This window comes from Photorhabdus africana, from assembly GCF_035181445.1.
Taxonomy (GTDB): Bacteria; Pseudomonadota; Gammaproteobacteria; order Enterobacterales; family Enterobacteriaceae; genus Photorhabdus; species Photorhabdus laumondii.
Genome location: NZ_JAXBVE010000013.1, coordinates 1 through 115,343, shown reverse-complemented (window position 1 = coordinate 115,343; position 115,343 = coordinate 1). Strand labels below are relative to the sequence as shown.

At 42.3% G+C, this 115,343-nt stretch carries 92 protein-coding genes, 2 tRNA genes and 3 pseudogenes; 65 read left to right on the top strand and 32 right to left on the bottom strand.

The features are described from left to right. Positions 1 to 1,608: 1,608 nt before the first annotated feature. The 13 genes from SLS51_RS09910 (at position 1,609) to SLS51_RS09850 (ending at position 17,514) form a co-directional block, all read left to right on the top strand. Complete coding sequence (locus SLS51_RS09910; protein ID WP_323837835.1) at positions 1,609 to 2,817, top strand: aspartate aminotransferase family protein; 1,209 nt, start codon at positions 1,609 to 1,611, stop codon at positions 2,815 to 2,817. Positions 2,818 to 2,838: 21 nt separating this feature from the next. Continuing rightward, positions 2,839 to 3,870, top strand: a complete 1,032-nt coding sequence (gene astA, locus SLS51_RS09905) for an arginine N-succinyltransferase (protein ID WP_439126864.1) — start codon at positions 2,839 to 2,841, stop codon at positions 3,868 to 3,870. A gap of 2 nt (positions 3,871 to 3,872) precedes the next feature. After that, positions 3,873 to 5,348, top strand: a complete 1,476-nt coding sequence (gene astD, locus SLS51_RS09900) for a succinylglutamate-semialdehyde dehydrogenase (RefSeq protein ID WP_323837833.1) — start codon at positions 3,873 to 3,875, stop codon at positions 5,346 to 5,348. 50 nt (positions 5,349 to 5,398) lie between these two features. Then, positions 5,399 to 6,742 (top strand): N-succinylarginine dihydrolase, encoded by a 1,344-nt coding sequence (astB, locus tag SLS51_RS09895; protein WP_323837831.1) that lies wholly within the window; start codon positions 5,399 to 5,401, stop codon positions 6,740 to 6,742. Positions 6,743 to 6,754: 12 nt separating this feature from the next. Continuing rightward, positions 6,755 to 7,732, top strand: a complete 978-nt coding sequence (astE, locus tag SLS51_RS09890) for a succinylglutamate desuccinylase (protein WP_323837829.1) — start codon at positions 6,755 to 6,757, stop codon at positions 7,730 to 7,732. 94 nt (positions 7,733 to 7,826) lie between these two features. Continuing rightward, positions 7,827 to 9,281 (top strand): amino acid permease, encoded by a 1,455-nt coding sequence (locus SLS51_RS09885; protein ID WP_323837826.1) that lies wholly within the window; start codon positions 7,827 to 7,829, stop codon positions 9,279 to 9,281. A gap of 896 nt (positions 9,282 to 10,177) precedes the next feature. Beyond that, the gene (locus SLS51_RS09880; protein ID WP_323837824.1) at positions 10,178 to 11,062 is read left to right on the top strand and encodes an LPD16 domain-containing protein; all 885 of its coding nucleotides are present in this window, start codon (positions 10,178 to 10,180) and stop codon (positions 11,060 to 11,062) included. Between the two features lie 11 nt (positions 11,063 to 11,073). Beyond that, a complete protein-coding gene (locus SLS51_RS09875) occupies positions 11,074 to 12,228 on the top strand; it encodes a cysteine desulfurase family protein (protein WP_323837822.1) in 1,155 nt (384 codons plus the stop codon). Between the two features lie 11 nt (positions 12,229 to 12,239). Beyond that, complete coding sequence (locus tag SLS51_RS09870) at positions 12,240 to 13,064, top strand: class I SAM-dependent methyltransferase (protein ID WP_323837820.1); 825 nt, start codon at positions 12,240 to 12,242, stop codon at positions 13,062 to 13,064. Positions 13,065 to 13,823: 759 nt separating this feature from the next. After that, on the top strand, positions 13,824 to 14,456 hold the full coding sequence (locus tag SLS51_RS09865; RefSeq protein ID WP_323837818.1) for a hypothetical protein: 633 nt from the start codon (positions 13,824 to 13,826) through the stop codon (positions 14,454 to 14,456). Between the two features lie 388 nt (positions 14,457 to 14,844). Next, the gene (locus SLS51_RS09860) at positions 14,845 to 15,474 is read left to right on the top strand and encodes a hypothetical protein (RefSeq protein ID WP_323837816.1); all 630 of its coding nucleotides are present in this window, start codon (positions 14,845 to 14,847) and stop codon (positions 15,472 to 15,474) included. An 850-nt stretch (positions 15,475 to 16,324) separates the two neighbouring features. Next, on the top strand, positions 16,325 to 16,699 hold the full coding sequence (locus SLS51_RS09855; RefSeq protein WP_323837814.1) for a hypothetical protein: 375 nt from the start codon (positions 16,325 to 16,327) through the stop codon (positions 16,697 to 16,699). 188 nt (positions 16,700 to 16,887) lie between these two features. Then, positions 16,888 to 17,514 (top strand): helix-turn-helix domain-containing protein, encoded by a 627-nt coding sequence (locus SLS51_RS09850; RefSeq protein ID WP_323837813.1) that lies wholly within the window; start codon positions 16,888 to 16,890, stop codon positions 17,512 to 17,514. Positions 17,515 to 17,549: 35 nt separating this feature from the next. Here the strand turns inward: SLS51_RS09850 and SLS51_RS09845 are convergent, their stop codons facing one another. From SLS51_RS09845 to SLS51_RS09835, 3 genes and pseudogenes are all read right to left on the bottom strand, one after another. After that, positions 17,550 to 18,218 carry an RES family NAD+ phosphorylase gene (locus SLS51_RS09845; RefSeq protein WP_132347255.1) on the bottom strand — a complete coding sequence of 223 codons (669 nt, stop codon included), beginning with the start codon at positions 18,216 to 18,218 and terminating at the stop codon, positions 17,550 to 17,552. A 506-nt stretch (positions 18,219 to 18,724) separates the two neighbouring features. After that, positions 18,725 to 19,063 (bottom strand): annotated as a pseudogene (locus SLS51_RS09840) (phosphate acyltransferase); the annotation flags it as partial. A gap of 81 nt (positions 19,064 to 19,144) precedes the next feature. Continuing rightward, entirely contained in the window at positions 19,145 to 19,480 is a 336-nt protein-coding gene (locus SLS51_RS09835; protein ID WP_323837809.1) for an immunity protein YezG family protein, read from the bottom strand. Between the two features lie 56 nt (positions 19,481 to 19,536). Here SLS51_RS09835 and SLS51_RS24635 point away from each other — a divergent pair, with 56 nt between their 5' ends. Next, a complete protein-coding gene (locus SLS51_RS24635; protein WP_439126865.1) occupies positions 19,537 to 19,671 on the top strand; it encodes an IS3 family transposase in 135 nt (44 codons plus the stop codon). Positions 19,672 to 19,740: 69 nt separating this feature from the next. Here SLS51_RS24635 and SLS51_RS09825 read toward each other — a convergent pair whose 3' ends face one another. From SLS51_RS09825 to SLS51_RS09810, 4 genes and pseudogenes are all read right to left on the bottom strand, one after another. Next, entirely contained in the window at positions 19,741 to 20,076 is a 336-nt protein-coding gene (locus SLS51_RS09825; protein ID WP_265514769.1) for a hypothetical protein, read from the bottom strand. After that, positions 20,076 to 21,968 carry a DUF637 domain-containing protein gene (locus SLS51_RS09820; RefSeq protein ID WP_323837804.1) on the bottom strand — a complete coding sequence of 631 codons (1,893 nt, stop codon included), beginning with the start codon at positions 21,966 to 21,968 and terminating at the stop codon, positions 20,076 to 20,078. Before SLS51_RS09820 ends, SLS51_RS09825 begins: the two co-directional genes overlap by 1 nt. A gap of 465 nt (positions 21,969 to 22,433) precedes the next feature. Then, positions 22,434 to 23,675 (bottom strand): annotated as a pseudogene (locus SLS51_RS09815) (filamentous hemagglutinin N-terminal domain-containing protein); the annotation flags it as partial. A 48-nt stretch (positions 23,676 to 23,723) separates the two neighbouring features. After that, the gene (locus SLS51_RS09810; RefSeq protein ID WP_323837800.1) at positions 23,724 to 25,421 is read right to left on the bottom strand and encodes a ShlB/FhaC/HecB family hemolysin secretion/activation protein; all 1,698 of its coding nucleotides are present in this window, start codon (positions 25,419 to 25,421) and stop codon (positions 23,724 to 23,726) included. Positions 25,422 to 26,170: 749 nt separating this feature from the next. Between SLS51_RS09810 and SLS51_RS09805 the strand changes: the two genes are divergently transcribed. Beyond that, positions 26,171 to 26,641: a hypothetical protein gene (locus SLS51_RS09805; protein ID WP_323837798.1), complete on the top strand. Its 471-nt coding sequence runs from the start codon at positions 26,171 to 26,173 to the stop codon at positions 26,639 to 26,641. 226 nt (positions 26,642 to 26,867) lie between these two features. On the opposite strand, the pseudogene SLS51_RS09800 reads toward SLS51_RS09805, so the two are convergent. Together SLS51_RS09800 and SLS51_RS09795 are read right to left on the bottom strand one after the other, a co-directional pair. Continuing rightward, positions 26,868 to 27,020 (bottom strand): annotated as a pseudogene (locus SLS51_RS09800) (type II toxin-antitoxin system HicB family antitoxin); the annotation flags it as partial. Between the two features lie 65 nt (positions 27,021 to 27,085). After that, complete coding sequence (locus SLS51_RS09795; protein WP_323837796.1) at positions 27,086 to 27,406, bottom strand: type II toxin-antitoxin system HicB family antitoxin; 321 nt, start codon at positions 27,404 to 27,406, stop codon at positions 27,086 to 27,088. A 191-nt stretch (positions 27,407 to 27,597) separates the two neighbouring features. Between SLS51_RS09795 and SLS51_RS09790 the strand changes: the two genes are divergently transcribed. After that, a protein-coding gene (locus SLS51_RS09790) for an IS1182 family transposase (protein ID WP_323837794.1) occupies positions 27,598 to 29,048 on the top strand; the annotation gives its coding sequence in 2 pieces (ribosomal slippage) (positions 27,598 to 28,165 and positions 28,165 to 29,048; 1,452 coding nt in all). 123 nt (positions 29,049 to 29,171) lie between these two features. Here the strand turns inward: SLS51_RS09790 and pta are convergent. Further along, on the bottom strand, positions 29,172 to 31,298 hold the full coding sequence (gene pta / locus SLS51_RS09785) for a phosphate acetyltransferase (RefSeq protein ID WP_323837861.1): 2,127 nt from the start codon (positions 31,296 to 31,298) through the stop codon (positions 29,172 to 29,174). 86 nt (positions 31,299 to 31,384) lie between these two features. After that, a complete protein-coding gene (gene ackA / locus SLS51_RS09780; RefSeq protein WP_323837792.1) occupies positions 31,385 to 32,587 on the bottom strand; it encodes an acetate kinase in 1,203 nt (400 codons plus the stop codon). A gap of 391 nt (positions 32,588 to 32,978) precedes the next feature. Here ackA and yfbV point away from each other — a divergent pair, with 391 nt between their 5' ends. Together yfbV and SLS51_RS09770 are read left to right on the top strand one after the other, a co-directional pair. Then, a complete protein-coding gene (gene yfbV / locus SLS51_RS09775; protein WP_323837859.1) occupies positions 32,979 to 33,434 on the top strand; it encodes a terminus macrodomain insulation protein YfbV in 456 nt (151 codons plus the stop codon). A 177-nt stretch (positions 33,435 to 33,611) separates the two neighbouring features. Then, complete coding sequence (locus SLS51_RS09770; protein ID WP_323837790.1) at positions 33,612 to 35,444, top strand: SLC13 family permease; 1,833 nt, start codon at positions 33,612 to 33,614, stop codon at positions 35,442 to 35,444. Here the strand turns inward: SLS51_RS09770 and yfbR are convergent. Then, positions 35,441 to 36,034, bottom strand: a complete 594-nt coding sequence (gene yfbR, locus SLS51_RS09765; protein ID WP_323837788.1) for a 5'-deoxynucleotidase — start codon at positions 36,032 to 36,034, stop codon at positions 35,441 to 35,443. The two genes, SLS51_RS09770 and yfbR, sit on opposite strands and share 4 nt — an antisense overlap. 790 nt (positions 36,035 to 36,824) lie before the next feature. Next, positions 36,825 to 38,039 carry a pyridoxal phosphate-dependent aminotransferase gene (locus SLS51_RS09760; RefSeq protein WP_323837857.1) on the bottom strand — a complete coding sequence of 405 codons (1,215 nt, stop codon included), beginning with the start codon at positions 38,037 to 38,039 and terminating at the stop codon, positions 36,825 to 36,827. 809 nt (positions 38,040 to 38,848) lie between these two features. Between SLS51_RS09760 and hexA the strand changes: the two genes are divergently transcribed. The 14 genes from hexA (at position 38,849) to nuoN (ending at position 55,492) form a co-directional block, all read left to right on the top strand. Beyond that, positions 38,849 to 39,778, top strand: coding sequence for a transcriptional regulator HexA (hexA, locus tag SLS51_RS09755; protein ID WP_323837786.1), 930 nt, complete (start codon positions 38,849 to 38,851; stop codon positions 39,776 to 39,778). 703 nt (positions 39,779 to 40,481) lie between these two features. After that, entirely contained in the window at positions 40,482 to 40,931 is a 450-nt protein-coding gene (locus SLS51_RS09750) for an NADH-quinone oxidoreductase subunit A (protein WP_011147306.1), read from the top strand. Between the two features lie 17 nt (positions 40,932 to 40,948). Next, positions 40,949 to 41,623 (top strand): NuoB/complex I 20 kDa subunit family protein, encoded by a 675-nt coding sequence (locus SLS51_RS09745; RefSeq protein ID WP_323837783.1) that lies wholly within the window; start codon positions 40,949 to 40,951, stop codon positions 41,621 to 41,623. Positions 41,624 to 41,741: 118 nt separating this feature from the next. Beyond that, a complete protein-coding gene (gene nuoC, locus SLS51_RS09740; protein ID WP_323837781.1) occupies positions 41,742 to 43,541 on the top strand; it encodes an NADH-quinone oxidoreductase subunit C/D in 1,800 nt (599 codons plus the stop codon). A gap of 2 nt (positions 43,542 to 43,543) precedes the next feature. Next, positions 43,544 to 44,092, top strand: a complete 549-nt coding sequence (gene nuoE / locus SLS51_RS09735) for an NADH-quinone oxidoreductase subunit NuoE (RefSeq protein WP_011147303.1) — start codon at positions 43,544 to 43,546, stop codon at positions 44,090 to 44,092. Further along, positions 44,089 to 45,453 (top strand): NADH-quinone oxidoreductase subunit NuoF, encoded by a 1,365-nt coding sequence (nuoF, locus tag SLS51_RS09730; RefSeq protein ID WP_323837778.1) that lies wholly within the window; start codon positions 44,089 to 44,091, stop codon positions 45,451 to 45,453. Before nuoE ends, nuoF begins: the two co-directional genes overlap by 4 nt. Positions 45,454 to 45,528: 75 nt before the next feature. Then, complete coding sequence (gene nuoG, locus SLS51_RS09725; protein ID WP_323837776.1) at positions 45,529 to 48,255, top strand: NADH-quinone oxidoreductase subunit NuoG; 2,727 nt, start codon at positions 45,529 to 45,531, stop codon at positions 48,253 to 48,255. Next, a complete protein-coding gene (gene nuoH, locus SLS51_RS09720) occupies positions 48,252 to 49,229 on the top strand; it encodes an NADH-quinone oxidoreductase subunit NuoH (protein WP_011147300.1) in 978 nt (325 codons plus the stop codon). The genes nuoG and nuoH overlap by 4 nt, the downstream gene beginning before the upstream one ends. 14 nt (positions 49,230 to 49,243) lie before the next feature. Then, positions 49,244 to 49,786 (top strand): NADH-quinone oxidoreductase subunit NuoI, encoded by a 543-nt coding sequence (gene nuoI, locus SLS51_RS09715; protein WP_323837774.1) that lies wholly within the window; start codon positions 49,244 to 49,246, stop codon positions 49,784 to 49,786. A gap of 12 nt (positions 49,787 to 49,798) precedes the next feature. Next, complete coding sequence (gene nuoJ, locus SLS51_RS09710) at positions 49,799 to 50,344, top strand: NADH-quinone oxidoreductase subunit J (protein WP_323837772.1); 546 nt, start codon at positions 49,799 to 49,801, stop codon at positions 50,342 to 50,344. After that, positions 50,341 to 50,643, top strand: a complete 303-nt coding sequence (nuoK, locus tag SLS51_RS09705; RefSeq protein WP_015833671.1) for an NADH-quinone oxidoreductase subunit NuoK — start codon at positions 50,341 to 50,343, stop codon at positions 50,641 to 50,643. The genes nuoJ and nuoK overlap by 4 nt, the downstream gene beginning before the upstream one ends. Continuing rightward, a complete protein-coding gene (gene nuoL / locus SLS51_RS09700) occupies positions 50,640 to 52,487 on the top strand; it encodes an NADH-quinone oxidoreductase subunit L (RefSeq protein WP_323837769.1) in 1,848 nt (615 codons plus the stop codon). Before nuoK ends, nuoL begins: the two co-directional genes overlap by 4 nt. 20 nt (positions 52,488 to 52,507) lie before the next feature. Beyond that, a complete protein-coding gene (nuoM, locus tag SLS51_RS09695) occupies positions 52,508 to 54,028 on the top strand; it encodes an NADH-quinone oxidoreductase subunit M (RefSeq protein ID WP_323837767.1) in 1,521 nt (506 codons plus the stop codon). A gap of 6 nt (positions 54,029 to 54,034) precedes the next feature. Continuing rightward, positions 54,035 to 55,492 carry an NADH-quinone oxidoreductase subunit NuoN gene (nuoN, locus tag SLS51_RS09690; protein ID WP_323837765.1) on the top strand — a complete coding sequence of 486 codons (1,458 nt, stop codon included), beginning with the start codon at positions 54,035 to 54,037 and terminating at the stop codon, positions 55,490 to 55,492. A 182-nt stretch (positions 55,493 to 55,674) separates the two neighbouring features. On the opposite strand, the gene SLS51_RS09685 is transcribed toward nuoN, so the two are convergent. Together SLS51_RS09685 and SLS51_RS09680 are read right to left on the bottom strand one after the other, a co-directional pair. Further along, complete coding sequence (locus SLS51_RS09685; RefSeq protein ID WP_323837763.1) at positions 55,675 to 56,736, bottom strand: alpha-xenorhabdolysin family binary toxin subunit B; 1,062 nt, start codon at positions 56,734 to 56,736, stop codon at positions 55,675 to 55,677. A gap of 45 nt (positions 56,737 to 56,781) precedes the next feature. Then, positions 56,782 to 58,008: an alpha-xenorhabdolysin family binary toxin subunit A gene (locus SLS51_RS09680; RefSeq protein ID WP_439126863.1), complete on the bottom strand. Its 1,227-nt coding sequence runs from the start codon at positions 58,006 to 58,008 to the stop codon at positions 56,782 to 56,784. Positions 58,009 to 59,024: 1,016 nt separating this feature from the next. Between SLS51_RS09680 and menF the strand changes: the two genes are divergently transcribed. The 6 genes from menF to menE all read left to right on the top strand — a co-directional run bounded on the left by menF (position 59,025) and on the right by menE (position 66,138). Next, entirely contained in the window at positions 59,025 to 60,344 is a 1,320-nt protein-coding gene (gene menF, locus SLS51_RS09675) for an isochorismate synthase MenF (protein WP_323837758.1), read from the top strand. Between the two features lie 105 nt (positions 60,345 to 60,449). Next, on the top strand, positions 60,450 to 62,144 hold the full coding sequence (gene menD, locus SLS51_RS09670; protein ID WP_323837757.1) for a 2-succinyl-5-enolpyruvyl-6-hydroxy-3-cyclohexene-1-carboxylic-acid synthase: 1,695 nt from the start codon (positions 60,450 to 60,452) through the stop codon (positions 62,142 to 62,144). Next, positions 62,141 to 62,911, top strand: a complete 771-nt coding sequence (gene menH / locus SLS51_RS09665) for a 2-succinyl-6-hydroxy-2,4-cyclohexadiene-1-carboxylate synthase (RefSeq protein WP_323837855.1) — start codon at positions 62,141 to 62,143, stop codon at positions 62,909 to 62,911. Before menD ends, menH begins: the two co-directional genes overlap by 4 nt. Positions 62,912 to 62,921: 10 nt before the next feature. Continuing rightward, entirely contained in the window at positions 62,922 to 63,779 is an 858-nt protein-coding gene (menB, locus tag SLS51_RS09660) for a 1,4-dihydroxy-2-naphthoyl-CoA synthase (RefSeq protein WP_323837756.1), read from the top strand. Next, on the top strand, positions 63,779 to 64,750 hold the full coding sequence (gene menC, locus SLS51_RS09655) for an o-succinylbenzoate synthase (protein WP_323837755.1): 972 nt from the start codon (positions 63,779 to 63,781) through the stop codon (positions 64,748 to 64,750). The genes menB and menC overlap by 1 nt, the downstream gene beginning before the upstream one ends. Beyond that, positions 64,738 to 66,138 carry an o-succinylbenzoate--CoA ligase gene (gene menE / locus SLS51_RS09650; protein WP_323837753.1) on the top strand — a complete coding sequence of 467 codons (1,401 nt, stop codon included), beginning with the start codon at positions 64,738 to 64,740 and terminating at the stop codon, positions 66,136 to 66,138. The genes menC and menE overlap by 13 nt, the downstream gene beginning before the upstream one ends. A gap of 84 nt (positions 66,139 to 66,222) precedes the next feature. On the opposite strand, the gene SLS51_RS09645 is transcribed toward menE, so the two are convergent. Continuing rightward, positions 66,223 to 67,665, bottom strand: coding sequence for a catalase (locus SLS51_RS09645; protein ID WP_323837752.1), 1,443 nt, complete (start codon positions 67,663 to 67,665; stop codon positions 66,223 to 66,225). Between the two features lie 285 nt (positions 67,666 to 67,950). Between SLS51_RS09645 and SLS51_RS09640 the strand changes: the two genes are divergently transcribed. After that, positions 67,951 to 68,493, top strand: coding sequence for a YfaZ family outer membrane protein (locus SLS51_RS09640; protein WP_323837750.1), 543 nt, complete (start codon positions 67,951 to 67,953; stop codon positions 68,491 to 68,493). A gap of 56 nt (positions 68,494 to 68,549) precedes the next feature. On the opposite strand, the gene tyrP is transcribed toward SLS51_RS09640, so the two are convergent. Next, entirely contained in the window at positions 68,550 to 69,755 is a 1,206-nt protein-coding gene (gene tyrP / locus SLS51_RS09635) for a tyrosine transporter TyrP (RefSeq protein ID WP_439126862.1), read from the bottom strand. 303 nt (positions 69,756 to 70,058) lie between these two features. Here tyrP and SLS51_RS09630 point away from each other — a divergent pair, with 303 nt between their 5' ends. The 5 genes from SLS51_RS09630 to SLS51_RS09610 all read left to right on the top strand — a co-directional run bounded on the left by SLS51_RS09630 (position 70,059) and on the right by SLS51_RS09610 (position 78,587). Then, on the top strand, positions 70,059 to 71,735 hold the full coding sequence (locus SLS51_RS09630; RefSeq protein WP_323837748.1) for a ShlB/FhaC/HecB family hemolysin secretion/activation protein: 1,677 nt from the start codon (positions 70,059 to 70,061) through the stop codon (positions 71,733 to 71,735). A gap of 60 nt (positions 71,736 to 71,795) precedes the next feature. Further along, positions 71,796 to 76,901, top strand: a complete 5,106-nt coding sequence (locus SLS51_RS09625; protein ID WP_323837746.1) for a DUF637 domain-containing protein — start codon at positions 71,796 to 71,798, stop codon at positions 76,899 to 76,901. Next, positions 76,898 to 77,254 (top strand): hypothetical protein, encoded by a 357-nt coding sequence (locus SLS51_RS09620; protein ID WP_065389817.1) that lies wholly within the window; start codon positions 76,898 to 76,900, stop codon positions 77,252 to 77,254. Before SLS51_RS09625 ends, SLS51_RS09620 begins: the two co-directional genes overlap by 4 nt. Before the next feature lie 157 nt (positions 77,255 to 77,411). Continuing rightward, positions 77,412 to 77,918 (top strand): contact-dependent growth inhibition system immunity protein, encoded by a 507-nt coding sequence (locus SLS51_RS09615; protein ID WP_165577976.1) that lies wholly within the window; start codon positions 77,412 to 77,414, stop codon positions 77,916 to 77,918. Positions 77,919 to 78,080: 162 nt separating this feature from the next. Continuing rightward, positions 78,081 to 78,587, top strand: coding sequence for a contact-dependent growth inhibition system immunity protein (locus SLS51_RS09610; RefSeq protein WP_323837742.1), 507 nt, complete (start codon positions 78,081 to 78,083; stop codon positions 78,585 to 78,587). A gap of 219 nt (positions 78,588 to 78,806) precedes the next feature. Here the strand turns inward: SLS51_RS09610 and SLS51_RS09605 are convergent, their stop codons facing one another. After that, the gene (locus SLS51_RS09605; RefSeq protein ID WP_323837740.1) at positions 78,807 to 79,841 is read right to left on the bottom strand and encodes a Gfo/Idh/MocA family protein; all 1,035 of its coding nucleotides are present in this window, start codon (positions 79,839 to 79,841) and stop codon (positions 78,807 to 78,809) included. Between the two features lie 329 nt (positions 79,842 to 80,170). Between SLS51_RS09605 and SLS51_RS09600 the strand changes: the two genes are divergently transcribed. Together SLS51_RS09600 and SLS51_RS09595 are read left to right on the top strand one after the other, a co-directional pair. Beyond that, positions 80,171 to 80,410, top strand: coding sequence for a FitA-like ribbon-helix-helix domain-containing protein (locus tag SLS51_RS09600; protein ID WP_011147275.1), 240 nt, complete (start codon positions 80,171 to 80,173; stop codon positions 80,408 to 80,410). Beyond that, on the top strand, positions 80,407 to 80,826 hold the full coding sequence (locus tag SLS51_RS09595; protein WP_112894064.1) for a type II toxin-antitoxin system VapC family toxin: 420 nt from the start codon (positions 80,407 to 80,409) through the stop codon (positions 80,824 to 80,826). Before SLS51_RS09600 ends, SLS51_RS09595 begins: the two co-directional genes overlap by 4 nt. Before the next feature lie 350 nt (positions 80,827 to 81,176). Here the strand turns inward: SLS51_RS09595 and yfaE are convergent, their stop codons facing one another. The 4 genes from yfaE to ubiG all read right to left on the bottom strand — a co-directional run bounded on the left by yfaE (position 81,177) and on the right by ubiG (position 85,968). Beyond that, on the bottom strand, positions 81,177 to 81,443 hold the full coding sequence (yfaE, locus tag SLS51_RS09590; protein ID WP_011147271.1) for a class I ribonucleotide reductase maintenance protein YfaE: 267 nt from the start codon (positions 81,441 to 81,443) through the stop codon (positions 81,177 to 81,179). Beyond that, a complete protein-coding gene (nrdB, locus tag SLS51_RS09585; protein ID WP_323837736.1) occupies positions 81,443 to 82,573 on the bottom strand; it encodes a class Ia ribonucleoside-diphosphate reductase subunit beta in 1,131 nt (376 codons plus the stop codon). The genes yfaE and nrdB overlap by 1 nt, the downstream gene beginning before the upstream one ends. A 12-nt stretch (positions 82,574 to 82,585) precedes the next feature. Continuing rightward, on the bottom strand, positions 82,586 to 84,877 hold the full coding sequence (nrdA, locus tag SLS51_RS09580) for a class 1a ribonucleoside-diphosphate reductase subunit alpha (RefSeq protein WP_323837734.1): 2,292 nt from the start codon (positions 84,875 to 84,877) through the stop codon (positions 82,586 to 82,588). Between the two features lie 368 nt (positions 84,878 to 85,245). After that, entirely contained in the window at positions 85,246 to 85,968 is a 723-nt protein-coding gene (gene ubiG / locus SLS51_RS09575) for a bifunctional 2-polyprenyl-6-hydroxyphenol methylase/3-demethylubiquinol 3-O-methyltransferase UbiG (RefSeq protein ID WP_323837732.1), read from the bottom strand. 191 nt (positions 85,969 to 86,159) lie between these two features. On the opposite strand from ubiG, the gene gyrA reads away from it, so the two are divergent. Next, a complete protein-coding gene (gene gyrA, locus SLS51_RS09570) occupies positions 86,160 to 88,787 on the top strand; it encodes a DNA topoisomerase (ATP-hydrolyzing) subunit A (RefSeq protein ID WP_323837730.1) in 2,628 nt (875 codons plus the stop codon). 170 nt (positions 88,788 to 88,957) lie between these two features. Continuing rightward, positions 88,958 to 91,774 (top strand): two-component system sensor histidine kinase RcsC, encoded by a 2,817-nt coding sequence (gene rcsC, locus SLS51_RS09565; protein ID WP_323837728.1) that lies wholly within the window; start codon positions 88,958 to 88,960, stop codon positions 91,772 to 91,774. 211 nt (positions 91,775 to 91,985) lie between these two features. Here the strand turns inward: rcsC and rcsB are convergent, their stop codons facing one another. Both rcsB and rcsD read right to left on the bottom strand, forming a co-directional pair. Then, complete coding sequence (rcsB, locus tag SLS51_RS09560) at positions 91,986 to 92,639, bottom strand: response regulator transcription factor RcsB (RefSeq protein WP_323837726.1); 654 nt, start codon at positions 92,637 to 92,639, stop codon at positions 91,986 to 91,988. Positions 92,640 to 92,643: 4 nt separating this feature from the next. Next, positions 92,644 to 95,334, bottom strand: a complete 2,691-nt coding sequence (rcsD, locus tag SLS51_RS09555; RefSeq protein WP_323837724.1) for a phosphotransferase RcsD — start codon at positions 95,332 to 95,334, stop codon at positions 92,644 to 92,646. A 213-nt stretch (positions 95,335 to 95,547) separates the two neighbouring features. On the opposite strand from rcsD, the gene SLS51_RS09550 reads away from it, so the two are divergent. Then, positions 95,548 to 95,635: transfer RNA gene (locus SLS51_RS09550), tRNA-Ser, on the top strand. Between the two features lie 309 nt (positions 95,636 to 95,944). On the opposite strand, the gene SLS51_RS09545 is transcribed toward SLS51_RS09550, so the two are convergent. The 8 genes from SLS51_RS09545 to SLS51_RS09510 all read right to left on the bottom strand — a co-directional run bounded on the left by SLS51_RS09545 (position 95,945) and on the right by SLS51_RS09510 (position 102,039). Next, a complete protein-coding gene (locus tag SLS51_RS09545; protein ID WP_323837722.1) occupies positions 95,945 to 96,571 on the bottom strand; it encodes a LysE family translocator in 627 nt (208 codons plus the stop codon). 149 nt (positions 96,572 to 96,720) lie between these two features. Then, the gene (locus SLS51_RS09540) at positions 96,721 to 97,668 is read right to left on the bottom strand and encodes an ornithine cyclodeaminase family protein (protein ID WP_323837720.1); all 948 of its coding nucleotides are present in this window, start codon (positions 97,666 to 97,668) and stop codon (positions 96,721 to 96,723) included. A gap of 21 nt (positions 97,669 to 97,689) precedes the next feature. Continuing rightward, positions 97,690 to 98,232 carry a carboxymuconolactone decarboxylase family protein gene (locus SLS51_RS09535; RefSeq protein WP_323837718.1) on the bottom strand — a complete coding sequence of 181 codons (543 nt, stop codon included), beginning with the start codon at positions 98,230 to 98,232 and terminating at the stop codon, positions 97,690 to 97,692. Between the two features lie 68 nt (positions 98,233 to 98,300). Then, positions 98,301 to 98,879: a prephenate decarboxylase gene (locus tag SLS51_RS09530; protein ID WP_323837716.1), complete on the bottom strand. Its 579-nt coding sequence runs from the start codon at positions 98,877 to 98,879 to the stop codon at positions 98,301 to 98,303. 21 nt (positions 98,880 to 98,900) lie between these two features. After that, a complete protein-coding gene (locus tag SLS51_RS09525) occupies positions 98,901 to 99,848 on the bottom strand; it encodes a branched-chain amino acid transaminase (protein ID WP_323837714.1) in 948 nt (315 codons plus the stop codon). Continuing rightward, positions 99,845 to 101,248, bottom strand: coding sequence for a phenylacetate--CoA ligase family protein (locus SLS51_RS09520; protein ID WP_323837713.1), 1,404 nt, complete (start codon positions 101,246 to 101,248; stop codon positions 99,845 to 99,847). Before SLS51_RS09520 ends, SLS51_RS09525 begins: the two co-directional genes overlap by 4 nt. A gap of 13 nt (positions 101,249 to 101,261) precedes the next feature. After that, complete coding sequence (locus tag SLS51_RS09515; protein WP_323837711.1) at positions 101,262 to 101,684, bottom strand: DUF2000 domain-containing protein; 423 nt, start codon at positions 101,682 to 101,684, stop codon at positions 101,262 to 101,264. After that, the gene (locus tag SLS51_RS09510; protein ID WP_323837709.1) at positions 101,674 to 102,039 is read right to left on the bottom strand and encodes a Dabb family protein; all 366 of its coding nucleotides are present in this window, start codon (positions 102,037 to 102,039) and stop codon (positions 101,674 to 101,676) included. Before SLS51_RS09510 ends, SLS51_RS09515 begins: the two co-directional genes overlap by 11 nt. 729 nt (positions 102,040 to 102,768) lie before the next feature. On the opposite strand from SLS51_RS09510, the gene SLS51_RS09505 reads away from it, so the two are divergent. From SLS51_RS09505 to SLS51_RS09435, 16 genes are all read left to right on the top strand, one after another. Beyond that, positions 102,769 to 102,844, top strand: a tRNA-Thr gene (locus SLS51_RS09505). A gap of 1,160 nt (positions 102,845 to 104,004) precedes the next feature. Then, entirely contained in the window at positions 104,005 to 104,424 is a 420-nt protein-coding gene (locus SLS51_RS09500) for an antiterminator Q family protein (RefSeq protein WP_323837707.1), read from the top strand. A gap of 398 nt (positions 104,425 to 104,822) precedes the next feature. After that, on the top strand, positions 104,823 to 105,371 hold the full coding sequence (locus tag SLS51_RS09495; protein WP_439126861.1) for a phage neck terminator protein: 549 nt from the start codon (positions 104,823 to 104,825) through the stop codon (positions 105,369 to 105,371). A 3-nt stretch (positions 105,372 to 105,374) separates the two neighbouring features. Beyond that, on the top strand, positions 105,375 to 106,844 hold the full coding sequence (locus tag SLS51_RS09490; protein WP_323837703.1) for a DUF3383 domain-containing protein: 1,470 nt from the start codon (positions 105,375 to 105,377) through the stop codon (positions 106,842 to 106,844). A 9-nt stretch (positions 106,845 to 106,853) separates the two neighbouring features. After that, on the top strand, positions 106,854 to 107,294 hold the full coding sequence (locus tag SLS51_RS09485; RefSeq protein ID WP_323837701.1) for a DUF3277 family protein: 441 nt from the start codon (positions 106,854 to 106,856) through the stop codon (positions 107,292 to 107,294). A gap of 113 nt (positions 107,295 to 107,407) precedes the next feature. Next, the gene (locus SLS51_RS09480) at positions 107,408 to 107,818 is read left to right on the top strand and encodes a phage tail assembly chaperone (RefSeq protein ID WP_323837699.1); all 411 of its coding nucleotides are present in this window, start codon (positions 107,408 to 107,410) and stop codon (positions 107,816 to 107,818) included. A 77-nt stretch (positions 107,819 to 107,895) separates the two neighbouring features. Continuing rightward, positions 107,896 to 108,021: a DUF6889 family protein gene (locus SLS51_RS24630; RefSeq protein ID WP_255417038.1), complete on the top strand. Its 126-nt coding sequence runs from the start codon at positions 107,896 to 107,898 to the stop codon at positions 108,019 to 108,021. Further along, positions 108,011 to 109,780, top strand: a complete 1,770-nt coding sequence (locus SLS51_RS09475) for a hypothetical protein (RefSeq protein ID WP_323837697.1) — start codon at positions 108,011 to 108,013, stop codon at positions 109,778 to 109,780. Before SLS51_RS24630 ends, SLS51_RS09475 begins: the two co-directional genes overlap by 11 nt. Positions 109,781 to 109,782: 2 nt before the next feature. Then, positions 109,783 to 110,388, top strand: a complete 606-nt coding sequence (locus SLS51_RS09470; protein WP_323837695.1) for a phage baseplate protein — start codon at positions 109,783 to 109,785, stop codon at positions 110,386 to 110,388. Further along, positions 110,373 to 110,678 carry a phage baseplate plug family protein gene (locus tag SLS51_RS09465; RefSeq protein ID WP_011147248.1) on the top strand — a complete coding sequence of 102 codons (306 nt, stop codon included), beginning with the start codon at positions 110,373 to 110,375 and terminating at the stop codon, positions 110,676 to 110,678. Before SLS51_RS09470 ends, SLS51_RS09465 begins: the two co-directional genes overlap by 16 nt. Before the next feature lie 89 nt (positions 110,679 to 110,767). Further along, entirely contained in the window at positions 110,768 to 111,724 is a 957-nt protein-coding gene (locus SLS51_RS09460) for a phage protein (RefSeq protein WP_323837691.1), read from the top strand. Next, the gene (locus SLS51_RS09455; protein WP_323837689.1) at positions 111,721 to 112,476 is read left to right on the top strand and encodes a phage baseplate assembly protein V; all 756 of its coding nucleotides are present in this window, start codon (positions 111,721 to 111,723) and stop codon (positions 112,474 to 112,476) included. Before SLS51_RS09460 ends, SLS51_RS09455 begins: the two co-directional genes overlap by 4 nt. Then, a complete protein-coding gene (locus tag SLS51_RS09450; RefSeq protein ID WP_323837687.1) occupies positions 112,473 to 112,820 on the top strand; it encodes a contractile injection system sheath initiator in 348 nt (115 codons plus the stop codon). The genes SLS51_RS09455 and SLS51_RS09450 overlap by 4 nt, the downstream gene beginning before the upstream one ends. Next, positions 112,813 to 114,006 carry a baseplate J/gp47 family protein gene (locus tag SLS51_RS09445; protein WP_058589692.1) on the top strand — a complete coding sequence of 398 codons (1,194 nt, stop codon included), beginning with the start codon at positions 112,813 to 112,815 and terminating at the stop codon, positions 114,004 to 114,006. The genes SLS51_RS09450 and SLS51_RS09445 overlap by 8 nt, the downstream gene beginning before the upstream one ends. After that, positions 114,003 to 114,575, top strand: coding sequence for a DUF2612 domain-containing protein (locus SLS51_RS09440; RefSeq protein WP_323837683.1), 573 nt, complete (start codon positions 114,003 to 114,005; stop codon positions 114,573 to 114,575). The genes SLS51_RS09445 and SLS51_RS09440 overlap by 4 nt, the downstream gene beginning before the upstream one ends. A gap of 2 nt (positions 114,576 to 114,577) precedes the next feature. Further along, positions 114,578 to 115,343 (top strand): tail fiber protein (locus SLS51_RS09435; RefSeq protein WP_323837681.1); only part of this gene is annotated, 766 nt, incomplete at its 3' end.

Sequence of the window (115,343 nt, the reverse complement as noted above, 5' to 3'; positions counted from 1 at the left end):
ACATGTTCTCCGCGCTTGTGAATATCTTTTCACACCAGTCTGTGGCATATCCTAATCTATTAGATAATCCAATTTTTTAATAGGTTTAATAGGCGATCAAATTAGTTTTAGTTTGCACTGATTTTTTTATTTGTTTTTTCTATTTACATTAACGGTATTGTTTTATTGCCGTAAAATAACGCTAATAAATTATTTTTCAATTTGATCTTATATTTTTTTATAAGTTGCCATATTGAATGGCTTGGTTAATGTTGAATAAGTTGCATTTTTAATTAATATCATGTCTATTGTTTAGAATATATAGCTTGTGTTTCACTGATTGTCAAAATAAAATTTTTATAATTACAGCTCATTTATTTGTTTTATGTTTCAAAGTGTTTTGTGTTTTCTAATGATTTTATTTGTTAATAATAGAAATAGAGTATAATGTTATCTAGCATTTATATATAATAAGTGCAGATAATGGTTACGCTTTTAATAATAAAGTTTAGTAAACTAAATGAGATTATAAAAATAGGATAAAATGAAATTTCTTATTTGGAATGATAAATTGACGGTAAAGATAATATCTATTATTTCTGTCGTAAAGTAGTTGGTCTAAGCTTTTGAATAGGGCGTTGGTAATCGGTTATGATAGTAATGTTTTTCAATGCTAATATATTAATAAATAATTAATTGTTTAGCTATGGTGTGATCATTCGGTATGAATTGGTTATCGGGTTTTTCCTATCTAAAAGCAAGATTGAGGAAAGTGATAATCGCTATTGAATCGTTTTCACTTGAAAAGGCTTTACCTGTTTATCTAATCTAAGTAAATCATTGAGATAGGGGACAATATGGTCAATTTGTTACAAATAATCTTATACCCGTCATCTTTCAAGTTGCCTCTTTGTTGGCTGCACTCACTCACCCCGGTCACATAGTTCGCTATGCTCCCGGGGATTCGCTCCCTTGCCGTCGCGATGCATCTTGAAATCTATAAGGTATAATAGGTAGGGATATCGTTGTCTGAAATTTGAAAGCATTTAGATGATAGTTAATTTTATATTAAGTTATCATCAGATTGTTCACTCTTTTTGTTGTTTTGGTTATCGGTTTACTCGGGTTTTTGAAAGTTAAATTTGGTCAAATTTTATTTTACATTTGAATAGATAAATTTCAGGCGTTATTAATGAATAATTATTTATCTATTCGTTTCATCTATATGTAGTAGATTTAATTTATGCACAGTTTACGCCCTATTTATTCACTAAAAGCGCATAAACTGTGCATAAAAATACTTTTTGGAATTTTGAACGGGATCAAAAAGTATTTTTTTTGTGTACAACTTGTGTTGACTTTGTTAAGCCTGGGCAACAGTATCTGTCTAATGGCTGAGCAACTTGAAAGATGACGGGTATATGTTTTAGGAAATAGTCATGGGATTAATAAGAATAATATTAAATAGATCCTGTAATATTATTATTTTTAAGGTTTTTTAGGTTTCAGTTTGGTAAACCTTTTACTCGGCATACATTAAATAAGTTGTGTCAGTGTGAGACGAAAGATGATGCGGAGCATATTACTTTCTCTCATCCGTGTACTCTCTATTTTAAGGGGAAATGATCTATGTTAGAAAATATTCAGAGAAGTTGGTTTGAACACTATATGGTGCCCTGTTTCTCTCCTGCTAAGTTCATACCTGTTCGGGCCAAAGGTTCGAAAGTATGGGATCAAGATGGCAAGGAATATATCGATTTTGCCGGTGGAATTGCCGTTAATTCATTAGGGCATGCACATCCTGAATTAAAGGATGAGTTAATTTCTCAGATTGATAAAATATGGCATATAGGTAATGGTTACACTAATGAACCTGTCCTGAAATTAGCAAAAAGACTGGTGGAAAATACGTTTGCTGATAAAGCGTTTTTCTGTAATTCAGGGGCGGAGGCTAACGAGGCAGCATTAAAATTAGCCAGAAAATATGCCGCTGATAAATATGGGAAAAATAAGAATGAGATTATTTCATTTAAAGATTCTTTTCATGGTAGAACATTATTTACTGTTACAGTAGGAGGGCAGCCAAAATATTCACAAGATTATGCCCCTCTTCCGCAAGAAATTACGCATCTTCCTTATAATAATTTATCTGCAATCAGAGAACACATTTCTGAAAATACCTGTGCGGTTATTGTCGAACCTATTATCGGTGAGGGCGGTGTTATTCCCGCAGATCCTGCATTCTTGCAGGAATTACGTACCTTATGTGATCGTTTTCAAGCGCTGCTTATTTTTGATGAAATTCAAACTGGGGTGGGCCGTACAGGATACCTTTATGCTTATCAGGAATATGGTGTTGAGCCTGATATTCTTACCAGTGCTAAAGGTCTCGGTGGCGGTTTTCCTATCGGCGCTATGTTAACAAAACAGCATATTGCAGCGGTTTTTCAACCTGGAACGCATGGTACCACGTTTGGCGGTAATCCTCTGGCGACGGCAGTTGCCAATAAGGTGCTTTCTATTGTTAATCAGGCGGAACTGCTCACCGGCGTTTTGCAACGTCATGATTACTTCATGGATAAATTATCGAAACTGAATCAGCGTTACCAAATATTCAGTTGCTTGCGAGGTAAAGGGCTACTTTTAGGTGCTGAATTGGATAAAGCTTGGCAGGGTAAGGCGAAGCAATTAACTAACTTGGCAGCAGAGGAGGGGTTAATTGCCTTGATCGCGGGTCCAGATGTGTTGCGCTTTGCGCCAGCATTAAATATTGAATTTGCTGATATTGATGAAGGTTTGGTTCGTCTTGAAAGCACCATCATGCGGTTTGTCGGTTAATAGTAAATTGAAGGTGACGTTATGATGCTTTTCCGAGCTGTCCGGCATAGTGACTTAAATGGGGTTCAGTCTTTATCTCAACGCGCTGGTATAGGTTTGACATCTTTTCCCAATAATCTGGATCAATTACGTTCACGCATTGCACGTAGTGTTGATACTTTTGATGGAAAACTGGCCAGGGCTCAGCAGGGATTCCTTTTTGTGCTGGAAGATACCAGTGTGAATCGTGTGGCGGGCGTCAGTGCCATCGAAGTGGCGGTTGGGCTGGAGGAGCCGTTTTATAATTTTCGGGTACAAAAAACTATTCGTTCATCACGTGAATTGGGGATTTATAAATCTATTGAAGCGTTGACTTTGGAACAAGATCAGACCGGTAACAGTGAATTGTGTACCTTGTTCCTTGATCCGGAATATCAGAAGGGAAGAAATGGGACATTTCTCTCCAAAGCACGTTTTCTTTTTATCGCCGCATTTAGGGATATTTTTTCTAAAACTATATTCGCTGAAATGCGAGGGGTTGCAGATGAGCAAGGAAATTCCCCTTTCTGGAATTCACTGGGACAACATTTTTTTGGCATTCCTTTTTCCCAGGCAGATTACTTAACCGGTATTGGGTCGAAAACCTTTATTGCCGAACTTATGCCCCTTCATCCTATTTATATCTCCTTATTACCTGCTGAGGCGCAGAAGGTGATTGGGCAGGTCCATGGGAAAACAGTACCCGCGCGGACAATTCTTGAAAAAGAAGGGCTTATCTATCAAGGCCATATCGATATTTTTGATGGCGGCGCTTTATTACAGGCTGAGATTGACCGGATACGTGCAGTAAAAGAGAGTCGTCTCGTTTCTGTCAGTAAAGCCGAATCAGTGACCGGAGACGATGGTGTTCCTTGCATCGTTGCCAATCAGCAGTTTAGTGAATTTCGGGCGCTTTTATTGAATGTGGCGTGTGACAGTAATGAACTTTTTTTAACAGCCGCAGAGATGGGTGCACTTCAAGTCAGCGATGGGGATCAGGTGCGACTGGTTAGTCTCTTTCCAAAGGAAAATTAAGCATGAATTATAAAGTACATTACATTGGGGGAAGATGGATTGAGGGGCAGGGTGAGTCGATAACTAAATTTTCTCCAATAGATCAACAGATTCTGTGGCAAGCTAACAGCGCCGATGCTTTGCAAGTCAGAGCCGCTTGTCATGCTGCGCGCGAGGCGTTTTATGCTTGGTCACATTTGCCCGCCAGTGAGCGGATTAAGGTCATTCAGGCGTTTGCGGTTTTGCTGAATGAGGAGAAAGAAACGCTTGCTCGTGTTATCAGTCAGGAAACCAGTAAACCGTTATGGGAAACTCGGACTGAAATACAATCCATGATAGGTAAGGCGGCTATTTCTATTGAAGCGTGGGAGCAGCGTACCGGTGAGTCAGAAACGATTATGCCTGACGGCCGTGCCTTGCTGCGTCACCGTCCTCACGGTGTGATGGCGGTTTTTGGTCCGTATAACTTTCCCGGGCATTTGCCTAATGGTCATATTATTCCCGCGCTTATTGCGGGTAATACGCTGGTGTTTAAACCGAGTGAATTGACACCGATGACCGCAGAAGAGACGGTGAAACTATGGGAAAAAGCCGGTTTACCCGCAGGTGTGCTTAATTTGGTTCAGGGAGCACGCAATACCGGGACAGCATTGCTGGAGGATAAGCAGATTGATGGTGTGCTGTTTACCGGGAGTGCCAATACTGGCTTTCACTTTCACCGAGTGCTTGGCGGTCAGCCAGAGAAGATGTTGGCACTTGAAATGGGGGGAAACAATGCATTGATCGTCGATGCTTGCGACGATATTGATGCCGCTGTTTACACCATTGTGCAGTCAGCGTTTATCTCCGCGGGTCAACGTTGCACCTGTGCCCGTAGATTGTTGGTCAAAAATGGCGCACACGGCGATGCGGTGATTAAGCGTCTGGTGGCGGTGACAGAGCGGATCGTACCATCCCATTGGGATGCTCAACCTCAACCGTTCATTGGTGGAGTCATTTCTCTACAGGCTGTGCAGAATCTATTGGAAGCTCAAGATCGGCTACAAAAACTGGGGGGTATCTCTTTGGTTTCGCTGGAGCAATGCCAGCCGCAATCAACGTTGTTGACCCCAGGGATTATTGATGTTAGCCAAATCGCTGATGTTCCTGATGAGGAGTATTTCGGGCCGCTGCTCATGCTTATGCGTTATGACTCGTTTGATGAGGCGCTGGCAATCGCCAATAACACCCGATTCGGCTTGGCTACCGGTTTAATTTCGCCGGATGCTGCTCTGTTCCAACGTCTGTCGGAAGATGCCAGAGCGGGCATTGTGAACTGGAATAAACCGTTGACTGGGGCTTCCAGTAAAGCACCTTTCGGTGGCATTGGTGCGTCAGGAAACTACCGACCTAGTGCTTATTATGCTGCTGATTACTGTGCCTGGCCGATGGCATCTCTGGTTGCTGACGAACTCACTTTACCTGAAACGCTTGCGCCAGGGCTTCATTTTCCTGATTAACCGTTTAACGGGAGAGGTTTTCAACTTATATAATTTTTCCAAGGGGATTTATGGCTGGTTTTGAAGCAAATTTTGATGGGTTGGTCGGCATGACCCATCATTATGCGGGGCTTTCTGTGGGTAATAAGGCTTCGATTAATAATAAAGACAGCGTATCTAACCCGCGTAAAGCCGCGCTGCAAGGGTTGATGAAAATGAAAGCGTTGGCTGATGAAGGGTTTATTCAAGGAGTGCTTCCGCCGCAACAACGCCCTAATATTCCGGCCTTGCGTAATTTAGGTTTTGTCGGCAGTGATGAGCAGATATTGCATAAAGCAGCCAAATATTCTCCGGTGTTATTAGCAAAACTGAGCTCTGCTTCATCAATGTGGACCGCAAATGCGGCAACCGTGTCACCTTCGGCGGATAGCGCTGATCAGCGAGTTCATTTCACGGTAGCTAATTTAAACAATAAATTGCACCGTTCGCTGGAAATAGCAACGACGACTGCCGCGTTAAAAGCCACTTTTGCTGATCAAAACTATTTTGTTCATCATCAGGCTCTTCCACAACATGAAGATTTTGGTGATGAAGGGGCGGCAAACCATAATCGCCTCGGTGGTGATTATGATTCGCCGGGCGTACAGGTGTTTGTCTATGGCCGTAGCGCATTTTGCGGCGGCCCAATGCCCAAATGTTATCCGGCACGGCAAACATTGGAAGCCAGTGAAGCGATCGCACGGTTGCATCGGCTTAATCCGGCACAAACCGTTTTTGTACAGCAAAACCCGGTCGCCATTGACAGTGGGGTTTTCCATAACGATGTGATTGCGGTCAGCAACCGAAATGTCCTTTTTCACCATCAATATGCTTATCTTAATCAGTCTCAGGTTCTGACCGAAATTAGACAGAAAATGGCGGTGTTGGGACAGAATTTTGTCACAATTGAGGTGCCTGCTGAGCAGATCAGCATCAAAGATGCGGTTGATTCTTATCTCTTTAATAGTCAGTTACTGAGTAAAACTGATGGGAAAATGATGATCGTTGTTCCTGATGAGTGTCGCCAACATTCTGCTGTCTGGGATTATTTGCAGTCGCTGAGTGCGCAAACCTCCTCACCTATTAATGAAGTCCGTGTTTTTGATTTGCGGGAAAGTATGCGCAATGGCGGCGGTCCGGCCTGTTTGCGTCTGAGGGTGGTACTCAATGATGCTGAATTTCGTGCTGTTAATCCCGCGACATTGATAAATACGCAACTTTACCAGCGCCTGACTAAGTGGATAGAGCACCATTATCGTGATGAATTATGTGCCAGCGATCTGGCCGATCCCCAATTACTTCGTGAAGTTTATACCGCGCTGGATGAGCTTACGCAGATCTTAAATTTAGGATCGATCTATGAATTTCAGCGCTAAATTGGAGTCGATATGGATCTGTTAACGTTATTGCTTGAAAAAAAACTGGCCGACCACCTGACATTTCCGAAAGCAATAAATGCGCATTGGTTGGCTGAAGGTGTACTGCAACTGATTCCCCATGAAGAGGGAAATCGGTCTCTGGTGATTTCTGCCGGTATTCACGGTAATGAAACCGCGCCTATTGAAATATTGATTCAGTTACTTGCACAGTTGGCGGAGGGCACGTTAGCACTAAAAAATAACGTGTTGATTATCTTTGGTAATTTGCCTGCGATGCGGGCGAATCGACGCTATTTACATGATGATTTGAATCGCATGTTTGGTGGCCGTTACCTGAATTTTCCGTTAGGAAATGAGCGATCACGTGCGGCTGAACTTGAAGACGTTGTGAGTCGCTTTTTTGCTGAACCTTCGGTGTCGTCGACCAATATTCGCTGGCATATTGATCTGCATACCGCTATACGCGCTTCTCACCATGAGCAATTTGCGTTGTTACCTGCTCAGAATCGCCCCTTTTCTGTTGAATTTATGCAATGGTTGCATGACAGCGATATTGATGCGCTCGTTTATCATCGTGAGAAAGCCGGGACTTTCAGCCATTTTCTGAGTGAAAATTTTGGGGCGGATAGCTGTACAATGGAGATGGGTAAAGTAATGCCTTTTGGGGAAAATGATTTAACCCGATTTCAAAAAATTACCGATGCCCTTTATAACTTAATTTCTTTATTACCAATAACTGCACGTATTAAATCGGAGTTGAAACATTATCAGGTAATTAATTCCATTATTAAGAGTCACGACAGTTTTCAACTTCATATCCCCGCAGATACCTTGAACTTTACTGAATTGCCAGAAGGATTTGAAATCGCCAGCCAACATGATTGTCATTGGAAAATTAAATTTCCGGCGAAATTTATTTTATTTCCTAATGCTGAGGTTGCTAATGGATTACGAGCAGGATTGTTACTTGCTTTAAATAAAAAATAATTAAATAAATAAGGCATTATTCCATTTTCTTCCTGAAGCCGTGGCAGAAAGATTTAGCAGTCAACTGCTTCTTTAATGACGGACGGGTACTATCATGATAAAAAATAATAAAACTCAACAAAACCTTTCGGCAGAGAAATTTGCTGATACACAAACGCTTCATAGAGGGCTGAGTGCACGTCATATTCAATTGATTTCCATTGGTGGTGCTATTGGCACAGGTTTATTTATGGGGTCAGGAAAAACTATTGCCGTATCGGGTACATCGATCATTATTACCTATGCGATTGTTGGTTTTTTTGTCTATATGGTGATGCGGGCAATGGGAGAATTGCTGCTGACTAAACTGAATTATCGCTCTTTTGCTGATTTCGTATCGGATTATTTAGGTACCAAAGCCAGTTTTTTTCTCGGCTGGACTTATTGGATGAGTTGGATTGTCTCTTGTATTGCTGATGTTGTTGTATGTGGCGGCTACATTCAATATTGGTTTCCCGGCGTCTCTCTTTGGGTGCCTGCATTTATAACGCTAGGTTTATTGGGGACTTGTAATCTTCTTTCTGTCCGCTTATTTGGCGAAGCTGAATTCTGGTTCGCTATGATTAAGGTCAGTGCGATTTTAGCGTTGATTATTATTGGCGTTGGTATGGTGATGGTAGGTTGGCAATCACCGGATGGTATGATCGCCTCTGTGAATAATTTGACTGATCCATCGGTATTTCTGCCAAATGGTATTTTTGGTTTTTTTGCTGGTTTTCAAATCGCGATTTTTTCTTTTACTGGTGTTGAATTAGTTGGCACGATGACGGCAGAAACAAAAGATCCGGAAAAGATATTGCCGAAAGCAATTAATTATATCCCGATGAGAATTATGATTTTCTATATTTTCTCCATGTTGAGCATCATTGCTGTCACTTCTTGGGGACGGATCTCAGCTGAAACCAGCCCTTTTGTGACACTATTTGCCTTGGCGGGTCTACCTGCTGCTGCCGCAGTGGTTAATTTTGTTGCATTAACGTCGGCAATGTCCTCTGCTAATAGTGGATTATATGCTTGTACACGTATGCTTTATGGCTTATCAACGGAAAAGAATGCACATCGGAAATTTAAAATTCTTTCCCGCAATACGGCGATTCCTGTACATAGTCTGATATTTTCTTGTTTCTGTATGGTGGTGGGTACGTCACTTTTATTTATCGTACCGAATGTCATGCAGTTATTTACTATTGTATCAACCGTTGCTTCGGTTATGGTGATTTATAGCTGGTGTGTGATTTTGATTGCCTATTTGGTTTATCGTAAGAATTACCCTGATGTGCATAAACGTTCAATATTTAAGATGCCTTTAGGGGTGTTAATGACTTGGCTGACCCTGATTTTTTTCATCTTTACCATAGTGGTAATGGTTTTTGATCCGGATACCCTGATCGCACTCTGTGGCACGCCTTTATGGTTTATTATGTTAAGTATTTTATGGCGCGTAAAAAAGAAAAATGAGGCACAGAAAGAACAGCGTTATCAGATAGCGAAAGAGAGTTTTCGTTCATAGGCAGCTAATTGAGAAATAATAAATTGAAGCAGATAGAAAAATGGCTTCAATGACGATCTCATATTAGCCAAAGTTGCGTTTATTTCTTCTGATTTTACTCCCGATTGAGTCATTTGTTAGGGAATGGCTCGCACCTGCAAAATGTTTATACCCTATGGATTTCAAGATGCATCGCGACGGCAAGGGAGAGAATCCCTGGGAGATGATTAGTCGAATCCAGCATTGAATATTCGTAACTTCGGTGCTTTCATTAAAATTTAATCACAATTATTAATGATTAATTTTGTATATCATCACATTTTTTAATTAATTGTGAGCTGTTCACTGACAATGTTCAATAGACAGGCTGAACGTCTGTTATAAAAAACGTCACGCCAAATTGGCTAAATAATGTCAATAACTAGCGTGAGGTAACGACATTACGTGACTTGAATATGGGCGCAATAATATGTTTGTGAAATGTGATTATGGGAATGAAAAAGCCCGTTAAGCTTGGTGTTTATCGGATGTGTAGCCTTATTGTCTGGAATCCACTTGGTGGGAATCATGATATCGGTAACGTTGATATGCGGACGTTCAATAACCATTTTAGTCAACGCCTTTGGTCTCTCTACAGTAAGAGCATACAGCATCAATCTTTGCTATTAATGTATCTCAAATAGTACGGGATATAGATTAAATATTAATATTATTAATTGTTTGATAATTAATTGTATGTAAATATATATGTATTATCAATTGTCTACTGATGATTGATAACTGTTGTGAAGGTGGATGTTCATAGTGAGTGAAATTTAGCGATCCACAAGGAAAGTCGAAATGGGTCATACAGTTTCCAGAGCTATCACACTGCCTTTAAATTGCTAATAAAATCAATAATATTAATATAGGCGTATATGCAACAAGTTAACATCTCAAACAGCTACCGTCTGGTTCAATCTGAGGCTGAATTACTCGACCTTATTCTCACCGAAGTGACTAATGCACCACATCCGGATCTCGTTATTATGGCAGGGCATTTCATGCTCTTCCTTGACGAAGACCGAGGATGCCTTGTCCCGGGAGTCATCGAAGAAAATACGGCTCCTATGCGAGAAAAAATTGAGCGACGCGTAGGAATCTTTCCTGGATACACTTGGGAACTTGGTGTGCGAATCGCAGAACAGCTTGAACATCAATTCGAAGCGATAAAATTCCTGCTGCTCATCAACGATTGGCAATATGTTTCGCGCGACAGCGGGCCAGCATCTGAGCTAAGACGTGCCTTCTATGAGCAATTCTCCGTGCTTCCGGCTTCGTACAAATCTATCTTAGAGCGCAGTGGGCAATTTTCTGAGCAAAACATGCTCGCAAGCCGGAAACATCCTGTTGCCTATCCAGAGACTTGGCTGAAATATCGCTTCCAGAAAAGTGCCGATAAGTTGGTCAAAGCAGGGCTGTTAAATCGCCGCGTTCTCGACAATGGCCCCGATGCCGGAACCGAAATTTCGCTTGTGGACGAAAACGGCGATTATAAACCTCTCATTACCTGCGGCGTTACCGGATGTGCGGGAGAGATCACCGAGATGATCTCTGAGGTCTACAAAGCGCAACATCGCCTGTTGGTGATCTTTGCTCCCGGCGAATGCTTCCAACCAGTCAAAACAGGGGTAAGCACGGCGCTCTCTCTGTATGGGCTTTCGGGTATGAAGGTGATTGTTGCGGATCCCGGTGGAAGCGGAGAGATGCAGACACAAGAGATCTACTCGAAGCTCGTTAACGTTGCCGTCTTCACTTCCTGATGGGAGTCGCTATGAATGTCAATGAAAACCCGACTGGCGTAATCTATCTGGATCATTGTGCTACGACACCATGCTTTCCTGAGGTCGTCGACATCATGCGATTCTACATGGAGCATGAATTCGGTAATTCTTCCTCCGCCCATGTGATGGGGCGTCGTGCCCGGCATGCGATAGAGAACGCCGCCCAACAAGTTGCATCTCTCATCGGTGCTCGCCCTGAGGAGATCACCTTTACATCGGGGGCCACGGAAGCCAACAATATTGCGCTTTTCTCAAGTTTTGCCCATAACGAATGCGCTCCTGCGGGCGCGCTGCTTTGCCCTATCGACCACAAATCTGTGTTACTCGTCGGCAAAGAGTTGAGTCGTCGGGGGCTTGCCGTCGAGTACCTGCCGGTTGCCGCCAATGGCCGGGTACAACCGGAAGATGTCATCACCAAACTGACCGCTGACACCCGTATCGTCAGTGTTGCTCATGTGAATTCCGAACTAGGTACAGTTCAGCCGGTGGATGAAATTGCCGCGATCACGCGTCGGTCAGGCGCTTGGCTACATGTGGATGCTGTCCAGTCTATCGGCAAAATTCCCGTGAACGTCAAAGAGACTGGAATTGATATGCTTTCATTTTCCGCCCACAAAATGCGGGGACCGAAAGGAATTGGGGCGCTCTTCGTCGATGCGCGTGTTGCGGGCCATTTGAGGCCCTTCATCTATGGCGGCGGTCAGAATCATTTGCGCAGCGGCACCTTGCCAACGCCGCTGATTGTTGGGTTTGGCCTTGCGTGCCAGATGATTCAGTCAACCCTTATTCAACGTCAAGCAAAAGTCACTGCATTGAGAGACTATTTCGTTGCTCGCCTTCATCAAAGGGTGCCGAACGCCGTGTTGAATACCGATATCTCTTGCAGTTCCCCATACATCGTGAACGTTCAGTTCGACGGTATCGCTTCAGAGGCACTAATATCCGGGTTGCATCAGGTGGCTATATCGTCAGGTTCAGCCTGCAATTCCGCGGAACTACAGCCTTCGCACGTGCTTACAGGCATCGGCTTGAGCGCGGCTCAGGCCAATGCGTCGGTACGGTTCTGTTTTGATCCGGATCTCGATAATGCGATATTGGACACCGCAATTGAACACCTTGTCTTCCGATTAAATTCTATTCGCTAGGAGCATTATCTATGACTATGCAAATTTCCTCCTCAAGCGCAGGCACTGGTTTTTACGAACGGGCTTTCGGTAGTTTCTCTGCGGAAGCGGTATCCGAGGTACGCAAAGAGACCTATGGCGAAGACTTGGGGCAGAACAACTGGTCCTCTGCTGATGAGTTTAGAAAGTTCTCTCAATGGCTTCAATTATCTGACAGCTCTCATGTGCTGGATGTATGCAGTGGGTCCGGCGGGCCGGCTCTGTTTTTGGCAAGGACCAGCGGTTGTAGCGTGACGGGGGTTGACATTCATCCTCACGGCCTCCTTACCGCCCGGCAACTGGCGGCAGATTTTGGGCTGGAAGATCGAAGCAACTTCGTCGACAGTGATGTTCGTCAGCCTCTGCCATTTCCCGACGGCGCCTTTGACGCGCTATGGTGTATTGACTCTGTAATTCATATTCCGGATCGGTTGGCTTTGCTGCGTGAGTGGTACCGGTTACTGAAGCCAGGCGGACGGTTCTTGTATACTGATCCTACTCTGGTAACCGGCATGCTCAGTAAAGAAGAGATAATGATACGTGGTATGCCAGGTTATTTTCTCTATAGCCCAGTTGGATTGAACGAGCGCCTGATCAATGAGGCGGGCCTTTGCCTCGAAATGCAAGTGGACCTTACACAAAGTGTTGTTGAACTTAGTGAACGCTGGCGTGCTGGGCGTAAGAAACGCAAGGAGCAGTTTATCGCAATAGAGGGTGAAGAGATGTTCGAACGTATGCAGAACTTCTTATCCACCACTCAGTTAGTCTCAATCGAACGCAGGCTGTCGCGCGTGGCCTTTGTTGGTTATCGTCCGTGACTGTTCCTTGTTTGATTGAGTAGATTAGGTATCCTACCTCTTTTATCTTCACTATTGCCGGGCTGGATGCCCGGTTTAATCGTTCTGATTGGCGCCTGATTTATTTAAATAAAAAAGAATATTTTCGTTGAGAGATATATTATAAAGAGAAATAAATAATTATTGATATTTATTATCAGCGAAACTTTCTTGAATTATGGCGATGTCATTACAATAATCAGAAAATATTCTTTAGATTATTATGGCATAAAAATATAATGATTATTTAATTGTATATATAATATTGTAATAATTCTCAGGTTGTTAATTATATAGGTGATTGAAATTATTTTATTTTTACTCTCTGCTATCTTATTTTAATGTTTAAACTAAATTTTTATTAATTATATAGGCGTTTGTCTTTTTTGATTTAATAACCTATTTTTATTTAAGTTGGAAAATAACAAGATAAACTTATTAAATCAAATGGTTTATATTGTAATGTTATTTTGTTGCTAAGTTTTTATTGATGGCGAAATTGTGAGTTAAGTTATTATACCCTATGGATTTCAAGATGTATCGCGACGGCAAGGGAGCGAATCTCCGGGAGCATAGATAACTCTGTGACTGGGGTGAGTGAGTGCAGCCAACAAAGAAGCAACTTGAAAGATGACGGGTATATTTCTTTAAAAGACTGTATATAGATATATTAATAATAACGATGGAACTTATTATCGTTCCATTGGATACCGAGATCATAATTAAAGCAAGGAGAAAAATATGAACTTAAATAAAAAGGCTTTCCTTATTTCCCCGTTTTTATTAGCTATGAGTAGTTTTAGTATGGCATGTACGACAGATCCACAGATAGAAGGAATAATAACCCAAAATGGGTTAGCTGGTACTAAAGTGATGTCAATGTATAAAAATTGCACACTTACCGTCACGGCAAACACACAGAATAAAGTTACATTAACAAACAGTAAAGCGGCAAAACGTGATAATGTGGCAGAAAAAGCGATGTATTGGTATCGAGGTATGGGATTAAATGAATATATAGCATTTGACGGGAATAAGTATACAAATATCCCTTGTGTTACACAGGCAAGTTTCTGCGGTATTGCCCCTGAATACACTTATTCACAGGGTTACCTGACAAATAGAAATCCAGGGGTTGTAATTGAGTTTAGTACGATAGAACCCAGTTGGTTATATAATGATTTTACAGCCAAACATCACTGTCAGTATAAAGCTGAGGGTGGAGGAACATATGGGCTTGGCGTAACAGGAACATCGGCAAGTTGTGATGCGGAATATAGGCGAATTGGAATAGGAAATGTATTTAACAGGTGGTTATCAGAAAAGCCAGCTAAAATAGATGTCATCATTTCTTATGTATTATTAGCAAAATAGATTTTAGTTTTAAATGATTTTTGTTGAAATATATTGCACCGAATGTTTACAACTTCGGTGCTTTTTTGGTTAAAGCTTATCGCCTTTGCTGGAGGATATAACCGAAAGTACTCGATAGAAATATATAACTATTTTTTTATCTTATGTCGTTACTATATTTTATCATATATTCTAATCAAATATTTTTTAATTTAATTATATTGGAATTTGTTTTTGTTTTTTATAGTTAAATAATCTACCTTATTTGAGTCGGATAATAATAAAGACCGATATGTTGGTTAATTTATTATATATTATCTGTAATAGTGTTTTTTAAATTAATATATAATGATGAAATCTATTTTCATTTGATTAGATCTCAAAAAATAAATAAATCAAGGATAGAAATATGAGTTTGAATAAAAAGGTTTTCCTTATTTCCCCTTTTTTACTTGCTATGAGTAGTTTTAGTATGGCATGTAAAACAGATCCACAGATAGAAAAAATAATCACTAAAAATGGGCTGAAAGATACCAAAGTAATGTCTATGTATAAAAGTTGCACACTTTCGGTCACAGCAAATACACCCAATAAAGTGACATTGGTAAATAAGAAAGCGGCAAATCGTGATGATCAAGCAGAAAAAGCGATGTATTGGTATAGAGGGATGGAAATAAAGGAATATAAAGCATTTCACCAGAATAAATATAAAAGCCTTCCTTGTGTTAAAGGAGAAAGTTTTTGTGGAATTGCTCCCCAATCTACCTATTCGCGAGGTTATTTGACAAATAAAAGCCCTGGAGTTGTTATTGAGTTTAGTACAATAGAACCGAAATGGTTATATAATGAATTTACAACTAAGCATAAGTGTCAAGTTAAAGCTGAGGGAGGAGGAACATACGGGCTTGGTGTGACAGGAACATCAGCGAGTTGTGATGATCAATATAAAAAACTTGGAATAGGGAATGTATTTAATAAGTGGTTGGAAAAACCAGAAAAAATAGATGTTGTAATTTCTTATGTATTATTGGCAAAATAAGATTTGATATCTTTTTTAGTTGTGTGATTGTCAGTTTTAAATGATTTTTTCAGAAAAAAAGCACCAAATATTCGTTGTTTTGGTGCTTTTTATTGGTGATAGATTTAAGTAAATGCTGTGTTTTATGTTAAGAAATAAAATTGGTAGTATTTTGTGAATCTACATTGTGAGGTTATTTAGACTATTTTTGTATAAAAAATTAGTGGTTATTGTTTTTATATATAACATTTGAATGCTGATAAATTATTTATTTTATATGTTATTGAAATTATTTTATAAATTTGTCCATGTTGATTCTGATATATTTAAATAAGATATTTTCCAATTTAATGATTCTGTAATTTGTATTTTTTGATTTAATAATCTATCCTTATTTAAGGATGGTAATAATAACTAATTGAATTAAATAATTTATATTGTGATATTCTATTGTTATTAATTTATTATTTACGTTTGAATTGTGATTTAAATTATTATTTATGTCGTAAATTGTATTTCAACTTAATAATAACGAAGTTAATTTTTGTTCCATTTAGTGCTAAAACTATAAATTAAGTAAGGAGAGAGATATGCATTTGAATAAAAAGGTTTTCTTTATTTCGCCGTTTTTATTGGCTATTAGCAGTTTCAGCATGGCTTGTATGAAAGATCCGGAGAACATTAGAAACCAGGTAAAAAACGCAATAACGGTAAATGAATTGGCAAAGACTAAAGTCATGTCTATGTATGAAAATTGTAAACTTAGAGCGAATACGAACATTTTGAAAGAAGAAATGACGTTGAGTTAAATAACACTTCTACTTATAATCAGGATGATGAGATAAAGACAGCAAAATATTGGTATAGAGGGATGGGTAAAAAGGAATATATATCATTAGACGAAAAAGGATATAATGAAATTCCTTGTGTTACAGAAGAAAGCTTTTGTGGAATTACACCTCAATATACTTATGCAAAACCATATCCGCAAGGTAAAAAGCCAAAAATTATGATAGAGTTCACTACAGAAGGATCTGGTTGGTTATATAATGAATTCACAACTAAACATAAGTGTGAATATAAACTGGAAGCTGGAGCATCTTCGTATGGGCTTGGTAAAACAGGAACGAAGTGCAAGGATAGTAAAGATCCTAAATATAATGCTGGGACTGAATTTAACAAATGGTTATCAACGAATAAAATACAAGCTCAAGTTGCTTATGTATTATTACCGAAAAATCCCTGAAAATAGGATTTAACATCTATTCTGTTACCATGTAATTATCAACCTTAAATTTGTGCAGATAAATATAAAGTGCCGCATATCTGCGGCACGATTAAATTTCTGATTTTTTACCCATCTGCCTCCAGGTATAAGTTTGACGATTCCGTAATGTGAGAATACAATAATTGTCAAGCAAGTGAGGGGGTGCTATGAACACGATACTGACAAACCGCAGCAAAAATGCTGAGACTCTTAATGAGTACCAGTCCCTTTTGCAACGGCGATTTGATAAATTGCTCACGTCATTACTGCCTGAGTTTAAAGAGAAAACGCAGGCCACAAATGCTCTGGTGCTAAGTGATAGCGAACTACTTGAACTATTATATACGACTCAACTTGAACACAAAGTCCGAACTCCAGCACGAGAGCTTCGTAAGCTTAAACGCCGCGCTGAAAACTTAGCTCTGTTCTATCAGGAACTTGATAAAATGGGCGGAACTATCAAAACCGGAGACGTTGCAGAGATACTCGGCATAAGTCGTCAGGCTGTTAACATAAGAGTGAAAAGCGGAAAGTTGCTTGCTTTCAGAAAAAACAGTGATTACGTTTTTCCTACATTCCAGTTCACTACCGGCGGAGTCTTGCCTTACTTTGAAGATGTCATGAAAGTGATGGGTGTGGGCATTAACCCAGTATCGAAAATGTCTTTTTTAACGACGCCATTACCCTGCAATAGAACACCTCTTGATATTATGATGAAAAGCGATGCTTCCGAAAACGAACTGGCTTTGATGTTGAGAGCTGCGTCACAAGTGGGTCATCAGATCGCAAGCTGAAATAAAAAAGCCCTGTTTGGCGGGGCAACTTTGTATTATTCAAGTCGGATAATTTTGAAGTTAAGTACTTCTTCCAGTAATTCATCTGCTGATATGTCGGGTTCATTCCATGTACTCGGCATATATTCTGAATCCCTGTAATCAACCAAGCTTTGCATCTCTGCGTCCACAAACCGATCTTCCTGCTTCTCCCACACTGCATAACAGAAGTCTGTAGGCCAGTGGCGAGATATGTAGCAAATACCATCCATTTCATTATTTAAGAGTTCATAGAGGCAAGCCATAGCTCTTTTTGTCACTGAGTAATCTTCATCAACCATGACACTTAACGGGATATGTAACATCCCAATAAGTTTAGCAATATCGATAAAAACTAATTTTCTCAATGAACGAATGTTGCACATCCTCGCAGTACGGATCTCGGATTCATCAATAAATCGTAACCCTTCCTTATGCCATAGCCTCCCATAGCTTTCTGCCAGGGCTGTAACTGCCCGGTCGGCCATATAACATACTCGAAAAGAATTATCTGGGGAGTTATATCGCCCATCGCCAAAATTGAAGTGCAGAGCAGATGGCCATTCTTTCCTTTGCCAACGTTTTAAATTCCAGTCGCCGGGAGTATAAGTTGGAATGGTGTGGGTTTTATAGATTTCCCGAATTTGTTTTTCTAGGTTGGGATACAGAATCTCCTTGTGCAGCATTTTATACCTATATCGAAAGTTTTTGTCTCTTGGGTGAATAAAGCGCAGAGCACTCGCCAGTTGGTGCTATAAATGTCATTGATGATAAAGCAATTATATAACTTTTAAAATAGGCTCTCGTTTAATCAAGCCGATGCTGATATTGGTATGCTGTGTGTTAGCGATTAAACTTATTAGTGCTGAAAATAACCCGCTACGGATTATGATCTTTAATCTTCTCTAAATTGTACTGAATTAAAACAAATCACCAAGCGGATTGAATTATGCCCAATTTCATCAAGTAAGATTGGCGTAAGGTTTATACCCTATGGATATCAAGATGGATCGCGACGGTAAGGGAGCTAATCCCCGGGAGCATAGATAACTATGTGGCCGGGGTGAGTGCAGCCAACAAAGAGGCAACTTGAAAGATAACGGGTATATAACGCAGAAGAATAAATTTAAAGGTCTGAACCTTATTAATGAGGTCAGACCTTATTAATTTAACTGGCGCGTGCAAGAAACGGTTACGCTTCTCCCTGTGCTGATTGAATTGCAGTCAGTGCAACAGTGTAAACAATATCGTCTACCAAAGCGCCACGGGATAAATCGTTCACCGGTTTGCGCATACCTTGCAGCATCGGCCCGATTGAAACCAGATCCGCAGAGCGTTGTACCGCTTTGTAGGTGGTGTTGCCGGTGTTCAGATCAGGGAAGATGAACACGGTAGCTTGACCGGCAACCGGTGAGTTTGGCGCTTTGGATTTCGCCACGTCTGCCATAATTGCGGCGTCATATTGCAATGGGCCATCAATGATCAGGTCTGGACGTTTTTCCTGCGCTAAATGAACCGCTTCAAAAACTTTCTAAGTGGTTGATGATTTGGCTTCTTGGGAACAAGTAGGGGTAAAGAAGATCCCAGCATAATGGCTGGGATCGTTTTTGGGTTAATCTTCGTATTTGAGATTTACATTGAGTTTCACTTTTTCAATATCAAGTGTAATAACACAGGAATGCCAAAAAGGTGGTTTTTCCGATTTAAAATTATCTAAAAGATAGATCCTTAATTCAACCAGTAAATCTAACAACTGAGGACTGGCATCATAAGTATCATTAATCCATTTTTCTTCGCCATTCTTATTAACGTAATCGTAAGTAAACTCACCGCTATCATTTTTGGGTTCTAATGAAGCATTAACAATGACCTTAGATGCATCATCAGGAGCTATAGAAAATAAAACCTTACCAATATCATTATAAATTTCTTGATCATCTCTCATCATTTTTCGCTCGGAGCATTTTTGAAGACTCTGTCAATAACTCTACTATTATCTACTGAATAACTCACAGTAAATTTGTCAGGTCTAACACTATCATCAGAATAAGTAGGCTTTATCTTCATGTCTATAACCATGAAAGAACTCGCTTAAAATTGAATGGCCTGAGTCCAGTAGAGTTCCGAACTCAGGCATGATTAGTTGCTTAGTGTAACCTGTCCAACTTTTTGGGATCACTTCAATATATGGCAGGGATCACTTTCAGGTTAGTCTTCGTATTTGAATTCTATTCTGATTTTCATGTTTTCAAGGTCAACAGTGACGACACAGCCATACCATACAGGACGACCGCTAGTCAGATTGTTTTCCACGTAGTGTTTACGCAGCATTGCTAAATTTTCTATAAGGTCTCTATCTGTCTTTGGAGATGGGGGTAAAAACCACTTTTTACTCCCACTTTCATCAACATAGTCATATAGAAACTTAGCATGATCATTTTCGGGAGATAACTCTACATCCAGTAAAATCCTTTGTGCATCATCAGGAGCCGCTTCATATAATATACGACCAATTTCTGAATAAAGTTCATCATCACTTACCATTACTTACCCCCAGGTGCATTTATAAATCCTTCTCTTATCGGTTGTTCATTACCTATCTGATAAGTTACCGAAAAACTGTCTGGTCTGGTACCCTTATCTTTGTAAGAAATATCTATTTTTACTTGGACTTGATGATCATTTTTTAAAGCATTAGCCCATTTATTCTCCATTTTTTTCCAGGCACTCTTGTTCAGATTTCCGTCCATTGGGACAATATTTAATTTTTCACCCGGTCCATTAAAGATACTGGCGATTAGGTGTCCACCTTCATCTCCTACATTACCACTCTTACCCGCTTTGGTTTGTTGATAAGAATTCCTGCTACTCTTTGACAATTTTAATGTGCTTTCAACAACACTTGTTCGTGTTAATGCATCGGTATGATATGTTTTATTACCATCCACATGATAAATCGTATTTGGTTGAAGTTTGTTTAGGTCCTTGTTCCAATTTCCTTTTTTGCCTGACTCTGTCTTTATTATAACTACCTCTGGTGCAGAATTTGACGGATTTACTTGTTGGTTGTGGACTCGTGTTTTGATGCTTTTTCCTGTCATCGAAAATTTGGTGTCTTCGCCACCCAGAAATTTTGCACCGTTAAGCACATATTCCAGTGATTGGCCAGTTCCATTTGTGTAATTGTCAATGACGGCATTATCCTTAGCCGATTCTTCATGGGTGAATGCAACAACACTACGATCAAAATAAAGTCTGCCGATAAAGGTGTCGACGGACTCTAGTGCTTGATTGGCGTACTCGCGAAGTGTAAGAGCGCAGGCGGTCGGGTGAGCTCGGCACTCGGCTTTGACGGATTCCCGCTGTTCTGCTAGGTTATTGCGCTTTCTTTCAAAGATAGGTGCCGTGTCTTCACCTTTCTCTTTTACTGCCTTGATTGCTTCGTCCAACTCAAGTAGATCATGCGCAAAGAAGTTATACTCAAGAACGATTTCACTCGCATTTGCACCACTGTTAACGCCCTGTGCACTATTTGTAGCAAATGCACCGGCAATACCGCCGATGATTTTGCCACCTGCCAGAATTTGTGCTGGATCATTAAATGTCTTAGCCAGAGTTACCGCTCCAAGTTCAGCGGCGAGTGCGCCAGCGGCTGCGCCCCTTGCATCTCCACCCCCAATGTGTGCAGCAATAGCTGATACTGCTGCATGACTAATGGCTTTTCCAGGAATGCCGAGTACTTTGCCATAGTCTCCTATAACATTCGCTCCTTCTGCATTAATTTGATTGCCGGCACTGGCAAGCAATGCTGTAGCGAAATTATCTTTAAAACTGCCACCATTAATTGTGGTATTTAAACTGGAACTGATAATTGATTGTCCAGCAACACGTTGAGCGACTTTGCTCCAATCTGCGCCTTTACTCAATAGAGGGATATTTGAGTGGGTTGATGAAGCCGCTGCGTTAGCGCCATCTTTAGCGGTAGCCCAACCCATGGCTTGATCAAATCCGGCCAAAGCACCACCAATGGCCATTGAAGTAATGGTTGATTTTACCGTGTCACTATTACCTAACTCTCTAAACGTTTTAGATAAGTTTCCTTGATTATTAACCAGAGTAACTGCTGCCTTAGAAGCTAAAGATGATATACCGGCAATGGTTGCGCCGGAAACAACAGCTCCTGTAGTCGTTGCTGTTGCTGCGCCAACTCCTGTCGCCGCAGAAGCCGCAGATGCGCCAGCAGCGACAGCTAAACCTGATCCCGCAGTCACTGCTGCTACTGCTATTGCTATAACAGCAGAAGCTACCGGGCTTAATTGTTGGTTACTGTAATTCCAATTTTCATAAGCATCCTGAACTTCATTCCATTTTACATCATGTCGATTGTTTAAATCTTTTAACCAAGCAGTTTCTGGATTTTCTCCAAGTATCTTCAATGCAGTTTGCAGAGATTGGCTTTTTTGTGTCTTAATATCAGCGTTAATTCCTGAATTAGCATCTACAGTAAATAAGTTCCCAGCAGATATCGCTGGTAATGTCCAAGTGGTGTTATTGTGTCCACTATTAGATTGTTTAATGAAAAAACCTTTCGAATGACTAGTCGTTTGCTCAAATGAAGTATTTGGTGTGGCTTTAAAATTAACAGAACCATGAGTACTAATATTCCTAAAGAAGTTCCATTGTTTTCTAAATATGTTCCTGTAAGAATTAAATTATTATTAGCTAAGAATATTGCTGTTTTTATTAAGTAACTTATCTCCATATAAATAAGCATTGTTACCGGATTGAATAATTGCCGGATTACTATTAATCTCTGATGTAAAATTAATGTATTCTAATTTTGTGTCTCTATGTGGTACATCTGCGTAAATAGGTTTTTCAAAACTAATTGAGCCTTCTAGTTTATTATCAGCATTCACTTGTTGAGTTTGTTTTTTTATTTTTAGATTTTCCCGTTCATTAGCTAAATGTTTAGTTCTGATGATTAAATCACCATTGTTTGTTTTTATTGTCCCGGACTTATTTTCGACTAACTCATTTTTGTTCCCATCGACATCTTTCTGTACCCACATATTATTATTAGCTTGCAGAAGTGCCTGAGCACCGATATTACTGATAGTACCACCATACACCCGCATATCTTGCCCAGCTGCCACACTACCTTTATTGGTGATCTTATCACCAGTCAGAACAATATTCCGTTCTGACTGAACCGGAGTATTCGGTTCGATATTAATTTCTTTAGCACCCACATTTAAGTCTGTCTTGGCCTTAATATTGCCAAGCTTAATTTGGCCATTAGCACTTAATGTGATATCGCGTTGGTTGCTGGTGATATCTTTCAGATTAACCCCAACACCATTTTCCGTTGCAATCAGACGGATTTTATTGGCATACATGCCACCCAGCGCTTTGGTATCGATAGCCAGTTGTGGTGCTGCACCTTCTCCGGCAATGGTCTTTGCCGTGCCGTCTTTGAAGGAAATCTGGTTGGCTCCTTGAGTGAGTGAAAGGTTATTGACCTGAATTTTTCCATTCAGCTCAGTAGCCCGGCTGATAATATCGACATAATCTGTTGACTGACCATTTAATCCTTTGCCACCAATGGTGATTTGGCCTTTTGTCACTTTCAGGGCTTCAAGTGCACCTTGTTTATCAAATTGCGGTTTACCTGTAGTCAATACTGCACCTGAGGTGTTAATGAATCCACATCCATTACAGGTAATACCATTGGGATTGGCTATCATGACGTTGGCTTTCTGGCCGGCAACTTCCAACTGTCCCAGTAGTTCGGAACGGTTGCTTCCGGTGACTTCGTTGATAATAAGCTGGGCTGTTTTTCCATGCAGATTGGCGTTGGCATTGATTTGGCCGGCAAGTTGAGAGTTAACTGCTTGTATGGCGTTATTTAATACTGCACCCTGAGTACCGGTATTAAACTCTTTATACGTATTGTGAGATATCCCAGCATTATTAGGTGCAGCAATATTCACTATCGGAACATTGCCATTGTTATGTACCTGTGTTTGCGTATTGTCAGGGGTAATATCACCGGCCACAGCCGAATTAAGAGGATATATGCCTGTCAAGTAAATCAAAAAATAACAGGTTCCCTTTGCCGCAGGGCTGTTAAATTTATCCATATTGTGTCCTTTGATTAAATTAAGTCTAAATTCGTTGATATGGTTTTATTAAAAATTGAGTGAAGCAGACCAATAAACGATCCAGTGGTCTGGTCTGAGATGATTGGGATAAATCAGTGGTTTTCCTATTGTGACCGCCTGATTCATCCTGTTGTGATTGAGTGAAATACCCAGTGATGTTCCCGTGACATTACCTCCTTCGATTTGTCTTTTTTTATTGTTTTCCAGCCAGCCTGTATCCAGTGCACTATTTAAAGAAAGCTCACCCAATAAAGGGAGTCTGGTTAATTTCCAATTGAGTTCATTGCGCCAATATCCACCATTATTCCCAATGAGATTTTGTTCTTTAAATCCTCGGACGGAATATTGTCCGCCTAATGAAAGGCGTTCACTGGCATAAAGATTATCCGGAGTAAACTGTCCATACAGGGAGGTCAGGTAATAGATATCCTCCGTGACAGGAATAAAATAGCTGCTGCTCAGGCTGAGCTTACGAAACTGACTCTTGAGGGCATTGCGGTCGCCGGAGTTATCTTTAGTTGCTCCCCAGTTAGTTAACCCATGGTTGAACGTTGGGTTGAATGTAAGATATCCTCCTGCCAGAATAGTACTGTAGTTAGCTCCCAGGCTGGCAGTATTTAATGTCGGGCTGCTAACGGATAACTTGACTCCAGCCGTAACATTGGAAGTTTGGCGACGGACTAATCCCATATTCAGGGCCAGTTTTTGCTGACCATCACGGTATAATGTCCGGTTTATTTTTAATTGGTTAGTTTGTCCTTTGCTTTCATGGCGGGCATTGAATGTACCTGCGGATATCATTTGAAATGAGCTGTTCTTGGCATACTGATAATCAAATGACCAGTAGCCATAAGGGATTGTCACTCCTGATGTTACACTCCAGCTCTGATGATTATTGCGAAAGTCACTGTTACGACTGGCGGAGATTGACCACAGGTCTGCAAGGCGCAGTGGATTATCCAATCCTAAAGTAGTATTAATTTGTTCTTGCCCGGTATTTTTCTGCCCATTGTTATCTATTCCTAGACTGGCATGGACAGGCAATTGGGAAGTCGTTCGTTTTAAAATAATGTCAGAATAACCGGGCTGTTTAGCCGGTTGGATATCAATGGTTATCTGCTGGGAAGGTAGCCGGTTTAACTGCTCCATGCCTTGTTCAATATCCCGCAGATTAAGGGGCTTTCCAGACATATTCGGAAAAACCATTTTCAGGGCAAGGAGCGTCTCACCGTCAAGCTGGATTGTGCCTACTTTTCCTTCCGTAACCGTAATGGTCAGAATGCCGGTGGATAAATCCTGTTCTTTTAATCCGGCAAGTGAAGTCACATAACCTTTTTCTATATAGGTATTTGATACCTTGTGGACTAATTCATTAATTTTACCGGCAGTCAGGCAACGGGATAAGTAAGGTTTGGATAATACCTGTTGCACTGATGCTGAGAGATTTTCTGCGCCTTCAAACTGAATTTTGTAAATAGGATGGCAGAACGATCCTTCATCGTCAGATGTCGATGTTGTGAGTGGCGATAACGTAACGCTATTACGGATGTCATTACGTTGTTGTTGCGCTTGTTGTAACAAGTCTTTTTGTTGTTGGATAATGGCATCTTGATCAACAGGGCTGATCAACGATGATGCAGTTGATTTCACTGAAATGGCTAACAGCACAAGGATCAATAAACCAGCAGAATGAACAAAAATTCTGCTTGGAGAATAAAGAGACATAATAAATTACATGTATAAGAAAATGGGGCCGCATTATATAGAAATGTGAATTTAAAACAATATTCTTATAGTTTTGTGCTTTCTATCTATAAATCTGGTCGTTTTTTAAATAATGTGTATAAATTAATCTTAATTTGATTGGCATTTAATCTGACATCTTGTTTATGGCGTGATTATAATTTTTGAGTCTGTACATGATTATGTGGATCTACCAGTGGTTGTTATTTTCTATATATACCCGTTATCTTTCAAGTTGCCTCTTTGTTGGCTGCGCTCGCTCACCCCAGTCACATAGTTAGCTATGCTCCCGGGGATTCACTCCCTTGCTGTCGCGATGCATCTTGAAATCCATAGGGTATATAACATTTTAATGCTGATAAATTATTTGTTTTATATGTTATTGAAATTATTTTATAAATTTTTCCATATTGATTCTGGCGTGTTTAAATAATATATTTTTCAATTTAATTATTCTGTAATTTGTATTCTTTGATTTAATAATCTATCCTTGTTTAAGGAAGGTAATAATAACCAAGTGAATAAAATGCTTTGTATTGTAATATCCTATTGTTATTAATTGATTATTTATTTCGTAAATTGTATTTGAATTTAATAATAACGAAATTAATTTTTGTTCCATTTAGTGCTAAAACCATAAATTAAGTAAGGATAGAAATATGAATTTGAATAAAAAGGTTTTCTTTATTTAGCCGTTTTTATTAGCTATTAGTAGTTTCAGCATGGCCTGTATGAAAGATCCAGAGAACATTAGAAATCAGGTAAAAAAAGCAATGACAGTAAATGGATTGGCAAATACTAATGTCATGTCTATGTATGAACATTGCGAATTTAGAGCGAATGTGAACGGTTTTGAAAAAAGTAATGACATTGAGTTAAATAACACTTCTACTTATAATCAGGATGCTGAGGCAGACACAGCACAGTATTGGTATAGAGGGATGAGTAAAAGTGAATATATATCATTAAACCCAAATGGATATAATGCAATCCCTTTTGTTACAGAAAAAAGCTATTGTGGAATTGTACCTCAATATACTTATGCAAAAAAATATCCTAAAGATGAAAAGCCAAAAATTATGATAGAATTTAGTACAGAAGGAGCTGGTTGGTTATTTAAAGAATTCAGTACACCGGTAAACAAAGGAGGACATAGATGTGGCCTTAAAGCGGAAGGTGGAGGGACATATGGGCTTGGCTAAACAGGAACATCGGGTGAAAAAGAGAATAACTGTAGGCCTGCTGAATATAGGGTAGGGGTTGAATTTAACAAATGGTTATCAGGAAAAAGAATACAATATAAGGTTGCTTATGTATTATTACCGAAAAATCCCTGAAAATAGGATTTAACATCTATTCTGTTACCATGTAATTATCAACCTTAAATTTGTGCAGATAAATATAAAGTGCCGCATATCTGCGGCACGATTAAATTGTTTTTTGCAGTTCATTACGTGCAGCCTGAGCCAGAAAACCACTTCTGCTGCCATATTCAGGGTGGTCATGGACAATGATATCAATACGATGTAATAAACGATGTGGCAAGGTAATATTAATCCGTTCTGCTCTGCCATCAAATTTATACCCGTCATCTTTCAAATTGCCTCTTTGTTGGCTGTACTCACTCACCCCGGTCACATAGTTATCTATGCTCCCGGGGATTCGCTCCCTTGCCGTCGCGATGCATCTTGAAATCCATTGGGTATATCCATATTGACGTCAATTAAGATCCATTGACCATCAATATATTTGCCAATGTTTTTAGCGAGATGTTCTTGCATTGTTCTGGCTTTAGGGAGCTCTGATTCATTTTGCGTTAATAATTCAAAATGTACCTCAATAGCATTTTTGGCATCTTGCCAGGCTTCTTCAAGGGTATTGCCAGCAAAATAACAGCCGGCTACATCAGGAAACCAACCGCTTGCACTGCCGTCTGTGTCAACTTCAATAAAAGCGGGATATAACATGTTTTTTCTCCTGATTTGGGTATTTCTAGTTACTTCATTTGAGAACACTATATTTAATAAGTCGGCATGATTTTCCAATCTTATATCTTTCCGGGGATAAAAAGAAAATAACAGATTATTGACAAAGTGCTGGTTTTTTATCCGGCACTTTGCTTTAATCAAATTCCGTTTACCCGACGGAGCTTGCCGCCATGTTAAGAATCACCCCTCCCCAGACGTTTCCCCCCGAAACGCTCTCACTCGATGACCTCGTGCCTCAAAATCACCTAGTTCGCAAAGTCGATGCCGCCGTTGATTTCGAATTTATCCGGGACTTAGTTGCCCCTTTGTATTGCCACAATAATGGCCGCCCGGCGATAGACCCGGTTATGCTGATTAAGATGATGTTACTGATGTACTTATTTGGCATCCCCAGCGAACGCCGGCTGGTGCAGGAAATTCAGGTCAATATGGCCTACCGCTGGTTTTTGCGGCTCGGGCTGACAGAGAAAGTCCCGGATGCCTCCACGCTCAGCCAGAATCGGCGGCGCCGATTCAACCATTCCGATGTGTTCCAGCACATTTTCGACAACATTGTCGAACAGGCTATCGGTAGAGGTTTTGTCGGCGGCCGGGAACTTTATACAGACAGCACTCATCTGAAAGCCAGTGCCAATCCCCATAAATCCGACAGTATTCTGCGTCCCGTTCCTCCGGGCGCTTATCTGGACGAGTTGGAAAAAGCAGTGAATGAAGACCGGGCTAAGTCCGGAAAAAAAGCCTGAAGCCAGCCCATAAGGAACGGCAAAGACAGACCAAAGTCAGTACGACTGACCCGGAAAGCGGGTTTATGCACCGGACGAACAAACCCAAAGGATTCTTCTATCTCGACCACCGTACCGTGGATGGAAAAGCCAATATTATTCTGGATACCTATGCCACAGCGGGCAATGTCCACGACAGTCAGCCTTTGATAGGGTGTCTGACGCGTCAGTTGGATCGTTTTCCGCTTAATCCGGTCGCCATCGTACTGGATGCAGGCTATTTTACGGCCCCAGTTTGCCACCTGACCCTGGAGCTGGGTCAGACACCGGTCATCAGTTATCGGCGCCCAAACAGAGGGCCGAATCTCTTTCAAAAGAAACAATTTATTTATGATCCGCAACAGGATTGCTATGTTTGCCCGCAGGGCGAAAAGCTGATTTATACCACCACAAGTCGTCAGGGATACCGTTATTACCGGACGGCGGCGGGTATTTGCCAGAATTGCCCGCTGCGGGCGGCCTGTACCCGGGCGAAAAAGGGAAAAACCATCACACGGCATATCTGGGAAACGGGCAAAGAAAAGGCCGGAGAAATCCGTTTGAGTCCGTGGGGTAAAAAGGTGCACAAGCGGCGAAAAGAAACGATAGAACGGAGTTTTGCGGATGCGAAGCAGCATCATGGGCATCGTTATGCCCTTTTTCGCGGGTTGCGGAAAGTTCAGATACAATGCCTGTTGGCGGCAACAGCACAAAATATCAAGAAGATAGCTTTACTGGTGGCGGCACTTTATTGGTTTTATCTGTGGTTTACCCGTGAATGTATTGGGGCAGAAAGCCAATCCTGTGCAGGAAAAGGGCGTATCGGGATCTATAAGGAAAAATCGGAAGATAATGAGTGATAACGACAAACCCCGTTACTTTCAACGAGGTTTGTCAGCAGTCTGAAAATAAAAAGGCTGAATCCAGTGAAGTACAGGATTCAGCCTTATATCAGTTATTAATCTGCTATGGGTAAGAAACGGTTACGCTTCTCCCTGTGCCGATTGAATCGCCGTCAGTGCAACGGTGTAAACGATATCGTCTACCAAAGCGCCACGGGACAAATCGTTCACCGGTTTACGCATACCTTGCAGCATTGGCCCGATAGAAACCAGATCCGCAGAACGTTGTACCGCTTTATAGGTGGTGTTGCCCGTGTTCAGATCTGGGAAGATGAACACGGTAGCTTGACCAGCAACCGGTGAATTTGGTGCTTTAGATTTCGCCACATCTGCCATGATCGCGGCGTCATATTGCAATGGGCCGTCAATGATCAGATCTGGGCGTTTTTCCTGCGCTAAACGGGTTGCTTCACGAACTTTCTCAACATCACTACCTGCACCGGAGTTGCCGGTAGAGTAGGAGATCATGGCAACGCGCGGTTCGATACCAAATGCTTTAGCTGAATCCGCCGATTGAATAGCAATTTCAGACAGTTGTTCAGCAGTCGGATCTGGATTGATTGCACAGTCACCATAGACCAGAACCTGTTCCGGCAGCAGCATAAAGAATACGGATGATACCAGTGAGCTACCCGGCGCAGTTTTGATTAACTGCAATGGTGGGCGGATGGTGTTTGCCGTGGTGTGTACCGCACCGGAAACCAAACCATCAACTTCACCCTGTTCCAGCATCAACGTACCCAGAACAACGTTGTCTTCCAGTTGTTCACGTGCAACGACTTCGGTCATGCCTTTGTTTTTACGCAGTTCAACCAGACGTGCGACATAACGCTCACGTACAGCAACGGGATCAACAATTTCAATACCTGCACCCAGTTCTACCCCCTGAGCCGCGGCAACCCGACGGATCTCTTCTGGATCACCCAGCAGAACACATCGCGCGATACCACGATCAGCACAGATAGATGCCGCTTTCACGGTACGAGGTTCGTCACCTTCCGGCAGAACAACGCGTTTGCCTGCTTTGCGCGCCAGTTCGGTTAATTGATAACGGAATGCAGGTGGAGAGAGGCGGTGTGGGCGCTCAGAGTTTGCTGTCAGGGAGTCGATCCACTCTTTGTTGATGTGGTGTGCGACGTAGTTTTGCAGTTTTTCGATGCGTTCATGGTCATCTGCCGGGACTTCCAGGCTGAAACTTTGCAAGCTCAGGGAAGTTTGCCAGGTGTTGGTATCAACCATAAAGACGGGCAGGCCAGTGCTGAAGGCGCGTTCACATAATTGCTTAATCGGCTCATCGATGGCATAGCCACCAGTCAGCAGGATTGCACCGATTTCAACCCCGTTCATCGCCGCCAGACAGGCTGAAACCAGAACGTCTGGACGATCAGCCGAAGTGACCAGCAGAGAACCGGGACGGAAGTGCTCTAACATGTGTGGAATGCTGCGGGCACAGAAAGTCACAGATTTCACACGACGGGTTTTGATTGCACCTTCGTTGATAATACGGGCGTTCAGGTGTTTTGCCATATCAATTGCTCGGGTTGCAATCAGGTCAAAACTCCACGGAATGCAACCCAGAATTGGCAATGGGCTATTTTTGAACAGCGTGTTCGGATCGATGTTGGATACGATGGCTTTTGAGGATTCGTCAAAGATTTCTGACAAATCTGGACGAGTACGGCCTTGATCATCAACCGGCGCATTCAGTTTGTTGATAATAACACCGGTAATGTTCTGGTTTTTGCTGCCGCCAAATTCAGCACGCGCCAGTTCAACACGTTCTTTCAACTGTTCCGGGGAATCGTTACCTAGCGCCAAGACGAATACGATTTCAGCGTTCAGGGTCTTGGCAATTTCATAGTTGAGAGATTGAGCGAATGAATGTTTACGGGTTGGAACCAGACCTTCAATCAGAATGACTTCTGCGTCTTTGGTATTTTCGTGGTAAAGGGCCACGATCTTTTCCATCAGCACATCTTTCTGATTGGTTGTCAGCAAAGATTCCACATGTGCCATGTCCAGCGGTTCAGCGGTCTTTATGCTGGAATTAGCGCGGATGATGGTGGTGGTTTGATCTTGGGCGGCACGGCAACGAGGCTGGGCGATAGGTTTGAAAACACTCAGGCTGACGCCTTTTTGTTCCATTGAGCGGATGACACCTAAACTAACACTGGTCAAGCCGACGCTGGTGCTAGTAGGGATTAACATAATTGTACGGGACACGGAAACCTCTTTACGGTTGCTCGTTGGTCAAGAATAGGACTGCCAGCAGTGGCTGGCAGTGGGTAAAATTATTACGCGGTCAGGCGTGCTGCATCTTGAGCGATCACCAATTCTTCATTGGTTGGGATCACTAAAGCAGGACGGCTGTTGTCAGTAGTGATAGCACCGGATTTACCGAAGCGGGCCGCCAGGTTACGGTCGTGATCGTATTCGAAACCTAACAGGGCCAGTTTTTTCATCACCTGTTCACGAACCAGTGCGGAGTTTTCACCAATACCACCGGTAAAGATAATGGCATCCAAGCGGCCTTCCATTAGTGCGGAATAAGCACCAACGTATTTAGCCAAACGGTGGCAGTAGACATCCATCGCGCGTTTAGCATCGGCTTTGGTTGCATAGTTATCTTCTATATAACGGCAATCACTGGTGACTTCGGTCAGACCGAGTAAGCCAGATTCTTTGGTCAACAGTTTGTTGATTTGTTCAACGCTCATACCCAGTGAATCATGCAGATGGAAAATGATTGCTGGGTCGATGTCACCACTGCGGGTACCCATTACCAGACCTTCCAGTGGTGTCAATCCCATAGAGGTGTCAACACATTGACCATTAACGATAGCCGAGATAGAGCCACCATTACCCAAGTGGCAGACGATAACATTCAGCTCTTCAACCGGTTTGTTGAGCGTTTTTGCTGCTTCACGGGAAACGAAGAAGTGGCTGGTTCCATGAGCGCCATAGCGACGAATACCGTGCTCTTTATACAGGTTGTATGGCAGGGCATAGAGGTAAGCCTCTTCTGGCATGGTCTGATGGAAAGCGGTATCGAATACAGCAACGTTTTTGTCAGCCAGGTGTGGGAACCCTTTTTTTGCTTCTTCAATGCCAATCAGGTGAGCAGGGTTGTGCAATGGTGCGAATGGAACCGCATCTTTAATCCCTTGAATCACTTCATCATTGATGGTAACGGATGCCGTGAATTTTTCACCGCCGTGAACAATGCGGTGGCCGATTGCGGCGATTTGATCAGAAAGTTCTGGTTTTTCGGCCAGAATCGTATTAACAATAAAGTTCAATGCTTCACTGTGGGCTGCACCAGCACCTAAAGCGGCTTCATGTTTTGCGCCATCTATTTTCCACTTAATGCGGGCTTCAGGCAGGTTAAAACATTCAGCTAGACCAGAAAGATATTCTTCACCGTTAGCAGGATCGATGATAGCAAATTTCAGAGAAGAGCTACCGCAATTGAGGACCAGTACCAGCTTACTTGACATGGAAGTACCTATATCGTGTTTGTCATTGAGTCTTACAGATAAGACATGTGATTAATAAAACGTCAATTACTCATCAGCGTAGAGCATATGGTGATGACATTAAATGATTAACATCATGCTAAGTGCAAAGAGCATGATGATAAGGTTTAAATTTTCAAAAAACCTTTTTTGCCTGCTCTGATGTTAAGAGATAGCGTGATTTGTTAACAAAATGAGCCTAAGCGCAGTAAAAAAAGTAAAATATGCCGCTTTGCTGCTGTGTATAACATAAAAGTGGATGTAGGATACCGATAGCGAGCAGCAAAGACAAAATATACTTAATCCTACAAAAAATATTTTATCATTTACAATGTTTTTTTAAAAAATGTGTTTTTAATTGATTGAGGTCATGATGAGCGCAATACCTCCCACCAGTAATGGATGGCTGAGAAAGATGCAACTGGGACAGCAATACATGAAAACTTGGCCGATTGAGAAACAGTTGGCACCCATGTTTCCTGAAAATCGGATTATTAAGGCAACCCGCTTTGGTATCCGGTTTATGCCGCCGTTGGCTATTTTTACTCTGACGTGGCAAATCGCACTGGGTGGTCAGCTTGGTCCAGCGGTGGCGACAGCACTGTTCGCCTGTAGTTTACCGATGCAAGGGTTATGGTGGTTGGGGAAACGGGCATCAACCCCGTTACCCTCGGCATTGCTGAAATGGTTTCATGAAATCCGTGATAAATTTGCCGCAGCAGGTATCGCAATGGCGCCTGTGCAGCAAACGCCAACTTATCAATCTCTCGCAGAACTGCTGAAACGCGCATTTAAACAACTCGATCGTTCGTTTCTTGATGATATTTGAACCAGGAGAGAGCCGTTGCTAGATTATTGCAGTCAATGTACTGGAAAATCAGAGATGATAGTTCATGACGAAAAGTGGACACATTGTTGATCGCAACTGGAGATTTTCCCTTAATAAAATGGTCTACTAGCCAAGTTTTTGACACTAATATCTTCTTCTTTGTTGATAGAGGCCATTTTGAATAGCGAACTCTTGTGGGTATTGACCCTGCTGCTGATAGCTATTGTTCTTTTTACTACCAATAAACTGCGCATGGATATTGTTGCATTATTGGTGATTATCGCGTTTGTCATGAGTGGAACGTTGACGCTCGGTGAAGCGACCAGCGGTTTTAGTGATCCCAATGTGTTGCTGATAGCGGCCCTGTTTGTTATTGGTGAAGGATTGGTAAGAACTGGCGTTGCTTATCAAATGGGGGACTGGCTGGTAAGAGTTGCCGGAAACAGCGAAACCAAAATGTTGGCATTGCTGATGATGACGGTTGCAGGGCTTGGTGCTTTTATGAGCTCTACGGGTGTGGTCGCGATTTTCATTCCGGTGGTGCTCAGTGTTGCGGTAAGGATGAAAATTTCGCCGGGGCGGTTGATGATGCCCTTGAGTTTTGCCGGGCTTATCAGTGGCATGATGACATTGGTAGCGACGCCTCCCAATATGGTGGTTAACAGTGAGTTGATACGGGAAGGGCTTCCCGGTTTCAAATTCTTCTCTATTACACCGATTGGTATTTTGATTCTGTTTGCCGGTATGGGTTATATGCTGATCGCTCGCCATTGGTTGGGAAATGATCAATCGGATAAAGGCCATGATAAATGGCATCGTCGTACTTTCCGTGACCTTATCCGCGACTATAAATTATCAGGTCGCGCGCGTCGCCTGGCGATTCGCCCAGGTTCCCCGCTGATAGGTCTTTCTCTTGATGAGTCAAATTTGCGTGCTCGCTACGGGGCTAATGTCGTTGGTATCGAGCGTTGGCGGCGTTTCCGGCGCGTTATGGTCAGTGCGATGGGCAATACAGAATTGAGAGAACGGGATGTGTTGCTGGTTGATATGTCGGACAGTGAGGTGGATCTGCGTCAATTTTGCAGTGAGCAATTATTAGAACCGATGGTGCTGCGCGGGGAGTATTTCTCTGAACAATCGCGTAACGTAGGTATGGCTGAAGTCTCTCTGATCCCAGAGTCGGATTTATTGGGTAAGTCACTGCGGGAAATAGGTTTTCGTACCTGCTATGGTTTGAATGTTGTTGGTATTCGACGTGATGGTGAATCGTTGTCGGGTAAACTGGTCGATGCGCCACTGCAACTTGGCGATATTTTGCTGGTTATTGGTGATTGGAAACTGATACGTGTCCTGCAAACCAAAATGCGTGATTTTATTGTCCTTAATCTGCCGGTTGAGATCGAAGAGGTGGCCCCGGCGACATCTCAAGCGCCACATGCGCTTTTTAGTTTGGCGCTGATGGTAGCCATGATGCTTACCGATGAAGTCCCCAATGTGATTGCCGCATTGATAGCTTGCCTGTTGATGGGAAAATTCCGTTGTATCGATATGGAAAGTGCGTACCGCTCTATTCATTGGCCCAGTATTATCCTGATTGTCGGGATGATGCCGTTTGCACTGGCATTACAGAAGACGGGCGGGGTTGATCTGATTGTCCGTGGCTTGATGGATATTGCGGGTGATATGGGGCCGAGGGTGATGCTGGTATGTCTGTTTATACTTTGTGCCGTCATCGGTTTGTTTATTTCTAATACGGCAACGGCGGTATTAATGGCACCGATAGCTATTGCTGCTGCACGTGAAATGGCCGTATCTCCCATGCCATTTGCCATGATTATTGGTGTGGCAGCTTCTGCCGCATTTATGACCCCGGTTTCGTCCCCAGTGAATACGCTGGTGCTTGGCCCCGGTGGTTATAAGTTCTCCGATTTTGTCCGTTTGGGCGTGCCGTTCACTTTGCTGGTGATGGTGATAAGTGTGCTGGTTATCCCTTGGTTGTTTCCATTCTAATGTGGAATATCAAGGCTAATTTCGTCCAATGACAGGCTGAATCCCGGTACAAAAACTGTCATAAAGTAATCCATCTCCTGGCTGTGACGATCAGCCAGGGTTTTTTCAAGTCGGGCTTTCGCCAGATTGAATTCATGGTTACCTGCCGATAACTCTTCCAGACATTTGAGGTAAGCACACAGGGAATCGGCCTGTTTAATGATAAAAGTTTCTTCTGTTGTATGCTGACTGTCATCTAGGATTGGACGGAAATCTTCTTGCAGCTCTGTTGGCAGCATTTCCAGTAATTTTTTCTGTGCGATTTTTTCTATTTTTTTGTATTCCCGTGCGATATCTGGATTGTGATATTTGACCGGAGTGGGTAAATCTCCGGTAATAACTTCGCTGGCATCGTGATACATAGCCAGCAACGCAATGCGTTCAGCATTCACATTGCCACCAAATTTGCGGTTTTTGATAATAGCTAAGGCGTGTGCGACAAAGGCCACCTGTAAGCTATGTTCAGATACATTTTCTGTACGTACATTGCGCATTAGGGGCCAACGGTTAATCAGTTTCAAACGGGAAAGGTGGGCAAAAAAGTGGCTCATAATCATCTCTTACAGTAAATATTGTTTTTATTGTGGGCGGTGGAGAGGGGTAAAGTAAACCTTAAAATCGTTTCTTATTTTTATCCCTTGTTTTCATAGGGAAATCTGCTATTTATCTAAACGGGTATCCAAGTTATATATCAATATTAATATGATTAATTTTAATTTATTATTAAATAGCAATGTTATAATCGTAATAGATATCTTTTTTGAAGTAAATTTATGTTTTTACTCCATTTTGCATACAATTTATATACAAAAATTTCATATAATTTACAATAGATTGTTATTTATTCAGGTGTTCTCTTTTATTAAGTTTAATAAATGCAATGTTTAATTCTTTTATATCTTGCTAATGCCTTATATAATCACTGCAAAAATCGCCTATAAAAATAAAAAAATTAGTCTGTGTTACCGGTAAAAAATGGAAATTTATTGACCTTATTTTGCAGAGAGTGATTATTGGGTATCAATAAAGAGCGTTATGGAAGTGGTTATCAAGGATTTCTATCTGACAGGTGAGGTTTCCACCCGTGAAGAAAAAGTGGGTAGGCTAGACTTATCGGAATAATAGAAGAAATAAGTTTTCTTCTTTTCCGATAGAACGCATGGTATGAATAATGTCCGTTATCAGCGATATTTTTCTATACCCGTTATCCCTCAAGTTGCCTCTTTGTTGGCTGCACTCGCTTACCCCCGGTCACATAGTTACCTATGCTCCCGGGAATTCACTCCCTTGCCGTTGCGATGCATCTTGAAATCCATAGGGTATATAAACGGCTCTTACTTTTTACTGATGATATTTGCCAATAAATCGGGCAAATTTCTGAATTGCCATCTCCAGTTCATCAAGTCTTGGTAGGGTCACGATGCGGAGATGGTCAGGTTCCGGCCAGTTAAATGCGGTTCCTTGCACTAACAAGACTTTCTCTTGTAATAAAAGGTCAAGCACCATCTTCTGGTCATCGTGAATATTAAAACGTTTTGCATCAATTTTTGGAAACATATATAAAGCGCCTTTGGGTTTCACGCAGGAAACGCCGGGGATTTGGTTGATTAATTCCCATGCTCGGTTACGCTGCTCATACAAACGGCCACCAGGTAAAATGAATTCACTGATACTTTGGTAACCGCCTAAAGCAGTTTGAATAGCGTGTTGCATTGGCACATTGGCACATAAACGCATCGATGCCAGCATCTCCAAACCTTCAATATAGCTCTTAGCATGTTTCTTCGGGCCGTTTAATACCATCCAGCCTTGACGAAAACCGGCAACCCGATATGTTTTGGATAGTCCATTAAATGTTACCGTTAACAGATCAGGCGCGAGGGCGGCAATTGAATGATGCTCGGCATCGTCATATAAGATTTTGTCGTAAATCTCATCAGCAAAAATAATCAAATCGTGTTGTCGGGCTATTTCAACAACTTCCAACAACAGCTCCTTACTATATACAGCACCCGTTGGATTATTAGGGTTAATAATCACAATCCCACGTGTACGGGGCGTAATTTTGTTGCGGATATCATTTAAGTCAGGAAACCAATCTGACCCTTCATCACACATATAATGCACGGCTTTGCCACTGGAAAGTGAAACTGCCGCAGTCCAGAGAGGGTAATCAGGTGCAGGAACCAGCATTTCATCACCGGTATTCAGTAATGCTTGCATTGCCTGAACGATTAATTCAGAAACACCATTGCCGATATAAATATCTTCAACGGTCACGTCCATCATATTCCGGGCTTGATAATGTTGCATGATAGCTTTGCGTGCAGAATACAGACCTTTCGAATCTGAATAACCCTGTGCTGTTGGTAAGTTACGGATAACATCTACCAAGATTTCATCTGGTGCTTCAAAACCAAAGGGGGCTGGATTACCAATATTTAATTTGAGGACTTTATTGCCTTCTTCTTCAAGGCGTTTAGCTTCCTTGAGTACGGGGCCGCGGATATCATAACAAACATCATCCAATTTGCTGGATTTTTTAACTGCTAGCATAGAGAGTCTTACCTTATCTTGGCAAAAAAAGGTCGCCTGGCATATAGCGTGTAACATTTAATGTACTCCTCCCTCTGAATGTTTTGAAGATGCATTGATATATTTGGTTAAAATGGTTGTTTTAGTAGGGGAGTTGTTATTTGAGTATCTTTTTATATAAATTATGTTAGCGTTAAATTCTGAATTTACTGATGAGATCAAATTTATAATCTGAGTTGTTGTTGTTTTTTAGTGTGGAAATGGGGTATTTTTAACGTGATAACAGCATGGCCGTGCCATTGTGGAGAGAAAGTGAGCATAGCTCAATTTGCCAATAAAAATAGTTGTGTTTGTATAATTTATTCTTATGTATAAGATTTGGCTTGAATTGGCAATTTAGAACTATATATTTTAGAAAGATCAAACAATATTTTTGATCATTTCTGGAAACTAGTTGTAAATTTATCTGAATAGGATTATTAAACATTAGTGATATTGTAGATTTTTACTTTATATTTAGTTTTTCTGATATAACTTATGTTATTCTTTGACGTGAGTCAGAAAACAAAATAATCAAACTAGAAATCACATATAGGGTGTTGTAAATAGGGATTGTCCTCAATTTATTTAGGAATCCGAGTAACTTTTGCTAAGAAGAGGAGAAAATAAAACCCGCGATGGGTTCAATAGGTAAAAAAACAGCAGTAAATCTTTGCCCTATTTAATAGAGTAGAGTACTGTCTAAGCGATGTTAATTTAATTTGATAGTGCTTACGTAAAAACACCAGGTTAGTTAGTAATTAAAATCAAAAAAAAGTGATGAATAAACAATGATAAATGCAAATCGTCCGATAATGAATCTCGATCTCGATCTGCTAAGAACTTTTGTTGCTGTTGCTGATTTAAATACTTTTGCAGCAGCAGCAGCAGCAGTATGCAGAACGCAATCGGCTGTAAGCCAGCAAATGCAACGTTTGGAGCAGTTGGTGGGCAGAGAGTTGTTTGCCCGTCATGGCCGTAATAAGCTTCTTACAGAGCATGGTCTTCAACTTCTTGGTTATGCAAGACAAATTCTGCGCGCTAACGATGATGCCAGCGCATCATTAACCTATAGCGATGCAGAAGGTGAACTAAGAATCGGTGCATCCGATGATACGGTGGATACACTGCTCCCTTTTTTGTTAAATCGCATCGCTTCCGTTTATCCACGGATGGCAATAGACGTCCGTATAAAGCGTACTCAGTTTATTGAGAGTATGCTGGATAACCATGAGATCGATTTGGCACTCACAACCGCAAAAATCAGTCATCATCCAAGGACTGTTCTGCGCTCAACACCGGTATTATGGCATTGTGCTCCCGATTTCCAGCTACAGTCAAATGAGCCTGTGCCACTGGTCGTGATGGATGAAACCAACCCATTCCGTCAGTTGGCGTTGGATACGCTGGATGAGGTGGGAGTATCGTGGCGGATTGCCTATGAAGCGGCTTCTCTGTCGGCAGTTCGCACGGCAGTGAATGCAGAAGTCGGTATTACCGCCCGTCCTTTGGAAATGCAAAATGCTGATCTGCGTATTTTAGGGGAGAGTGAAGGGCTTCCTCGTTTACCTGAAACCCAGTTCTCTCTGTATAGACATAGTAATGAACAAAGTGAATCTGTTCTGACGGTTTTTAGTGCGATAGAGAATAAGAAAACGCCATACACGATAACGGGTGTTCCTGAAGAACTTCCTGAGGATGATAATATTATTGATGAGTAATATCTGAAACACTTCTCTTTGCTAATACCTCCATTATGGATGGAAGGAGGTATTAGCTCCTCGAATATATTTATAAGTAATCATCAACTAAATTCACCTTATTCTGTTGTTATCGTAATCATTAAATATACGGTGGCATTTTTCTTAACACCCCCTGATTTGGTTAACAAATTGTTATATTGTTAACAAAGTAATAATTTGCTGAATTGATGAAATAAGAATTTCTGTAGTGAACGGGAACTTTTCTCGTCGCTAATGGATAAAAAATATAATTTCTTCAGATTTGAATGAATTATCATCAGCAGTAAAATTTTTTTCTGTCAAATTGTGTACTTGATCAAAGAAATACTCCCTATGTAGCAGTGGAAAGGCAGGTTTTTCCTGAGATAATGATGTAGTAAAAGCGAGTTATCGGTTAAACTAGCTTCCGACACTGTTTGCGCCAGTTAACTGACACGTTTTAGCAGTGCGGCAGCACGATTCGTTAAGACTAAGTTTGTTGTTTGTAAATAAATGTTAGATTAATTTTGTCAAAACAGACAAAATATTGTTGAGAGGAGTAAAAACCAAGAAGATTCACTCCATCAATCATTGATTAACAGTGTTTCAGATTTGGTTGTTACCCCTTCCCTTGAATCGATGTGGTGCAACACTGCCAGACAAAAGAGCAGACACTTTTGACACCACTTTTGATGAGTAAGCAATGAGTATGTCAACATCCACTGAACTCTTTGCCCATCACTGGGCATTCGCGGTATTTCTTTTAGGTGCTTTCGGTCTGTGTGCTTTGATGCTGTTAGGGGCATTTTTCTTGGGCGGGAGAGCGAAAGCCCGGGCAAAACATGTCCCTTATGAATCTGGCATTGATTCTGTCGGTAGTGCTCGTCTCCGTATGTCGGCCAAGTTCTATCTGGTTGCTATGTTCTTTGTCATCTTCGATGTTGAAGCGCTGTTTTTATATGCATGGTCAGTCTCTATCAAAGAGAGTGGCTGGTTAGGCTTTATCGAAGCAAGCATTTTCATTTTGGTGTTACTCGCAGGCTTGTTTTATCTGGTGCGTATTGGGGCGCTGAATTGGACGCCATCTCGTTCAAGCCGCCAGGTAAGTAAACCAAGTGTTGTGATTAACATTAACAATAGTCATCCGCAGTAATAGCGAGGCATTTAAAGATGGATTATACGCTCACCCGCATAGATCCGAACGGTGAGAATGACCGTTATCCCCTGCAAAAACAAGAAATTGTCGCAGACCCACTGGAGCAGCATGTTCACCGTAGTGTTTACATGGGCAAACTGGAGCATGCTCTGCATGATATGGTGAATTGGGGACGTAAAAACTCCCTGTGGCCCTACAACTTTGGTCTTTCCTGCTGTTATGTGGAAATGGCCACATCATTTACCGCTGTTCATGATGTCGCTCGTTTTGGCGCTGAAGTTTTACGTGCATCACCCCGCCAGGCGGATTTTATGGTGGTCGCTGGAACCTGTTTTACCAAAATGGCGCCGGTTATTCAGCGCCTGTATGACCAGATGCTTGAGCCGAAGTGGGTTATCTCTATGGGAGCCTGTGCCAACTCTGGTGGTATGTACGATATTTACTCGGTAGTTCAAGGTGTTGATAAATTTATCCCCGTTGACGTTTATATTCCTGGCTGTCCTCCCCGCCCTGAAGCTTATATGCAAGCTTTGTTGTTGTTACAGGAATCAATCGGCAAAGAGCGTCGTCCTCTGTCTTGGATGGTGGGAGATCAAGGGGTTTACCGTGCCAATATGCAGTCAGAAAGAGAACGTAAGCACGGGGAACGTATTGCAGTGAAAAATCTGCGTACGCCAGACGAAGTTTAAGAACCTGTCTTTAGACAGTAGGCGTGACTCAAAGTAGCCTAATGAATGTAACCAGAGCAATGTGTTGCGATACTAATCCTGATCAAAACGAACACTGATCAAAGCGTTGTGGTGAAAAATGATGATAGATCAGATAGCGCAAGAAAGCGCCCGGCCTGCGTGGCAAACTCACGACCATCTTGATGATCCGGTCGTGAGTGAGCTGCGTAACCACTTTGGCCCGGATGCCTTTACTGTTCAGCCAACCCGTACTGGTATACCCGTTGTTTGGGTGAAGCGTGAACAATTACTAGAAGTAATGACTTTCTTGAAGAAGCGGCCTAAACCTTATGTCATGTTGTTCGATTTACATGGCATGGATGAACGCCAGCGTACTCACCGCCAGGGTCTGCCAGAGGCAGATTTTTCTGTGTTTTATCACCTGCTTTCTATTGAGCGTAACCGCGATATCATGTTGAAGGTTGCCCTTAGTGAAAAAGACCTGAATCTTCCGACTGCCACTCCTCTGTTCCCAAATGCCAACTGGTATGAGCGTGAAACATGGGAAATGTTTGGCGTTGTCTTTAACGGCCATCCAAACCTGCGCCGCATTATGTTGCCACCGACTTGGGAAGGGCATCCGCTGCGGAAGGATTATCCCGCTCGTGCGACAGAATTTGATCCTTTCGAACTGACCAGACAGAAAGAAGATCTGGAAATGGAAGCGCTGACTTTCAAACCAGAAGAGTGGGGAATGAAGCGGGGTACCGAGAATGAGGACTTTATGTTCCTTAACCTTGGTCCTAACCATCCCTCTTCTCATGGGGCATTTCGTATCATTCTGCAACTGGATGGTGAAGAGATTGTCGATTGTGTCCCGGATATTGGTTATCACCATCGTGGCGCGGAGAAGATGGGAGAGCGCCAATCTTGGCACAGTTATATTCCCTATACAGACCGTATTGAATACTTAGGCGGTTGTGTTAACGAAATGCCTTATGTGCTGGCGGTGGAGAAACTGGCGGGAATTGAAGTGCCTGACCGGGTAAAAACCATTCGCGTTATGTTGTCGGAATTGTTCCGCATTAACAGCCACCTACTCTACATCTCGACCTTCATTCAGGACGTTGGCGGGATGACACCGGTGTTCTTCGCCTTTACTGACCGTCAGAAAGTGTATGATCTGGTGGAGGCGATTACCGGTTTCCGTATGCACCCAGCGTGGTTCCGCATTGGCGGCGTTGCTCATGATTTGCCGCGTGGTTGGGATAGATTATTGCGCGATTTCCTCAACTGGATGCCTAAACGCCTTGATTCCTACGTGAAAGTGGCGCTGAAAAACAGCATCCTGAAAGGCCGTTCTATTGGGGTTGCTGCTTATAATTCCAAACAAGCTCTTGAATGGGGCACCACTGGAGCGGGTTTGCGGGCAACGGGTATTGCGTTTGATGTGCGTAAATGGCGTCCATACTCCGGCTATGAAAATTTCGATTTCGACGTGCCGATTGGTAATAACGGCGACTGTTATGACCGCGTGATGTTGAAAGTGGAAGAAGTGCGTCAGAGCTTGCGAATCTTGAAACAGTGTCTGGACAATATGCCTGAAGGTCCATTCAAAGCAGATCACCCACTGACGACGCCACCACCGAAAGAACGGACTTTGCAGCATATTGAGACCATGATTAACCACTTTTTGCAAGTGTCATGGGGACCGGTAATGCCAGCAAATGAATCTTTCCAAATGATTGAGGCCACTAAGGGCATCAACAGTTATTACCTCACCAGCGACGGCAGTACTGTGAGTTACCGTACTCGCGTTCGTACACCGAGTTATCCGCATTTGCAGCAGATCCCATCGGTAATCCGCGGTAGCTTAGTTTCTGACCTGATCGTGTATCTGGGCAGTATCGATTTTGTTATGTCTGATGTGGATCGCTAACTATGCAAAGTGAAATTAACGCGAGTGCTCAACAAGCGCGCCTTGATGTGGTTAACGTAACAGAGTCTCAGGCAAAAGCAGATTTTGTGCTGAGCACTGAAGAGCACGATGCTATTGAGCATGAAAAACACCACTATGAAGATCCGCGCGCCGCTTCGATAGAAGCATTGAAAATCGTACAGAAGCATCGTGGTTGGGTACCAGATGGTGCCATTTACGCGATTGCTGATGTGCTTGGTATTCCCGCTAGTGATGTGGAAGGTGTGGCAACATTCTACAGCCAGATTTATCGTCAACCTGTGGGCCGCCATATTATTCGTTATTGTGACAGCGTGGTTTGTCATATTACCGGTTATCAGGATGTTCAGGCCGCAATTGAAAAACATCTAAATATCTGTCCGGGGCAGACGACGAAAGATGGGCGTTTTACGCTGTTGCCAACCTGTTGTCTGGGTAACTGTGACAAAGGCCCGACCATGATGATCGATGACGATACGCACAGTTCTGTCAGACCTGAAGAGATTGAGAAGTTACTGGAGCAGTATCCATGACAGCATATTCAGGAATAAAAGAAATTATTCGTACTGAGGAAAATTATCCTCTTACTTGGCGATTGCGTGATGACAAACAACCGGTATGGTTGGATGAGTACCGTAGCAAAAGTGGTTATCGTGGTGCTGAGAAAGCACTGAAAAGCATGTCCCCAGATGAAGTGGTTTCTTTGGTAAAAGACGCCGGGCTGAAAGGCCGTGGCGGTGCAGGTTTCTCTACTGGTTTGAAGTGGAGCCTGATGCCAAAAGATGAAAGCATGAATATCCGTTATCTGCTATGTAACGCAGATGAAATGGAGCCGGGTACCTACAAAGATCGCTTGCTGATGGAGCAACTTCCTCATTTGCTGGTGGAAGGGATGTTGATCAGTGCATTTGCCCTGAAAGCTTATCGTGGCTATATCTTCCTGCGTGGTGAATATGTGGAAGCGGCTGTGCATCTGCGTAAAGCCATTGAAGAAGCTAAGGCTGCGGGTTTGTTGGGTAAAAATATTATGGGCAGCGGCTTTGATTTTGAGTTGTTTGTTCATACCGGCGCGGGGCGTTATATCTGTGGTGAAGAGACCGCACTGATTAACTCACTGGAAGGTCGCCGAGCTAATCCTCGTTCAAAACCGCCATTTCCTGCCACTTCCGGCGCATGGGGTAAACCTACTTGCGTCAACAACGTTGAAACCTTGTGCAACGTTCCTTCAATTCTCGAATACGGCAAAGAGTGGTATATCGGCCTGAGTGCAGGCAAGAGTAAAGATGCCGGCACTAAACTGATGGGTTTCTCTGGTCGGGTGAAAAATCCGGGCTTGTGGGAGTTGCCATTTGGTACGACTGCCCGTGAAATTCTTGAAGATTATGCTGGTGGTATGCGTGACGGCTTGAAATTCAAAGCATGGCAGCCCGGTGGGGCAGGGACTGACTTCCTGACTGCTGAACATCTGGATCTGCCAATGGATTTCGAAAATATTGCTAAAGCGGGCAGCCGTTTGGGCACGGCCTTGGCAATGGCAGTTGACCATGAAATTAATATGGTTTCGTTGACGCGTAATCTCGAAGAATTCTTTTCCCGTGAATCTTGCGGCTGGTGTACTCCATGTCGTGACGGGTTGCCGTGGAGCGTAAAAATCCTGCGCGCAATCGAGCGCGGGGAAGGGCAACCCGGGGATATTGAAACGTTGGAACAGCTCTGTCGTTTCCTTGGGCCAGGTAATACATTCTGTGCTCACGCACCAGGGGCCGTGGAACCACTACAGAGCGCCATCAAATATTTCCGTGATGAATTCGAAGCTGGAATTGTGACCAAAGACTATGGGAACACCCATTTCATTGCGGGTATCCAGTCAAACCTGTTAAAGCAGCGTTGGTAATGGGTTCTTCACGAAATTAGCAGAATTTTTGATTAACACTTGCTGAAAAGCAGGTCATTTGGAAGCATGCTGACTATGGCTACGATACATGTAGACGGCAAAAAATATGATGTAGACGGGGCTGATAACCTGTTACAAGCTTGCCTCTCTTTGGGGTTAGATATTCCTTATTTTTGCTGGCATCCAGCGCTTGGAAGCGTTGGCGCTTGCCGCCAGTGTGCGGTGAAGCAATATCAAAATGCGGATGATACGCGCGGTCGTCTGATCATGTCCTGTATGACTCCGGCAACGGATGGCACTTTTATCTCTATTGATGATGAAGAGGCTAAACAGTTCCGTGAGAGTGTGGTTGAGTGGTTGATGACTAACCATCCGCACGATTGCCCGGTATGTGAAGAAGGGGGCAACTGCCACTTACAGGATATGACCGTGATGACCGGTCATACATTCCGTAAATACCGTTTCACTAAGCGTACTCATAACAATCAGGAATTGGGGCCGTTTATTTCTCATGAAATGAACCGCTGTATTGCCTGTTATCGTTGTGTACGTTACTACAAAGATTATGCCGACGGCGCTGATTTTGGTGTTTATGGCGCTCACGATAATATCTATTTTGGTCGCACTGAAAGTGGCACGTTGGAAAGTGAGTTCTCCGGTAACCTGGTAGAAATTTGTCCAACCGGGGTATTTACCGATAAAACCCATTCTGAACGTTATAACCGTAAATGGGATATGCAGTTTGCACCAAGTATCTGCCAGCAGTGCAGCATTGGCTGTAATACCAGCCCGGGGGAGCGTTATGGTGAATTACGCCGTATCGAGAACCGTTATAACGGGACGGTAAACCACTATTTTATGTGTGACCGTGGTCGTTTCGGTTACGGTTATGTCAATCGTAAAGATCGCCCTCGTCAGCCACGGCAATTGCGTGGTGATCATTGGATCTCGCTTAACGCGGAACAGGCCATGCAGGGTGGGGCGGATATTTTGCGTCAGGCTAAAAATGCCATCGGTATCGGTTCTCCACGCGCTAGTCTGGAAAGCAACTTTGCACTGCGTGAACTGGTGGGCGCGGAAAACTTCTATAGTGGGATTGCTGCGGCTGAACAACAACGCCTTGATATAATGCTGGAAGTTCTGCAACAGGGTGGTGTTTATACACCGTCGCTGCGTGAAATTGAAAGCTATGATGCGGTATTGATTTTAGGTGAAGATTTAACGCAAACCGGTGCCCGGATGGCACTGGCGGTTCGTCAGGCTGTGAAAGGTAAAGCCCGCGAAATGGCTGCTGCTCAGAAAGTTGCTGATTGGCAGATTGCCGCTGTGATGAATATTGGTCAGCGTGCCAAATATCCTCTGTTTGTGACCAATGTGGATGATACGCGTCTGGATGATATTGCTGCGTGGAATTATCGTGCGCCGGTTGATGATCAGGCTCGTTTTGGTTTTGCCGTCGCTCATGGATTGGATAACACGGCACCGGCAGTCGAGGATTTGCCTGACGAATTGAGAGCCAAAGTGGATATGGTTGCGCAAGCATTGATTGGCGCGAAGAAACCGTTGATTATCAGCGGCAGTAACGTCGGCAGTGATCCGATTATTCAAGCAGCCGCTAATATTGCTTGGGCACTGAAAGACCGAGGCTCAGATGTCGGTTTGTCGTTTGTTGCAATCTATGCGAATAGTATTGGATTGGCAATGATGGAGGCTCAGCCACTGGATGTTGCTCTGCAACGTATAAGCAGTGGTAAATCTGATACGGCTATCGTGATGGAAAATGATCTCTATCGGCATGCCGCAGCAGATAAGGTGGACGATGCACTGAACAATCTGAAAAATCTGGTTGTGGTTGACCATCAACGCACGGCCATCATGGATAAAGCCCATTTGATTCTGCCAGCTTCCAGCTTTGCAGAAAGTGACGGTACGTTGGTGAATCAGGAGGGGCGGGCACAGCGTTATTTCCAAGTTTTCGAGCCCTCTTTCTACGACAAATCGGTAGTGATGCTGGAGAGTTGGCGTTGGTTGCACTCTTTGCATACAACTTATACTGAACGCCATTTGGATTGGACACAGCTTGACCATGTTATTGATGCCTGTGCTGAAACAATGCCACAGCTTAAAGGCATTGTTGATGCAGCGCCTGATTCTACCTTCCGCATCCGCGGTCAGAAACTGGCACGTTCACCGCATCGTTACAGTGGTCGTACTGCTATGTTGGCGAATCTCAGTGTACATGAGCAACGTCAGCCGCAGGATGTGGATTCGCCATTTGCCTTCTCAATGGAAGGTAATAATAGCCCTGATGCCTATCGTCAGCAGGTGCCATTTGCATGGGCGCCGGGTTGGAACTCACCACAGGCTTGGAACAAATTCCAGGCGGAGGTCGGTGGTCATCTGCGCTTTGGCGATCCTGGTGTGCGTCTGATTGAAACCACTGACGGCGGTTTGAACTATTTTGATCAGATTCCGACAGCATTTACTGCACAAAATAACCAATGGACAGTGGCTCCTTACCATCACTTGTTTGGTAGTGAAGAGTTAACTCAACGTTCCGATGTGATTCAGGAACGCATGCCGGAGCCTTATGTGATGCTCAATAGCAAAGATGCGGATCAATTGGGTGTGAAAACCGGTTCTGTTCTGGAGTTTGATTGTTTTGGTCAGCAACTGCGTCTGGCAGTTCGTCTGAGTGAAAATCTTGCTCAAGGGCAGATCGGTTTGCCAATGGGAATGCCGGGTATTCCTCCGGTATTGGCAGGTGTTTCCGTGAATAATCTGCGGGAGGTTGCACAATGAGTTGGTTAACCCCCGAAATTATTGATGTGCTGATCGCGGTTCTGAAGGCCGTGGTGATCTTGGTAGTGGTGGTTGTCTGTGGGGCGTTGATGAGTTTTGGTGAACGTCGTTTGCTAGGGCTGTTTCAAAACCGTTATGGACCTAACCGCGTAGGTTGGGGCGGATCGTTACAGATCGTCGCTGACATGATCAAAATGTTCTTCAAAGAGGACTGGGTCCCCCGTTTTGCCGACAGAATGATCTTTACCTTGGCACCGGTGATTGGTTTCGTTTCTCTGTTGCTGGCATTTGCCATTGTGCCGATCACGCCGACTTGGATGGCCGCTGATCTGAACATCGGCATTTTGTTCTTCATGATGATGGCGGGTCTGGCTGTCTATGCGGTGCTGTTCGCTGGATGGTCGAGTAACAACAAATACTCGTTACTGGGGGCAATGCGTGCTTCTGCGCAGACACTGAGTTACGAAGTGTTTATTGGCCTCTCTTTTATGGGCGTTGTGGCGCAGGCAGATTCCTTCAATATGGTGGATATCGTCAATGCACAAGAGCATATGTGGAATGTCATTCCTCAGTTCTTTGGTTTCTTGACTTTTGCTATCGCGGGTGTAGCGGTGTGTCACCGTCATCCATTTGACCAGCCGGAAGCAGAACAGGAGCTGGCTGATGGCTATCATATTGAATATTCCGGTATGAAATTCGGTCTGTTCTTCGTTGGTGAATATATCGGTATTGTCACGGTTTCTGCCCTGATTGTGACAATGTTCTTTGGTGGTTGGCATGGTCCGTTCCTGCCGCCGTTTGTCTGGTTTGCGTTGAAAACGGCATTCTTCATGGTGATGTTCATCCTGATTCGTGCCTCTTTACCGCGTCCGCGTTATGACCAGGTGATGGCGTTTGGCTGGAAAATCTGTCTACCGCTGACCTTACTTAACCTGCTGGCGACTGCGGCAGTGATTTTGTACAACGCTCAATAAGGGGGGAATGAACCATGACATTGAAAGAGTTAGTGGTTGGTTTTGCCACCCAGGTACGCAGTATTTGGATGATTGGCTTGCATGCCTTTCATAAGCGCGAAACCCAAATGTATCCAGAGGAACCGGTTTATCTGCCACCCCGTTACCGTGGCCGTATTGTGTTGACACGCGATCCGGACGGTGAAGAGCGTTGTGTTGCCTGTAACTTGTGTGCGGCAGTTTGCCCGGTGGGATGTATCTCACTGCAAAAAGCTGAACATAAAGATGGTCGTTGGTATCCAGAATTTTTCCGCATTAACTTCTCACGTTGTATTTTCTGTGGCTTATGTGAAGAAGCTTGCCCGACGACTGCGATCCAATTAACGCCTGATTTTGAAATGGGGGAATTTGAGCGCCAGGATCTGGTGTATGAAAAAGAGGACCTGACGATTTCAGGTCCGGGTAAATATCCTGATTATAACTTTTACCGTAAGACAGGTATGGCAATTGACGGCAAATCAAAAGGTGAAGCCGACAATGAAGCGAAACCTATCGACGTTAAAAGTCTGTTGCCGTAAGGAGCGAGATTCATGGAATTTACGTTTTATACCGCTGGGCTGATTGCCATCTTGGCAACCATCAGGGTAATTACCCATACCAATCCGATACATGCGCTTTTGTATCTGATCGTTTCTCTGCTGGCGCTTTCAGCGGTGTTTTTCTCGCTGGGCGCTTATTTTGCCGGTGCGCTGGAGATCATCGTTTATGCCGGGGCCATTATGGTGCTGTTCGTTTTCGTGGTGATGATGCTTAACCTTGGCAAATCTGTTGTTGAACAGGAGCGTGTTTGGTTGAAACCGCGGACGTGGATTGGTCCGGGAATACTGTCAACAGTGCTGCTTGTTGTGCTGGTGTATACCATTATCAATGTTTCTCATGGCGATATTGCTGACAATATCACGGGTGAAGTTGTCAGTGCCAAAGAAGTGGGTATCAGTTTGTTTGGTCCGTATGTATTGGCCGTTGAGCTGGCTTCTTTGCTATTACTTGCCGGTATGGTGGTGGCGTATCACATTGGCCGTGAACACAAACAGGGTGAAGTGCTCAGCAACCGAAATGCGGAGGAACGACCATGATACCTCTTCAACATGGACTGATTTTGGCGGCAATTCTATTTGTGTTGGGCCTGACCGGGCTCATCATCCGCCGTAATCTGTTGTTTATGTTAATTGGGCTCGAAGTGATGATTAATGCTGCGGCTCTGGCTTTTGTTGTGGTAGGCAGTTATTGGGGTCAGCCAGATGGTCAAGTGATGTTTATTTTGGCTATCAGCTTGGCGGCAGCAGAGGCGAGTATTGGCTTGGCGCTGTTATTACAGCTCTATCGTCGTCGCCAGAATCTGAATATTGATATAGTCAGTGAGATGCGCGGATGAACTTACTCTATTTAACAATTCTGCTGCCACTGCTGGGATTTTTGCTGTTGGCATTTTCCCGTGGCCGCTGGTCTGAAAATACATCAGCTACCATCGGGATTAGTTCGGTTGGTTTGGCTGCGTTGGTTACCTTGTGGGTAGCTATCGATTTCAACAGTCAGAATGGTGCGGGTGATCTGGTTTACAGTCAGAACCTGTGGAACTGGATGGAAGTTGGGAATTTCAGTATCCCGTTCACTCTGGTTCTTGATGGTTTATCGCTTACCATGTTGAGTGTGGTAACGGGTGTTGGTTTCCTGATCCATATGTATGCCTCATGGTATATGCGTGGTGAGGAGGGTTATTCCCGTTTCTTCGCTTATACCAACCTGTTTATTGCCAGCATGGTGATACTGGTTCTGGCAGACAACATGATGCTGATGTATCTCGGTTGGGAAGGTGTAGGGCTGTGCAGTTATTTGCTGATTGGCTTCTACTATACTAATCCGGCGAATGGTGCCGCAGCAATGAAAGCCTTTGTCGTTACCCGTGTGGGTGACGTCTTCCTGGCTATCGGCATGTTCATTCTGTATGACAATCTGGGAACGTTGAACTTCCGCGAGTTGGCGATTTTAGCGCCACAGCATCTGGAAGCCGGTTCTTCGGTGATTACTTGGGCGACTCTGATGTTATTAGGGGGAGCAGTAGGTAAATCAGCCCAGTTGCCGTTACAAACTTGGTTGGCCGATGCGATGGCCGGTCCAACGCCAGTTTCTGCGCTGATTCATGCGGCAACGATGGTAACCGCCGGGGTCTACTTAGTTGCGCGCAGCCACGGCCTATTCTTGATGGCGCCAGAAATCCTACAATTGGTTGGCACAATCGGTGCTGTCACGCTGGTGTTGGCAGGTTTTGCCGCGTTAGTACAAACCGATATTAAGCGTGTATTGGCTTACTCGACCATGAGCCAGATTGGTTACATGTTCTTGGCGTTGGGGGTTCAGGCGTGGGATGCGGCAATCTTCCACCTGATGACTCACGCTTTCTTTAAGGCGCTGTTGTTCCTGGCATCGGGTTCCGTCATCTTGGCTTGTCACCACGAGCAGAATATTTTCAAAATGGGAGGATTGCGTAAATCCATTCCGTTGGTTTATGCCTGCTTCCTGGTGGGTGGCGCGGCGTTATCAGCGTTGCCAATTGTCACTGCGGGTTTCTACAGTAAAGATGAAATTCTGTGGGGAGCAATGTCACATGGTCATATCAACCTTATGCTGGCTGGTCTGGCGGGTGCATTTATGACCTCTTTGTATACCTTCCGCATGATTTTCATTGTATTCCACGGTGAGGCGAAAACAAAAGCCCATCCTGTTAAAGGTATTACCCATCACCTGCCGTTACTGGTATTGCTGGTGCTTTCCACCTTTGTGGGTGCACTGATTGTGCCGCCATTGGCGGGTGTGTTGCCGGGAAGCCATACAACGGATCACACAGGCAAAATGACCTTGGAAGTGGTTTCTGGTGTGATCGCTGTGGCGGGTATTTTGCTGGCAATGGCACTGTATTTGGGTAAACGTCAGTTGGTGAATGGTGTGGCACAAAGTGCTCCGGGGCGTTTCTTCTCCGTATGGTGGTTTAATGCTTGGGGTTTTGATGTTCTCTATGACTGGGTATTTGTTAAACCGTTCAAGAACATTACACATGTATTGCGAAACGATCCGCTAAATTCACTGATGAATATTCCTGCGGTGTTATCACGCTGGAGTAACAAAGGTCTTAGCCTGAGTGAAAATGGACAGGTCCGTTGGTACGTTGCCTCTATGGGGTTGGGTGCAGTGCTGGTTTTAGCTCTGCTGCTACTGGTTTAATTTAAGGGATACATTGCGCCATGCTATTACCTTGGCTAATTCTTATGCCCTTCATCGGTGGCCTGTTGAGTTGGCAGGCTGAACGCTTCGGTACCCGTGTACCGCGTTGGATCGCGTTAATTTCGATGGGGTTGACTCTGGTGCTCTCTCTGCAACTGTGGTTGCAGGGGGACTACACCTTGGCGAATCCTGAAGGGATCCCACAATGGCAAGAGGAATTTGTTATGCCGTGGATCCCACGTTTTGGCATCAGTATTCACCTTGCTCTGGATGGCTTGTCACTGCTGATGGTGGTGTTGACCGCACTACTGGGGCTGATGGCTATTCTCTGTTCATGGACGGAAAATCAGCCATATCAAGGCTTTTTCCACTTGAACCTGCTGTGGATCCTTGGTGGTGTGATGGGGGTGTTCCTCGCTATCGACATGTTCCTGTTCTTCTTCTTCTGGGAAATGATGTTGGTGCCGATGTACTTCCTGATTGCGCTGTGGGGGCACAGAGGCTCAGGCGGTAAGACTCGTATCACCGCGGCGACCAAGTTTTTCATTTACACTCAGGCGAGTGGCTTGGTGATGTTAATTGCGATTATGGCGCTGGTACTGGTTCACTATAACGGAACAGGCGAGTGGACATTCAGCTATGAAAAACTGCTGAATACCCCTATGTCTCACACCGTTCAATACTTGCTGATGCTCGGTTTCTTCATTGCTTTTGCTGTAAAAATGCCAGTTGTGCCGTTACATGGATGGTTGCCTGATGCGCACAGTCAGGCACCAACAGCGGGTTCTGTTGACCTGGCGGGTATCTTGCTGAAAACCGCGGGTTATGGCCTGTTGCGTTTTGCTTTGCCACTGTTCCCGGAAGCTTCTCATGAGTTCACACCGATTGCGATGTGGTTCGGTGTGCTTGGGATCTTCTATGGCGCATGGATGGCATTCAGCCAGACAGATATCAAACGCTTGATTGCTTATACCAGTATCTCTCATATGGGGTTTGTGTTAATCGCGATCTATTCTGGCAGCCAGCTTGCTTACCAAGGGGCAATTATTCAGATGATTGCTCATGGTCTGTCGGCCGCAGGTCTGTTTATTCTCTGTGGGCAGCTTTATGAGCGCTTACATACCCGTGATATGAATCTCATGGGCGGCTTGTGGAAACGTGTGCAGTTCTTGCCTGCGTTATCGCTCTCCTTTGCTGTTGCGACACTGGGGATGCCGGGGACCGGTAACTTCGTCGGTGAATTTATGATCCTGTTTGGTAGTTTTAGTGAATTTCCGTTAATTATAACGATTTCTGTGTTTGGTCTGGTTTTTGCCTCTGTCTATGCCCTGTATATGATGCAGCGTGCTTACTACGGTGAATCAAAATCAGATGAACCACTAAGACGAATGGATGTGCGAGAAGTATCCATTGTAATGGTGCTGTTGATATTACTGGTGGTGATGGGTTTTTACCCACAACCTATCCTTGATACTTCAGCGGCAGCGATGGATAACATCCAGACCTGGTATTCAGCTTCAATTTCAACTACAAGGCCGTAATTCGCCATGACAATAACTCCTCAACAACTGATCGCGCTGTTACCGCTGTTGATCGTCGGATTGACGGTAGTCGTTGTGATGCTGTCCATTGCGTGGCGACGCGATCACTTTATTAATACCACTCTGACCGTGATAGGTTTGAATCTGGCTCTGCTGTCTCTCTATTTTGTCGGACAGCAAGAAGCGATGGATGTCACCCCACTGGTTCATGTGGATCGCTATGCTATGCTCTATATCGGTCTCGTGCTGGTTGCGAGCTTGGCAACGACGACTTTCGCCTATTCCTGGTTAGAAAATTATCCAGATAACAAGGAAGAGTTCTATTTGCTGGTGCTAATTGCGACAGTGGGCGGGATTCTTCTGGCTTGTGCAAACCACTTGGCATCATTGTTTATCGGTATTGAGTTATTAACTTTGCCGCTGTTTGGTTTGATTGGTTATGCATATCGTCAGAAACGCTCTCTGGAAGCGGCTATCAAGTATATGCTGCTGTCTGCGGCAGCCTCTTCTTTCATGCTGTTTGGTATCGCGTTGTTATATGCGGAATCAGGCGATCTCTCTTTTGCCGCACTGGGGCATCGTTTGTCTGACAGCTATATCTATCAACCTTTGATACTGTCAGGCTTGGGTATGCTGGTTGTTGGCCTTGGCTTCAAATTATCACTGGTACCTTTCCATCTCTGGACACCGGATGTTTATCAGGGAGCGCCTGCTCCGGTCTCTACCTTTCTGGCAACAGCCAGTAAGATAGCGATTTTCGCAGTAGTAGTGCGTTTGTTTGTTGAAGCACCAATGGCGGATAGTGAAGCACTGCGTACGGTATTAACCGTTATTGCGATTGCCTCTATGCTGTTCGGTAACTTGATGGCGCTGACCCAGACAAATATCAAACGTCTGCTTGGTTACTCTTCTATTGCTCACCTGGGTTATCTGCTGGTGGCGCTGGTGGCGGTACAGAACCACCAGCTTTCAGAAGAAACGGTCGGTATCTATCTGGTAGGTTATCTGTTTAGCAGTATCGGTGCATTTGGTGTTGTTAGCCTCATGTCCAGCCCATATAAAGGGCCGGATGCAGATTCCCTCTACTCATACCGTGGCCTGTTTTGGCATAAACCTATTCTGTCTGCGGTGATGACGGTGATGATGTTATCACTGGCGGGGATCCCAATGACGTTCGGTTTTATTGGTAAATTCTACGTCATTGTGTTGGGTGTGAAAGCGGAACTGTGGTGGCTGACGGGTGCCGTGGTGGTGGGTAGTGCTATCGGCCTGTATTACTATCTACGGGTCATGGTCAGTTTGTACCTGCCTGCGCCGAAAGCGCTTAATCGTGACACACCAAGGAACTGGGCATCGACTGCCGGCGGGATGGTTGTTCTGATTTCCGCATTATTGGTATTAGCGCTAGGTATCTGGCCTCAACCGTTGATTGATGTGATACAGCAAGCGAAAATTATTCTCTAAATAGCCAGTTGGTTGTGACCAATTATTTGGAATATAAAAACCCGGTAAGATTATCCTTACCGGGTTATTGCAAATTATTGATAGCGATCTCTTCTCCCTGAACTGTACTTCATACCTGTTTTATTCGCTTATGGTACTAAATATCTTGTATTGCCTGATGAAGAGTTGGGAGCAAGCCGCATTTATTTCAGCAGAATCCCGCTGTATTGCGATTCCAGATTGTTAAGGTAGTTTAGCTGATCGTGTATGAACTTAGTCAGGTTTTGCTGACGGGTTTGATCATCTATGGTCTCCTGTAATTGATTGGCAAAGATGTTCCATACTTGCTCCAGTTTAGTTGCCTGGAGTAATAGGGTGGTGCGTTCTTTGTCGATTTGATGCACATATTCTATACCGACTATCCGTTGTTCTACGCTTTTTAATTGGGTTTTTAAGTCGTCGCCATCTTTGGTTAATTGAGCGATTTGTTGATCCAATTTGATCCTGGCATCAGCTAGCTCAACATATTTTAGTCCTGTGGAGATGTTGCTCAGAATCTTTTTGGTGATTTCAATTCCTTGTTTGATCGCCTGTTTGATAAGTTCTTTTTTAGGGCTAGCCAGATTCAGTTTGTCCAGTTCACTGGTATTGGGAATATAGTCCTTAAACATATCGGCCAAATTATATTGACGGATAATGTTTTGACTTTCGATGAGCTTGTCGCGATCTGGGATTAATTTGGCTTTATCCTGCGCTTTCTGCGTGATATCAGCTTGCAGTTCTTCTTTTCTTTCCTGCTCTTCTTTCAGGCGCTCTTCCAGACGTTCTAAAATAACGACATTACGAACATTGGCAATTTTGGCGGCCATTATGTTGGCTTCTTCATGTAAGCTGGAAATGATGTTTTTAACATCTTTATTCAGATTGCTTACCTGCTCTGAACGTGCTTCCAACAGGGTATTTCGTGTCTCGTCATCCAATTCTGAATTTTCCAGCGCAGTATCGATTTCGATGATGGTCTGGAAATAGTCTTGAGGCAGGTGTTGTCTCAGGGCAGTTTGTAGTTGAGGTACAGAGGCGCGAGCGGCTTCGTCGATATCACGACTGTATAAGCTTACTCGCAGAGTTTTTTCCCGGATGATTTCAATGCCTGATTTTTGCTGGTGCGTTAAACTCCAGATGTTTTTCACCGCTTGACTCAAAGTTTTTACACTAATTTCTGGATAAGTGATAGTTTTCTGAGGGAAAGTAATGATTTCAGTCATTTTAAGACTCCTTTTTTCTATAATCCTATGTAATACGAGGAACGATTAGTTATAGCGATGTTGGTATTCTTTCAATGCTTCATCGAAAACCCTGACTAATTGTTTAGCGGAACCTTCCACCTCTTTCCAAGGGTTTATGACTTGCTGGAATTTAGTGATAAAAGAGGTCAGGTTCAGTGCATCGTTAATTTGGGTGAATTTATCTTTAGAAGCATTGATCTGGGTCAGCATGGATTGCCACATGTAATCTAAATGGTTCAGCGCCACTTCTGCATCCAATAAGCGGGTATCAATGTCGCTAAAATCAAGGGATAAACCAGTAATAGATTTTTGTAATGCGCGTTTACCTTTGATGCTCTCTTCCAGGCTGCGTACTTCTTCGATCAGCATGTTTTTACGTTTTCGTACTTCTTCTGCCTTGGAACCAAAAATGCCGCCAGTAATAATGAGGCCGATCAGTCCCCCTACGATACCGGAGAAAGCCAAGCCTACGAATCTATCGTAGTCTTTCTTGAGTTGGACAATTTCCTCTTTTTTCTCAGTGATCTTATCGTCCAGCTCTCCGATACTGACCGACATCTTATTGTCTTTCATCAGCTTTCGCTTATTTTCGACTTGTGGTTGTAAGCCTAGAGCAATGCTGCCGTTTGACAATCTGCCGCCAATCATCTTTAACTTGAAATCGGATACTTCGGTTTTGACCTTTTTAGTTTTCTCACGCTGTTTTTCAATATCATTTTTCATGGTGTCAAGGATTTCCTCTAGAGCAAATGATACTTCTCTGTCTTCATGAGTGTAGGTGATCTGGGCGAGTTGTCTCTCCGATATTTCTCCTAATCTCCTTTTTATGCGTGTGATAATTGGCATTTCATTAATGATGCTAATGATATTCTCACCTGTTTCGGTGATTTGTTTGCCAATAATTTCCAGGTCTATGCTCTGTTGCAGAATATCGTTTTCCACATCGCTCCAGCTAAGCGAGTGGGTGCGGATTTCTTCAAACAAAGTGTGAATATCTTCTGGTTCTAATCCGGCAATATCGATCTTTTGGTAATCCAAGTAGTGCTCCACTTCCTTAAGATTAAAAGGGAGTGATAGACCTTTTTTAACATACAGTTTGATATTAATCAGGTCTTCTTTGGTAAATATTCCTCCGGGGCGTGCAACACCTTCTTGTTTACCAGTCAGTAATTGCAAGGTAGCCGAGGGAATATCTGTTTCGTTCAGTGTTTTTTCTGCAGGGAGTTGAGCTAATAACATATATTTCTCCATTAATTGTTCTTGCTTTATTGAAAAATTATTAAATACATCAAGGCACAACCGAACGTCATAATACTCATATTGTTAAATTAACGTTGTGTTTTTTATTGAATAATCTGAATTAAAAATACATATATTTACATGATTAATTGTTGTAAAAATAGTTTAATTCATGAGTTTTATTAAATAATTGTCTACATTTTTATCAATCTTAAATGAAATTATTTATGATTTTTGTATATCTAATATATGAAATTAAATAGTATGAATTTTTATTATTTTAGTGATGAAATGTAAAATCAATCTTTTGTCTTTCTTGTTTATATAGTTTGAAATTTCATTTTTTAATTGATATTAAGATGATAAATATAAAATATTTTAATGTTATCTTTATGAAAATTCATTTTAAAACAATTAGTTATGTTATTTTTGTGATGTGACGATTATATAATTTATATATTATTAATTTAAAAGATAGGTAATGTGGTTTTTTTATCAAGAATAAATTAGATGTTTTTTGTTTTGTCATTTATGGTATGTTTAAAAAATAGATGGAATAGCATCCTATTTTCCTTGTGTCATTGAATAAAGTTTTTATTATTTTTAGATTTATATTTAATTAAAGTCTTAATTGTTCATGTGATGGTTTAAATAACAAATAAGAAGGTGTTTTTTATAATTCTATTTAGCTATTCTGGGAATAATATCTGTTTTTTATAGGGATATTTTCATAGAGGAATAAATATTTATTCCGTTGTTTATAATAACGGTATTTATTTAGTAAATTTTTCGTAGTAAGTAAAAGAGTCGTTTTTTTATAAATTGCATCGTGAAAATTGATTATGCGGATGAACTTAATATTCATTATCTGAAGGATAAAGCTTCTGATTTAGCGTATTTCAGTATTGGGATAAGAGCATGTCGCTAACGGAATCGAACAAGCATAACTACATAAATAATCAGGGCTTTAATTATTATTAATGCCCCGTATAATCCTACTTTCTATCATGTCTTTTGAGGCGGAAGTGGTGAATCAAATTGCTAATGTTGTCGCTGATGTATGCAACACACTGAATAATAAACAAGTTAGCGAAGTTGGTATTCAACAGATTTCATTTCCTCTGCCAGCAGGTTGCAGCACTTACTGGCTGGAATGGCTGGCAGCGCAGTCTCATTATCCGCAGTTCTATTGGCATCACAGAGAGGGCCATGAAGAAGTCGCTGCTTGTGGGCAAATTCATCTTTTCAGTGATATGGCTTTAGCCGAAAATTTTTTGCAGAGAAACCGCCAGTTTCCACGGATACGGATCTGGGGGCTGAATGCTTGGGATCGGATTCAACCAGCCCGTATTACGCAATCCGAAGCAGGGGAAGCGGGTTATCTGTTTTTGCCCCGGATCGAATTACGTCGCTACCGTGACGAAAGCTGGTTGTATTTGAATATAGCTGGCCGACAGGATATGAGGAATGCACAGGAATTTCTGCGACAGTTAGTCCCGCATCAGGAATTCTCTGCGTTACAGGCGGTGGTAGTGAACGCGGAGAATGTGCCGGAACGCGCCCGGTGGTGTGATTTGATTGAGCAGGCTTTGCACACTATCACCCATCGTAAGATGGAGAAGGTAGTGATGGCGCGTAAGACGCAACTCGAACTGAGTGAATCTTTAGCGGCTGCACAGTTTATGGCAGCGAGTCGCCAGATAAATCACCGTTGTTATCATTTTATGCTCGCTTTTAATCAGCATGAGGCATTTTTGGCGTCTTCACCAGAACGGCTTTACCTCCGTAAGCAGACTCAGCTTTATACAGAGGCGCTGGCGGGGACGGTTGCCAATTCTGATGATGCTCAGCAAGCCGAAAAATTGGGGCAATGGTTGCTCGGTGATAAAAAAAATCAGCATGAAAACCTGCTCGTTGTTGATGATATTTGCCAGCGTCTTCAAGGCGCTGTGGTTTCTGTCGATGTTGCTCCGCCAGATGTGATTCGTTTGCGAAAAGTTCAGCATTTGCGCCGCCGAATTCAGGGAAAACTAAAGAGTGCCAGTGATAGTGATTGCTTGCATCGTTTACAACCAACGGCCGCGGTTGCTGGATTACCTCGTGAAGCGGCGCGTGATTTTATTCGTGATAGCGAGTTATTCAGTCGTGATTGGTATGCAGGGTCCGCAGGATATCTTTCCTGTGAACAGAGTGAGTTTGCGGTTTCACTACGTTGCGCGCAAATTAACAACAATTTACTTTCATTGTATGCCGGTGCGGGGATTGTGATGGGGTCTGATCCACAACAGGAGTGGATAGAGATAGAGAATAAAGCTGCCGGGTTGCGCACTTTGCTGAAAGGTGAATGAAAACAATCTCCGATTAAATGGCAATTCATTGAACTAGGATAAAGAAATAATTATCGGTGCCGTTAGGCTAATAGCCAGCTTTTATAGAAATTCTTTGAGTAAACTATGTCAAACAGCGCATTTAACCGCCGCTGGGCGGAACTTTTATTGGAAGCACTGACTCGCCACGGATTACGTCATGTTTGCATTGCACCCGGTTCACGCTCTACGCCTTTGACAATCGCTGCCGCAGCAAATAACAAACTGATTTGTCATACTCATTTTGACGAACGTGGATTGGGACATCTGGCACTGGGATTATCCAAAGCAAGCAGAGAGCCGGTTGCCGTTATCGTTACTTCTGGAACCGCAGTGGCAAATCTCTATCCTTCATTAATTGAAGCCAGTTTAACGGGTGAACGAATGGTTTTCCTTACCGCTGATCGGCCACCAGAATTGATGGATTGTGGCGCGAATCAGGCTATTCGTCAAAATGGTATTTTTGCTTCTCATCCATGCCAAACCATTTCTTTACCGAGGCCGACCGTAGATATAGCGGCAAGCTGGCTGGTTTCTGTCATAGATCATAGTATGGCGAATTTGCGACATGGCGCCGTGCATATTAATTGCCCATTTGCCGAACCCTTATATGGTAATGAAGAGCCTGCTTATGATGAGTGGCAGCAGCAGTTAGGCGATTGGTGGAAAAGTAAAACACCTTGGCTGAGCCAGCCAGTCGCTAATGTTGTGGCAGAAGTACCGGATTGGGACTGTTGGCAACAGAAAAAAGGCGTTGTATTGGCTGGTCGAATGAGTGCCGAAGAGGGAGTTAATGTTGCTAAATGGGCAAAGGCATTGGGCTGGCCGCTGATTGGCAATGTGCTTTCACAAACTGGACAGCCACTGCCTTGTGCCGATTTATGGTTGGATAATCCTCATGTGCAGGAGATTTTAGCGCAAGCGCAACTGATAGTGCAGTTTGGTTCCAGCCTGATAGGGAAACGCGTGTTACAGTGGCAGGCGAAATGCCAGCCGCAGGAGTTTTGGATTATTGATCCGATACCAGGCCGGCTTGATCCTGCCAATCATCGTGGCAAAAAATTGACCTGTCATATTGCTGACTGGTTATTGGCTCATCCCGCACAGCCGCGTATACCGTGGGCACAATCGTGTACATTGTGGGCAGAAGAGCTTATCGTCTGGTCAGAAAAAGCCGTTAACTGCGTCAGAACTGAATTGGCTGGGAAATTTGGTGAAGCAACGGTGGCCTATCGATTGCGTGAATTACTGCCTGAACGCGGGCAGTTGTTTGTCGGTAACAGCCTGATTATTCGTTTGATCGATGCGCTGGGGCAATTACCGGCGGGATATCCGGTTTACAGTAACCGGGGCGCTAGCGGCATTGATGGGTTAATTTCCACTGCGGCAGGTGTGCAACGGGCAACGGCAAAGCCTACTTTGGCGGTTATCGGTGATTTATCGGCGCTTTATGATCTCAATAGTTTGGCTCTGTTGCGTCATCCTTCCGCTCCAATGGTATTCATTGTGGTAAATAATAACGGCGGGCAAATTTTCTCTTTACTACCCACACAGGAAGAAGCAAGGCAGCGTTTTTACTGTATGCCTCAATACGTTAATTTTGATCATGCTGCGGCGATGTTTGGCTTGAAGTATGCCAGCCCACAAAATTGGACGGAATTGCAACAAAGTATTGAACAGGCATGGCAACAAAATGAAACCACACTGATTGAGCTAACAGTGCCGGATAGAGAAGGGGCGGAGTGTTTGCAACAACTGTTAAAACAGGTGGCTATGTTGTGAACCTCGCTTGTCGTAAGTTCAATGGTCACAATAACCGCCCTTGGCTGGTGTGGTTGCATGGATTATTGGGCTGTGGCGACGAATGGTTGCCGCTAGTGAATCTGTGTGCTCAGCATCCTTCATTGGTCATCGATCTACCTGGCCACGGTGATTCCTCAAAGGTACAGATAAAAGATTTCGCCGATATGAGCCGTCTTCTATCTGAAACGTTAAGAGAACAGCAAATTGATCAATATTGGTTGATGGGTTACTCCTTGGGTGGACGCATTGCCATGCATCATGCTTGTTATGGTGATAATCAGGGATTATGCGGATTGCTGGTTGAAGGGGGAAATCCTGGGTTGTTTTCTCAACAGGAGCGGAATAATCGTCTTGATCACGATAGAAATTGGGCCAGACGTTTTCGTTCTCAGCCGATTGAACAGGTTTTATCTGATTGGTATCAGCAGCCGGTTTTTTCTGATCTATTACCTGCACAGCGTCAGCAACTGATCAAAGTACGTCACCGTAATAATGGCGATGGTGTGGCTGATATGCTGGAAAATACCTCACTTGGACATCAACCTTGGTTAGTACCGGTATTGCAACAACTGACGTTACCTTTTGCTTATCTGTGTGGCGAAAATGATAAGAAATTCCAACAATTGGCAAAACGTTGCGCTTTGCCGCTGCAAACTATTCCACATGTTGGGCATAATGCTCACCGAGCGAACCCGGCGGCGTTTGCTGCGGTCGTAAACCATTTTTTATCACTCTTTAATGTATAGGAATACGAATATGATTTACCCGAGCGAAGAAGAACTTTATGCCCCAATTGTATGGCAGGACTGCTCTGAAGGGTTTGAAGATATTTTTTATCACAAATCCACCGATGGTATGGCTAAAATCACCATCAATCGTCCACAAGTCCGTAACGCATTTCGGCCATTGACGGTCAAAGAGATGATGCAGGCGTTGGATGATGCCCGTTATGATGACAGTATCGGGGTGATTATCCTGACGGGGATGGGTGAAAAAGCTTTTTGTGCTGGTGGTGATCAAAAAATCCGTGGTGATTACGGTGGTTATAAAGATGCCAATGACACGCATCACCTGAATGTATTGGATTTCCAGCGCCAGATTCGTACTTGTCCAAAACCCGTCGTTGCTATGGTTGCTGGATATGCGATTGGCGGTGGTCATGTACTGCATCTGGTGTGTGACCTGACCATTGCGGCTGATAACGCTATTTTCGGTCAGACCGGGCCTAAAGTGGGCTCTTTTGACGGCGGTTGGGGGGCATCTTACATGGCACGGATTGTTGGTCAGAAAAAAGCCCGCGAAATCTGGTTCTTGTGTCGTCAATATGATGCTAAACAAGCGTTGGAAATGGGGCTGGTTAATACAGTTGTGCCTTATGCGGATCTGGAAAAAGAGACCGTCCGCTGGTGTCGTGAAATGCTGAAAAATAGCCCAATGGCTCTGCGCTGCCTGAAAGCCGCTCTAAATGCGGATTGTGATGGTCAATCTGGCTTGCAAGAGCTGGCAGGTAACGCCACCATGCTTTTCTATATGACAGAAGAAGGTCAGGAAGGACGTAATGCATTCGTTGAGAAACGCCACCCTGATTTCAGTAAATTTAAACGTAACCCATAATGCGTACTGCAATTTTATACCGGTTCAGATTGCCAATGGAGGCCGGTGTTATCCTGCGATATCAGCGGCTTAAAACTCGTGATGGTTTTTTGGTTCACTTACAGGAAAATGGTCAACAGGGATGGGGTGAAATTGCACCATTGCCGGAATTCAGCAAAGAAACGGTTGAACAGGCAGGTGAAGCCGCGGAGGCATGGCTTAGACAGTGGCATCTTGGCGCTGAACCTGATGAGAGTGAATTACCTTCTGTTGCATTTGGGATTAGCTGTGCATTAGCTGAATTACAGGGTAACTTACCGGAAGAGGCTGATTACCGGAAAGTGCCACTGTGCAATGGTGATCCTGATGAACTGATTGTTCGTCTTAGTAACATGAGTGGACAAAAAGTTGCCAAAGTGAAAATCGGGTTGTACGAAGCTGTGCGTGACGGCATGGTCGTTAACGTTCTGCTGGAAGCAGTACCGGATCTATCTTTGAGGCTGGATGCTAACCGTCGTTGGAGCCGTGCTAAAGCGGACAGTTTCGCTAAGTATGTCAATCCTGATTACCGCAACCGAATTGCCTTTTTGGAAGAACCTTGTCAAACCCCACAACAATCACTCGCTTTTGCCCGTGATACCGGGATCGCCATTGCATGGGATGAAAGCGTTCGTGATGAAGGTTTTAACGTAGAGGCACAAGCAGGGGTGACGGCTATTGTGATCAAACCCACTCTGATAGGAAGCCTTGCCCGTTGTCGTCAGTTGATTTCAGCCGCGCACAATGTGGGGTTGGAGGCGGTGATCAGTTCCAGTATTGAAACCAGCTTCGGTTTGACTCAGCTTGCCCGCATTGCTCATTGGCTGACGCCAGCGACTATTCCTGGGCTGGATACGCTGGAATTGATTCAGTCTCAGTTAGTGCGCTGTTGGCCGGGTAGCACGATGCCAGTAACAGAATTGGACGAGTTAGAAATCGCATGGTGCAGTTAAATTCATTTACCCAGTGGCCGTGGCGCTACTGGGCAGCGTTTAGCCCTGAAAATATTGCTGTCAAGTTGCGTAATCGTTCCCTAACCTGGCATCAATTAGTTATCTCTTTGGATACCATAGCGGCCAATTTTCGCCAACAGGGGGTAGTTGAAGGCAGTGGTGTAATGCTGCGAGGGAAGAACAGTGAAGAGATGTTGTTCTGCTATCTTGCCGCGCTACAGTGTGGTGCACGGGTATTGCCACTGAATCCTCAACTGCCTGAAATGCTCTTGGCTGAATTACTGCCACATTTGAATATCGATTTTGTGGCTGATTTTTGTGGTGATAACTTGCTTGTGATGAATGCCAAATCCCTCAATTGGCAAAGTGAACCATTAAATTCTGATGATAATTCAGTCGCGTGGGATGCTATGCGCCCAGCCAGTATGATACTGACCTCCGGCTCTTCTGGATTGCCTAAAGCGGCTGTTCACTCAATTCATGCTCATCTTGCTAGCGCGCAAGATGTACTTTCAGTAATCGATTTTCAACAACAAGATAGCTGGCTGCTCTCATTGCCGTTGTTTCATGTGTCGGGTCAGGGGATCATTTGGCGCTGGCTAACCAAAAGGGCTTCTTTAGTGCTCAGAAATACCCATCTGTTAGATCATGCTTTGGCCGATTGTACCCATGCTTCATTGGTTCCGACCCAGCTTTGGCGGTTACTGGAACAGTCACAAAATCAGACACTGAATTTGAAACAAGTGCTGTTGGGTGGAGCAATGATCCCCATTGAATTGACTCAAAGAGCGGAACAGCAAGGTATTTGCTGTTGGTGTAGCTATGGTTTAACTGAATTGGCTTCAACAGTATGTATTAAACGGGCAGACGATCTTCCCGGTGTCGGTAATCCCTTACCGGGCAAAGAAATTCGGCTGATAAATGAGGAAATTCAGATTCGTTCTGGCAGCCTTGCCAATGGATACTGGCTGGATGGAAAATTACAACCGTTAGCTGATCGTGATGGTTGGTTTCATACCCGAGATCGAGGCGTGATACAAAGTGATGAGTTGCAGATACTTGGCCGGATGGATAATCAATTTTTCAGCGGTGGAGAAGGGATTCAGCCGGAAGATATTGAACGGGTGATTAATACCTATCCACAGGTCGCGCAAAACTTTATTGTTCCCGTACCCGACCCTGAATTTGGTTATCGCCCTGTCGCGGTCATAGATAGTCACTCCGCTGAAGTTATCGACTTATTACCGGAATGGTTGAGTGATAAATTGGCTTCTTTTCAGCGCCCAGCAGCTTACTATCTGTTACCTCAACAGTTTAAAAATAGCGGCATTAAAATTTCCCGTCAGCAAATCAAAAAATGGGTGTTGGATTTGCCAAGTTTATATTGAGCTATTTTGATTTATTTTCGTACTGCCCATTATCACTAATGGAGTCATGGGCAGAGATAATTAATGATGCGGTGTTGTTAGTGATTACCCTTTGATTTTTTTCAGCGCATTTTCAACACCAGCGCCATATTCTGGATGAACTTTTCTGAATAGCTCAACCTGACGGCGTTGAGTATCTTCATGTGCTTGCGATAGCTCACTGGCGATACGATCAAACATACGTTGATGCTCTTTACTGTTTATTAACATAAACAGTTTACGAGGCTGACTGAAATAATCTTCATCTTGACGATGGTTCCAGTGATCGGCATCTCCTTCTAAAGACAATGATGGGTGTTTGAATTCAGGTTGTTCCTGGAACAATCCGGCATTGTTTGGTTCATAAGTCACGGTGTTTCCGCTGTTACCATCGACACGCATTGCCCCATCACGGTGGAAATTATGGAACGGACAACGAGGTGTATTGACCGGAATTTGATGGTGGTTAACGCCAAGACGGTAACGTTGAGCATCACCATAAGAGAACAGACGGCCTTGTAACATCTTATCAGGGGAGAAACTGATACCTGGCACGACATTAGCGGGGTTGAAAGCAGCCTGTTCAACGTCTGAGAAATAGTTATCAGGGTTACGGTTTAGCTCGAAATAACCGACATCAATCATCGGGTAGTCGCCATGAGGCCATACTTTGGTCAAATCGAATGGGTTGTACGGTAACAGATTAGCTTCTTTCTCTGGCATGATTTGGACTTTTAATTTCCAGCGTGGATAATCGCATTGCTCAATTGCGGTAAACAAATCACGCTGAGAACTTTCACGATCTTTACCCACCAGCACTTCTGCCTCTTCGTCCATCAGATTTTTAATGCCTTGCTGACAACGGAAATGGAATTTCACCCAGAAACGTTCATTATCTGCGTTGATAAAGCTGAAAGCATGGCTACCAAAACCGTGCATATGGCGGAAAGACTTAGGTACACCACGGTCACTGAAATCAATCGTTAATTGGTGCAGTGATTCAGGTTGATGAGAGAAAAAATCCCACTTATAGGCAGGATTACGTAAGTTAGTATGGGGATCGCGTTTAACAACATGGTTAAGATCTGGGAACTTCAGTGGATCACGGAGATAGAATATCGGGGTATTGTTGCCGACTAAATCCCAGTTCCCTTCTTCCGTATAGAACTTGAGCGCAAAACCACGAATGTCACGTTCAGCATCTGCTGCACCGCGCTCACCGGCGACGGTTGAGAAACGGGCAAACATCTCGGTTTTTTTGCCTATTTCAGAAAAAATCTTAGCGCGGGTGTACTTAGTAATATCGTGAGTAACCACAAAGACGCCATGAGCTCCAGAACCTTTGGCATGCATACGGCGCTCTGGGATCACTTCACGATCAAAATGGGCAAGCTTTTCTAAGAACCAAACATCTTGTAACAACATAGGACCACGTTGACCCGCGGTCATGACATTATTGTTGTCAACGACAGGGGCACCAGCATTCGTTGTAAGTCCTCTCTTTTTCATCACACTTCTCCTGTTTTACATGAAAAAAAACAGCGGAATCGCTGATTAAGAAAAACATTCTGGTCAAATGGCGAAATGCAAATATTGTGTTTTTTTATAATTTATTTATTATTTTATTGTTTATTATTTAAATCAAAACTATTTACATAGTTAATTATTAAGCAAATGAAATGAAAAATTCACACATATTTAGTAAGTATAGATGATTCATTTCTTTTTGTTGTCTATCGGTTTAGTTGTATTTACGTAAGATGCTTAACATTAAGTAAATAAAGAGGAAATGTAATGAAGATTTATCTTGCTGCGGTAGCAACCAGTTTGTTGTTCATTGCTGAGTCTGCGAATGCAATTTCCGTGAATGTACAGGCTGGTCGCCATTTCACCCATACTTCTGCGGCAATTGGTGATAACAGTGCCGGATTATCCTTGAATGGCAACTGGGCCCGCAGTGATCATAACGGGCAGTTGGGAAGTTTGGGAACCGCATTTAGCCTGCCTATCGGTCCATTGACGGCCAGCATTGGTGGTAAGGCTCTCTATTTATCCCCTAAAGATGGGAAAAATGGTGAGGCATTAGCCGCAGGTGTGGGTTTGAGTTGGACTATTATGCCCTCTTTAGCGCTGTACGGTGAAGCTTACGGTGCGCCATCCAGATTAACTTCGGGTATTGATTCTTATGCTGAGGCTGCGGGTGGCTTACGTTTTACCGTATTCAAACCGTTGACGGTGGATGCAGGTTACCGGGTTATGAACATGAGAGGGAAAGAGGGAAATAGGGATAACAAACTGGCTGATGGATTTTATATCGGTGCTGGTTTGAATTTCTAATTTACTTTTGCATTTTGTCCGCACCATTGCTGATGCGGACAGTTTCGACTTCTTAATTAACCCACTTCTGGCAGTAAACCACTGACAATACCTATCTGGATAGCAATGACCGTAATTCCGCAAAGAAATACCAGAATCAAAGCGGGTTTTCCGCCTTTGACCCGATAGGCTCTTTGCTCAATTTGACGGCTACGCCATGCCAGCATGGAAGGCAGTAACAGGGCGAGAATGGACAGTGCTACCGCGGCGAAAGTTAACGCCATGACGAAGTTTGGATAGTACAGAGCGCAAAGTAATGGTGGAACAAAAGTCATGATGCCGGTTTGCAGGCGGCCTGTCGCATTATTACGGCGTTTGAACAGATCTGCCATATAGTCAAACAAACCCAGGGAGACCCCAAGAAATGAGGTTGCCAGTGCCAAATCAGCAAACAGACGGACAGCAAGCTCTACACGAGGCGTCGCGACAACCTCTCTCACCGCTTTTAACAGCCCATTCAGCCCTGCTTGCTCCGCTAAGATCCCGACAAAAGTATGAGAAGAGATGGCACCCAGAGTGGCTAATTGCCATAAGATATAGGCAGTCAGTGGGATAGCACTGCCGATAACAAATATTTTGCGTAACTTACGGGTATCGCCCCCCATATAATTGACGATACTTGGCACACTGCCGTGAAAACCAAAAGAGGTGAATACCACGGGAATAGCCGATAATACCAAACCTTGTTCCAAGGGCATTGACATCAGGTTAGTGCTTTTGATGTGGGGCATCATGACGGTCAACATAATAACCAGAAAGATGATTTTTGCCGTAAATAGCAGGCGGTTAATCATATCGACAGATTGAGTGCCGATAGTGACAACACAACCCGCGACAAGGGTGAAAATCAGTACGCCAAATGAGACAGGAATAGGTTTATCCAGCCATGAAGAGAGGCTGCCTGACAGCAACTCACCTGCACCACTGATATAAGCGGTTGTCAGAGCATACATAAGGAAGAGCATACTGAAACCGGTGAGCCATTGGCCTCCTTGACCAAGATAACGTTTTGCCAGCGTTCCCAGGCCTGTATCGGCCGGGCTGTACTGATAAACTTCCACCAGCAATAAAGCGGTATAGCTCATCAAAACCCAAAGAGCGATTAACATCACAAAGGTTGTTCCAAAACCGACACCGGCCGCTGCCAGCGGCATAGCCAGCATTCCTGCGCCAATTGTCGTGCCCGCTACGATAAAAATACTGCCAAGAGTACGATTCTTCACGCTTTCCCCTAGTTTTTGAACTGATTGAAATCGTTATGAAAAGGCAGGCTAAAGGATTAACTTATTCATGTCAAACTACAGTTACACTTAGTGTAAATAAATAATTACAATTGTGTTTTTGCATGATCGTAAATGATGTATTTCATTAAATATAAAAAGTTACTTATTCTATTAAGTATTTAAAAAACCAGACTTTATTCACACTTAAATAAGAAAGTTTTTTATTTTCATCTAGATTGCCAATTAAAATAAGACGTTATTCATTATCTTAACAATTAACGCATGGTGAAATAAAAATTATCAATGGAAAGAATATCTGTTTGTTTTAGGACATTAGTTGTATCTGCTCTATTCGCTATGTCAGGGCAAGCTTATGCTTCGGCGTTTATTGGCCCGGCGGATCAAGAGGTTATCACTCAACAACAGAAAGCGTTATTGCAGCAGGCTCAACAGCAGCGGGAGGCGTTACGTAACAACATCACTTTGTCTCCAGCTTTAGAGCCCGAAACTGATGGTGCTAAATCTGTTTGTCATACCATCCGCTATATTCAATTTGAAGGTGTTGCAAGCCTTTCCCAATCAGTAAGGGAAAAACTAATACAACCTTATTTAACCCGTTGCTTAACCTTGCCAGATATTAATGAACTGGTGCGTAAAGTATCGAATGCCTATATCGAGCGAGGTTATGTCACTTCTCGGGCTGGACTCAGAGCACAGGATTTATCCACCGGTACGCTCATTATTACCGTGAGTGAGGGCAAAGTTGAATCAATCACGCTTGATGGTGAGACATCCCTTTCATTGAAAATGGCCTTTCCGGGAATGGTTGGTAAGACATTGAATCTACGGGATATTGAACAGGGGATGGAACAACTGAACCGGCTTCCTTCCCAACAGATAACCATTGATATTCAGCCGGGAAAACAGCCCGGTTATTCTGCGGTTATCTTAAAACGAATATCGACTCGTTTGCCGGTTGGTGCCAGTTTGGGGATAGATAATAGTGGTCAAAAAAGTACTGGCACCGGGCAAATCAACGCCAGTGTGAATGTAGATAACCTATTACATCTTGCAGACCAATGGTCATTGTCTGTTAGTCGCAACAACGATTTTCGTAATAACCACCGCAGCCGAAGTCTCTCTTCCAATGTGACGATTCCTTATGGTGACTGGTTGTTCAATTATCAATATGCGTGGAACGATTCTTTTCAGAACGTTCCGATTGGCTCACAAACCTACCTCTATGAAGGTGACAACCAGACTCACCGGCTAGCAATAAACCGGACGTTATATCGTGACGGTGAGCAGAAACTGACTTTGAATGCAGGAATAACACATCGTCAGACGGCTAATTTGTTTGCAGGAAAGAAATTATCTATCAGCAGTCCGATATTAAGTGTTGCTAATCTTGGTATTAATTACAGTTCGGTACTGGCGGGTGGCTATATCACTTTCAACCCTGCATTGAGTTATGGTCTACCCGTGTTAGGTGCAACAAAAGATGACCCGTATTTCCCAGATGCTCCACGTAGCCAATTCCGTAAATTCAGCCTGAGTGCTAGCTATTTTATCCCGATCTCCGACTCTATTTATTACCTTTCATCTGCTTACGGTCAAACCACACCGTACAACCTTTATGCCAGTGAACGTCTCTCATTAGGCGGGCAATACTCTGTTCGGGGATTTAAAGAACAATACCTGACCGGCAATCGCGGTGGGTATTGGCGTAATGAGTTGAACTGGCAGATTGCAACTTTTCCTGTAGGTGAACTTGCCTTAACGGGAGCACTGGATACGGGTTGGTCACAAGGAAAAACCGGACAAATTTATGGCGGTAATGCTACCGGTACAGCGCTTGGCATATCACTGACGCACAGTAAGTTCAATCAAACGATGACATTGGGAACACCTCTGATTTATCCAGACCACCTGAAACCGGATAACTGGGTAGTTTACTGGTCTGTATCACTGATTTTTTAGCGATGTAATACGGATATTTATACCAATAACTTTGTACTCAAATTAAGAAAGGACAGAATAATGGAAAGACGTAACGGCCCTATGGCAAGGGGCGCTTGTTATCTTTTAATTTATCTTACTGCCGTGTATCCCCTTCACCCTGCTATTGCGGCCGGGATCACGCCAGATAATAACCGAACACAGGTACAAAACCAGGGTAATGTGCCGATTGTAAATATTGCTACGCCTAATGGTGCAGGAATATCTCACAACACCTATAAAGAGTTTAATATTGCCACTCAGGGTGCCGTATTAAATAACGCCACTCAGGCAGCTAAATCACAATTAGCCGGGCAGCTTAACGCTAACCCTAACTTGAACGGTAAATCGGCTGAATTGATTATTAATGAAGTCACCGGTAGTGGTCGATCTGATCTCCAAGGGAAACTAGAGATAGTTGGTCATAAAGCCAATGTGATGATTGCCAACCCTAATGGCATTACTTGTGATGGTTGTGGTTTTATCAATACCGGCAGTGCAACATTGACTACCGGTAAACCTCAATTTGATAAACAGGGCGCGTTGGAAGCATTGGAGGTTAAAAAAGGACAGATTATCATTGGTGGCAAAGGGCTGGATGGCAAATCGACAGATTATATCGATATTATCAGCCGGGCGACTGAATTAAATGGAAAAATTCAAGCTAATAATTTATCCCTGACGCAGGGAGCTAACCGGATTGATTTTAACGATGGCACAGTGAAAAAAATCACTGGAGAAGGTGCTAAACCTCAATTAGCGGTGGATACCAAAGCATTAGGCGGTATGTATGCTAATAAAATCCGTTTGGTTGCCACAGAAGATGGTGTCGGTGTTAATCTTAAGGATTTAATCAGCAATCAGCGTGATATTACTTTAAACGTTAATGGCAAAATTGAGCTGGGAAATGCTAAAGCCAAAACGGATTTTAATCTTAGCGCTAAAGAGACCCATATTGCGCAAAATATCAAGGTACAAGCGGAACGGGATATTACTCTGGCAAATACTAAATTGGATAATAAAGGGAGTGTAACTGCGGGCCGGGATATGCGGATATTTGGTGATACCTTGCGTAACACTGGAAATAAAGCACTTCTACAAGCCAATAATAATATGTGGTTACAAAAAGATGCTCAGGGTAATAAGAGTACTCTGATTGAAAATAAGTCTGCGACGATAAAGACTGTGAGTGGAGATTTGGTTGTTCGCACTGATAAACTGGATAATATAAGAGATAAAACCATAACTGAATGGAAAGCCATTCCGGCTGATTCCGTAGGAATTAATAAATGGGCTGGTAGTTTTTATGGTATCAGGCAAGGTGTTGATTCCGTCATTACATTGGCTGTAAAATTGAAAGATTTTAATCGGGATAAATGGTTTGGTATTATCGATTTATTAAAGAATAACTTTGTCAATATTAAACAGGATAGATTTTCAATAAAGGCGATAAGCCCAGCAGGGAGCATTGTTTCTGGTGGTAATGCTTATATTAATGCAACTAATTTACGAAATGATGTTTCATCTATATATGCGAAAAAAGATCTTATTCTCACCGGGGAAAATATTGATATTATCAGCCGTCAATTAGGTAAGAAAAATACATTTTGGCATTATACTACATCAAACCCTATGGCTGGCAGTGAATTCAAAGATGATGATGCACCACCGGGTGATTGGGATTTATTTTATGTTTATGAAGATGCAGAATATACTAAGCAAGGAGAGTTATATACTTGGGGGGAAGAAAGTTATATATCGTCTTCAATTAGTGCGGAAAAAAATCTAGTAGCGGATTTTAAAAATAATTTAAATATCAGTACGTTGATTCCTGATAATGCAAAAAATCTGTCAGAAGTAACTGTAACTGCCCGACCTGACACATTATCAGCAAAAAACATTTTGCTTCACGCAGGTAAAATCAATATCACTGATAAACTAAAGGCTATTGATGGGTTAAATATTATTTCCGAGAATGATATTAATCTTAATAATGCAGCATTGATTTCGTCAAATAATTTATCTATGACAGCAACTAATAATATTAATGCTTTGCAAGGTGAACTAAAAGGCAAAGATGTAACTATTATCAGTCGAAACGGGAATATTCAGTTTCAGAGTAGTAGCAAACCAGGGTATTTTAATCCTGATAATACGCGTAAAATAAGTAGCTTAGAAGCTACGGGTGATTTACTCTTACATGCAGGTAAGAACATTCTTCTTCGCAATATCCTCTTAACGAAAAGTCATAATATTTCTTTAACTGCAAATCATGATATTACCATTGATAATAACAGTGAGTTATTGACACATAAACGAATGGGGGATGTGAGCGCTGAGAGTAAGGAACAAACGCTGTTTAATCAGATGTTATCTACAATAGGTAAGCTTGATGCAAAAAGCTCGGTTGTCATTAATGCTGGCGGAAATTTATCTATTAAGGGAGTTAATGTTTCAGCGGTAAAAGATATCAACTTGACCGCTGCAAAAAACATTGATCTCACTCCCCGTGAATTATCTCCTTCACTGAATAAACTATTTTCCACATCCCGTTCTGGTGAATTAAGTAGCCGATTAACCGCAGGAAATAATATCAATATTATCAGTGGTGCCGATATCAATGGCAAGGCGGCTCAAATTAACGCCAAAGGTAATACATTATTATCAGCAGGTCGGAATATTAACTTGTTAGCTCTGGGCTATTCCGCTATTGATAATAAGAACGATAATAATAAAGATGATCGTCATATCGTTGCTGTAGTTAATGGTGGAAAACAGCTTACCTTAGCTGCTAATGGAACGCTGATTACCCAAGGCGCTACATTAAGCTCAGGAGGAAATACAACGATTTCTTCCGGCGGCAATATGCGTTTTGAATCAGTGCAGAATCATTCTTACCGGGAAAAAGGCAGGGAATTCACTGAATCAGTCACACAGCAAGGTACTGCATTGACTAGTGGCGGTATATTAACTGTTATTTCAAACGGCAGTATTCTTTTCCAAGCCACTAAACTGACGGCCAAAGGTGCGATGGACGTCGCGGCGAAAGGCGGTTATCTGTACGCTCAGGCAATGGAAGAATCTAGCCACTATGAGAAAACAGAAACCAAACGTAAGTGGTATGGCAAAAAGAAAACCATTAAACGTACCCGTCATGATGTCACTAATAAAGTCACTGAATTTACTGCGGGTGGTGATATTAACCTGTTAAGCCGGGATGATAGCACTTACGAAGCCAGTAAAATTGCGACTAATAAAAACGCCAAACTGACCAGCACTCACGGTAAAGTTAATTTTAAAGCAGTAAAAAATACCGCTTTTGAACAGACTATTACCTATTCCAAAGGCTTTTATATTAAGCAAAGGGATAAAGGTTATACCGAAACCCAATGGGTATTACCGCAGATTTTCACTGGTGGAAAATTGACAGTGGAAGCAGCCAAGGGTGTTAGTGCTGATATTAAAGCTAAAAATGGTCAGTCATTGCAAAATGTATTAGCCGTATTGGGAAATACGCCAGAAACAGCTTGGTTGAAAGGGTTTCGAGAAAATAAAGATATCCAGTGGAATGTGGTCAAAGACGCTTATGACAGTTGGGATCACAAGAGCCAGCATTTGAATCCAGTAGTTTCTGCGGTAATTGCGATTGCAGCGGCGGCGGCAACCGCAGGCAGTTCTCTGGCGGCATCTGTCGCATCTTATGCGGGTAATAGCGTTGCGGGTGGGGCGTTAACTGCGGGAATGTCATCACTGGCGGCACAGGCGGCCGTTGCTATTGTGGATAATCAGGGGGACATATCCAAAGCGCTAAAAGTATTAGGTAGCAGTGATGCGGTTAAATCAACCATTACCTCAATGGCGATTGGTGGCGCATTGGCCGGATTTGATTCCTACATGGGATGGGATAAAGCGGCTGATGGTACCAAATTAGATCCCACAAAAGCGAAATTACCCCAAATCAGCAATGGTGATTGGAATAAAGTCGTCCAACGGGTAGCGGGTCAATCCATTATTAGTTCCAGCTTGAATACCACTATTAATGGCGGCAGTTTTAAAGATAATTTGACTACGGCTCTGTTGGCTAATATTGGCAGCCAGATTAATGCGGAAGGTGCCAGATTAATTGGTGACAACGGCGAAGTGCTTGGAGTGCCGGGTAAAACGTTAAGCCATGCAGTTGTCGCAGGGATAAGCGCTGAAATTGGCAGAGGAAATGTTAAAGGCGCAATGGCAGGGGCTTTGGCTGCGGAATTGGCTGGTTCTATTATGGATAATAGCTTGTTTGAGCCTAAATTTCGTGATGAATCAGAACGTCAGTTAAATAAGCTAATAAAGGCTATGTCTGATAATGAATCTAATGCCCAGCTAGCAAAAGTTTTTGGTTCAGTAGCGGGAGCAATAGTAACAGGAACGCCGGATGGTGCTTACAGTGGTGCAAATGCATCTGAGATAGTTTTTCGTTATAACTATATTGATCATCAGCTTACTCAGTTAGCGTTAGAAAACCAAAAAGATATGTTGGCTGCAATGGAAGGTGATAAAGAGGCTTTAATTCGTGTGGAAGCTCGTCAGCAAGCTGCGTTAGCAGTTATGGATTACATCCCTGTCATTGGCGCAACGAAAGGATTTTATGATGCAGAGAAATTGGAAGATTATCTTCTTGCTACTCTCAGTGTTATTCCTAGTGGAAAATTAGCAACGAATTTGACGGTAGCGATAAAAAAAGCAGTGAAAGCCAAAGATCCTGCTGAAAGTAGAAAAATTATTAATAAAGCTAATGATTATATCAAGTCATCAGCAAAAGAAACATATGGCATCGTTCAATCAAGGATAAATCTTATGGGCGGTAATAAAAAAGCAGGTTGGGAACATGTGATTCATCGACATTTTTCTGGAAAAGATAATGCAAGCCAATTTAGTATTAGTCAAGATGAATTGAAAAGGATCTTATCTGATAAGAAGGTTGTTCAATCTCCTATCACACGAACTATTCAAAGTAATGATGGTATTCGTTATGAACGCGTAGTGATTACAGAAAAAATGATAGGAATTGACAAGTTTAGTAATAACAAATCTACTAATATTATAACTATCTTAACTGATAAACATGGTAACCTAATTACAACGACTCCGGGGAGAATAAAATGAAATTGATAGATTCGTTAATAGAAAAAGAGTATCGTCAACAGTTGCTTCAATCAAGAAAATCGTTGTTTGCTGGTGATAACCCTGAGTTACTTTCACTTTTGTATGAAGTGAGACCAGAGACTAAAAGTGCATTTGTATTAGAATGGGTACCAGAACAAGGTGAAGATTTGTATACTGTTCTATTGGATAAAGAGCTAATTGTGACAGTAGAAATATCCAGAATTAATTCAGAGAAATTAATTTTAGGAGAGATATCTTTGGCACAATATGAAAAAACGCTTAGGTATAAGAAAAATAAACTACAATTAGCTGTAGCACTTGATATCATAAGTAATGAGATTAAGAGTGAGTAAATTAATAAATCGAGTAAAAGTAACTGCCAATATTGGTGGTTACTTATATTTATATGCATATACTATTGGAGCTTAAAAATTAAGAACCTCGAACTAACTGTACAATTGCTTATGGTGCGGACAAGAATGTAAACGTTAAAATTACAGTGGTGAAGTAATGAACACAGATTTTAAACAAGGGTTACATGCAAGAGTTAAATTTAATGGTGATTTCTATTCAGTACAAACCTATTCAGGCAATGGTTTATTGGGAGCAGATCCCTCAGGAAGTAACTATTTATTACAGCCAATTGTATCTGATCAAGAGTTGGGAAAGGCTGTGCTTGATGCTTTATCAAAAAGCAGAGTAATCCCTCTGGATAAGTACGGGGATTATTTTGATCATGATGTAAATGCTGAACAGTATAAAAATTGGATCACCGAGATGATGGGATCTTATAATTACCGTTCAAAACGGCAGTTATTTAAGAAAATGTTAAGCTGTGGTATCTGTATGCTTGATGGTCAAATAACGATCCGACCATCCCGCCATGAGAAATTGGAGGGTTGGTCTGAAGATGGTATTTCTGAAGCTGATTATGTCATTATTCCGGCAAACAGTTCTCCTGAGGAAGTTGGCGCAGCATTACGGCTGGCTTTTTCGCGTTGTAGGAGTTATGTTTGACGATAAATAAGCGATTGTTTTTACACTAATTGATCAATATCTTTGATTTATAGAGTTAATTAAGGTGGACACGTAGTAGTTATTATGTGTCCACTAATTATCTCGAAAAGATTCAAATAGTTATTAAATAAGCCTTACTGCTAAAATTACGGTGGTGAAATAATGAATATGAATTTTAAACAAGGGTCAAATGCAAGCGCTATGTTCAACGGGGATTTTTATTCTGTTAAAACCTATTCAGGCAACGGTTTATTAGGGGTAGATCCCTTAGGAAGCGAATACCTATTACAGCCAGTTGCATCTGATCAAGAGTTGGGAAAGGCTGTGCTTGATGCTTTATCAAAAAGTAGGATAGTCCCACTTGATGAGTATGGGGATTATTTTGATCATGATGCAAATGACAAACAGTATAAAAACTGGATCACAGAGATGATGGGATCTTATGGTTATCGCTCAAAACGTCAGTTATTCAAGAAGATGAACAGTTGCAATATTCGCTTGTTAGATGGTGTGATAACTATTATGCCCTACGGTCACAAAAAACTTGAGCTTTGGACAGGGCAGGGTATTGTCGAATCTGATTATGTCATTATTCCGGCAAACAGTTCTCCTGAGGAAGTTGGCGCAGCATTACGGCTAGCTTTTTCGCGTTGTAGGAGTTATGTTTGATTAAAGAACCTAAGTTTTATTTCGTAACTGATCATAGCGATATCCATTATATAAAATCATCAGTAAACAGAATATATGGCATTGTTCTGTTAAGAATAAATCTTATGAATAGTAAAACTGTTTTAGTTGATAAAAATGGTAATAAAAAGAAGTTAATAAAGTCTTTTAGATCATTTATTAACTTCCGATATTTTTAATGAACTCATATATATTTTGTTTTTATTTCCCCCTAAAACAGATCTGTTCATTTTTATATTGTAAATAATTATTCATTCTATAGTCTTTTAATACTTGGTCTATTACCCAACTGGTTCGTGAGCCTGATTCTCCTGTTGATGGGCAAAATCCTTTCCCTTGTAATTCATTGATAATAGTGTTAATCAATGGCATTTCTATATGCTTTGGATTATCAATATTAAATTGGTGTAATTTATTATTTTCGTCATAATATGAAATGGCTGAATTTCCAAATGTAGAGAAAGATATTTTTCCTTTAGTACCAATTATTTCAACATTATCTCTTCTAGAGTTCGACACAAAATTCCATATACCCACACCTTGAATATTATTTTCAAACATAAATGACATTGATACACAATCTTCAGCGGGATAAGCATTCCCTTGTGAATTTGCATGTCCTTTGACAGAAATAATCTTTCCCAAAAGAAAGTCTAATATATCAAGAGTATGACATGCTAAATCAACAAATAACCCACCACCGGAAATTTCTGGATTAACAACCCAAGGTAAATGATGAGGATCTTGGTAACATTGCTCTATTTCTCTGTAAAGTATACAACTTACAATTCTTGGTGTTCCTATCGCACCTGACTCAATTAATTCTTTGATCTTTAAAAATCTTGGTAATGCTCTCCTATAATAAGCCACAAATAAGGGAACATTTTGGGATTTACAAATCGCGATCATCTCATTACATTCTTCGAATGTTAATGCCATAGGTTTTTCTACATATATTGCTTTGCCAGCTTTAGCCGTTAAAATGGTATATTCTTTATGTGTAGAGGGAGGTGTTGCAATATATACTGCATCAATGTCTTTGTCATTAATAAGTGAATTAGCGTCAGAATACCATTTAGGGACATTATGTCTCTTAGCAAAATCCTCTGCTAAATTAGCGTTGCGCCGCATTACTGTAACTAATTCAGAATTATCTAATTTATAAAAGGCAGGGCCACTTTTTACTTCAGTAACATCACCGCAACCAATAATGCCCCATTTTATTGTTTTTTTCATTTTATTTTCCCAATATGTTTATATCGAATTCTTTCTTAATAAAATCTTGGTGGAGATTATAATAAAATTCTGATTTATCCCATTTTTTTCGTTCCAATATATGATTATATAACATGTTTTTTACTTCTGAATCAAATGTTAATGCCATAGGTTTTTCTACATATATTGCTTTGCCAGCTTTACCTGATTTAGCCGCTGATTTCTTTCCAACTCTTTGCTAATGGATTTTGATTGAATGCAATTAGCTCTCTTTCTATCCCACATGCTTGCAGCCATGATTGCAATAATATATATTGATTGCAATGCATGCTAAATGAGGAAATGAATCTATGCCATCCATTACTGTCAGAAATGTACCGGACGAAGTGCATCGTGCCTTGCGGGTACGCGCAGCCACACATGGCCGTAGTGCTGAGGCCGAAATCCGGTTTATTCTGGAAAACGCCGTACAACCGGAGGGGCGCATCAAGCTGGGTTCCTTGCTGGCAAAAATCGGCCGCGAGGCGGAGGGCGTCGATCTTGAGATCGAGCGTGATAAGACACCTGCCGAGCCGATGAGTTTTGAATGATACTGCTAGATACGAACGTGGTTTCCGAGCCACTGCGGCTCAGCGGCCACCCCGCTGTGGTTGCCTGGATAGATGAACAGAATGTCGAGACGCTTTACTTGGCAGCGATCAGCTTGGCTGAGCTTCGCTTTGGGGTTGCAGCGCTGTCCAATGGTAAGCGCAAAGATACCCTGCATAGAAACCTAGAGCGGAGTGTTGTTCCTTTATTTACCGGTCGTATCTTGCCATTCGATGCGGCCGCTTCGGAAGCTTATGCCGAGATCATGGCGCGAGCGAAGAGCGAGGGGAAAGCCATTGGGAAGGCTGACGGGTATATTGCGGCTATTGCAGCGGCGAATGGGCTGATTGTTGCAACCCGCGACACATCACCTTTTGAAGCTGCCGGGCTTACTGTTATTAACCCTTGGAAGGGCTAATAACAACTATACCCGTCATCTTTCAAGTTGCCTCTTTGTTGGCTGTACTCGCTCACCCCGGTCACATAGTTCTCTATGCTCCCGGGGATTCGCTCCCTTGCCGTCGCGATGCATCTTGAAATCAATAGGGTATATACCCGTCATCTTTCAAGTTACCTCTTTGTTGGCTGCACTCGCTCACCCCGGTCACATCGTTCTCTATGCTCCCGGGGATTCACCCCTTTGTCGTCGCGATGCATTTTGAAATCCATAGGGTATATGTTATTACTTATGGGTTTACATTCTTGGTGAGTGTAATAATGAGCAAATAATCATTATTATCTGCCCACCAAGAAGACTAATTTTAATTATTAAAGCTCAATCTCAATATCACTGAGTGGATGACAGCAGCAGGGTAAAATTTCGCCTTCATTAACAAAAGCCAGAGGTTTGCGTCGATAGCCGACTTTGCCTTTTATCAATTTGACACGACAGGAACCGCAATAACCTTCGCGGCATTGGTATTCAGCTTGAACTCTACCTTGTTCCAGTGCTTCTAGCAGACTGTTATGCAGTTCGGGAGAGCTGTAGATATGATAACCCTGCATACCATGCAGGGTTACTTTATAGCTTGTCATCAGAGTTCAAAATCACTCAGGTCGTCAGGGTTAACTTCAGCATCAATCTGACCAACCAGATAGGAACTGACTTCAACTTCCTGCGGCGCGACTTGAACGTTGTCAGACACCAACCAGGCATTAATCCACGGAATCGGGTTAGAACGCGTTTCAAATGGCAGTTTCAACCCGACAGCCTGCATGCGGATGTTAGTAATGTACTCAACATATTGACACAGAATGTCTTTGTTCAAGCCAATCATGGAACCTTCGCTGAACAGGTAATCTGCCCACTCTTTTTCTTGTTCCGCCGCCTGAACAAACAGGTCATAGCACTGTTGTTCACACTCTTTGGCGATTTCTGCCATTTCCGGGTCGTCCTGGCCAGAGCGCAACAGGTTCAGCATATGCTGCGTGCCGGTCAGATGCAGTGCTTCGTCACGGGCGATCAATTTGATGATTTTTGCATTACCTTCCATCAATTCGCGTTCAGCAAAGGCAAATGAACAGGCAAAACTGACGTAAAAGCGGATCGCTTCCAGCGCGTTAACACTCATCAGGCACAGATACAATTGCTTTTTCAGTCCACGCAGGCTAGCCGTGATGGTTTTACCGGTAATCTGATGTGTTCCTTCACCAAATAGCTGGTAATGATTAGTCATCTCAATCAGATCATCGTAATAAGCGGAAATGTCTTTCGCCCGTTTCAGGATCTCTTCGTTGGTGACAATATCATCAAACACAACCGCCGGATCATTAACGATATTCCGAATGATGTGAGTGTAAGAACGTGAATGAATCGTTTCAGAAAAAGACCAAGTTTCAACCCAGGTTTCCAGCTCAGGGATGGAGATCAAGGGCAGAAAAGCCACGTTCGGGCTGCGGCCCTGAATAGAGTCCAGCAGCGTTTGATATTTTAAGTTACTGATAAAAATATGCTTTTCATGGTCAGGCAGCGCATTGTAGTCAATGCGATCGCGAGACACATCAACTTCTTCCGGGCGCCAGAAGAAAGAGAGCTGTTTTTCGATCAATTTCTCGAAAATCGGATACTTTTGTTGGTCATAACGGGCTACGTTTACCGGCTGACCAAAAAACATTGGTTCCTGTAACTGATCGTTTTTGACTTGTGAAAAAGTGGTATAGGCCATAACTTCCTCAAATTAAATCTTACACGCGCCGCCTTCACAATCGGAATCAGCAGATTCCACGACTTCTTCCAGGTCATCCTGAATGTCTTCCGCACCATCACGGGTATTGTGGTAATACAGTGTTTTCACACCATATTTGTAAGCGAGCAGCAAATCTTTTAGTAGCTGATTCATCGGCACTTTTCCACTCGGGAAATGTGTCGGATCATAGTTGGTATTGGCAGAGATCGACTGATCGATAAATTTCTGCATGATACCAACCAACTGCAAGTAGCCATCATTACCCGGCATTTGCCACAAGAGTTCGTAAGCGCTTTTCAGACGCTCATATTCCGGTACAACTTGGCGCAAAATGCCATCTTTTGATGCTTTGATGCTGATATAACCACGAGGCGGTTCAATGCCGTTGGTGGCGTTAGAGATCTGTGAAGAGGTCTCTGACGGCATCAAAGAAGATAATGTTGAATTGCGCAGACCATATTGTTTGATATCGTTGCGCAATGCTTTCCAGTCATAGTGCAGCGGCTCATTGGTCAATGTATCCAACGCTTTTTTATAGGTATCGATAGGGAGGATACCTTTAGAATAGGTGGTTTCTTTAAACCACGGGCAAGCACCTTGCTCTTTCGCCAGTTCATTAGAGGCTTTCAACAGGTAATACTGGATAGCTTCAAATGTTTTGTGAGTCAGGTTGTTAGCGCTGCCATCTGAGTAACGTACACCGTGTTTTGCCAGATAGTAAGCATAGTTGATGACACCAATGCCTAGTGTACGGCGACCCATTGCCCCTTGTTTGGCGGCAAGGATAGGGTAGTCCTGATAATCGAGCAGGGCATCAAGAGCACGGACCGCCAGAGTAGCCAGCTCTTCCAGCTCATCAAGATTTTCAATTGCCCCCAGATTGAATGCGGATAAGGTACACAGCGCGATTTCACCATTTTTATCATTGATATCATTCAATGGCTTGGTTGGCAGTGCAATTTCCAGACACAGATTTGATTGGCGCACCGGGGCGACTAAAGGATCAAATGGGCTGTGGGTGTTGCAGTGATCTACGTTCTGAATATAGATACGGCCGGTAGAAGCACGCTCTTGCATCATCAGGGAGAAGAGATCAACTGCTTTCAGACGTTGCTGACGGATATTGCTGTCCTGCTCATATTTGGTGTACAAGCGCTCAAATTCATCCTGATCGGCAAAGAATGCCTCATATAGCCCTGGAACGTCGGATGGACTGAACAGGGTAATCTCTTCACCTTTGATCAGGCGTTCGTACATCAGTTTGTTAAGTTGTACGCCATAGTCCATGTGACGAACCCGGTTTCCTTCAACGCCACGGTTGTTTTTCAGTACCAGCAGGCTTTCAACTTCCAGATGCCATAATGGATAGAACAGGGTAGCGGCACCACCACGAACGCCCCCCTGAGAGCAGGATTTGACCGCGGTCTGGAAATGCTTATAAAAAGGAATACAGCCAGTATGGAAGGCTTCGCCATTACGGATTGGGCTGCCCAGCGCACGAATACGGCCTGCATTGATACCAATACCCGCACGTTGAGAAACATATTTTACAATCGCGCTGGAAGTCGCATTAATGGAATCCAGGCTATCATCACATTCAATCAACACGCATGAGCTGAATTGACGCGTCGGGGTGCGTACACCCGCCATGATCGGGGTAGGCAGAGAGATCTTAAATGTGGAAGCCGCGTCGTAAAAACGGCGAATATAGTCCAGACGTGTCTCTTTCGGATAACCGGAGAACAGGCAAGCTGCGACCAGAATATAAAGGAATTGGGCACTTTCATAAATTTCACCGGTAACGCGATTCTGAACCAGGTATTTACCTTCAAGCTGTTTGACCGCCGCGTAAGAGAAGTTCATATCACGCCAATGGTCAATAAACTCGTTCATTTGCTCGAATTCTTCTTTCGAGTAGTCTGCAAGCAAGTGCTTGTCATATTTACCCATTTTCACCATACGGGATACATGGTCATAGAGCGAGGGTGGCTCGAATTGACCGTAAGCTTTTTTACGCAGGTTGAAAATTGCCAAGCGGGCGGCCAGATACTGATAGTCAGGTGCATCACCGGAGATAAGATCAGCGGAAGCTTTGATCATCGTCTCATGAATATCTGAGGTTTTGATGCCATCGTAAAATTGGATTTGGGAACGCAGTTCTACTTGTGATACCGAGACATTTTTCAGTCCATCGGCTGCCCAGTTAACAACCCGGTGGATTTTATCAAGGTCAATTCGTTCTTTGTGGCCATCACGCTTTGTTACTAGCAGACTATGGTTCATGGACAGGCATACCTTACATTTACTTTCAGATTCGCTCCCACCTGCTTTGTGTCTTTGACTTAGACCAAAACATAACCCCCTCAGTGGCGGAAAAACCAACGAGAGAGTAGTGGTAATGGAATGTTAAGGAACACTATATGTAGGGGGTACACTAAATAATGACAACAAGATAATGTTAAAAGCAGCTTTTATCAAGTGCACAAAAATACGGATTCTTGTGGATAACTTGAGGACTAAAATTTATTAAAAAGCCGGAAGCCTGCATCATTACTAGCGGTTGCTCTGACAGAAACACCGGCAAAAATGAGTAAAAAAATTCCTGAAAATGTGATTTATTTGTCGCTTTATTAGTCTGTCAGATAAATATGTCAGAGATACTGGGTGTGTAACATATAATTGACGTCTACATTGTGACCAAGGCTAAATTTATCCGTTAGCGGGTTATAATGCAGGCCGATAATATGCTTTTCCCGCAGGGATGTTCTGTCAATCCAGCCTATCAACTCTGATGGTCGGATAAATTTCTTCGCATCATGGGTTCCCTTCGGTACCATTTTCAGAATGTATTCCGCGCCGATTACCGCCATAAGCCAGGCTTTTTTGTTGCGGTTAATGGTAGAGAAAAAGACGTGTCCGCCGGGTTTCACTAACTGAGCACAAGCATGAACGACCGATTGTGGATCTGGGACATGTTCCAGCATTTCCATACAGGTAACGATATCATAAGCTTGTGGATATTTTTCGGCGTGGCTTTCTACTGTTTCCTGTACATAGGTCACGGGGATACCTGTTTCAAGGGCGTGTAGTCTGGCAATCTGAAGTGGTTCCGTACCCATATCCAGTCCGGTCACATCAGCCCCTTCACGGGCCATACTTTCTGACAAAATACCGCCACCACAGCCTACATCTAACACTTTTTTACCGAAAATGCCGCCAGAACGCTGCAAAATATAATTCAGACGTAGTGGGTTAATCCGGTGCAGTGGCTGAAATTCACCGTCCAAATCCCACCAGCGAGAAGCAATCGCTTCAAATTTCTCTATTTCCTGTTGATCAACATTGTTTCGGGGGGAGGGGGTTTTGATGTTCATCAGTGGTTGTTGCTCCTTAAACTTTCTTTAAACAGGCGGATTCACTCAGTTCTGAGTCAGTTCTGAGTCAGTTTTGAAATAGTATACATGGCTTATTTTTTAAATACCCGTATCTGATTTTTATAAAACTGTTGGGTTGTGGTATAGTTCTAAGCCTTTGAATTCGGAATGTATGAGGAATAGTGGGCTCCATGAGCGACATTGCTAGAGAAATCACCCCGGTCAATATCGAAGAAGAGCTGAAAAGCTCGTATTTGGATTATGCGATGTCTGTTATTGTTGGGCGCGCACTACCAGATGTTCGAGACGGACTAAAGCCGGTACACCGTCGCGTACTTTATGCCATGAGTGTACTGGGAAATGATTGGAATAAACCCTACAAAAAGTCTGCCCGTGTTGTTGGGGACGTCATCGGTAAATACCACCCACATGGGGATAGTGCAGTCTACGACACGATTGTTCGTATGGCTCAGCCGTTTTCCCTGCGCTATATGTTGGTTGATGGTCAAGGTAACTTTGGGTCAGTTGATGGTGACTCAGCCGCTGCTATGCGTTACACCGAAGTGCGTATGGCGAAAGTTGCCCATGAGCTGCTAGCAGATCTGGAGAAAGAGACTGTCGATTTTGTGCCAAACTATGATGGTACAGAACAGATCCCGGAAGTGATGCCAACGAAAGTACCTAACCTGTTGATCAACGGCTCTTCCGGTATCGCAGTGGGTATGGCAACTAACATTCCTCCTCATAACTTATCCGAAGTTATTGATGGTTGTCTGGCTTATATTGAAGATGAAAACATCAGCATTGAAGGGCTGATGCAGTATATTCCTGGCCCTGATTTCCCTACTGCTGCGATTATTAATGGTCGTCGCGGTATTCAGGAGGCTTATCGGACTGGTCGCGGTAAAATTTATATCCGTGCCCGTGCGGAAATTGAAGTGGATGAGAAGAATGGTCGTGAAACTATTTTAGTGCACGAGATTCCTTATCAGGTCAATAAAGCCCGTCTGATTGAAAAAATTGCTGAATTGGTGAAAGAAAAACGCATCGAAGGGGTTAGTGCACTTCGTGACGAATCTGATAAAGACGGCATGCGGATTGTGATTGAAGTGAAACGGGATGCGGTGGGGGAAGTGGTTCTGAATAACCTCTATTCTTTGACTCAACTCCAGGTTTCTTTTGGTATCAACATGGTGGCCCTGCACCAAGGGCAGCCGAAGTTGCTGAATCTGAAAGATATTATTTCGGCCTTCGTATGCCACCGTCGTGAAGTGGTTACTCGTCGTACCATCTTTGAATTACGTAAAGCCCGTGAACGTGCCCACATTCTTGAAGCATTGGCTGTGGCACTGGCGAATATCGATCCGATTATCGAACTTATCCGTTTTGCACTGACGCCAGCCGAGGCAAAAGCCGCATTAATTGCTCAGCCGTGGGAATTAGGTAGTGTTGCCACTATGCTAGAACGTGCCGGTGATGATGCTGCCCGCCCTGAATGGCTGGAAGCACAATATGGTGTGCATGAGGGTAAATATTATCTGACTGAACAACAGGCTCAGGCCATTCTGGATCTGCGTTTGCAGAAACTGACTGGTTTGGAGCATGAAAAACTGCTGGATGAATATCGTGAGTTGCTGACATTAATTGGCGAATTGCTGTTCATTCTGGAAAATCCTGAACGCTTGATGGAAGTGATCCGTGAAGAGTTGTTGGCAATTCGGGCACAATACAGCGATGCCCGTCGTACTGAAATCACGGAAAATACGGCTGATATCAATATTGAAGATTTGATTAATCAGGAAGATGTTGTTGTCACGCTGTCACATCAAGGGTATGTCAAATATCAGCCGTTATCTGACTATGAAGCGCAGCGCCGTGGTGGTAAAGGTAAATCCGCAGCGCGTATTAAAGAAGAAGATTTTATTGACAAGTTGTTGGTTGCCAATACTCACGATACGATCCTCTGCTTCTCCAGCCGTGGCCGCCTGTACTGGATGAAGGTTTATCAATTACCGGAGGCTAGCCGTGGTGCCCGTGGTCGTCCGATTGTTAACCTGTTGCCGTTAGAGCAAAATGAGCGAATTACCGCGATTCTGCCGGTGCGTGAATATGAAGAAGGGCTGTATGTCTTCATGGCTACGGCCAGTGGGACCGTGAAGAAGACCGCGTTGCAAGATTTCAGCCGTCCGCGCAGTGCGGGTATTCTCGCCGTTAATCTCAATGAAGGTGATGAGCTGATCGGCGTTGACCTGACTGACGGTAATAACGAAGTTATGTTGTTCTCCGCGGAAGGGAAGGTTGTTCGTTTTGCAGAGGATGCTGTTCGTTCAATGGGGCGTACAGCTACCGGTGTACGTGGTATCAAACTGAATGGTAAAGATAAAGTTGTTTCTCTGATTATCCCGCGTGGAGAAGGAGAAATTCTGACGGTCACTGAAAATGGTTATGGCAAACGTACCGCTGAAAACGAATATCCAATCAAATCCCGTGCAACGCAGGGGGTTATCTCGATTAAAGTCAGCGAACGTAATGGTAATGTGATCGGGGCAATTCAGGTTGAACCAACCGATCAGATAATGATGATTACTGATGCTGGTACGTTAGTGCGTACAAGGGTATCTGAAGTTAGCGTTGTTGGCCGGAATACTCAAGGTGTAACACTGATTCGTACCGCTGAAGATGAGAAAGTTGTCGGTTTACAGCGGGTTGCTGAGCCTGAAGATGATGAAGAGGGGCTGGCGGCAGAAGGGGAAGAATCGAAAAGTGATAACACCGATTTACCTGATGCTAACAGCAGCGAGTCAGTTGATCCGGTTTAAGTGAAGATATTTTTTACTTAATCAAGAAACAGGTACTTCGGTGCCTGTTTTTTTAAAGGGATTTTTATTGATATTGAAATATGCGATCGATGGGTCTTTGTAATCTTTAAACTCTGGTATATCTTGTCATTAATGACATTGAATAATGCTGGTTTTTATCAGGTAACCTTTTGAGATATCTTTCTTCTTTTCGTACATCGCTAAAAATATCCCGTTATCTTTTCCGGGTGCTTGGCTTAATGTTGTGGGTGTTAGGCGCTTTATTAACAGCTTTTTACCTGGTTAATATCTTTAATGAAGTCAAGTCGGATATTCGGCAAGAATACAATGCTAATTATGATTCCACACTCTCTTATGTGCGTCATACAGCAAGTATTCTGCGGGATATCCAATATATGACAGAGAAGCATTTACTGAATTCTAATGGAAAAAATGCTATTTTTGATTTTCCACATAATAGCCCGGCGTTTTCTTATCATCCTTTGAACCAAAGCGCTGACTGTCGTACTTTTCGCAACAACACTCATCGTTATTTAAATTCGTTGAATAACCTTATCTTCTATTGGAAAGATAATCTTGCGGCGCCTCAGGGGTTGAATCAGGTTTTTCTGGTGGGTACACAAAGTATGTGTATGGTGAATTTTTCTATCCGTAATACCTCGACTGAACCTGATACGTTGAAAAAAATAGTTTATGAAAATTCACGCAGGCTTATCAGCCTGAAAGAGCAAGGTAAAGAACGAAATGTTTATTGGGTTATACCGGGTGCAAGATCTGATAGCGGTCATCTCTACGTACTGGCGCCGGTATATGTCAATGGTCAGATGGTTGCCATGATAGGCATTGAACAATTCATCAGATTGGACTCTTTTATTCAAAGACAAGACCGACCAATTTCAATAACGTTATTGAATCGCAGTAATCAACCGGTGTTGCATTATCCAGCAAATGATGACTATAAACTTCATTATGCTGATTATCAGTTGGAAGCACCTTATTTTGGCTATGATGATAATTTTACTGATTTACTGTTAAAACGTCGGTTAATGCCATCTTCATTCAGTATCATTTATACATTGCCACTGAAAACTATTTTTGAAGGTTTTAAGCTACAGATTATTAGCAGTATTGTGCTTAATGTATTATCTGCTTTTGTCATCATTATCTTGGTGTATCTGTTTGAGCGGAAAATGTTTGTTCCGGCTGAAGAGAATGCCATTCGCCTGGAAGAGCATGAACAATTTAATCATAAAATTGTCGCTTCAGCGCCGGTTGGGATCAGTATATTGCGGGTCAGTGATGGGAGTAATATTCTGAGTAATGAGTTGGCTCATAATTATTTAAGAATGCTAACGTATGAAGATCGGGAACGCATTATTCATATTATTTGTGACAGAACCAGCAGTTATGTTGATGTCGTAACCAGTAATCATCATCATTTGCAAATCAGTTTTGTTCATTCCCGTTACAGGAATGAAGAGGTGGCGATTTGTGTTTTGGTTGATATTAGCGTCCGTGTACGGATGGAAAAATCATTACAGGAAATGGCGTTGGCATCAGAGCAGGCTAACTATTCTAAATCTATGTTTTTAGCTACCGTCAGTCACGAGTTGAGAACGCCGCTTTACGGTATTATTGGCAACCTGGAGTTATTACAAGCACATTCATTGCCTGCTGAATCTGTTCGTTTGCTATCAACGATGGATAACTCCTCCGCGCTGTTGCTAAAAATTATCAGTGATATTCTCGACTTTTCAAAGATTGAATCTAAACAGCTTAAAATTGAGTCTAGAGAATTTTCCTGTCAGGAAGTTATCTCTCATGTTATTTCTAACTACCTGCCGTTAGTGGTGAAAAAGTCGTTGACCTTGTATTGCTATATTGAACCGGATGTACCGGATTATATCTGCAATGATCCGGTTCGATTACAACAAGTTATATCTAATCTGTTAAATAATGCGATTAAATTCACTAATACTGGATGTGTCGTTATCCATGTGACGGTTGAGCGGGATTATTTATACGTCAGAATAAAGGATACGGGCGTCGGCATTTCTGATAAAGCGCTTGTTCAGTTGTTTGATCCCTTTTTCCAGATCATGCCTAATACGGAAAGCTCATCTCAGGGAACAGGGCTTGGTCTGGCGATTTGTGAAAAACTTATCAATCTGATGGATGGTGATATTGAAGTCATTTCACAACCACAGATAGGGAGTCTGTTTTCTATTCGCTTACCTTTATATGGCGCGAAATATAGGCCAAAAACTCAGTTGATAAATGAGTATCAGCGAAAAATCATCTTGGCTATACGTAATCTTTATCTGGAGGAGTTTTTACAGCGTTTTCTGGTTCATCATGGCTTACACACTATTTTATATAGTGGGCAAAGTACAGAGGGGAGTGAAATTATTATCAGTGATTTCCCGGATGCCGTGACCTCCCCGGTATATGGTTATATTGAGTTATCGACGGACTATATTGGCTCACCGGAGCAAATCAGAGAAAGCTATTGGTTACATAATACTTACCATTTACATGATTTGCCGGTAATGGTTGAGCGGCTGATTTCATCGAACCATAATGTGGTATTGAATACCGCCCCACCCGTTTTTCAGGCAAATACCCAATTTAATACTATTATGGTTCTGGTGGTGGATGATCATCCTATCAACCGCCGTTTATTGGCCGATCAGTTGAAATCTATCGGTTTTCAAACAGCGATGGCAAATGATGGATTGGATGCGTTGGAATATTTGAAAAAAGGGGGGATTGATATCATTCTGACGGATGTCAATATGCCCAATATGGATGGCTATGCATTAACAATGTATTTGCGGAATGATGGGTGTAAGCTGCCGATTATTGGTATTACGGCAAATGCACTGGCAGAAGAAAAACAACGCTGTATTGATGCAGGAATGGATGATTGTTTGTCGAAACCGGTTTCTCTGGTGACGCTCAGGCAGACACTGACGCAAATGATTTGAAACGATGATTTATACCCGTCATCTTTCAAGCTGCCTCTTTGTTGGCTGCACTCACTCACCCCGGTCACATAGTTATCTATGCTCCCGGGGATTCGTTCCCTTGCCGTCGCGATGCAACTTGAAATCCATTGGGTATATAAAACAATACCCGGTAGAAACAAATGGTTACCGGGCATCAGGACGACTTTCATATTAAAATAACGAACGGTATTTACTGAACGTGATTGCTCGTATCGATAGCGACAGAAGCCAGATAATTGAGTAATGCAATATCGTTATTTACCCCCAGTTTTACCATAGCCGATTTTTTCTGGCTGCTGATAGTCTTGACACTGCGTTTAAGTTTTTTGGCAATGTCTGTTACCAAAAAGCCTTGGGCAAATAGACGTATAACTTCACTCTCTTTTTGTGATAACGGTTTATCGCCATAGGGGGTTTTCGTCACTTTTTTCAACAGTTCAGAAACGCTGTCTGGCATAAACTTTTCCCCTTGATTCAGGGCCGTCAATACATCAGGTAAATCTGTTGGTGCTCCTTGTTTTAAGACAATGCCTTCAATATCAAGTTCGAGTACAGCACTTAAAATTGCTGGATTATTGTTCATGGTTAGAACAATGATGGATAGCTTGGGATAATGGCGTTTGATGTATTTAATCAAATTGATCCCATCGCCGTATATGTCCCCAGGCATGGACAGATCCGTGATCAGTACGTTTGCTTTAATACAGGACAGATTGTTGATCAATGTGGTCGAGTCTTCAGACTCAGCGACGACATTGATCCATTCAAGCCGCTCAAGTGATTTGCGGATGCCAAACAGGACAATCGGATGGTCATCAGCAATAATGACGTTAAGGTTATTCATCTTATTAGTTACCCTGCTGCAATAGCCTTTTGGTGAAGGATTCAAGACGGCTAATGCTATTCTTAATTTCTATTTTGTTACTGTCTGTTATGTGTTTTTCCAGTGTTTCGCAAGAAAGTTTGAGGAGTTCTAGGTCTAACATAGCAAAGACGCCTTTCAGGCGATGTGCTGTTTGCGAAAGCGATATCAGATCATATTGTTCTATATCAGTATACAGCTTATTAATATCTATCGGTACTGTCTCGACAAATAATTGTCGATAATCGCTATCAGTTAGCTGTTTTTGATAACTATTTATAACATTGCCAAAATCGTCATCGCTGATTTCATCGTTAAATGCGGACATTTCTAAATTTGCCGTGAATTCGTTAAAACTGAAACTTCTCTCAATTAATAACGAAATGGCATTGATAACCGCTTCACTCAGATTGTAGTTACATCGAATATAGTCAGGTTTTATCTGCTCAAAGCCGGCCAGATTATCAACCAGTAATATAGTCGATTTTGCCGAATCGTAGGGTTTATCCGTCAACATGATATCGTATTCCCGATTCATATTTTCTGGCTTTTTATCGAAGTAAACCGCGCCATAATGATGCAGATGATTTTGCACAATCTTACGGATCTCCGTATTGCTGATATCCAGCAAGGCAGTAATGTCTTCCAGTAGCGGTGGGCATTGGTCTTGGCCGATTATTAAGGGCAGACTGATAGCATAGTGCGTACCCAGGTTGGGTTTGCTGTTTATCGTAAAATGACCATTTAATTTTCTACATAATTGGTTACATAGATAAAAGGTCAGCCCTGAATTGGATTGATATTTATCACCTGTGGCTTTGCTTAAAAATGGATAATTCAAGTTTGTTAAATCTGTTGAATTAAGTCCGGCGCCTGTATCTATAATGTCGATTTGAATGTGTTCTTTGTATTCCTGAGAATAGTTAACGATGAGAGATATTTTGCCATAAGATGTAAGCGTGATTGCATAATTGACTAACATCAGGACGATCTTACTGATGGCAGTACTATCGCCAATAAATAGTGATTCAGGATTAATATTACAATGATAATAATAATTCAATCCTTTGTTATTCATTTTAGGAAACACTTTTTTAATAATATCCTCTAAAATGACTGATAATGAAAACGATTCATTTTTTGCTTGCCATTCACCTGACTCTAATTCATTGAGTAATGAAATATTCTCGATCCAGTCGGATATATATTTAGATTTAGTCAATAAATTATCGACGATACGAACACTATTTTCTTCTATAAGAATTTGTTTCAGTTGGTAAGCGATATGATCTAATTCCTTTATTGGTTGTTTTAATTCAGAACGAATGTTGGTCAACATAAAACGCCGAGCTTGTACACTCTTATCGTGTTCCAAATGGGCAAGTTGTAGACGCCGGCTAATTAATGCTTCCTGATCTTTATCTTGCAGTAAAAACAGATAAGTTTCTGGCAACAGGCGAATGTTGTACATGTTAATTTCATAGACTGAATCCTCAATTGAGGTTTGGATGACACCATGATGTTGCTTGGCCATCATCTTAATTTTATTTAAATCGACATTCGGCAACAGATGGTCGGCGATGTTATTGCACATAATTATCTGATTGACTGAGAAATCATAAATCAATAAGCCAATGGGGATATTGGAGATAATATCGTGACTTAACGCATCCTTGACTTGTAGCTCGTGGCTCATCAGGGCATTTGGCGCGATATATTTTCTACGAATGTAAATAAGCCCACCCAAGGACAGGATAATAAAGACTGAATCAGCCAGTAACAACCAGATGTTTCTGTATAACAAATCGATTAGCAAATCTTTGAGTGATATCCGATACAACAGTTTGTATTGCGTACCTTTAAGTGATTGAGAAAATTCGAGCCAGAAACCATTTTGTGAAATATTGACTTTATTGATTTCATTAGGGGGTTGTTCGTCATCCGACAATAGACTGAAGTTGGCCGCTGCCATATCCATAGGAAGAAGGTGGCAAATAGGCAAATCAAAAGCGATAACTGTTGCCAATTGACCCGGTGAATTGAATGTCGCCCGATAAGTATAAAAATAGATATTTTCGCCATTTAACTTACGGATTGATGAAATATTTTCCCGTTCATCTAACGCGGTGGATTGCATTAGCATTTCTGAACGTTTTGATTCGGCAGTCAGTGTGAGATAACTTTCTTTAAATCTCAATTCCGGTTTAAGAATCGAGTGAGTGGTTATCAGAAACAGACTGTTATCTTTACCATTCAGATAGTACATAGAGTTGAATTCATTGCGGGTGCCCCACAAAATCTCCATATAATTGGAAAGGCGTTGTGCCAACTCTACACTTGCAGTGTTGTGGTGACCAAAAATAATCGTGTCGATAGTTTGATAACGATTCTCAAGCCAGTAAACATCAGGTCGTAGCTTCATCGGTGTGACGAGTTCTGGTGGTTTAAAAGATGCGCTATTGGCTTGTTTAAAGACAGAGTTAGCGTGGTAACGATAATCTTCTATCTGTAATACAATTTTGGTTGCAACACTATTTAGCGCATATTTTTTCCCCATTAGCCAGGCATTGAAGTAGTTATAGCTGTATAAAAACAGGGAAACAAAAAGCAGAATAATGAACAGACCGTAGTAACGGTTTATGGTTGATGAATTAATAGAAAATTGTTTGTTATACATTCGTTGAGTAAAAGCCTTAATAATTGCTTGGCTGTTTAGCGAGCTCGTTAAATTGGTGAATCTTATGATTCAATGTATTTAGGCTAATTTTAGCAGGATCAGGGCTGGAAAGGATATTGTAGATTGAGGATTGAGCGGATAGTAAAAAAATTACAGAATTTTTACGATAGAGACTAGACATATTATCATGTTAAGAGCATAATCCCGCGTCATGGAAGGATGGCCGAGCGGTCGAAGGCAGCGGTCTTGAAAACCGCCGATGGGAAACCATCCTAGAGTTCGAATCTCTATCCTTCCGCCAAATAGTGACCCTACGCATTTTCTGTGCGTAGGGTTTTTTTATTTCCATATGCCATTCAGATAATAATTAATCCATTTTCATAACGATAAGATGGTTATCGTCTATTGAGCGGTAAATGATGGGAATGAAAGCTCGCAGCCCGGTTGACCTGAAATCTATCAATTTCCAATGAGTAAAAGTGTGTGTAGTGGTTTCCGGTCGCGAGTTGTGTCTGTAATTTATGGGGTGTCCACGATTTATTGACAAGAATGGTTTTTCAGGACAGATTCTTATTCAATAAAACCGTGGAAGGTGAGAAATTAAACTTTTTTAATTGGATTTGAACAGCATAGTTACAGCGGTTACGAACATAATAATAGCCGCGCCTTTAAATAAAATCCGTTGTGCCCGTTGGCTTGATAATAGATGTCGAATACTGAGAGCGCCGAGAATAAATACCGCTCCTACGCTGAATAAGACAAAAACCGTCAGTGGTACTAACATGAGTCCCCAGTTTTGCAACGAGATAGATTCCATGTTAATCACCAAAGGTAATAGTGCGAGATAGAAGGCGATCGTTTTAGGGTTACTTAACGTTAGAGTGAGGCCAGATAACCAAGCCGCAGCCAACTCTTTTTTCTTAATGGGTTGGTCTTCACCAATGGGCTGATGATCGGCAAACCAGAACTGCCACGCCAGATAACCCAAATATAATGCGGCACCCCATCTCACCACAACAAATAAGGTGTCAAAACTGCTCGCGATAATGGACAAGCCAAAAACCGCAAAGGATAAATAAGTGAGATCACCAATAATCAGGCCAAACAACACACTAAATCCCGCTAACGCGCCATTACTCACACTTCTGGCAACCAATGCGGCTATTCCCGGGCCTGGTATCGCCGCAGCAACAGTCAATGCCGCTGTATAGGTTACTATTTGGGACACTTCTAGCATATCTTTCCTCTCAAAATAACACTTTGAAGTAACAGAACATAGAAATGTCACTTGCGTATGCAAGTGACAAATAAGGGCTCTTTATAGACAATAACGACATTTTTCTAATGTTGAACGTCTTAAGTTTGGCCTATTTTCATCCAAAACAGTTAAGACATTTTTATTAGTTGTCGAATGACTTCCCGAGAAAATACCATATCTTGAACCGCCAAACCAACGGATTGAAAGAGAGTCACACCCTGATCGCACAAATTGGAATGAGATTGAGAAACAGTACCAATTTCTATCCCAATGTCTGACCCGTTAATAATACCTTTCTCCCTTGCCTTAATAACAGATTGAGAGGCGGCAAGTACCGATTCATTGGAATCAGTAAATAGGGTGGTATTGTTATACATATCTTCGCTGAGTTCCTGGAATCCCAGTGCCGAAGCGCCAATGGCATTGACATGACATTTAACCGGTAGCGCTTTTCTATTGAGTATCGGGTCACGCGATGCCGTGGTTGTGCAAATGATGTCACTATTGAGTACCGCCTCAGCAGGTGAGGCTTTGATCGAAATGGGAAGATTGAGCGTTTTATCACACCATACAGCAAATTCTCGGCATCTTTCTGCATTACGACCCCATAAAGTGACTTCTCTAATCGGGCGTACATATAACATGGCTTGCAAATGTGCTTTTGCTTGTAAGCCAGTGCCAAGTATCGCTAACCGGCTAGCATCCTTTGCGGCGAGAAGATGGGTTGCATAAGCAGAAGCGGCGGCGGTGCGGATTTCTGTAATAGCGCCGGCATCCACCGCGGCAATCCCTGAAACACCTGGCTCGTCGTAAACCAGCACACTACCGATATGTGAAGGTTTATCGCTATTGCTTTGAAATCTCACTACCACCGACTTTAACCCAAACCCTTTGTATGGACCCTCCTTAATATAAATTGGCATGGTGCCCATTAAACCGTCTTCACCTTTAACGATATTGCGCAAAGGTTGCTCTACTTTTCTTTCCGATTGCAATTTAAATGCTATTTCACTTAGCTTAAGACTAAGTTCCATTGTCAAATAACGCGCAACGGTTTCTTTATCGACATAAAGCATATTGATGCCTTTCAAGATCAGTTAAAGGTCGTCCAGCTTGAATTTATCATCAATCTCGGTTCCGGCAATGCTATTGAGAATTGTCGACATATTCTTTTGAGAAACGCCTAACACAACATCTAGCATATTCTGTTTGCTGAAACCACGGCTTAGGAATAGATCAATAGCACTTCTTTTCAATTGTCCCCGGCAGTAGATAACCTCTATGGTAAATTCACGCAGTGCCAATAATCGAGGGGAGAGATCGTCGGTTTTTTCAATCAATGCTTTAACTATCTTTTTGTCCACACCATTATGAATTGCAATATAGCCGTGTGCCTGAACCGTGTAATTACAACCATTTTCTACTCCGGTTGTAATCCACACAACAGCTTTTTCCTCTTCATTCAGTGAACTATCAATAAATAGGTCGTGTGCTCGTTGGTAAGCAGCTAATAGTGAAGGAGATTCTGACATATAACCACTTTGGTTAGGTATCCAGCCAAAATCATTAATAGAACTTTGAAGTAATTTTTTACTTTTTTCAGGTGTGGTAGTAATGGTGTGTAGAGTAAGTAAAGACATAATAACCTCTGTATATTGAAATTTTAAAAAGATCTATATATTTGCCTATTTTAAAGCAACATTAGCTTTTATGAGGCTGTAAATACCGACCAAAGCATTTGAATTGGTCGAATATGAGAAATAAATTTTAAATTGTGTAATTTTGCTGCCACTTCTGTCGTGAGTGCGGCATCTACCTCTGAATTAGCGACTGCTTTTGCGGCTGAACTGGTTGAGTCTTTAAAAATGATATCTGCAATTTTTAGATTATCAGGCAACAACTCTGGGATTAAAGCCTTTGGTGCCGGATGAGTTGCAATGACGATATTATCTGTAGTTAATTCATCACGAATAGCGATACCGTAATTAGGCGTGTAGTTTAAAAATGCGGATGACAAGTTAAACCTGTTATCCATATAAAACTCACTGATATTGTAATAAGCATTGGCTACCACCAATGCCTGACAGTTATTTAAAATAATTTGATTACTTGCTTCTTCGTAAGTGTTACATAAAACAACTTGATAACTTCTGGTGACTTTATTTTTGATGGCAAATTCACCAAAACGAATAGCGGATTGTTCACTACTTGTGCCTGACGGGCCTAAGGTAGCAATATTTAGAACATCAAATGTATCTTTGTAGAAACTAAAAAAAACACATTCCATGATGTTTCTCCTGGAATTACACTAATAAACCGGATTTAACCAATGTGAGAACTTATCTATTCTGCCTCTGATTATTTCTTGATAATCTTTGGCAATAACATTAGCTATAGAATCTTCTTTTTGTCTATATGACACATCGTCTATTTTTGAAACAATTGATATTTCAAGGCCAGTGCCTGTTAAAAAACAGCCATCTGCTTCATAGAGATCCTTTTGTTGAATTTCTGACTCAATACAGGGAATATTGCGGAATTGACAAATATCGAAAACAGATTGTCTGGTTATTCCATTAAGAATGCCGGCGCTAAGCGATGGTGTAATAACGCAATTATCTTTTACAATAAAAACATTTGATGTGCTTGCTTCTGCGCACATGCCTTGTTCATTCAGCATGATAGCATCATCAAATCCGTTTTCTTTGGCATCTTCATGAGCAAGTGCGGAATTAACATAAGTGCCAGTAATTTTGGCAGATGATGGAATTGCCGCATTTGATACACGTCGCCATTTTGAAATAAGACATGTAAACTCTGTTTTTTTGGCGTAAGCGCCCATAGGTAAAGCGTTAATACAGAGGGTTGAATTTACACCACTTAGCTTAACGCCAAATTTCTCGCCCGGCATTAACGACTTTTTAAGCACTAATGGCCTGATATAAATATCTTGTTTGAAACCATTTTTAATGATGATGTTTTTGGTAATATCGGTTAACTCCTGACTGGTATAGGGCAATTCAATTTTTAATGTTTTAGCTGATTGAATTAACCGTTCATAGTGCTCATGCACTCTAAATAGATTAAGTTGGTTATTGTCTTGATCCCAATAAGCTCGGATTCCCTCAAATGTACCGGTGCCATAATTTAAAGCTTGTGTATTGGCAAGAAAGGTCGCATTGCTAAAATTGAGATATTCCCCGTCTAGAAATACGATCCAATCTTTATTCACTGGGCTAACGATATTGTTTGTCATTTATTGGCCCTCTTGTTCATGATCTCTAAAGCTGAATTTCGCTCAATATTGTTGGTATCATCTCTCAGATCATGGATGCGTGCTGCTTTCCAGCTTACCATTGCCGCGGTTCCAATCAGTCCACCGACATCTCCTACATGGATATCAACGTTCATATTGAATTTGGATTCCATTTTTTGCTTTATCTTACTAATGAGTGACGCATCATTTAATTCGTCACTCGGTTCTAAAGTGATCTTGAGCTCATCTGTACCGGCTGTATTGTTGATTTCAATAAAGTATTCAAAACAATATTCGAGTTCTTCAAAGATGGCATTTTCAATATCAAAAGCATAGACATTAGCATTGTTTAATACTAATACATCTTTTACCCGGCCGATGGGTTCTATTTCCCATTGATTTAAGCCTATTGCTTTGCATCGAACCATATCCCCGGTTTTATATCGAATCAGAGGTTTATTCCCTTTATATAAATGGGTAATCACTAATTCACCCGCAACGTGATTATCACCAACATTGAGTTTTTGCTGAGTAAAAGGGCAAATGAGTTCGTAATAATTGTTATATGGAATAGTAATAAGCTTATTGGTATTGTTACAAGCCGCCAGAATTGATGTTTCTTGTGAGGCATACATACAGTTGTAAATTTTAGCGCCCCAATTCCGAGATAAGTTTGTTAATCTATTTGGCGTAATAAGTTCGCCAAGCACTAAAATGATCTCGATACCTAATTCTTTTGCATCACATGCATTTTTCCGGCAATATTTTAACAACTCAGCGGCGACCGCAGGTGTGCAAACTAAAGCGGTTATTTTGAGGTCTTGTATCAGCCTGAGTACTCTGTGCATACCAACAACGGGCGAACGAGGCCACATTTTGATAACGGTATGCCCTAAACTGCGAAATACATCTTCAAATGTATCGCCAGTGGAGTGTAATTCCGTTGGACCCATCACGCCAATAATGTGTTGTTTGCCTTCTTGATTGAAAATAGACTCATATTGCAGAGTCAGAAAACTGTTATTGACTAAAGAGTCTATTTCATTGCGAGGACAAGGCGTTGATGGCCCCGTCGTCCCTGTGGTTTCATAATATACCCAAGCGTTACTTAGGCTATCTGACGATATCGTGTTTCCCGCCTTACTTAGATCTGATTTTGTAGTAAAGGGAAGTTTTCCAATCAATGAGGATAAATTTTCATCATCATTTGGGTTTATTGCATCTAGACGATCTTGATAGAAAGCTGACCCATTTTTCGTATAATTTATAACTTCTTTTAATTTTTCGTATTGTATTTTTTCCAATGTGGAGATATTTATCTCGCCAGACAGATATTTTTTTAGCTCGGTAAGGTATTTCATACCTAATTCATGAAGTTCATTTCTAAAAATGGAATACATATATATTACCTGGTTATTTATAAAGTGGTAAGTTGCCAGTGAGTTTATTGATATCTTTCTTTGGTCCAACTATGCCAATTCCAGATAACTTCAATTCATCCGAATGCTCAGAAGATAATTTTCCTTCGTATTCCTCATATGTTCTGCATGATTGTGCTAAACAGGAAAAAGGGCTCAATTTAAAATTATCGTTAGATTTTAATTCATTATGAATAGCATCCAGTACATCATGACTTGCTTTCAAAATAGGCAAAGGCGTTTTAATGACACCGGGATAACAAATGCTATCTTTACTAAAGACATCGTGTCCTACAATCCCGTCGATATTTCTACCCATTGAAACACTAATGACGCTCAGTGCATTCATGGCTAACCCAAGCGGCAGACTATCAGCGATAACGACGACACTTTTATGTAGGTTTTCGTCAAACTTCATACGACTTTCCTATTAACTGAGTGAAATTTATCAACTTATTTATATCGATAATAATATCCGAGACTGTCCATGTACTTATTTCTTTCCATAGCACCACGCCTTTTATATGATCGGGGTGATGCATGTATATGTCCAAGTCTTCGTAACTTTCAAAGTAACCAATTAAACTAAAGTCAACTGATTGCTTTCTGTCTACCGTACTGCGACCACAAAACCATCCTTTTATTTCACTTATCTCATTTATATGATTTAAAGTCATCTTCTCGGCTAATATAGCCTTTTCACTATCCCAGCTTATTCCATCCTTGAAGGTAAATAAGACTTGATGTGCAATTAAGTTATTTTTTCCCAGCATAATTCACCTCATAATTAATAATTTGAGTTATAATAACCTATAGAAACGATCTGATTTATACCTAATATTAGCGCATGCCTGATTTAGTTTTTTTGATTTGCATCTAATTTAAATAGCACATTGCATTTATAGCAGTCAACTATTTCCCTATGGTAATAATTTAAGGAAGAGTGGCAATATTGTGATTCTGGCAATGATAAGAAAGCTGTTATGGCTTGCCTTTGGCTTATAAAAAACACGCTCAATTTGATTCCGCTTACGCCTTGAAAATATGTTTTGTCGCCTTGTGTTCTACCGTATTTTGAGTATTTGCTTTTTAACATGTTGACAGATCCTCATATTGTTTGGAGACAGGTTATTTTGGATATTTTATCTTCCACTGCCGACAGACGATCAGGCTATTTTACGACCAGTGGCTATTTTCTATATAGGTAGCAAAGATAATAAAACATTTCGTTGTTATTTCTGATTTGTCAGTAAATGACCCGTTTTTTTGATGTTGAAAATAACCAGCTCATCGGCTGTATTTTGATAAAAAACTACAGCAATTCAGAGCATTCGAGGCAGTAGTCTTGCGTTAATGGGCTTTCAAGTCATGGTATATAGTTGAGCATGGCACTCATGATGAGTGTTTTGGTGATATTTTTGAATCATCTATTATTTCTGCTTGATTGTTTGCAATGAGTTGTAATATACTTCGCTCGCTTTCGGGGGCTAGCCCTGAAACACGCCGGCTTAGCTCAGTTGGTAGAGCAACTGACTTGTAATCAGTAGGTCACCAGTTCGATTCCGGTAGCCGGCACCAAATCAAATAAGAAGCCGTTATTTTTTCAGAAGATAACGGCTTTTTTCTTGCTTGATAGCAGGTAACGCTGTTTATATATCCAGTTTATTCTGCTATTTTCCATGACAATTTCCCGCCAAAACGAGTTTCTGAATTCATAGCATGGTTAAATTTACGGTTAAGCTGATCGGAATAAAACCCCGTAACTAGAAATATAAGATAGCAAATTTTTAGATGATATCGATTTATTTTCGCGGGTAAAAACTAACAGAGAAAAATATTAGCATTTTGGATATCTGTTTTCCAGACGTGAAAAAATATTTGCTATAGGTGTGTATCCATCTATTCGTCTGGCGAGAGCTGAAAATAAGATGGGATAGGGTGAGTAGGAAATAGCATAGGTTTAAAAATCTCATTGTTCAGCAGAGGATATATCTGACAGTGTTAAAACTTTTCACGTAGATATTTACCTGATAATCGGTAATTTATCGTTAGCAACATTAATCCTGTGGATATCTTAAATTTTTTACCTGATCTGCTGGCGATATTTCGAATAGGGTTGTTACGATCTCACATTGGCACCCGTTTCGTTGTCCATCACCCTGTAAACAGGCCGATTTCTGTGTCTTCGGCATAGGTGTGGGCACCATTCTTAATCGGCATTTTATGACGGATTTCAAAGTTGATTAAAAATATTTTTTACACTCAAATATCCATGAGATAAAAAATTTGTGCTATTTTTTATTTAATGCATTTTTCATCTCATAATAAAAAGGGGGTGTTATGTTGCTTGAAAACTTCTGATAAATAATAAAGAGCATGCGTGTTGCTTTAGGTGCTAAGCGTTTTAAAGGAAGGTACATTAGAGGATTAAATGAAGATTATAAATTTGTATAATAAATACGTAGATGAGGAAGAAAAACACTTTATGGTCATCCGTGTTAATAACGATATTTATGTGTTTTCCTCTGAAACTAAGCTTGGTCAAGAATAGGGGTTATTTACTATTTCTATTTAATAGACTAAGTAAACAGGTGTATTTAAACGATGTAGTTACGTAACAGAGAAACACAAAAATAGAGAATGAGAAATTTGTTATAATGCCGAATGCATGGATGCATGAGACCAGCATGAAAATAATTTTTACTACTCTTTGTTACTAAAAGTTAAGGTCAAAATATATGCGCAATATTCAACAAGTTTTAGAGTGTTGGGGTGGTTGGGTTGATGATGCCACTGGTGTTAATTGGCCACCGATCGCTGCTGGATTTAAAGGTCTGATTGCGTCAACTCGTTCATTACGTCCTTCCTGCTGTGATAACGATGGCTTGATCATTGATGCTTGTATCGCAAAGTTGCAGACGGTCGATAAGTCTGAAGAAATTGAAGTTTTATTTATGTACTACGCTTTAAGGCTTTCCAAACGGTCCATCGCGCGTTTAATTAAAGTACCTGATATTGAAGTCCGTTCCCGGTTACAGAAGGGAGAAAGTTTTGTTCAGGGATGTTTGGCTATGCTCGATATTAAGTTAGAAATGGATGATGAAATACAAAAACACAAAAAGCTTGTGCGTACGCAAAAAGCTATGGTAGTGTACTAATCAGTTAAAGTTGCGAATAAGCCCTGATAGAAATATCGGGGTTTTTTTCATTTGAATATTTGCAGGTAATGGGGAAAATAGGGCTTAACCCACATCAAATTCAGTTTAAAAAATTCATGCTATCCAATGAACTCTGTTTGGTATGAGTGAACCTTAAGTATCTTCTTAATTGCACTCTGATAAATAAGTGAAAATTTAAATCATAATTGTCGAAGGTCGCACTGTGTTGCGGCCTTTTTTGTATTTGCCGTCGCAAATTGCTTACGTATATTTTTTACCTTTTTTGCGATTGGTATCCCGATTAAATCAATCATAACTCGGTGTTGGGAACTAAGCCTTCAGCAAAGCTTGGTTTACCCAAGCACAGGGTGAGTTATTGCTGTTTGATGGAGGTATTTTTGATGAGTAACGGTAGTGATAAAGCGGGTTGGTTAACACCTGTCACGCTTGGGCCTGAGTACGATGATGAGCTGGAGCACATACTGAGTCGTTGGCTAGGCGGTGTTTCTGGTTTGCCTGACGATAAAGTGCGTTCTCGATGGACATCAGCACAACTGCTCCAGTTACCGGCAGATGATGACGGGTGCGATTTTGTTATTACGGATTTTATTTCGGATGCCTCGCCTGCTTTTGAGAACCAGACTGACGAAGGGACCAAGTTATGGCGTCATGAGGAAATTGTGTGCTTGATCTCCTTTTATGGCCCGAACAGCCAGCGGTACGGTACCCGTTTTCGTGATGGCGTGGCGGTCAGTCAGAACAATGATGAATTGGAACGTTTCGGTCTTTCAATCGACAAACTCAGCCGGCTGACTGCTTTACCGGAACTTATCAATAACCAGAGGAGGCGTCATTATGAGATGACGATCACCTTGCGGCGAAAAGTGGTGCGTGAATACGGTGTGAAATCACTGGTGGAAGCACCTGTCAAATTTTTAGGAGATTAAATTATGCAGGGTTTACCTGTTTCAAACATTATCAATGTCACGTTGAATATGGCTCCTCATGCGGCTCAATCCCGGAACTTTGGGGCGTTACTGATCATCGGTGCAAGCAACGTGATCAACCCTCACGAACGTTTACGCCGGTATTCGGATATCGATGGTGTCGGTGCTGATTTTGGACTGACTTCACCAGAGTATCAGGCCGCGGCGCTTTATTATTCCCAGTCACCCCGTCCGGTTGATTTATATATTGGTCGGTGGGCTAAGGACAATGTGGTCTCCTCTTTACAAGGGGCGGTATTGACTAAACAGCAGCAAATGATGAGCAAATTTACCGCCGTCATCGATGGTTCCTTTAAATTGACGATTAACGGTAAAGAAACGGTATACAGCGGTGTCGATTTGAGTAAAGAGACCAATCTTAATGGCGTGGCCCAACGGATAGCGGATAAGTTAAAAGATTGTTCAGTCACATATGATAGTTCTTCTTCGCGTTTCGCTATTATGCCGAATTCTGTAGGTGCGGTTGGCTATGTTTCACCGGCAACGACGGGAACTTATATTGGTGATTTATTAAAGCTGGACGAAATATCGGGTGCTACCGCTATCGAATCTACCAAAGCAGAAACCATTGCTGAGGCGGTGGCGGCACTGGGATCGGTATCCAGTGGCTGGTATGGGTTGGTTATCGCTGATGACTCGCTGACGGATGAAGATATTCTCTCTGTTGCTGATTACATTGAATCCGCATCTGTTTCCCGCATCTATGGACATACAGCGCAAAAAGCGGATGTCTTGGATGCTGATGTTAAAACTGATATCGGCTCAAAATTAAAAGAGAGAAACTATCAACGCACACTTTGGCAATATTCAACCGGTAAATCCTACACGGTTGCTTCGCTGTTGGGCCGTATGTTTACCGTCAATTTCAACGGCAATAACACCACCATCACCTTGAAATTTAAACAGGAACCCGCGGTAACCGCAGAAAACCTCACCGCAACGCAAGCCAATGTGTTGAAAAGGATGAATGGCAACGTTTTTGTTAAATACAGCAATGATACGGCCATTATTCAGGAAGGTGTCATGGCGAATGGGGATTTCATTGATGAGCGCCACGGTCTGGATTGGTTGCAGAACTATGTTCAGAACAATCTTTATAACCTGCTTTACACCAGTACTAGCAAGATCCCACAGACTGATGAAGGTGTGACCCGGCTAATTACCAATGTTGAACAGTCACTGGCTCAAGCGGCGACAAATGGATTAATCGCTCATGGTGTATGGGGTGGCGATCCGATTGGTGGGTTGGATACGGGCGCAACATTAACCAAAGGTTACTACGTTTACGCACCGCCAATTGCGACACAGGCACAGGCTGATAGAGAAGCCCGAAAAGCACCGGTTATTCAGTGTGCAATCAAATTAGCCGGTGCTGTCCACTATGCTGATGTCATTATTAATGTAAACAGATAAGGGTTGAAAATGGCTACATATTCTTTTCTTGATGTTTCCGCTTCTATTACCGGAGTTGGCGGCTCTTTTGATCTTGGTAACGGTGCCGCGCTCTCTGATGAGGGGATTACAGTCACCATGTCGGAGAGTAAAAACACCATGACCACCGGTGCAGACGGAGAAGTCATGCATTCATTGCATGCAACCAAGTCAGGAACTATCACCGTTAATTTACTTAAGACGAGCCCGGTAAACGCTAAATTGAACGCGATGCTCAGCACACAATCGCTTTCATCGTCGGCATGGGGTAATAACGTGATTGTTATTCGCAATAAACAAAGTAATGACATTGCTGTTGCTCGCTCTGTCGCCTTTCAGAAACAACCGGATTTGCAGAATAACAAAGCAGGCGGTACCGTTTCTTGGGTATTTGATTGCGGAAAAATCGACATCATGTTAGGCACATTCTAACCAGCTTACTTCACAACCATTTAAATCACCTTTAAATTTGCCGCAGCATTTGTCTCTATTTTTACGTCGGACTTATGCTGCGGTAGTTTGAGCGAGCTTGAGGATAAGTGATCATGGAATTTGAAATTGATGGCAAAAAATATCGCAGTGGTAAATTGAACGCTTTTCAGCAACAAGATTTAGCGGTGGCTTTAGCGCCGGCTATTCCGGCACTTGGACCGCTGATGAAAAAGATTGTGACAGCTAAAAGTGATGATGGAGTGACGGGCTTTGAAGCAGTGCTCCCCTATTTGGTGGAATCCATCAATGCATTAGGAAAATCCAACCGACATGAAATTAATGATATTTGCTTATCAGTGGTTTCTCGTGAACAGAATGGTATCTGGAACCGGATTTATGAACCTGATGGACAGGTATTGATGTTCGATGACATCAACGGCTTCGAACTGTTGAAAATTGTCGGTTTTATTATTCGAGACGCATTGGGAAATTTTTTTCCCGCCCCATTAGAGAGTGCAGTGTAATCTCAGGACAAGCCAATTTAAATTTTGAAACCCTCCCGAAAGGGCGTGATTATCTGTTACGCCCGGTCATTGCGGGCATGTGCCGTTATGAATCATTGAAAAACAGCGTTCTTGATCTGGCTGATATTGCATTGATGAATGATGCCCTTGATGTTAAATCGGAAAATGAGGCCATGATAGAGAGGTGGCGAAATGAGCAATGACGTTGAAACAACTAAAGATTTCCTGATATCGCTGAGGTTTGATGTTGATGAAGTGGAACAGCGTAAATTTATGGCTGTTATCACCGAAGTTACGTCTGGCATTCTCAAAATGAGGGCGGAAATTGAAAACGCAACATCAGTTGTGGCCAGTTTTATCACCCAAATAGCTGACGGATTGGATAAGTTATACGGGAAGTTGCAAGAAACAGACGCAGTGGTTGAAAAAATTAAATCTATCAATGAGGAAAGCGTCCGTCGAGCTGTGGGAGGTGTAGAGAAATTTCTGCCGAGCATTAATGCTCAATCTCATGATACAAATGGTCGCCATTTTAATACTGCCTCCTTGGTCGCATCAATGAATGAGCAGTTATTAAAAGCAACAACGGATTGTGCTAATCAAAATACCAGCATACTTGATAGTGATGACATATTTAATGCCATTGAGGAATTAGTTAAATGGTTAGATAAAGGAGAAATTTCTGCGAAAGGTTTATTGGCGACATTGAATGAATTATGGAAATTTACAGGAAGAAAAATTGTTCTGGGTGTATTATTTGATTTTAATAGTCGGTTAAATGCATTACAGGAAGAAGCAAAGAAAAATCACGAAACAGTGGCTGAAACATTGTCGCGGCGGCAAAGAGAGTATGATAAAAATAAAAAACCACTTATAACATATGATCAACTCGATAATTGGATGTCAACACATGGGATTTATCTTGCTTCTGACTTGACTCCATTTTTCAGTAAAGATAAATATGAAAAATACCAAGAACAAATTGATGGTAAGAAAACGATAATCCACAAAGAATACAGCCAAAAAGTTGCTGATATTTCCAGTAAAGTATCAGAACGATCAAGTAAAACGAAAAAGAAGCGAAAGACTAAGCAATTAAATAAAGATCATCTTAAGGCTGGTATTGTTGAACATCACGATGCGCCTAAGGAATTCAATACTCCAGTTAATCAACCAACGAATATTTTTAATAGTGAGCTTACAGCAGCAAAGCTAAAGAAATTAAAATCTTCACGAGGAGTACGGAATAACAATCCATTAAATATGAACTTTGTACATCAGACAGGGGCAGTGCTTGAAGATAGTCCAAAGCCCAGATTTGCTCAGTATCCAGATGCTTATAGTGGATTAAGAGCTACTGCTCATCAGTTGACGCGTTATTTTCGTGGTAAAACCACAGGAAAAAAGCTACAGACTATTGCAAGTATTGTCCCGACATGGGCACCAAAGAAAGATCATAATAAAACCAAACAGTACATTGCCAATGTGTCTAAAATGATGGGAGTTTCTAAGGATACGTTCCTTGATCTCACTGATCCTGATGTGATGCAACGGCTGATTAATAGCATGATGATAGAGGAAAGTGGTGGTAATCCCTATTCACCAGAATTTATCAGGAAGGCGATTATGGCAGAGTTACAGCCAGCGAATAAAGCGCCAAAGCAGGCTGGACATTTAAATCATGTCGCTCATTCTTTGCAGAATATTTCCATTGATCACCGAATGATCAACGGGGCGGTAACCAATATCAACGGTATGATGAATCATCAGGGGTTGACTCCCTTTTTATTACATCGTGCGCCAATATCTGCCGACAATAATATACCGGGAATAGGAGAGGTCAATTATCATATTGAAGTCAACGGTGTTGAATCCCCCAGAGAAGCAGCAAGGCTGACCGGAGAAACGGTAGAACGTACTCACAGTATGCTGCTTCGAAATATGCAAACACAGGTGAAATAACAATGGATATATTATCAGTCATGTTTTCTCAGCAAAAGAGAAAAATAGGTGTTATTGTACCGAGTGTCGTTATTTCAGAAACCCATACCGATGTATCGAATATCACCGATCATCCGGTCCAGCAGGGGGTGACATTCAGTGATCATGCTTATGACAGCCCATCGGAAGTAAGAATGGATTTAGGTTTTGCGGGTGGAGGTTCGCTGCTTGATGTTATTGATACGACAAAAGTATTTGATATTTCTACCGGGCTGAGCCTTGGAACCAGTCCGCGTGATATATATCAACAGCTACTTGACCTGAGGGCATCACATAAACCGTTTGATGTCGTAACGGGAAAGCGCTTATATAAAAATATGTTGATTAAAGATATCAGTGTCACAACGGATAAAACCAGTGAAAATGTTTTATCGGTGGCTTTAAACCTACGTGAAATTGTTATTGTTGAAACATCACCGAATAAGGCCGCGCCGGCGGAAAATATGAAAAATCCTGAAGATACAGCACCTGTCGTTAATATGGGAGCCAAAGTCACGGTGAAGCCATCAATGCCAAAAATTATTCTTGATTTTATTATAGAGCGAGGTAAGAAATGGCTAGGGTTGTAGAAATTCCTTTATCACCTCAAAATCAGCAATTCGATATTCAGCTCAATGGCATTAACTATAAAATGAGATTAATGTGGCGTGATATCGCGGGTTGGATTTTGGATATTATGACGCCGGACAGTGAATTTATCGTTACAGGTTTGCCGTTGGTTTTTGGGATTGACTTACTGGAACAATATCGTCATCTTGGTTTTAACGGCTCATTAATTTTTTATGGTGATATAAATCAGGAGAAACCTTTCAGGAATAATCTTGGTAAAGAGGACAGGTTATACTTTGTAATAAGTTAACTTGATGAGAGTAAGGAAAAATATTTTTAATGATTTACTACATACGCCGCTTAATTGCGGTTCTTTCATTTCTATTAATTAGGTGAACTATGTCAAAACAATGGATAAGAGAATGCCACCTTATCGTTGTAGACAAAGATGGCGAAAAGGTCAATTTATCAGATCTGAAAATCACATTTAACATTAGCAGAACGGAATCTTCCAATCCTGCTACCGGTATTTTTACTCTATATAACCTCAATAACGAAACCAGTAATAAATTACGTAAAAATGAATTTAAAAAGATTAAATTTGTGGCGGGTTACAAGGAGAACTCAGGACAAATATTCTCAGGCCAAATTCAATACACGTATGTAAAAAGGGACAACGCAACGGATACTTGTGTTGTGATTCATGCAGCGGACGGGGATGAAGCTCACAATTACGCGACCGTGAATACCACCATTGCGGCTGGATATTCGCAAGCAGATTTAGATCATTTGCTAATGCGTGATATTGCTAAATATGGCATTACGGCCGGTCTACGCCCTGAATTCAGTAAATCAGCATCCCCCAGGGGAAAAGTACTTTTTGGCATGCACCGCAATGAAGTTTCTAATTTGGCAAAACAATGTGATGCTAATTGGCGCTATGAGGATAACAAACTACATATTGTACCCAAAAATAAATACTTAACTGAAGCCATTGTCCTGACTTCAAAAACAGGTCTTATTGGTATGCCTGAACAAACTATTGGTTCAGGTATTAACGTTACCTGCTTAATTAACCCGAATATCCGCCCCGGGACATTAATCCGACTGGATAACCGTTCAATCAAACCGGTTGATCCGGCGACTAAACAAGCTGCTCAATCTGGTGATCATAAGGATGCAAAAACCCAACCGGCAATGTTGGATGCTGATGGTGATTACATTGTCTTCAATGTGGACTATTCCGGTGATACCCGCGAAACAGAGTGGTACATGACAATCATGTGTATCGCCAAGAGCGATCACACTTTGCTGAATCAATCAACTCACCATAAGGATAAGGCAGAGAGCGAATGATAAATACTGACGAACGACTCAATAGGCCCGAAGCGGTCTTTTTTGCTATGCAAGAAGTGATTAGCGCCGGATTGTATGTCTCCTTGCCTTGCATTATTCAATCATTTGATGCTGATGCAGTAACCATCACCGCGCAACCGGCCATCAGATGGAAAATCAGGCAAAAAGATGGGGAACTGGAATCGGTATCTTTGCCACTATTAGTGGATGTACCGGTTATATTCCCAAGGGGAGGTGGCGTGACGTTAACCTTTCCGATAAGAGCCGGTGATGAATGTTTAGTCGTATTTGCTGATCGTTGCATCGATTATTGGTGGCAATCTGGTGGTGTACAAGAGCCGGTGGACCCCAGGCAGCATAACCTGTCCGATGGATTTGCGCTGATTGGCCCACAATCTCAGCAACAAAAAATACCGAATATCAGCACTCACACCGCGCAACTGAGAAGTGATGATGGTGCGGCGTATATCGAACTCGATCCCAACAGCCATAACATCACGATTATCACACCGGCAAAACTTATCGCTACAGCCAATGGCGGTACTGAAATCACTTCACCTGACATCATCCTAAACGGCAACGTCACCATTAACGGCAACTTATCACAGGGCATGGGCGCGGGTGGTGGCACCGCAACCCTGCAAGGTCCTGTCACGGTGAGTCATGATGTGACAGCGGCAGGGATTAGCCTTAAAAACCATGTACATAGTGGTGTGCAGTCAGGTAGCGGTAAGACGGGGAAACCTCAATGAGATACCGAAGAGAAATTGACAACGACTATGTATTTGGTCGTGGAGAGGCGGGTTTTCTTATCAACTCACCGGAAGCGGTCGCACAGGCAGTGAAAACTCGCCTGATGTTGCGCAGTGGCGAATGGTTTCTTGATAACCGAGAGGGGACAGATTACGACGACGTGTTGGGTAAAGGCACATCGGGTTTTTATGACCTGATTATTAGACAGCGAATACTGCAAACGCCGGGTGTAGAGAGCATTACCCAATACCGTAGTGAAAGAAACCCTGAAACAAGAAAAATCACCATTACCGCCACGATAGACACGATTTATGGACAGATAGGAGTAACTGCTGATGTATGAAAGTATTATCAACACCATGTTACCTGCTATTGATAAAAACGGGATCAATGCTCCTGATTATCAAACCATCTTGAATAGCTGGAAGACAATATTCAGGGATATTTATGGGGACGATATTTACATCGAATCTGACAGTAAAGACGGTGTTTTTTTATCGCTGATAGCCTACGTTATTCACGGTTGTAACAACGCAACCATTGCCTCCTATAACTCATTTAGCCCGGCAACCGCGGTGGGCGAAGGGCTTTCCCGTAATGTCAAAATCAACGGCATCACCAGAAAAAGCTCCAGTAACTCAACGGTAGATGTTTTGGTCACTGGTCGAGCGGGCACGGTTATCCGTAACGCCTCTGTCCGGGATGATGCGGGAAACGCTTGGTCACTACCGGATGAAGTGATTATAGATACACACGGGCAGGCTATTGTGACCGCGATTTGTCAAAAAGCGGGCGCGATCGGCGCATTACCTCACACGGTTAATCAAATTGCTACGCCAACATTGGGCTGGCAAACCGTGACAAACCCGGTTGCGGCGACACTTGGTCGGGGAATTGAAACCGATGTAGAACTGCGAATACGGCAAGCGGTTTCCGTTGCGCTGCCTTCGAGAACCATTATGGATGGCCTGATGGGGGCAATTGCCAACCTGCATGGAGTTTCACGTTACCGGGGGTATGACAACGACTCGGATAAAACGGATGAGAATGGCATACCTGCTCACAGCATTGCACTTGTCATTGATGGTGGAGACTCGAAAGAGATTGCGCGGACTATCTTGGTGAAAAAAACGCCGGGCATACCGACATTTGGCACCACCTCTGAAACGATTACCGATGATTATGGCAATAAAAAAACGATTAACTTCTATCGTCCTACACTGGTGCCAATTTACGTTGAAATACACATTAAACCCTTTATCGGATATACATCAGATATTGGCAATAATATTCGCAATGAAATATCTAACTATATTAAATCGCTTTATATTGGTGATGGAGTCTATGTTACTCGTTTATTTGTACCGGCAAACTTATGCAATAAAAACGGTGGGCAGACATATGAAGTATTATCTGTGATAGTGGGTAAATCAGCATCGACAACTGGAACGGCGAACATTGACATTGCATTTAATCAAGCGCCGACGTGCTCACCTGAAAATATTAAAATAGTAACGGTGCTCGAATGAACAGATATATGAAGCTAATTCCTGCATATCACATGGAAGGTAAAAAATATGTCAGGACGCTGGAAGCTGTAACTGATATTTTCAACCAGAATGCGCTGACTACAGATTTATTGATTAGCAGTTTTGACCTTGATAAAGCGGTGGGCAAACAGCTTGATATTATTGGAGAATGGGTAGGAAGAAATCGAATGATCCAAACTCCGATTGAATCCTATTACTTCTCCTTTGATATTACTGACTTGGGATTTGATAGTGGACAATGGAAAGGGCGGTTTGACAGTGATAAAAGTTATATCAAACTGGATGATGATAATTATCGAGTTGTCATTAAAGCGAAAATAGGCGCGAATAACTGGGATGGAACGGCTGGGTCATTTAATAACATCCTGAGTTTTATTCATTCAAATAATGGCCTATCGGTATCTTTTGAAGATAACTTGGATATGTCATTCACAGTAACGATTAAAGGAAAATCAATCAGTACAATTACTAAAGAAATCATCCATCAGGGTTATCTCTCGCTTAAACCTATGGGGATAACGGTTAATTACCATATAGTGGAGGGTTAGAAATGGCTAAAAATGATTTTAAAGCATTTGCCATTGGTGAAAACGCGAATACTTTATCACAACAAGAATATGAAAGTTCAGATTTTATTGAGGAGGGTTTTAAATCAGGAATAGCAAGGAGTGAGCGCTTAAATAAAGTTTGGCGCCAATCTTCGGTTATAGCCGCGGTGATAGGGAAATATATTGCGGAAAAAACTGGTGAAGACGTTATGGATGATGGAGACCTGGAGAAACTCGTCGCGCAATTAGATTTAGCATTAAAACATAAAATTACTACAGAAATCCCTGCTGCTTCACTGACACAGAAGGGCATATCGCAACTCAACAGCGCGACAAATTCTGACAGAGAAGATCAAGCGGCGACGCCGAAAGCGGTTCACGATGTTAGAAAAATCGCTGAGAGCAAATTGAGTGGTGTTTCTGATGCCTCATTGATTCAGAAAGGGATTGTACAACTGAGTAGTGCAACAAATAGCACAAATGAAACCTTAGCGGCGACGCCAAAAGCAATTAAAGAAGCATACGATTTTGCAAATACAGCAAACGTAGCAGCCAAAAATGCTCATGATGAAGCAAACAGGGCTACAGATAATGCTAATAGCAGATTGGCAAAAAACCAGAATGGCGCAGATATCCCTAATAAAAGTGAGTTTATAAAAAACCTTGGTTTAACAGAAACGGTAGAATTGGCGAAAAGTGCCGTGCCGAACAACCGGAAAATTAATGGCAAGGTGTTGAGTGGGGATGTCAGTTTGAACGCCGGGGATG

What these genes read in the sequence shown, in the direction of transcription:
- SLS51_RS09910 (WP_323837835.1), top strand. Translation starts at nt 1,609, where the DNA reads ATGTTAGAAAATATTCAGAGAAGTTGGTTTGAACACTATATGGTGCCC.
- astA (WP_439126864.1), top strand. Translation starts at nt 2,839, where the DNA reads ATGATGCTTTTCCGAGCTGTCCGGCATAGTGACTTAAATGGGGTTCAG.
- astD (WP_323837833.1), top strand. Translation starts at nt 3,873, where the DNA reads ATGAATTATAAAGTACATTACATTGGGGGAAGATGGATTGAGGGGCAG.
- astB (WP_323837831.1), top strand. Translation starts at nt 5,399, where the DNA reads ATGGCTGGTTTTGAAGCAAATTTTGATGGGTTGGTCGGCATGACCCAT.
- astE (WP_323837829.1), top strand. Translation starts at nt 6,755, where the DNA reads ATGGATCTGTTAACGTTATTGCTTGAAAAAAAACTGGCCGACCACCTG.
- SLS51_RS09885 (WP_323837826.1), top strand. Translation starts at nt 7,827, where the DNA reads ATGATAAAAAATAATAAAACTCAACAAAACCTTTCGGCAGAGAAATTT.
- SLS51_RS09880 (WP_323837824.1), top strand. Translation starts at nt 10,178, where the DNA reads ATGCAACAAGTTAACATCTCAAACAGCTACCGTCTGGTTCAATCTGAG.
- SLS51_RS09875 (WP_323837822.1), top strand. Translation starts at nt 11,074, where the DNA reads ATGAATGTCAATGAAAACCCGACTGGCGTAATCTATCTGGATCATTGT.
- SLS51_RS09870 (WP_323837820.1), top strand. Translation starts at nt 12,240, where the DNA reads ATGACTATGCAAATTTCCTCCTCAAGCGCAGGCACTGGTTTTTACGAA.
- SLS51_RS09865 (WP_323837818.1), top strand. Translation starts at nt 13,824, where the DNA reads ATGAACTTAAATAAAAAGGCTTTCCTTATTTCCCCGTTTTTATTAGCT.
- SLS51_RS09860 (WP_323837816.1), top strand. Translation starts at nt 14,845, where the DNA reads ATGAGTTTGAATAAAAAGGTTTTCCTTATTTCCCCTTTTTTACTTGCT.
- SLS51_RS09855 (WP_323837814.1), top strand. Translation starts at nt 16,325, where the DNA reads ATGGGTAAAAAGGAATATATATCATTAGACGAAAAAGGATATAATGAA.
- SLS51_RS09850 (WP_323837813.1), top strand. Translation starts at nt 16,888, where the DNA reads ATGAACACGATACTGACAAACCGCAGCAAAAATGCTGAGACTCTTAAT.
- SLS51_RS09845 (WP_132347255.1), bottom strand. Translation starts at nt 18,218, where the DNA reads ATGCTGCACAAGGAGATTCTGTATCCCAACCTAGAAAAACAAATTCGG.
- SLS51_RS09835 (WP_323837809.1), bottom strand. Translation starts at nt 19,480, where the DNA reads ATGATGAGAGATGATCAAGAAATTTATAATGATATTGGTAAGGTTTTA.
- SLS51_RS09825 (WP_265514769.1), bottom strand. Translation starts at nt 20,076, where the DNA reads ATGGTAAGTGATGATGAACTTTATTCAGAAATTGGTCGTATATTATAT.
- SLS51_RS09810 (WP_323837800.1), bottom strand. Translation starts at nt 25,421, where the DNA reads ATGTCTCTTTATTCTCCAAGCAGAATTTTTGTTCATTCTGCTGGTTTA.
- SLS51_RS09805 (WP_323837798.1), top strand. Translation starts at nt 26,171, where the DNA reads ATGAAAGATCCAGAGAACATTAGAAATCAGGTAAAAAAAGCAATGACA.
- SLS51_RS09795 (WP_323837796.1), bottom strand. Translation starts at nt 27,406, where the DNA reads ATGTTATATCCCGCTTTTATTGAAGTTGACACAGACGGCAGTGCAAGC.
- pta (WP_323837861.1), bottom strand. Translation starts at nt 31,298, where the DNA reads ATGTTAATCCCTACTAGCACCAGCGTCGGCTTGACCAGTGTTAGTTTA.
- ackA (WP_323837792.1), bottom strand. Translation starts at nt 32,587, where the DNA reads ATGTCAAGTAAGCTGGTACTGGTCCTCAATTGCGGTAGCTCTTCTCTG.
- yfbV (WP_323837859.1), top strand. Translation starts at nt 32,979, where the DNA reads ATGAGCGCAATACCTCCCACCAGTAATGGATGGCTGAGAAAGATGCAA.
- yfbR (WP_323837788.1), bottom strand. Translation starts at nt 36,034, where the DNA reads ATGAGCCACTTTTTTGCCCACCTTTCCCGTTTGAAACTGATTAACCGT.
- SLS51_RS09760 (WP_323837857.1), bottom strand. Translation starts at nt 38,039, where the DNA reads ATGCTAGCAGTTAAAAAATCCAGCAAATTGGATGATGTTTGTTATGAT.
- hexA (WP_323837786.1), top strand. Translation starts at nt 38,849, where the DNA reads ATGATAAATGCAAATCGTCCGATAATGAATCTCGATCTCGATCTGCTA.
- SLS51_RS09750 (WP_011147306.1), top strand. Translation starts at nt 40,482, where the DNA reads ATGAGTATGTCAACATCCACTGAACTCTTTGCCCATCACTGGGCATTC.
- SLS51_RS09745 (WP_323837783.1), top strand. Translation starts at nt 40,949, where the DNA reads ATGGATTATACGCTCACCCGCATAGATCCGAACGGTGAGAATGACCGT.
- nuoC (WP_323837781.1), top strand. Translation starts at nt 41,742, where the DNA reads ATGATGATAGATCAGATAGCGCAAGAAAGCGCCCGGCCTGCGTGGCAA.
- nuoE (WP_011147303.1), top strand. Translation starts at nt 43,544, where the DNA reads ATGCAAAGTGAAATTAACGCGAGTGCTCAACAAGCGCGCCTTGATGTG.
- nuoF (WP_323837778.1), top strand. Translation starts at nt 44,089, where the DNA reads ATGACAGCATATTCAGGAATAAAAGAAATTATTCGTACTGAGGAAAAT.
- nuoG (WP_323837776.1), top strand. Translation starts at nt 45,529, where the DNA reads ATGGCTACGATACATGTAGACGGCAAAAAATATGATGTAGACGGGGCT.
- nuoH (WP_011147300.1), top strand. Translation starts at nt 48,252, where the DNA reads ATGAGTTGGTTAACCCCCGAAATTATTGATGTGCTGATCGCGGTTCTG.
- nuoI (WP_323837774.1), top strand. Translation starts at nt 49,244, where the DNA reads ATGACATTGAAAGAGTTAGTGGTTGGTTTTGCCACCCAGGTACGCAGT.
- nuoJ (WP_323837772.1), top strand. Translation starts at nt 49,799, where the DNA reads ATGGAATTTACGTTTTATACCGCTGGGCTGATTGCCATCTTGGCAACC.
- nuoK (WP_015833671.1), top strand. Translation starts at nt 50,341, where the DNA reads ATGATACCTCTTCAACATGGACTGATTTTGGCGGCAATTCTATTTGTG.
- nuoL (WP_323837769.1), top strand. Translation starts at nt 50,640, where the DNA reads ATGAACTTACTCTATTTAACAATTCTGCTGCCACTGCTGGGATTTTTG.
- nuoM (WP_323837767.1), top strand. Translation starts at nt 52,508, where the DNA reads ATGCTATTACCTTGGCTAATTCTTATGCCCTTCATCGGTGGCCTGTTG.
- nuoN (WP_323837765.1), top strand. Translation starts at nt 54,035, where the DNA reads ATGACAATAACTCCTCAACAACTGATCGCGCTGTTACCGCTGTTGATC.
- SLS51_RS09685 (WP_323837763.1), bottom strand. Translation starts at nt 56,736, where the DNA reads ATGACTGAAATCATTACTTTCCCTCAGAAAACTATCACTTATCCAGAA.
- SLS51_RS09680 (WP_439126863.1), bottom strand. Translation starts at nt 58,008, where the DNA reads ATGGAGAAATATATGTTATTAGCTCAACTCCCTGCAGAAAAAACACTG.
- menD (WP_323837757.1), top strand. Translation starts at nt 60,450, where the DNA reads ATGTCAAACAGCGCATTTAACCGCCGCTGGGCGGAACTTTTATTGGAA.
- menB (WP_323837756.1), top strand. Translation starts at nt 62,922, where the DNA reads ATGATTTACCCGAGCGAAGAAGAACTTTATGCCCCAATTGTATGGCAG.
- menC (WP_323837755.1), top strand. Translation starts at nt 63,779, where the DNA reads ATGCGTACTGCAATTTTATACCGGTTCAGATTGCCAATGGAGGCCGGT.
- menE (WP_323837753.1), top strand. Translation starts at nt 64,738, where the DNA reads ATGGTGCAGTTAAATTCATTTACCCAGTGGCCGTGGCGCTACTGGGCA.
- SLS51_RS09645 (WP_323837752.1), bottom strand. Translation starts at nt 67,665, where the DNA reads ATGAAAAAGAGAGGACTTACAACGAATGCTGGTGCCCCTGTCGTTGAC.
- SLS51_RS09640 (WP_323837750.1), top strand. Translation starts at nt 67,951, where the DNA reads ATGAAGATTTATCTTGCTGCGGTAGCAACCAGTTTGTTGTTCATTGCT.
- SLS51_RS09630 (WP_323837748.1), top strand. Translation starts at nt 70,059, where the DNA reads ATGGAAAGAATATCTGTTTGTTTTAGGACATTAGTTGTATCTGCTCTA.
- SLS51_RS09625 (WP_323837746.1), top strand. Translation starts at nt 71,796, where the DNA reads ATGGAAAGACGTAACGGCCCTATGGCAAGGGGCGCTTGTTATCTTTTA.
- SLS51_RS09620 (WP_065389817.1), top strand. Translation starts at nt 76,898, where the DNA reads ATGAAATTGATAGATTCGTTAATAGAAAAAGAGTATCGTCAACAGTTG.
- SLS51_RS09615 (WP_165577976.1), top strand. Translation starts at nt 77,412, where the DNA reads ATGAACACAGATTTTAAACAAGGGTTACATGCAAGAGTTAAATTTAAT.
- SLS51_RS09610 (WP_323837742.1), top strand. Translation starts at nt 78,081, where the DNA reads ATGAATATGAATTTTAAACAAGGGTCAAATGCAAGCGCTATGTTCAAC.
- SLS51_RS09605 (WP_323837740.1), bottom strand. Translation starts at nt 79,841, where the DNA reads ATGAAAAAAACAATAAAATGGGGCATTATTGGTTGCGGTGATGTTACT.
- SLS51_RS09600 (WP_011147275.1), top strand. Translation starts at nt 80,171, where the DNA reads ATGCCATCCATTACTGTCAGAAATGTACCGGACGAAGTGCATCGTGCC.
- SLS51_RS09595 (WP_112894064.1), top strand. Translation starts at nt 80,407, where the DNA reads ATGATACTGCTAGATACGAACGTGGTTTCCGAGCCACTGCGGCTCAGC.
- yfaE (WP_011147271.1), bottom strand. Translation starts at nt 81,443, where the DNA reads ATGACAAGCTATAAAGTAACCCTGCATGGTATGCAGGGTTATCATATC.
- nrdB (WP_323837736.1), bottom strand. Translation starts at nt 82,573, where the DNA reads ATGGCCTATACCACTTTTTCACAAGTCAAAAACGATCAGTTACAGGAA.
- nrdA (WP_323837734.1), bottom strand. Translation starts at nt 84,877, where the DNA reads ATGAACCATAGTCTGCTAGTAACAAAGCGTGATGGCCACAAAGAACGA.
- ubiG (WP_323837732.1), bottom strand. Translation starts at nt 85,968, where the DNA reads ATGAACATCAAAACCCCCTCCCCCCGAAACAATGTTGATCAACAGGAA.
- gyrA (WP_323837730.1), top strand. Translation starts at nt 86,160, where the DNA reads ATGAGCGACATTGCTAGAGAAATCACCCCGGTCAATATCGAAGAAGAG.
- rcsB (WP_323837726.1), bottom strand. Translation starts at nt 92,639, where the DNA reads ATGAATAACCTTAACGTCATTATTGCTGATGACCATCCGATTGTCCTG.
- rcsD (WP_323837724.1), bottom strand. Translation starts at nt 95,334, where the DNA reads ATGTATAACAAACAATTTTCTATTAATTCATCAACCATAAACCGTTAC.
- SLS51_RS09545 (WP_323837722.1), bottom strand. Translation starts at nt 96,571, where the DNA reads ATGCTAGAAGTGTCCCAAATAGTAACCTATACAGCGGCATTGACTGTT.
- SLS51_RS09540 (WP_323837720.1), bottom strand. Translation starts at nt 97,668, where the DNA reads ATGCTTTATGTCGATAAAGAAACCGTTGCGCGTTATTTGACAATGGAA.
- SLS51_RS09535 (WP_323837718.1), bottom strand. Translation starts at nt 98,232, where the DNA reads ATGTCTTTACTTACTCTACACACCATTACTACCACACCTGAAAAAAGT.
- SLS51_RS09530 (WP_323837716.1), bottom strand. Translation starts at nt 98,879, where the DNA reads ATGGAATGTGTTTTTTTTAGTTTCTACAAAGATACATTTGATGTTCTA.
- SLS51_RS09525 (WP_323837714.1), bottom strand. Translation starts at nt 99,848, where the DNA reads ATGACAAACAATATCGTTAGCCCAGTGAATAAAGATTGGATCGTATTT.
- SLS51_RS09520 (WP_323837713.1), bottom strand. Translation starts at nt 101,248, where the DNA reads ATGTATTCCATTTTTAGAAATGAACTTCATGAATTAGGTATGAAATAC.
- SLS51_RS09515 (WP_323837711.1), bottom strand. Translation starts at nt 101,684, where the DNA reads ATGAAGTTTGACGAAAACCTACATAAAAGTGTCGTCGTTATCGCTGAT.
- SLS51_RS09510 (WP_323837709.1), bottom strand. Translation starts at nt 102,039, where the DNA reads ATGCTGGGAAAAAATAACTTAATTGCACATCAAGTCTTATTTACCTTC.
- SLS51_RS09500 (WP_323837707.1), top strand. Translation starts at nt 104,005, where the DNA reads ATGCGCAATATTCAACAAGTTTTAGAGTGTTGGGGTGGTTGGGTTGAT.
- SLS51_RS09490 (WP_323837703.1), top strand. Translation starts at nt 105,375, where the DNA reads ATGCAGGGTTTACCTGTTTCAAACATTATCAATGTCACGTTGAATATG.
- SLS51_RS09485 (WP_323837701.1), top strand. Translation starts at nt 106,854, where the DNA reads ATGGCTACATATTCTTTTCTTGATGTTTCCGCTTCTATTACCGGAGTT.
- SLS51_RS09480 (WP_323837699.1), top strand. Translation starts at nt 107,408, where the DNA reads ATGGAATTTGAAATTGATGGCAAAAAATATCGCAGTGGTAAATTGAAC.
- SLS51_RS24630 (WP_255417038.1), top strand. Translation starts at nt 107,896, where the DNA reads ATGTGCCGTTATGAATCATTGAAAAACAGCGTTCTTGATCTGGCTGAT.
- SLS51_RS09475 (WP_323837697.1), top strand. Translation starts at nt 108,011, where the DNA reads ATGAGCAATGACGTTGAAACAACTAAAGATTTCCTGATATCGCTGAGG.
- SLS51_RS09470 (WP_323837695.1), top strand. Translation starts at nt 109,783, where the DNA reads ATGGATATATTATCAGTCATGTTTTCTCAGCAAAAGAGAAAAATAGGT.
- SLS51_RS09465 (WP_011147248.1), top strand. Translation starts at nt 110,373, where the DNA reads ATGGCTAGGGTTGTAGAAATTCCTTTATCACCTCAAAATCAGCAATTC.
- SLS51_RS09460 (WP_323837691.1), top strand. Translation starts at nt 110,768, where the DNA reads ATGTCAAAACAATGGATAAGAGAATGCCACCTTATCGTTGTAGACAAA.
- SLS51_RS09455 (WP_323837689.1), top strand. Translation starts at nt 111,721, where the DNA reads ATGATAAATACTGACGAACGACTCAATAGGCCCGAAGCGGTCTTTTTT.
- SLS51_RS09450 (WP_323837687.1), top strand. Translation starts at nt 112,473, where the DNA reads ATGAGATACCGAAGAGAAATTGACAACGACTATGTATTTGGTCGTGGA.
- SLS51_RS09445 (WP_058589692.1), top strand. Translation starts at nt 112,813, where the DNA reads ATGTATGAAAGTATTATCAACACCATGTTACCTGCTATTGATAAAAAC.
- SLS51_RS09440 (WP_323837683.1), top strand. Translation starts at nt 114,003, where the DNA reads ATGAACAGATATATGAAGCTAATTCCTGCATATCACATGGAAGGTAAA.